Origin of the sequence: Faecalibacterium sp. i25-0019-C1 (assembly GCF_042854225.1) — a bacterium.
In the GTDB taxonomy this organism is placed as follows: Bacteria; Bacillota; Clostridia; order Oscillospirales; family Ruminococcaceae; genus Faecalibacterium; species Faecalibacterium taiwanense.
In genome coordinates this window covers 170,085-282,709 of sequence record NZ_AP031428.1, presented here as the reverse complement: position 1 = coordinate 282,709, position 112,625 = coordinate 170,085, and the positions used below count along the sequence as shown (strand labels likewise).

The following is a 112,625-nucleotide window of genomic DNA, read 5'->3' as shown; positions in this document are numbered from 1 at the left end:
CCAGGTTGGCTGGACAACTCTTGTTCTTAAATGGGAATCAGACGAAAGAAATGGTCTTCATGTCAAGACTCCTTCGGATGATTTCAAGTGGAATCAGCTTGGCGAATTATATCAATGGTTTACAGATACATATGCTTATCTGTCGTTGCAGGAGTTGAAAGATATGCTGAGAGAGAATATTAATTCGATTTATGAAATGATTGACTCATTAAGCGACGAAGAGTTATTCGAGCCACATATGAGAAAGTGGGCCGATGAAGCAACCAAAACAGCGGTCTGGGAAGTATACAAGTTTATACATGTTAACACGGTTGCTCCGTTCGGAACATTTAGAACTAAGATTAGAAAATGGAAAAAGATAGCACTATAACTTCCAGTTTGCTGTACTCGTTCCTAGCAGGGTTTGGGGCAGGCACGCCCCAACAAGAAGCTGTCCCAAAGGGGCAAGAATTTTCAAGAATTGAAAATTTGTGGCCACGGGACGATTCTTGCTCTCACCTTTTTCGCTGCGTTTCGCAATTTTCACATTTCAATCTGCTCGCAGATTGTTGACAAGCTGCGCTTGACCCGATACTATAAAGGCAAGTCGAATACACGCCAAGGAGGTGCAACCATGACCGCCGTGATCTACGCCCGCTATTCATCCGACAGCCAGCGTGAAGCGTCCATTGAGGGACAGCTGCGCGACTGCAAGGACTACGCCGAGAAGAACGGCATCACTGTGGTCGGCACCTACATTGACCGTGCCTACTCTGCCAAAACGGATGACCGCCCGGACTTTCAGCGGATGATCAAGGACAGCGCGAAGAAAATCTTCGATGTGGTTCTGGTCTGGAAGCTCGACCGCTTTGCCCGGAATCGGTTCGATGCCGTGAACTACAAGTACCAGCTGGAAAAGAACGGTGTCCATCTGGTGTCTGCCATGGAACCCATTTCGCAGGGACCTGAAGGCATTATGGTGGAGAGTATGCTGATCGGCATGGCAGAATATTATTCCGCCGAACTTGCCCTGAAAGTAGCGCGCGGTGAGCGCGAAAACGCCCTCCAGTGCAAGTACAACGGCGGTATCGTTCCGCTGGGCTTCACCATTGGCAAGGAGGACCGACTGTACCATATCGACCCGGAGACGGCTCCCATTGTGCAGGAGATCTTCACCCGGTACGCCAACGGCGAGCCTGCCGAGAAAATCGCAGCCTCCCTGAATGAGCGAGGGCTGCGCACCCGCACCGGGAAGCCGTTCGTGAAGAACAGCTTCTTCCAAATTTTCCGGAACCGCCGTTACATCGGTGAATACCGATATAAGGACATCGTGACACCGGGCGGCATTCCCGCCATCGTGGACGAGGACTTGTTCAACCGGGTGCAGCAGCGTTTCGAGCAGAACAAGGTCGCCCACGGTCGCCCTGCAAAAGAGGATGTGAGCTATCTGCTGACCACCAAGCTGTTCTGCGGCAAGTGCGGTACGCTCATGGGCGGCGAAAGCGGCACAAGCCACATGGGAAACACCTACTATTACTACAAGTGCGGCAAAGCCAAACGCCACGGCAAGGCGCACTGCGATCTGAAAGCCATCCGCAAAGAGCCGTTGGAACGGTTCGTGGTGGAGACTGCCATCAAGGTGATTTTCAGCGATGAAATCATCGAACAGCTGATAGATTTGGTCATGGAAGCCCAGCAGAAGGAGAACACCCGGCTGCCTGTCCTGAAAGACCAGCTCAGGGACACAGAGAAGCGGCTGGCAAACCTTCTGGAAGCCATTGAACAGGGCATCCTGACCCCGACCACCAAGCAGCGGTTGGACGAACTGGAAGCCCGGAAGGAAGCCCTGAACACCAGCATTCTGGAAGAAGAGCTGAAAAAGCCAGTCCTGACCCGCGAATGGATGCGGTTCTGGTTTGAAAAATTCCGCAAGGGTGACATGAGGGACATGGAACACCAGCGGCAGATCATTGATACCTTTGTCAACTCGGTCTACGTTTTTGACGACCGGGTCGTGCTCAATTTCAACTTCACGGACGATTCCAAAACCATCTCCCGTGAAGAGGTGTTGGGTTCGAGTGCTGTGGACAATGCTCCACCACAAAAATCCTCAGACTTTCGTCTGAGGATTTTTTGTTTGGTGGCGGTACAGGACTCGAACAGGGCGGCTCTGACGACGCCAGTCGGCAGAGTAAGCAATCAGCCCAGTGGGCTGTTGCTTAGCCCGCGGTTCCCAACACCTAGGAATGTCTACCAAGAAAGATGTCGCCCGACCATTCGGTCTGGGAATGTGGTGGGCGGTACAGAACTCGAACAGCAATAAACAAAGGCAGGGTATCACCGTGGCGGTGTGCCCTGCCTTTTGTTTTGCATCCCCCTATATTGTGCGTTTCGGGTCAATCGCTGCGTACGTCCGCACATGGTCGGTACGCACGTACGCAGGAAAAAGGGCAAGTTCTGATATATAACAGTAGTCTTTTATTGTGTAATATGATATACTCACGTCAACATAACAATTGTGAATGAGCGCAATTTCAAATGGACATCAATCGTATTTTAAGTGAACGAGCTATCTAAAAAAGGAGGTATTTGCTATGAAAAAAGCATCGAACATTTGGGTTCGCAGAGGTCTTTTGCTTCACCGTTTGCATGGACAGGAATTAGCATTAGCTCTCCTATTAAAGCAAAAACCGATGTCTGCTCCACAAATTTGCTCGTCCCTTTTGGAAAAAGAAATACGCTTTGACCGCAAGAAGATTGGAAAACTTTTGGCAGACCTTGAATGGTGGGGAGTTGTCTCTAACGATAGTGGTGTATATAGCTGCCAATGCGCTGTGCTGGATAACTGTCAAGAGCGCTATAACGAGAGCCAGTTGATCGATTTGATTGGGTTGACTCAAAACACTGTGAACGGCCAATCTTTTTATAGTTCTATGCCTCCGATGAGCGTCAGTTCTCGTGGACCCAGTGGTGCATAATCATGTAATTTCCAAATAGTAAGAAGCAGGGTTTGGGGCAGGCACGCCCCAACAAGTTCGCGTTTGCGAAGCAACAAACGCCCCAGTGGGGTGTTTGAGTGGCAGCCCGGTCTTGCGCTGGAAAATTATAAAAACCCGGAATCTTTTTGGGGCCAAAATGGCTCAAAAAGGGTTCCGGGTTTCTGATTTTGCGCTATTCCTTTGTGCAAGCTGCTATCGCATTTTTATTTTGCAACAGCCCCTCTTTTTTATTTTCGGGTATAGGCTTCCATGCCGTGCTCGGCGGGGTCGTAATATTCCATCAGGGTGATGTAGTTTTCCGGGTAGTGGCAGAATGCCGCACGCAGAACGCTGTCTGCCGGGCTGTTCACGCTCATCAGGCTGAGGATGTAGTACACCAGCATCCTCAGCACATCGCTCTCCACCTCGTAGCACAGACCCACCGCCAGCACCGGCACCACCACCTGCTGCGCCCGCAGCGGCACGATGGCCCCCACCTGCTCCAGAATGGGTCTGCTCATGGCCGAAGCCGTCATCACGCAGCGCAGCACCTTCGTCCACGACATTTTACGGATGTTCTCCATGCTGCGCAGCCGTTCCATCACAGCTTCATCGTCCAGGATCACGCCCTCGGCCGCCTCTTTCTCCGAGAGGGTAAAGGCACACTGCAGCATATCCATAAAGGCAGCTTCATATTTTTCGTGGTAATTTGCGGCGCTTTTGCAGAACGCCAGAGCCGCCGCGATCACCGAATCCACATCTTCCTTTGTGGCCAGCTGGTCGAACCGCAGCGGCACGCCTCCCATCCGGCTCTCGATGATGCTCAGATCATCCAGCTCGTTCTGGTACGCCGTGGAGGGCAGAAAGCGGTCGTTTCCGTTGCGGTGGTAGCCCCACTCTTCCGGCATCACGCGGGCCACGATATCGCCGCTGGAAATGATGTTGAAGATATTGCTTACATCCCAATCCGTTTTCAGTCCTCCGTCTGCCGTGTGGTCGTTGTCGTAGTCCGCCTGCAGATCCGGGCGGTCTGCTGCCGTCAGTGCCGCCGGTGCGGCAAAGGTGTAAACAAAGGTATTTTCCTGTGCGATCTGCGGCAGCTGCTGCCGGATGCGCGCCGCCGTCAGGTTTGCCACAGCCGCGCCGCGGCTGTAGCCGCCCAGCCAGAGCTTGATGGTGCCCAGCGTTCCCGCTGCAGCCTCGGCTTTTTTCAGGTAGTCCTGCAGATCTTCAAAAAAATGCTCTGCTGCTGTCACAAAGCCATAGTGCCCGCCGCCTTCGCCCACATGCAGGTTGCTGGCCCACTCGGCACCATAGCCGACACCGCGCAGCATGGCTGCAATAATGGTGGTGCGCTGGCCATCCTGTACCAGTGTTTTCTGCGCAAAAGCACAGCCCGCGGTATCCACCGGGGTGTTCAGGCTGCACTGGTAGCCCGCATAGACCGCATTGGCAAAGCCAAGCTTCTGGTAGGCATCCGCAATGCTGTCCTCACGGCCCGCTTCACCCTCCACCCAGTAAAGCGCATCGCTCTGGTAGGTGTTGCCACTTGCCGCCACAAGGCCCAGCGTTGCCAGTGCCAGCTTGTGGCTGTACTGCAGCGCCGTGTTCTCAAAAAAGGCATCTGTATAATAAAAATCGTGGGAGAGATCTGTTTCGCTGTGGTCGCTGCGGAAAGCAAAGGAGTAGTAATCCTCCGGCACCGCACTGCCCACCACAGCCTGTGCGGCCTGCGGCAGCAAAGCCTCTGCCGCCGCGTGCGGGGCCAGCACGCCTGCCACGGCAGCTGCTGCCGCCTTGCAAAAGGCACGTCGTTTTATGGTCTTCATCTTCCTGCTCCAATCAAGGCTTCTGCATAAAACCAGCCTGTTTTTCTAAGTATAGCGGATTTTGCACGCTGATACAATCGCTCTTTCTTAATAAAAAAACAGTCCATGCTCCACACACAGACTGTTTTATGGTATAGTATAAAGGTGTCCGGCTCATCTCAGCTCGATCTGCCTGCAGTAGTCCACGATGTGGTGGAACATCTGTTCCACTGCCGGGGCCATTGCGGCGGGGCGCTGCACAGCCAGGCCCACCACACGGTCTTCCTCTGGCTCGATGGGATAGATCTTGATCGCGGCCTTGCAGTCGCGCAGCAGCATCTGCGGCATGATGGAAATGCCCAGACCTGCTTCCACCATGGCGATGTTGGACTGGTCGTCGATGACATGGCAGCGGCGCTCGGTGCCGATCTTATATTTTTTCAGGAACTGGCGCATCTCAGCATCGGTGGCATCGCACTGCACAACGAAGCTTTGGCCGTTCATCAGGGCGGGAGTCATCACGCCGTTTTCCGGTTCGGGCCAGTCCTGCGGCACGATGCACAGCAGCGGCTCGCGGAACAGCTCGGTGAGGTTGAACTCTTCACGGCAGGTGGAGGAAAGGAACGCGATATCCACCTGACCGGTTCGCAGCCATTCCTTCACATCGTCGTAGGTGCCCTGATACACCTCGATCTCGATCTGCGGGTAGTGGGTCATAAAGCTTTTGAGCAGGCCCGGCAGCAGCGAAGCACACACCGAGTTGAATACGCCCAGCTTCACCTTGCCCTTTTCCAGGCCGTTCAGGCGGGCGATGCTCTGCTTGAGGGCCTCGTCGCTGTTGAGCACATCGCGAATAGAGGGATACAGGGATGCGCCGTAGCTGGTCATGGATACGCCGTTTTTGCCGCGGTTGAACAGAGCAAAGCCCAGCTCCTCCTCCATTACGGCAATGGCGTGACTGATGGCCGATGGGGTCAGGTGCAGCTGCTGTGCCGCCTTGTTGAAGCTGCCCTGCCGGGCCACGGCATCAAAAATCTCGTAGGAAAAAAGCGTCATGCCCAAAGCCTCCTTCCGTTTTTACTGGTTCGGAGACGCCCGATTCTCTGTGAATCTTTTTCATCTTTCATTTGAGATAGTTCAATTATCTTCTTGATTGTACTATCCCGCGCCTTTTCTGTCAAGCATTTTCGCCCGATTTATGCGCCTTTCCGGCGTATTTTGTCAAGGATGACGCAGGAGCCTGCCAGCCTGCGCCGTATCATTAAAAAAGCACAAAAAGTAGATTTTTTATCAAGTGAGGGATTCCTTATGACCGAGACTGCCAAAGCCCCTGTCCGCTGTGGACTCAGCGGCACAGCGCTCAAATACATCGCCTGCATCACCATGCTCATTGATCACATCGGCGCTTCCTGCATCGAAGCCGGTATCCTGCTGCCGGCCCTCGCCGCCGGTGCTGCCAGCTGCGGTGGCATCCCGGTCAGCACCCTGCTGGCGGCAGACCGTGTGCTGCGGTATATCGGGCGGCTGGCCTTTCCCATCTTCTGCTTTCTGGCCGTGGAGGGCTTTCTGCACACCCACGATGTAAAAAAATACGTCCGGCGGCTTCTGCTGTTCGGCCTTCTGAGCGAGGTGCCTTTTGACCTTGCCTTTTTCCGCACACCGTTCGCCCCGCAGCACCAGAACGTTTACTGGACGCTGGCGCTGGGCGTGCTGGCTATGGCAGGACTCAAGCGCTTTGAAAAGGAAAACGGCCTGCCCGGCTGGCAGGGGCTTGTGTGGGCGGGCGGCTGCGCCGCGCTGGCGCTGGCTGTCAACACCGACTACCACGCCATCGGCGTGCTCATCATCTGCACCCTGTACCTGACCCGCGCAGACCTCAAGCGGCAGTGCCTTGCAGGTGCGCTGCTGTTTTTGTTCGAGCTGACCGCGCCGCTGGCCTTTGTGCTGGTCTGGTTCTACAACGGGCAGCGCGGCGCGTGCAGTCCGCTGCAGAAAAAAGCCTTTTACTGGTTCTACCCGGTGCACCTGCTGGTGCTAGCAGGTATCACAAACCTTATGCTATAACAGCAGAAAGCCCGCCGTCCAAAGACAGCGGGCTTTTTTACAGCTTCTCACATCGGGAACATCGCACCGGTCAGCAGCAGCATGGCAGGCACTGTGACCAGCATACACACGGTGGAGTGGGCCACTGCCTGACTGGCAAGGGTCGCTTCGGTGCCGGTCTGCTTGGCCAGCACAGCGGCAAGGCTGCCGGCCGGGCAGCATGCGATGATGGACAGGCCGGTGCGCAGCACATTGTCCAGCGGCAGCAGCCACAGCAGCAGCATGAACAGCAGCGGGAACAGGATGCCGCGCAGCAGGGTGACCCGGTACAGGAAACCGGTGTGCAGCAGCGCACGGATGTCGCTGTCTGCCAGCAGCACACCTACGATCATGAGCGCCAGCGGGGTGGTGCAGCCGCCCACCGCACTGCAGAACTGCTGCACCGGTGCGGGCAGCCGCCAGCCGGTGGCCAGCAGCACCAGCATAGCCACTGTGGCAATGTTGGTGGGGGTGATGAAGGTCTTGAGCCGGATCTTCTCGCCGGGGCGGAACAGGCACACCACATAGGTAAAGAACCATACATTATAAGAGGCCATGGCCATGCCTGCAAACACGGTGCCGCGCGCGGTGCCCAGCAGGGCGCTGCACAGCGGCAGGCCGATGAAGCCGCAGTTGGGTATAGCCGCCGTGCCCACCAGCACCGCATACTTGCCCGGCGTGTCGTGGTGCAGCCAGCTGCTCAACCGGCACAGGCCGGTGGTCACCACAAACAGTGCCAGCAGCAGCACGAACAGCACCCCTGCCTGAGTGAGCAGCTCCGGCTCACCGTCCACGGCTGCACCAGCCAGCATGGTGCAGGGCAGCAGAAGCTTCATGATAAAATCCGACAAAAACTTGCTGTCACGATCCTTGATGATGCCGCTGCGTGCACCTACATAACCCAGCAGCACTTCCAGAAAGATCACCGTGATCTGACCTGCCAAAACGCCAAGCGCCATTGGTTTCTCCTTTTTGTTCCACAAGCCGCATTTTTCCTTTACAAAGGAAAAAGCCCATTGATTTCAACGAATCAACGAGCTTTTTCTTGGCGGAGTAGGAGGGATTTGAACCCTCGCGCCGTTGTTTAGACGACCTACGCCCTTAGCAGGGGCGCCTCTTCGACCTCTTGAGTACTACTCCAGAGCAAAGTGTGTTACACTTATTCAATAAAAAATGGCGGAGAGAGTGGGATTCGAACCCACGGTACGTTGCCGTACGGCAGTTTTCAAGACTGCTTCCTTAAACCACTCGGACATCTCTCCTTGTGGACATCCGCCTTACGCCGTGTCGAATGCCTATTTAATTTACCAGATTTGCACGCCGGTGTCAAGCCTTTGGGGCAATTTTTTTCTTTCAGCCCTTAAAAACAAAATTTACCACAACCTTTTTGGGTCTCGGCCTGTTTCAGGTCTTTACAAGTACACCTTTTTGTTGTATAATAAACACAAGAAAATTTCCTCGCGGTGTAAAGGAGAAATATACCATGTCGTTTTCAGAACTTTTGAAGCAGTGCCGCAAAAAGCAGGGCATCAGCCAGGCTGAGCTGGCTTCCAAACTGGGCGTGACCCAGCAGGCTGTCGGCAAATGGGAAAGCGGCAAGTCCTCTCCCGATCCGTCTACCGTGGCCCGCATTGCCGAGCTTTTGAACACCACAGCAGATTATCTGCTGGGCCTGTACCGCCCGGTAAGCAATGTTTCCGCCCCGGAAGAGCGGTTCTTTGGCAGCTATTCTGAAAGCCTGATCCCGGTGATCGGCACGGTAAAGGCCGGTTACGGTGCCCTCGCCTTTGAGGAGGACTACGGTCAGGAGTATGCCCGTGTGAAGGACCCCTCCAACTATTTTTATCTGGTGGTGCGCGGCGACAGCATGGAGCCCCGCATTCAGGACGGCGACCTTGCCCTTGTGCACAAGCAGGACACACTGGAAAACGGCGACCTTGGCGTGCTGATCTACGGCGATGAGGGCGAGGGCACCCTGAAGCGCTATATCCAGCGCGGCAACTGCGTGGTGCTGCAGCCCTTCAACCCGGCCTACAGCGAAATGGTCATCAAGGGTGAGGACCTGAACCATCTGCACATCGCCGGCCGCGTGGTGGAAACAAAAGCGAAGTGGTAATAACTCCTTCCGTCTGCTCACGCTGTTCGCAGCCACCTCCCTCATGGAGGGAGGCCTTGGCAAAACCGGAAACTTTCCCGTACTGCCAAAGGCTCCTCCTCCGGGGGAGCTGGCACGGCGGCAGCCGTGACTGAAGGAGTTCGGCACAAATTGATGTAAAGCCATCTGCATTTTGCGCATGGCTTTATTTTTTGACCCTTTTCCCACTTTGGAGGTGTATTCTGCATGGAACAGACCCTGATGGACAAGCTTACCATTCTGGCCGACAGCGCCAAATACGATGTTGCCTGCACCTCCAGCGGCGCATCCCGCACCGCGCGGGCAGGCATTCTTGGCAGCTGCTATGCACCGGGCTGCTGCCACGCCTTTACCGCCGACGGCCGCTGTGTAAGCCTTTTAAAGGTGCTCATGACCAACTGCTGTGCCTTCGACTGCAGCTATTGTGTCAACCGCAAGTCCAACGATATCCCCCGTGCCACCTTCACGCCCCGGGAATTGGCTGAGCTGACTGTGGAGTTTTACCGCCGCAACTACATTGAAGGGTTGTTCCTTTCCAGCGCGGTGCTGGGCACGCCGGACTACACCACCGAACGGATGCTGGCCGCCCTGCGGCTGCTGCGGGGCGAATACCGCTTTGGGGGCTACATCCACGCCAAGGCCATCCCCGGCACAAGCCCGGAACTGTTGCAGCAGCTGGGATATCTGGCCGACCGCCTGAGCGTGAATGTGGAGCTGCCCAGTGAGCAGAGCCTGAACCTTCTGGCCCCGGACAAAGGGCGGCACTCCATTTTCCGGCCCATGAAGCAGATCGCAGTTTCCGGCGCGCAGAGCAAACAGGAGCTGACCGTCTACCGCCATGCGCCAAAGTTCGCACCCGCCGGGCAGAGCACCCAGATGATCGTAGGCGCTTCGCCGGAGACAGACTACCACATTTTAAAGCTCACTGAGGGCATGTACCAGAAGTACAGTCTGAAACGGGTGTTCTACTCCGCCTACATCCCGGTAGCCGAGGACACCCGCCTGCCTGCGCTGGACACCAAACCCCCGCTTTTGCGGGAGCACCGGCTGTATCAGGCTGACTGGCTGCTGCGGTTTTACCAGTTCAAGGCAGACGAAATTCTGGATGAAGCCAACCAGAGCTTCAACCCCTACCTCGACCCAAAATGCAACTGGGCCGTGCAGCACTACGGGCTTTTTCCGGTAGATGTGAACCGCGCGCCCTTTGAAATGTTGCTGCGTGTGCCGGGCATCGGTCCCAAAAGCGCCCGGCGCATCTGGCACGCGCGCAAGCTTTCCAGCCTTGGGTTGGACGAGCTGAAGCGCATGGGCGTGGTGCTCAAGCGGGCACAGTATTTCATCACCTGCAAGGGTTTTGCGGGTGCGCACCCGGGCCGCGGCACCGCCGGGCGGGAGCGCATCACGCAGGCGCTCATCGACCCCAACGTGTTCGGCGGCAGCTGCGAACAGCTCAGTCTGTTCACGCCGCCTGCGGTGGACGATTTGATCACGCAGGGCGTGGCACCGCGCGCAGCCATGCGCATGGTGCGGGAGGAGGCGGTGCAATGTCTGGCGAAGGCGCTGTAAATGTTCAAGTTCAGAAAGCCCGCAGGCTCCACGATGCGGATGTGGTGTACCTCTACGACAGCAGCTTTGAAGGCTTTCTGTGCTGCGTGTTCGAGAGCTTTGCCCAGCACGAGATCCCCTTTGCGGTGTGGACACCCCAGCGGGAAACTTCCACCCTGTACCCGGTCAAGGACATCCCCACCGACCACGCCAAGGCTCAGCGGGTGTTTGCCAGCTTTGGCAGAAAGCTTGGCCCCGAGACAGAGTACCTCGTCAGCCGGGATTTCCTCTCTGGGCGGGAGGACAAAGAGCTGCTGCTCATCCGCTTTCTGCATCTGGCCTTCGCCCTCGGCCCCGGCACCGTAAAGCGCACCGGCCACCCGGACGTGGCCCCGCTGTATGAGATGAAGAAAAGCCTTGACTGGGAAGTGGACAAGTTTCAGGGCTTTGTGCGGTTTGAGGAGCACGACGGGATGCTGGGCGCCGTCATTCACCCCAAAAACTACATCCTGCCGCTGCTGCGGCCCCACTTTTGCGGACGGTTCCCGGAAGAAAACTTTATGATCTACGATGCGGTGCATCAGGCTGTGCTGCTGCAGGAGGACCACAAGGCCCGGCTGCTGGAGCTGGCTGCACCGCTGGAGCTGCCGCCGCCCAGCGAGCGGGAGCAGCAGTTTCAGGCATTGTGGAAGCAGTTCTACCAGACGCTGGAGATCAAGGCCCGCCACAACGAAAAATGCCGCATGACCCACTGCCCCAAGCGCTTTTGGGCCGATATGGTGGAGATGAAAGATGAATTTTAACAAAAACGTTGCATCTGCGGCGTTGCAACCCCCAAAACCTATGGTATACTATAAGAGATATCCGGCAGGCCTTCTGCCGAACACTCCCGCACTGCTGCGGGGCAACACAAAAGGAGTATTGTAGCGTTATGGTTCGCATTACTATGGAAGACGGCGGCATCATCGATATCGAGCTGAACGAAGAAGCCGCTCCTATCACCTGTGAGAATTTCAAGAAGCTGGTCAGCGAGGGCTTTTACAACGGCCTGACCTTCCACCGCGTGATCCCCGGCTTTATGATCCAGGGCGGCTGCCCGCTGGGCAACGGCACCGGCGGCCCCGGCTGGAACATCAAGGGCGAGTTTGCTGCAAACGGCGTGAACAATCCGCTCAAGCACACCCGCGGCGTGATCAGCATGGCACGCGCCATGAACCCCAACAGCGCCGGCAGCCAGTTCTTCATCATGCATCAGGATGCACCCCATCTGGACGGCCAGTACGCCGCCTTCGGCAAGGTGGTTGCAGGCATGGACGTTGTGGATAAGATCGCAGCGGTCCGCACCGACTGGAACGACAAGCCCACCACCCCGGTCAAGATGAAGACCGTGGAGCTCATTGGGGGCTGATTTTTAAACCTAAAAAATCCCGACACCTTGCGGTGCCGGGATTTTTTGTTTTTGTTGATGCTTGTTTTTAGCAGCCTTCCTTTTCGGCCAGCTTGCGGCCCATGAGCACGCCCATGACCGAAGCCATCATCAGGCCGCGGGTCCAGCCGGAGGAGTCGCCCAGACAGTGCAGGCCCTTGATGTTGGTGTCAAGGTTCTCGTCCATCTTCACCTTGTTGGAGTAGAACTTCAGCTCCGGGCTGTACAGCAGGGTCTCGTTGGCGGCAAAGCCGGGCACCACCATATCCAGCATCTTGATGAACTCAATGATGTTGGTCATGGCGCGGTAGGGCATGGCGGCGGTAATGTCGCCTGCCACGGCATCCTTCAGGGTGGGCTTCACGTTGGACTGGGCCAGCTCCTTCTGCCATGTGCGCTTGCCGTCCAGAATGTCGCCGTAGCGCTGCACCATGATGTGGCCTGCGCCCAGCATGTTGGTCAGCTCGCCCACCTTCTGTGCGTAGGCAATAGGCTGGTTGAACGGCTCGGTAAAGTTGTGGGAGACCAGAATCGCAAGGTTGGTGTTCTCGCTCTTTTTCTCCTTGAAGCTGTGGCCGTTGACCACGGCAAGGTCGTTGTCGTAGTTTTCCTGCGCCACAAAGCCGCCGGGGTTCTGGCAGAAGGTGCGCACCTTGTTCTTCCAGGGCTTGGGGTAGCCAATGAGCTTGGACTCATACAGCACCTTGTTCACCTTTTCCATGACCTCGTTGCGGCACTCCACGCGCACACCGATGTCTACGGTGCCGGGCTTGTGGGCAATGTGGTGCTCGGCGCAGATCTTTTCCAGCCAGTCCGCACCGCGGCGGCCGGTGCCAATGACCACGGTATCCGCATACACAGGCCGGACCTGATCGCCGTCCTTCAGCAGCACACCCTTGCACTCCTCGTTCTCAAGGATGATGTTCTCGCACTCAGTATTGAACAGCATCTCCACGCCGTTGTCGGCCAGATAGTTCTGGATGGCCAGATACAGCTGCTGCGCCTTCTCTGTGCCAAGATGGCGGATCGGGCAGTCCACCAGCTTCAGGCCGGCATGGATGGCGTTCTTGCGGATCTCCTTGATCTCCTCGCCGGTGTAGATGCCCTCCACATGGGGGTCTGCGCCGAACTCAAGGTAGATCTTGTCGGTGTAGTTGATAAGCTCCTGTGCAAACTCCTCTCCGATCAGGGTGGGCAGGTCGCCGCCCACCTCATAGGAGAGGCTCAGCTTGCCATCCGAGAAGGCACCTGCACCGGAAAAGCCGGTGGTGATGGCGCAGGTGGGGCGGCAGTTGACGCAGTGGCCCACTTCGGCTTTGGGGCAGTGGCGCTTTTCCACGGGCTTGCCCTTTTCCACCAGCAGCATCTTCTTTTTGCTGCCGTGGCGCAGCAGCTCCACAGCGGTAAAAATGCCAGCCGGGCCGGCACCGACAATAATCAGATCATACTTTTCCATTTTCTCTTTTTCCTTTGCTTAGTCGTTAGTATAAAACCCTCTCAGTCAACGCCTGACGGCGTTGCCAGCTCCCCCGAGGGGGGAGCTTTTTCCTGCGGAAGAAAGGGTACACCTTCTTCACAGTATGAGGAAAACGTCATCAAAACAGCGCATTAAGCTCGCCCTTCGGGAGAGCTGGCGCGGAGCGCCTGAGAGGGTTTATTTCTCGTTCTCCTGTTCCACAGTGGCGCTCTCGTCCACCTCATCCAGCTCCACAGCGCTGGCCTCGGCATCAGTGCGGGTCACATCCGGAGCGACTACGCCGTCGCCGTTCAGGTCTTCACCGGTCAGGGACTCCAGCATGGACTGAGTCTCCGGGTGCAGCTTGGCAAAACGGCGCACGGCCAGCACCGTGTACAGGGCGCTGAGCAGGTTGATGGAACCCTCCACGATCAGGATGATGCCAATGGCCATGACCAGCGTTTCCATGGTGCCGAAGGGGTTCAGGATCATGATAATGCCCAGCACCACGCTGAGCACCGGCAGCAGCAGAAAGCTCTTCCAGCTGGAATAGCCGCAGCGGCGCAGATCCAGTGCGTTCTGCACACGACTGATGCTGTCAAAGATCACGAACAGGCCGAACACGATGGGCAGGATACTCACCACGATGTCGCTGCGCAGGATCAGGAACGCACCCAATGCCAGACAGATGATGCCGGAGATCAGGGTGAGCTGGCTTTGGAACACACCGCGTTCCACCACAAAATAGCGGATGAGCTGCACCGCCGCGCAGGCCAGCACCACAGCGCCCAGCGCATAGCACACGATGTTCAGGGCCGTGGTGGGCTTCATGAGCAGAAAAACGCCCAGACCCAGATACAGCGCACTCATGAGCACCAGATTCCATTTGAGCTTTTTTACCATAGAGATCACGTTCCTTTCCTTTGCAGGGACAGTTTTTCACGCCCCTCATTCGGCAGGGGAATACATGGGGGCAATGATGTTTTTGTTGATGCGGGCGTAGAAGCCAAGGCTCAGCAGGACACTGACGATCTCAGCGATGAGGAAGGCCCACCAGACATTGTTGACATTGCCGGTCTGTGCCAGCAGCCATGCGGCCGGCAGCAGCACGAACAGCTGCCGGCAGACCGAAACGATCAGGCTGAACACACCGTTGCCCAGTGCCTGAAACACCGAGCTGAGCACGATGCTGGCACCCGCCAGCAGGAAATGCAGGCAGATGATGCGCATGGCTGGGATGCCAATGGCCAGCATGGCATCACTGGCCGCAAAGATGCCAAGCACCTTATCCGGTGCGAACTGGAAGATGCAGAAACCAATGAGCATGATGCACTCGGCATAGCAGACTGCCAGCTTGATGGTTTTTTTCACGCGGTCCGGTCTGCGGGCACCGTAGTTGTAGCTGATGATGGGCACCATGCCGTTGTTCAAGCCAAAGATGGGCATGAACACGAAGCTCTGCAGCTTGAAGTACACACCGAACACCGCCACCGCTGTGGCCGAGAAGCTCATGAGGATCAGGTTCATGCCAAAGGTCATCAGGCTGCCCACGCACTGCATGGCAATGCTGGGCAGGCCCACCGTGTAGATGCGGCCAATGGCCTTGGCACTGGGGCGGAAGCCCTTGAAGCTGATCTGGATATCTGGGTTCCTGTTCAGGTTGAAGAACAGGGTCATGCCTGCGCCGCAGAACTGGCCGATGACCGTTGCCACAGCTGCGCCGGTGGTACCACTGAGGGCCTCACCGCAGTAACCAAAGATGAAGATAGGGTCCAGAATGATGTTCACCACGGCACCCACCAGCTGGCTGATCATGCTCAGGTGGGTGCGGCCGGTAGCGGCCAGCAGCTTTTCGCCCATGGTCTGGGTGAAAAGGCCCAGACTGAAGATGCAGCACACCGAAAGATACTGGATGCCCTGCTGCGCAATAGCCGCATCACTGGTCTGTGCATAGAAATAGGGCTTCATGCAGGTAAGGCCAATGACGAGGAACACCACGAAGCTGCACAGCGAAAGAAAGATGCCGTTTTTCGCCGTGGCATTGGCGCGGCTCTGGTTCTTTTCGCCCAGACTTTTGGACAGCATGGCGTTCACGCCTACGCCGGTGCCCACGCCCACAGCGATCATCACATTCTGCAGCGAGAAGGCGAGGGACACAGCGGTGAGGGCGCTTTCACTCACATGGGACACGAACACCGAGTCCACCACGTTGTAAAGCGCCTGCACCAGCATGGAGATCATCATGGGCACGCTCAGCTTGACCAGCAGAGGGTTGATCTCCATGGTGCCCATAATGTTTTCCCGCGTTTGGGCGGGAGAGGTCTGGGGTTGCTTTGTTTCCACGTTTGCTCCTTTTTTACATTGGGATGGGTTTGCTAGAGACAGATTGCCGCACTTGTGCAGCTGGCAGGGCTTCTGAAAACCGGAAACGGCATCAGCGCCCGGGTTGCGGCTCCCAGCGTCCACTTCGTGACCGCCCATGCGGCACTCGTGTCCTGCTGGCCGCTGCCCCAACGGCTCCTCCCTGTTTCGGCCGCAGGCCGCGGTCGTCGCCGTTGCCCGAAACGTGGGCAGGGTGCAAAAGCACCCTACCCACGAATCATCGTTGTTTTATTTTGAAGTGCCCGGGCGGTCAGCCAAGGTTCTTCTCCTTGGCGGCGGCTGCGTCCAGGATCATCTTCACGCAGGTCTCGCGGCCCAGAGCAGCGTTGATGGCCAGATCATAGTTGTGGGCATCACCCCAGCGGTTCTGGGTGTAGTAGTTGTAGTAGGCAGAACGGTTGCGGTCGGTCTTTTCCACCTCGTCCTTGATGCCCTTTTCGTCCTTGGCCTTGACCAGAGGATTGGTCTTTGCGTATTCCAGCCGCCACTCCTTGGGGGCGTACACGAACACGCGCAGCACATCCTTGCGCTCACGCAGCACATAGTCGCCGCAGCGGCCCAGGATCACGCAGGGGCCTTCCTCGGCCAGCTGCTTGATGATGCGGCTCTGAAGAATGAACACCTGATCGCCCAGCGGCAGCTCATTGCCCATGGTGTACAGACTGTACAGCAGGCTGTGAGTATGCCGTTTTTCACTGGCGGCAACAGCTTCTTCCGAAAGACCGGAGTGCTTTGCTGCCATGGTAATCAGCTCTTTGTCGTAAAGCTTGATGCCCAGCGCATTTGCCACATCTTCAGCGATGTAGCGGCCGCCCGTGCAGTATTCACGTCCCAAAGTGATGATCGTCTTTGCCATAATGTGTTCCTCCTATGTCTTGATCTATAGCCCAAAGGCTTTGGGTCGGGCCGGTCATTCCGCCGGCTTTTCCTGTGCCTGGGAAACAGGTTGCTCCGGCGTGGGGCGCGGCTTTGGCAGCCGCACCTCCGCCACGCGCATGGCACCGGTCTGGTCCACTGCATACACGCTGCAGCGGCAGCCTGCGGCCATGATCTTTTCCGGGAAGCGGATGCCTCCCTCCGGCGTGCGCTCCATCCGGCAGAAGCTGCGGTGGGCGGTGGTGGCGTGGGCCACACCGTCGTGGCACGCACAGGCCACCCAGCCGGAAAAGCCTTCCGGCAGCGGGTCCTTCACGCCGCGCTGCTCAAAATAGTAAACGTCTGCCGTCTCGCCGGGCACCAGCTCGCAGCGCATCCGCAGCGGACGGTTGGCGGCAACATCGCGGGGTTTTGCCCGCAGGGCGATGGCGCGCCCGGTAAAGTAACGCATAAAGTCCACCAGTGCCATGGTGCAGTTCACTGCGCCGTTGGAATCTGCGGTGGGGTCGTTCAGCAGCACATAATCTGCCATTACGGCATCGTCGTGGCCAAAGCCGCGCAGGCCCATCCAGACCCGCACCGGGTCCCGCTGGCCGCGGATGCGCCGCTCCACCTGCACTGCCACACAGCAGTCATCGTGGATCTGGGCACGCAGGTCGGCAAGGTCCATCCATGCCTGCCAGCAGGGGTAGCCGCAGCAACCAGCGGCAGCAGCCGCAAAGGCCGCATTGGCGGTGGTGCTGTGGGCCATGTCCTCCATCACATAAGCCACTTCTTCGGGCAGGACATCCTCGCCCCAGCAGTTCATCAGTGCCGCCATGACCAGCGGCAGATCCATGGTGCGCCCAAAGCTGGGATCGTGGGCGGAAAGGCAGTATTCCGGCAGATAGAGCTGCCGGTTCAGCGGGTGGCCGTTGTGCTTTTCCCACGCCAGCGGCCGCACTGCCGCGGCCAGCAGGCGCACTGCGGGCGAGACCTTGTCATCGTTGGTGGAAAGGTTCACCTGCAGCTGCACACCGGTGCCGCCGCCGGGCGTTGCCACAGTCACAGTATCGCCCATGAGGAAGATCATGCCGTCGTCACTCTGGGAATTGCAGCTGCAGCGGGGGTAGCCCGGTGCCCACTTGCCAAAGCTCATCCAGCCGGTCCAGTTTCCTCCGGCATATACCCGGCAGCGCACCTCCACCATGGTGTTGTGGGGCGCAAAGGCGTTCCAGCTGACATTCAGGTTGCAGAAGGCCGGCATGGCAAATTCCGGCGTGGTGTAGCTGCCGTATTGCAGGCAGCGGCCCGCCACGCTGTCCAGCACCAGTGCACCGCCGTCCAGTGCCACATTGTCCAGCTGCCCGCGGGAGAAGGTCTCGGTGCCCTGCAAAACCAGATTATTCCGTTGTTCCATGGAGCACCCCTCCTTTGCGGAAGTTCAAATTTACTCTTCGGTGTCGTCGGTGCTTTCGCCGTAGTCCTCTTTGAGGGCGGCTTCCAGCTCGGCATCCTTCATTTTGCGGATGCTCTCCTCAATGTGGAACACCTTTTCAATATCGCCGTAGATGATCTGGCAGGATACTTCGGTCACGAACCAGAAGCCGAAGATCAGCATGAGCAGCAGGCCCAGCGGCATGCACAGGATCACCACGCCCCAGAACAGGATCTGCACGATGGCCGCCGCCAGTGCGTGGGGCAGGAACGCGATCATGCAGTTGATGCTGTTTTTCACGGTCAGGCTGAAGGGCTGATCCAGCAGCACCACCTGCGGCCACATGTAGGCGAACAGCATCTGGAAGATGAGCAGGTTCAGCACCGTGGCTACCCACAGCGGCACGCCCACATTGGTGCCCTTGCTCAGCATATTGAAGCAGAAATACACAAGGAAGATCTGCGCCGTGACCACCACACAGTAGAAGATGCCCGGCGCAATGCTGGCCTTGAAGTTGCGCTTGAAGGCACGGCGATAGGTCACCCACCAGTAACCGGCTTCGTCACGCAGGGCACGCAGCACGGTATCGTACATGCCGGCCAGCGCAGGCCCGGCCAGAATGCCGCCTACCACCGCGCTTGCCAGCATGACAGGCAGGCTGTTTGCCAGAAAGCCGATGTACACCAGACAGATCACCGGCAGAAAGCCGATGCAGGCCAGCAGGTTTGCAAGGAACATGCCGTTCATATCACGGCCCACAAGCTCAAAAAAACGGCCCACGCCGGTCTTGCGGGGAGCATCCTTTTCAACGCCCTTACCGGCCTTGAAGTCATTTGCGGAAGGAAATAAACCCATGTTCGTATGGTACCTCTCTCTTCATCCATTGGGCCGGCAGAAAGCATTTCGTGCAGAAAGTGCCATTGTGCTGGCTTTACAACTATAAATATACCCGCATTTTGTCAATTTTGCAAGACCGCAGATCCTCCGATTTGTAAAAAAAGTGTTATTTCTCCCCTTTTTACAAAAAGTGTGATACAATGACAATGGCATATTTTGCCGGAGGGAGGAAAACGCAATGAGCATTTTTCGCACGATTGCGATGTTTATTTACTTATTTGGTTATATGATCGTCCATTATGGCGTGCTGCGCCGGGCGGAACGCGCTCTGGCTGCAGGCGACATGCAGCTGGTGGAAGAGCTTGTCAACAAGCATATCCCGCACTGGAGCCGGGGCATTTTAAAGGTGACCGGCGTTTCCCTGAGCGTGGAGGGCCTTGAGAATATCCCCAAAGATACGGCCTGCGTGTTCGTGGGCAACCACCGCAGCTACTACGACATCCCGCTTTTGCTGGCCAGTCTGGATAAGCCCCACGGCATCCTTGCCAAGGAAGAACTGGAAAAGATCCCGCTGCTGAACCGCTGGATGAAGCTGCTGGGCTGCGTGTTCGTGCAGCGCGACGACCTGCGGGCATCCGTGCGCGCCCTGAACGACGCCACTGCCATTGTGGAGAGCGGCAAGAGCTTCGTCATTTTCCCGGAGGGCACCCGCTACAAAGGGGAAGAGGGCGGTGCCGGTGAGTTCAAGGCCGGTGCATTCCGCATTGCCGTCAAGACCGGCGCACCGGTGGTTCCGGTGGCCATTACCGGTGCACGTGCCCTGTTCGAGAACAATGGCAACCTGTGCCATCCGGGCAGCGTGCATATCAAGGTGCTGCCGCCCATCCGGACTGCAGGCATGAGCAAGGCCGAGCAGAAGCAGCTGCCGGATGCTGTGCGTCAGGCCATTCTGGCACAGCTGTAAATCAGAACTTGGAGGGAACTGCCCCATGGCAAGCTACCGTTACGAACGCGATATCGACCCCAAAGACCTCCAGCCCCGCAAACAGCGCCAGTACACCCGCAAGGAACGCTGGGCCAACTGGTGGGATTATAACCTCAAGTGGGTCATCATCATCGGCATCATCGTGGTGTTCTTCGGCTACAACTTCATCGGGCAGTATTTCTTTACCGTCCATGCAGACTATAACGTGGCCGTTGTGGCCCCCCACTACCTGCCGGAAGCCACCCAGACCGCCCTGCAGGACGCCCTTGCCGCCTACGGCGAAGACCGCAACGGCGACGGCAAGGTGGTGGTAAAGCTGAACCTCTACACCATGGATTTTGGCAACGAGGACTCGGATGCCTACCTTGACATGGCAGGCACCACCAAGCTTTCCACCGACATTCAGGGCGCGCTGAGTTCCATCTTCATCCTGTACGACCCAGCCGGGTTCCAGCAGACCACCGGCACCCTGCGCTACCTCGACGGCAGCCTGCCGCAGTCCGACGCAGACAGTGACTGGTGGAACATGGTCTACCGCTGGACCGACTGCCCGGTGCTGGCGGGCCTTGATCTGGGCGATTACGCTTCTGATGCTGTGCAGAGCGAAAGCGGCTCCAGTCAGGAGCTGATGAGCCGGTACTATATCGGCATCCGCGGCGCATGGAACAAGGACTCCGCCGACCTGCTTGAGGGCGGCGAAGAACTGTGGAACAAGCTGACCGCCGGGGCTGTTTCTACCGCCAGTGCAGAGGGCTAAGCCATGCGGTTCCGGGTAAAGCGCGGCGGGCCTGCCGCCGGGTTCACATTTGACCGCACAGCAAAGCCGGTGCAAAGGCCGGAGCCGGAAAAGCCGGTCTCCCTTGCACAGGCGCTGGATAATCCCTATGGGAGATATTACGGCAAAGCCCGCAGCAGGGAAGAACTGCTGAAAAACAGATAATATGCAAATAGAACTCCCCCAGTCGCCTTCGGCGACAGCCCCCTCGGGGATGGGGCCCTTGGCAGAGCCGGAAACTTTTCCGCTTTGTCAGCGGCTCCCTCTTTGAGGGAGCTGGCAAACCCGCAAGGGTTTGACTGAGGGAGTTCGTTTTCTATTTTGTTCTTTTTACACATCTGTCATTTGAATTATTCTCCCCTTTGAAACGCCGGAGGTTTTGTTGTTTCTCCGTCCCAGTTATGGTATACTTACTGGGTATCTATTATCTTGATGGTATTTATCATACATACAAAAGGATGTGAACCCATGGACGCACTGGAACAGGCACGCGCCGAGATCGACACGGTGGATGCCCAGCTGGCTGCGCTGTTTGAGCGGCGGATGGCCGCCGTGCTGCAGGTGGCCGAATACAAAAGAGCCCATGGCCTGCCCGTTTACGATGCCGCCCGCGAGACGGCAGTGCTGGAAAAGGCTGCGGCCCGCATTCAGGACCCGGCCCTGCGGCCCTACTATAAAGACCACGTGCAGAACCTGATGGACGTGGCAAAGCAGTACGAAGCCGTGGTGCTGGGCCAAAACCGCGCCGCCTATCAGGGCGTGGAAGGCGCTTTTGCTCACATTGCCCTCCGGGCGCTGTTCCCCCACGCCGAGGCTGTGAGCTACCCCACCTGGGACGAGGTGTTTGACGCGGTGGAACGCGGCGATGCTGCCCGGGGCGTCGTTCCCTTTGAGAACAGCCATGCGGGCGATGTTTCCGCCGTGCTGGATCTGTGCTATAACCATCCGGCGCTGTGGGTGGTGGATGTGTACGATCTGCCCATCTCCCAGAATCTTCTGGTGCTGTCGGGCACAAAGCTCGACCAGATCAAAAGCGTCTACAGCCACCAGCAGGCCATCGCCCAGAGCGAGACCTTTTTAAGGCAGTTCGGCCTGCCCGCCACCGCCATGGCCAACACCGCCATGGCCGCAAAGTTCGTGGCCGAAAGCGGCGACTCCTCCAAAGCGGCCATTGCAAGCGTGGAGACGGCGGCGCTGTACGGGCTGGAGGTGCTGGTGCCCAGCATCAACACCGACGGCGACAACACCACCCGCTTTATCGTGCTCAGCCGCGAAAAGCCTACCGGCGGCAACCGGTTCTCGCTGCTGTTCACGGTGGACAACAAACCCGGCAAGCTGGGCGAGGTGATCCAGATCATCGGTGCCAGCGGCTTCAATATGGAGTCCATCAAGAGTCGGCCCATGCCTCATGTGCCGTTTGAATATTATTTTTACGTGGAGCTGGTGGGCGACCCCACCGCCGACGAGACCGCCGCGCTGCTGCGTGAGCTTGACCGCACCTGCCGTACCGTGCGGCTGTTAGGAGTGTATACCAAATGAGTGAATTTATCGGAACCAAGCTGACCATGAATCTGGGCGAGCGCAGCTATGACATCATCGTCAAGAGCGGCTCGCTGGAAAACCTGTACCAGTTCGCCCGGCTGGACCGCCGTGTGGCCGTTGTGACCGACAGTGGTGTGCCCGCACAGTACGCCCAGATGGTGGCCGACCAGTGCAAGGATGCCCACATCATCACGGTGCCGCAGGGCGAAGCCAGCAAGAGCTTTAAAATTCTGGAATCCGTCCTCAAGCAGATGCTGGAATTCGGCATGGGCCGCGGCGATCTGGTGATCGCCGTGGGCGGCGGCGTGGTGGGCGATCTGGCCGGTTTTGCCGCTTCCATCTACATGCGGGGCATCGACTTCATCAACTGCCCCACCACCACCCTTTCCATGATCGATTCCTCCATCGGCGGCAAGACCGCCGTGGATCTGGGCGATACCAAAAACATCGTGGGCGCTTTCTGGCAGCCCAAGCTCGTCATCGTGGATCCGGACACCCTTGCCACCCTGCCCCGCCGCCACTTCATCAACGGTCTGGCAGAAGCCGTCAAGGCAAGCCTGCTGGCAGACCCCGAGCTGTTCGCGATCTTTGAAAATGGCGACGTGGATGCCCAGATCGGCGAGATCATCTGCCGCAGCCTGCGGTTCAAGAAGAACATCGTGGAGCAGGACGAGACTGAGCAGGGCATGCGCAAGGCCCTCAACTTCGGCCACACCATCGGCCACGGCATCGAGGCCGTCAAGGGCATCAAGGGCCGTCGCACCGTGGGCCTTTACCACGGCGAGTGCGTGGCGCTGGGCATGCTGCCCATGATCGAATCCAAGGCACTGCAGAAGCGGGTGCGCGCGGTGTACCGCCGCCTCGGCCTGCCCACCCGCACTACTTACGATAAGGAAAAGGTGCTGGCTGAAATGCTGCACGACAAAAAGGCACAGAGCGGCCAGATCACCATTATCAAGGTGCCGGGTCTGGGCTGCTGGCGCGCCGAAACCATCCCGGTGGAGGGCCTGCGTCCCCTGCTGGGCATTGAGGAGTAAGCCATGAAAAATACATTCGGCAGCGACCTTTCGCTGACCATTTTCGGCGAGAGCCACGGCCGCGCCATCGGCGCGGTGTTGGACGGCATGGCCGCAGGCCTGCCGGTGGACGAGGCATTTCTTGCCGCCTGCATGGACAAGCGCCGTGCCCGGGGCGACGGCCTGTCCACCCCCCGGGTGGAGGCAGATGCCGTGCAGCTGCTGTCCGGCGTGGTGAACGGCCGCACCACCGGCACCGCCATTGCCCTGATGATCGAAAATACCAACACCCGCAGCGGCGATTACGCCAAGACCGCAGACCTTTTGCGCCCCGGCCACGCAGACTATACCGCCTATGCCAAGTACCACGGCTTTCAGGATGCCCGCGGCGGCGGGCACTTCTCCGGCCGGGTGACGGCCGCCCTTGTGGCGGGCGGTGCCATTGTGCTGAGCGCACTGCGCCGTGCGGGCATCGACATCACCACCCATATCGCAGAGTGCGCCGGCATTGCGGACACCCGCTTTGCACAGGATGATGCCGCACAGCTCTCTGCTCAGGTGGAAGCCCTTGCCAGCAAGCCCGAGGGCTTTGCGGTGCTGGATGAAACCGTAGAAGAACCCATGAAAGCCGCCATCCGTGCCGCCGGTGCGGAGGGCGACAGCGTGGGCGGGATGCTGGAAACCGCCATCCTCGGCCTGCCGGCAGGCATCGGTGAGCCCTATTTTGACAGCGTGGAAAGCGAGATCGCACATCTGGTGTTCTCCGTCCCCGCCGTCAAGGGCATCGAGTTCGGCACCGGCTTCGGCTTTGCCGGGATGCGCGGCTCCGAAGCAAACGACGCTTTCCGCATGACGCCGGAGGGAGCAGTGGTGACCGCCACCAACCACAATGCGGGCATCAACGGCGGCATCGCCAACGGGATGCCGGTGGTGTTCCGCACCGTGGTCAAGCCCACACCCAGCATCTACAAGCAGCAGGACACAGTGGACTATCTTGCCAAAAAGGACGCGCAGCTGTCCATTCAGGGCCGTCACGACCCCTGCATCGTGCCCAGAGCCGCCATCGTGCAGACCTGCGTCGCCGCACTGGCTGTGGGCGACCTGCTCACGGCACGCTACGGCGAGGCTTGGATGACCCACCCCACCAGCTTCCGGAAGGAGGACGAGTAAAATGGAATACGGACTCATCGGCGCAAAACTCGGCCACTCCTACTCCAAGATCATTCACGAGATGCTCTGCGGCTACCACTACGACCTGTGCCCTCTGCCCACCGAGGAAGAGGCCCGGGCCTTTCTGGCAAAGCGGCAGTTCAAGGCCATCAATGTGACCATCCCCTATAAAAAGCTGGTTATGGAATACTGCTCCTACATCGACCCGCGGGCCAAGGCCATCGGGGCGGTGAACACGGTGGTGAACAAAAACGGCCTGCTCTACGGCTATAACACCGATTATATGGGCTTTGCCCACCTGTGCGACGCCCACAGCGTGAATTTTGCAGGCAGGACCGTGCTCATTCTGGGCACCGGCGGCACCCACAATACCACCAGCGCTGTGGCCCGGGACAAGGGCGCGGCAAAGGTGCTGACCGTCAGCCGCCATCCGGATCCGGAAAAGGGCGAACTGAGCTATGCAGAGGCCGTTTCCAGCGGGGCACAGATCGTGGTAAACACCACCCCGGCGGGCATGTACCCGAATGTAGGTGTGTGCAATCTGGACGTTGCCGCCATGCTGGACCTTGAAGCTGTGGTGGATGTGGTGTACAACCCCGACAAGACCGAGCTCATCCTCCGCGCCGAGGAAGCGGGCGTGCCGGTGGCTGTGGGCGGCCTTGAAATGCTGGTGGCGCAGGCGGTGTATGCCGCAGAATATTTTCTGGACCGCAAGTTCGAGGATGCGCCGGTTGAAATTCGGCGCATCACTGCCGCACTGCGCCGGGATATGCTGAACATTGCCCTGATTGGGATGCCCTCTTCCGGCAAGACCACCCTCGGCAGGATGCTGGCAAAGAGCCTTGGCCGTACCTTTGTGGATCTGGATGAGGAGATCGTAAAGACCGATGGCCGCAGCATCCCGGATATCTTTGCAGCCGAGGGCGAGGACGGCTTCCGCACAAAGGAAACTGCCGAAACACAGTGCTTTGGCAAAGAGGGCCGACAGCTCATTTCCTGCGGCGGCGGCATTGTAAAAAAGCCGGAGAATCTGCGTGCTCTGCACCAGAACGGCATCATTCTGTTCATCGACCGGCCGGTGGATGCGCTGGCCGTGGGCGGCGGCAGGCCGCTTTCTTCCAGCATGGACGCACTGCGCCAGATGGAAGCACAGCGCCGTCCGCTGTATCTGGCAGCGGCAGATGCCGTCATTCCCAACAACGGCACGCTAGACGATGCCCTGCATGCCGCCATGGAGGCACTGGATGAAATTTTTGATTCTTAACGGCCCGAACCTCAACATCATGCGCTGGTCGGAGCCGGGCGTACCCGGTGAGCTGGATTATAACGCCATCATGGACTATGTGCAGGCAGGCTGCGAACAGCTGGGCATTGAGACCGACTGCTGCCAAACGAACCACGAGGGCGACCTCGTGGACGAAATTCAGGCCGCAGCGGGCCGGGTGGACGGCATCGTGCTGAATCCCGGGGCCTACGCCCACTACAGCGTGGCCATTCTGGATGCCCTGCGCCTGTGCGGCGTACCCGCCGTGGAAGTGATGCTGCACGCCCCGGACGAGCGGGAGCCTTTCCGCAAGACGGATGTGGTGTCCTTTGGCTGTCAGGGCCACTTCATCGGGGAAGGCCCGCAGGGCTACCTGCACGCCTGCATTTATCTGGCCCAGCTGCTGCGCACCGACGGCTCCAGCAAGGCGCATATCGTGATGTAAAAACGAAAGGAAATTATCACCATGATCATCTCCACCAAAAAAGGGACTCCGAAGGACGAACTGGAAAAGATCGTTGACAAATTCGAGAAGCAGGGTCTGGACGTGACCCTGATCACCGGCAAGGACTACAACGTGTTCGGCCTTGTGGGCGACACCACCAAGATCGACGAACGGGATGTGCTGGCAAACCCGTGGATCGACAACGTCACCCGCGTGTCCGCGCCCTATAAGCGTGCAAACCGCCTGTTCCACCCGGCAGATTCCGTGATCGACTGCGGCGGCGTGAAGATCGGCGGCAAGGAAAAGATCGCTGTCATGGCAGGCCCCTGCAGCATCGAGGGCGCAGAGCAGGCTCTGCGCATTGCACAGGGCGTGAAGGCCGGCGGTGCCACCCTGTTCCGCGGCGGTGCCTACAAGCCCCGCACCTCTCCCTACTCCTTCCAGGGCCTTGAGACCGAGGGCATTCTGGATATGGTAAAGGCCCGCGAGGCCACCGGCATGCCCATCGTCTCCGAGCTGATGAGCGAGGACCGTATCCCGGAGTTTGAGGAGTACGTGGACGTGGTGCAGATCGGTGCCCGCAACATGCAGAACTTCCAGCTGCTCAAGGCCGTTGGCAAGATGCACAAGCCCGTGCTGCTCAAGCGCGGCCTGTGCAACACCATCGAGGAGTGGATCATGAGCGCCGAGTACATCATGGCCGGCGGCAACGAGCAGGTCATTCTGTGCGAGCGCGGCATCCGTACCTTCGAGAAGTACACCCGCAACACCCTCGATCTCTCTGCAGTGCCCATCATCCACGAAAAGACCCACCTGCCCATCATCGTGGACCCCAGCCACGCCACCGGCAAGGCCAATCTGGTCGAGCCTATGATGATCGCTGCCGTGGCCGCCGGTGCCGACGGTCTGGAAGTGGAGGTCCACTACGACCCACAGCACGCATGGAGCGACGGCGCACAGTGCCTGACCCCGGATTCCTTCGCACAGGCCATGGCAAAGTGCCGTCAGGTGGCATGGGCCATTGGCCGCGATATGTAACGGCCTATGCTGGTAACGATTCAGAACGCGCGTTCCGTGGGCGGCACCATCACTGCCCCACCCAGCAAGAGCATGGCTCACCGTGCTGTGCTCTGCGCGGCACTGGCCGAGGGCCGCAGCCATATCACGAATCTCGAATTCAGCAAGGACATCTCTGCCACGCTGGGCGCAGCGGCACAGCTGTGCGCCCGTGTGCGCACCGGCGCAGACGACGCTGTGGTGGAAGGGCTGGGGCATTTTGTGCCTCTTGCTACGCCGGTGGACTGCTGCGAGAGCGGCAGTACCCTGCGCTTTCTCATCCCCATCGCCAGCCTGACCGGGCAGGCCGTGACCTTCACCGGCCGTGGGCGGCTGATGGAGCGGCCCCAGTCGGTGTACGAAGCTCTGTACCGGGAGCAGGGCCTGCGGTTTGAGCAGAGCGCTTCCGGGCTGACCGTGGAAGGGGCACTGACCCCCGGCGAATACCGCCTTGCAGGCAATGTATCCAGCCAGTTCATCAGCGGGCTGCTGTTTGCTCTGCCGCTGCTTTCCGGCAACAGCACGCTGCACCTCATTCCGCCGGTGGAGAGCCGCAGCTACATCGATATGACCCGCTCTGTGCAGGCAGCCTTCGGTGTGCAGAGCCATTGGCTGGACGAAAACACTCTTGCCATCCCGGGCGGGCAGCACTATCGCCCCTGCGATTACACCGTGGAGGGCGATTACAGTCAGGCCGCGTTCCCGGCGGTGCTGGGGGCCGCGTGCGGCGGCGTGACCATCACCGGCCTTGCCCCGGAGACGCTGCAGGGCGATGCCGCCATTCTGGACATCTTGCGCCGGTGCGGCGCGGTGTTTACCCGCACGGCAGAGGGCATCTCTTTTGAAAAGGCCCCCCTGCACGGGGTGGACATCGACCTTGCGGACTGCCCGGACCTTGGCCCTGTGCTTATGGTGCTGGGCCTGCTGTGCGAAGGCACTACAGTCATCCGCAACGCAGAGCGTTTACGCCTGAAGGAGAGTGACCGCATCGCTGCCATGGAGGCCGAGCTGCGTGCCTGCGGCGGCGTGCTGGAAAGCGAGGGCGGCACCATTACGGTGCACGGCTGCGCGAACAGGCTGCACGCTCCGGCGGGTGCTCTGCATGGGCACAATGACCACCGTGTGGTCATGAGCCTTTCGGTGCTGGCCCTGAGTACGGGCATCCCCCTGACCGTGGACGATGCCGAAGCCATTACAAAAAGCTGGCCGAATTTCTTTGAAGCCATCAAGCCCTTGGGCGCGGAGGTGGAATATGCTTGATAAAACAAAACGTTATCTCGTGGTAGGCCTTGGCCTGCTGGGCGGCAAATACGCGCTGGAACTGACAAAAGCCGGTTTCCATGTGGACGGCATCAACCGCAGCGAAGGGCATTTGCAGTACGCGCTAGAGCACGGCTATATCGCCAGCGGTAAGACCCACGATTTTGAGGACCTTGTGAGCAGCGCCGACCACATCATCTTTGGTCTGTACCCCACGGCCCTCATCGAGTGGTTCCGCACCTACGGCCATCTGCTCAAGCCCGGCTGCATCTTTACCGATGTTTCCGGCGTAAAGACCGGCCTTGTGGAGCCGGTGCAGGCCATGTGCCCGGCGGGCGTGGAGTTCATTGCCAGCCACCCGATGGCAGGCCGTGAGACTTCCAGCGTGGAGCACGCCGCCGAGGTGAACTTTGCCCCGGCCAACTTCATCATCACTCCCACGGAAAAGAACACGCCAGAGGCCATTCAGTGGGCAAAGGACCTGGCCGAAGTGCTGGGCTTCCACCACATCTGCACCCTGACGGTGCAGGAGCACGACAAGATGATCGGCTATGTGAGCCAGCTGTGCCATGCCATCGCCGTGAGCCTGATGTGCGCCAACGATAACTCTTCGCTGTGCGAGTACACCGGCGACTCCTTCCGTGACCTGACCCGCATTGCACACATCAACGATAAAATGTGGGCAGAGCTGTTTTTGTGGAATAAGGAAAACCTCATCAGCGAGATCGACCAGTTCGATGCTGCGCTGCAGCAGATGCGCGCTGCCCTTGTGGCCGACGACCGGAACAGGCTGGAAGAGATGTTCCGTCTTTCCACCCAGCGCCGCGCGGCGTTCGACAAAAAACTGCCCGAATAAACCGGAGGTGCTCCCATGCCCAAGCAGGAAGGCCAGAAATCCAAGCTTTTGACCCTTTTGCGCATTCTGGAACAAAAGACCGACGAAGAACACCTGCTCAATGTACCGCAGCTGGTAGAGCTGCTGGAACAGCAGGACATTCTTGCCGAGCGCAAAAGCATCTACAGCGATATCGACACCCTGCGCAGTCTGGGGTATGACATCCAGCTGCGGCGCGGGCGCGGCGGCGGCTACTGGCTGGCCAGCCGCACCTTTGAGCTTTCTGAGCTGAAGCTGCTGGTGGATGCCGTACAGGCCAGCAAGGTTGTGTCGGCACGCACCAGCAGTAAACTCATCCATAAACTGGAAGCCCTCTGCTCCGACTACGAGGGCACCCAGCTGCAGCGTCAGGTGTACGTGGATGGCCGCCCCAAAAGCGACAGCCACACCCTGCTTTACAGCATCGATGCGCTGCACAGCGCCATCAATGCGGGCAGAATGGTGCGGTTCCGCTACAAGGACGGCGGCACCCGCACCGTCAGCCCGTGGCAGCTGGCATGGGAAAACGGCTGCTACTACCTTATCGCTTATCAGGACGAGAAAGAGCCTGCGGGCATCCGCAACTACCGCGTGGACCGCATGTCTTCCGTGACGGTGCTGGGCGATGCCCGCCGGGGCAAGGCCGAGTTCCGCCAGTTCGACCTGCCCGCCTATCTGCGCAAGCACTTCAACATGTTCGGCGGGCCGGAGCACCGGGTCACCCTGCGCTGCACCGCCGACCTGGAAAGCGCCATGCGCGACCGCTTTGGCAGAACGCCGCTGTTCGTGCCGGAGGAAGACGGTGCATATTTTCACTTTGATGTGCCGGTATGCGTCAGCCCCCAGTTCTACGGCTGGGTGTGCGGCTTTGGCGGCAAGGTGGAAGTAATGGCTCCCGCCGAGGTGCGGCAGGGCCTGCGGGAAATAGCCAAAAATTTAGCGGAGATGCATCAATAATTGAAAAAAACGGCTCCTGCCCATTGGGTAGGAGCCGTTTTTTGAACTCCTTCCGTCATCGCCTACGGCGATGCCACCTCCCTCAATGAGGGAGGCTTTTGGCAGTACGGCAAAGTTTTCCGCTTCGTCAGAGGCTCCCTCTTTGAGAAAGACTTTCCCCGGTCGGGGGGAAGATGTCGCGTAAGCGACAGAAAGGGGAACGGCTGTCGAGCGAATGCGAGACTGAAGGAGTTCTTTATTCTTCAAATTCCAGATCGCTGGGCAGGATCAGGTCCAGCTCGGCGGCAGGTTCTGCCACAAGGCGGCGGCTCTGGTGGAAGATGGCCTTTTCCAGCGTGTTGCGGGCAAGACGGCCGTTGCCGGCGGTGCGGCTGTCCAGCGCCTGACGGCGCTTGTAGTAGCCCAAAAGCGGGAAGGTACAGCCCTCGGCAAGGCGGTAGCCCTTGCCCTTTGCCAGCACGTTGGTGATGTCCAGCAGCTCGTCCGCCGTGTAGTCCGGGAACTCGATCTTGTTGGGGAAGCGGCTGGCAAGACCGCTGTTGGCGGTAAGGAACACCTCCATCTCCCGGGTGTAGCCCGCCAGAACGACCACCAGCTCGTCCCGGTGATCCTCCATGCCCTTCACAAGGGTGTCGATGGCTTCGAGCCCAAAGCTGTCCTGCTCGCCGCGGTAGAGGCTGTAGGCTTCATCGATAAACAGCACACCGCCGAGGGCACTCTCGATGACGCTGTTGGTCAGCGGGGCGGTGTGGCCGGTGTAGCGGCCCACAAGGTCGGCGCGGGTCACTTCTACCAGCTGGCCGCCCTTCAGCGCGCCGATGGCCTTGAGGTACTTTGCCACCAGCCGGGCAATGGTGGTCTTGCCGGTGCCCGGGTTGCCGGTGAAGATCATGTGCATGGAAAGGCTGGCGGTCTTGAAGCCTGCCGCCGCGCGGCGCTGCTGCACCTGCAGGTTATCCGCCAGACCGAACACATACTCCTTGACCGCCCCAAGGCCCACAAGGCCGTCAAGCTCTGCGCGGATTTCATCTACAGCGCCCGTGTACTCGGCAGGCAGCAGGGCAGACAGCTCCTGCTCGGGCTGGTCGTTCAGGCAAAACCATACGCCCTCCGGCTTTGCGGTCAGGGTGACGGTGCCGGTAAGCTTTGCATCGGTCTGCAGGCAGTATTCACTCAGGGCACGGAACATTTTATCGCAGCATTCCGCAAGGCCCGCCGCACCCTTTTCCTTAGAGCACTGGGCGGCTACATAGTCCCGCACATCGGCCCCGGCAGAGAGGGTCAGGCCAAGGCGTGCGCTCACCTTCTGGGCCAGCGCATTCAGCTGCTGCGCCGCCAGCGCTGCAAGGTCCCCGCGGGCAAAGGCGCTGGTGGCGCACACATCGCCCACCGCCGCCACAAAGGGCGCACCGAACTTATCTGCCAGCGCGTCCCGGCCCTTGCGGGAAAAGAAGATGAGGTACTTGCCGCAGGGCGTGATGCTGCTCACAGCGCCCGGTGCCAGCGCCGTGCCCGCATCCACAAGGATGCCCTCCTTGTTCACCAGATACCGGCTGGAAAGCAGCGCACTGCCCTTGACGGCCAGATCGGACAGCGTTTTCAGGAAGCTGGGATGGCAGCTCTCGTAATGCTCAAAGATCACGATCTCCCCGGGGGCGTGCAGGGCCGCATACAGATCCTGCAAAAACAGCCTTTCCGCACCGGAATTGGGGTAGAGGGCAAGGTCCACCACCGCGGTTTTGTCGCTCTGCAAAAGGCCCCGCGCCGCCATGATGCGGACGGTCTCTGCCAGCGCAAAGTGCCGCCCCGTACCGGCTCCGCCGCACAGCAGGATCACATTGCGTGCTGCCGGGCGCTCGGTGCCCAGCACAAAGGGCCGGCGCATGGCGCGCACCACGCTGTCCACAAAGGCATCCTGCCCGAGAACGGTCTTTTTCACCTCGGCGGCAAGGCCCTCAAAGCTGCCAAGGTGCTCTGCGGTCACATCGGCAGTGCCCTTGGCAAGCAGGCCGTCCGCTTCCATATCCCGCAGCATCTGGCGGCTGTCCTCCAGAGCGGACTGCACCGCAGTGTCCTGCGTTTTCAGCTGGGCGTTCTGTTTTTTGAGCAGGGCATCCAGCTGCTTCTGGTTTTCCAGCAAAGCAGCGTTCAGGTCCGGCACTGCGGGCGCTTTGGCCTTTGGCGTTTTGCTTTCCGGCTGGGCGGTGCCGCCAAAGCGCGGCTTTCCCCCTGCGCCGAACACACCGTTCATAAGGTTTTCCCAATCGTCGGTATATGCCATGGTTTGCCCTCCGTTTTTGTCGTTTTCTTCCAGTATAGTGTACCCGGACAGGTTTTGCAATTCCCTCTTGCAAAAAAGACCGCCGGTGTTTACACTTATATCTGATAGGAAATCTGCAAGAAGGAATGAAGAAACTATGACCGTCAAAACGCCCGCCGAACTGAAAACGCTATACGAGAGCATCTCCTTTGACCTTCAAACCACCTACACCGGCCCGCTGGGGCAGGAATATGCTGTTTCCGGCACCCATCTGCGCCTGTGGGCACCCACGGCGCAGAGGGTGGAGGTCAGCCTTTACCGCAAAGGCAGCGGCGGTGAGCCCATAGGCACTCTGCCGCTGGAGCGGGGGCAGCAGGGGGTGTGGAGCATCTATCTGCCCGGCGACCAGCACGGACGATACTACACCTATACGGTCACGGTGGATGGCATTTCGCGCCAGACCGGCGACCCCTACGCCCGCGCTGCCGGTGTGAACGGCACCCGCAGCATGATCGTAGATCTTGCCCGCACCGCCCCCTCCGGGTGGGAGCATGATGTGCGTCCGGTCATCCCGCCGGAGCAGCGCGCGGTGTGGGAGGTGAGCGTGCGCGACTTCTCGCAGGACGCTGCCAGCGGCGTGCGCCCGGCATGGCGGGGCAAGTTCATGGCCTTTACCCAGCAGGGCACCACCCTGCACGGGGACGGCATCCACCCCACCTGCCTGAATTATTTAAAGCGGCTTGGCGTGAAGTATGTGCAGCTGATGCCCATTTTCGACTTTGGCAGCGTGGACGAGGCAAAGCCGCTGCTGCGGCAGTACAACTGGGGCTATGACCCCACCAACTACAATGTGCCCGAAGGCAGCTATTCCACCGACCCCACCCGCGGCGAGGTGCGCATCCGGGAGTGCAGGGAAATGATCGCAGCCCTGCACGCGACGGGCATCGGTGTGGTGATGGATGTGGTGTATAACCACATGTACCGCAATGAGAACCCGCTGAACGACACCGTGCCCTGCTACTTTTTCCGCCAGAACGAGGACGGCAGCTTTTCCAACGGCAGCGGCTGCGGCAACGAATTTGCCAGCGAGCGGCCCATGGCCCGGCGGTATATGATCGATTCCATCCTCTACTGGGCGCAGGAATACCACATCGACGGCTTCCGGTTCGACCTGATGGGTCTGTACGACGTGGAGACCATCAACGCGGTGCGCGCCGCGCTGGATACGCTGCCCGGCGGGCGGGATATCCTGATGTACGGCGAGCCGTGGCAGGGCGGCGGCAGCCAGCTGCACCGGTACGAGGCCAACAAGGCGAATCTTGCCATGCTGAACGAGCGCATCGGCATCTTCTTCGACGACACCCGCGACACCATCAAGGGCGGCTGCTTCAACGCCCGGGAGCCGGGCTATGTGGAGGGCAGGCCCGGCAGCTTCTGGGACATCGGCGGCGCGGTGGCGGCATGGTGCCGCAGCGACCGTCTGCCGCCCCACGCGCCCAGCCAGATCGTGAGCTATGTTTCCGCCCACGACAACTTCACCCTGTGGGACAAGCTGCTGCTGGTGCGGTACGAAAAGCCGGAGTTCACGGCGGCAGACAGCACAGCCCTTGCCCAGAACCGGCTGGCGGCGGGCATTTACCTGACCAGCTTCGGCCTGCCTTTCCTGCAGGCGGGCGAGGAGTTTGCCCGCACCAAAAAAGGGAAGGGCAACAGCTACCGCTCTTCGCCTGCGCTGAACCGGCTGGACTGGGAGCGGGCCGAAAAATATCATGCACTGGTGGACTACTACCGCGGCCTGCTGGCTCTGCGGGCAAGGTTTCCGCGGCTTTCCAGCACCGACCCCCACGCGCCGGATGCCCTGTACTTTTTCTCACTGGAGCAGCCGCTGGTGGGCTGGCAGCTGCCCGCCCAGTGGGGTGACGGCGCAGCATGGCAGGCGCTGTGCGTGTTCTATAACCCCACCGAGATCAGCAAGGTCGTGCCGCTGCCGGTTGGGCGCTGGCAGATGCTGAGCGACGGCATCTCGTCCAGCCTGTGGCGTGGCCCGGCAAGAGTGTATGAGCACGAGGCCGTGCTGATGCCTTACAGTGCCACCATCTTTGGACAGATATAAAAACAGGAGCGGATGGAAAACTCTCATCCGCTCCTGTTTTCTATTTTGCTCAGCTGTTGGAAGCCGTCTTTTCGCCCAGTGTCACATTGACCGTCTGCATCTGGCCGTCGCGTGCAATGGTGATGGAAAGCGTATCGCCTGCTGCGTGCTTCTGCATCAGGGTGCCAAGGTCGTCCTTGGAGGCGATCTCGGTGCCGTCCACGCTCACGATGCGGTCACCGGCCTGCAGGCCTGCCTTTTCGGCAGGGCCGCCCTTGACCACCTCCACAACGTAAACGCCGTAGGCATTCACGCCCAGTTGAGAAGCAGTCTGTGCGTCGGTCACGGCCAGATAGGTGATGCCCAAATAAGGCCGTCCGGTCACATAGCCGTTCTCCAGCAGTTCCTGTGCCACCTTGATGGCATCGTTGATGGGGATGGCAAAGCCCAGACCCTCTGCATCGCTGGAAGAGGATTTTGCATTCACAATGCCGACCAGCTCACCGTTCATATTGAACAGGCCGCCGCCGGAGTTGCCGGGGCTGACCGAAGCATCCATCTGGATCAGGGACATGGTGTTCACAGAGCTGCTGCCCTGAATGGTGACGCTGCGGTTCAAAGCGCTGATCATGCCGCCGGTGACGGTGCCGCCCAGCTCACCCAGCGGGTTGCCCACAGCCATCACGCTCTGGCCCACCTTCAGGCTGTCGCTGTTGCCCACGGTGGCGGGGGTCAGGCCGTCAGCATCGATCTTGATGACCGCGATATCGCTGGTGGTATCTTCGCCCACGAGGGTGGCGGTGTAGTCCTTGTCACCAATGGTAACGGTGATGGTGGAAGCGCCGTCCACCACATGTGCACAGGTGAGGATGTAGCCGTCCGAGCTGATGATCACGCCGCTGCCGGCACCACTCTCCACCTGATTCTGGCCGTACCACGACCACTGAGAGTAGACCACCTGCTCCGTAGTGATGACCACCACGCTGGGGCTGACCAGATCAGCCACCTGTTCAGTGGTCAGGCTGCTGCCGCTGCTGGATGCTGCGGTGATGCTGCTGTCCGCGCTGTCGGAGCTGTTTGCCGTGGAGGAAGGTGCCACCTGCTGGATGACCACCTTGCCGCTGCCGCCAAACTTTGCCCCCACAAAGCCGCCCGCAAAGCCCATGGCTGCGGCCAGCACCAGCGCCACGGCGCTGCGTGCAACGCGCTTGCCGTTGAACTTTTTCTTCTTTTTAGGGGGCTGCGCGTCCTGCGGCTGTACCGGATGTACCGGCGGCGTTGCACCGCCTGCGCCGTTGTCTGTCTGCGGGGCGGTGTAAGCGGTCTCCGGTTCCGGCTGCGGGTCGTTGTACTGGTTGGCGGTGTTCATGCCGCTGCTGCCCACATTGGGATAACCGGTATCTCCGCTTTCGTTTTTATCCTGAGAGGAATAATCATATTCCCATTTGTTCTCATTGTCCATGCTGATACTTCCTTTCCGTAAGGGATACGTCCACAGGAGCCCTGTTCCTTTGAACTGCTCCTATTGTAACCGTCAATTGTGAAAATCAATCGCGCGCGCCGTGAAGAAACTGTGAAAAAAAGACGCACTTTCCGCCCTTGACAGCGGCCTTTGCGCTTGCTATTGTAAAAGCGTAAATTCAGGAGGAACACACCATGGAACTGCACCGCACAGACGAGGGCTTTGCCCTCTATAAGGAAAAAACACAGATCGGCTTCTGCGCGCTCACGCCCGCCGCAAAGGGGGCTGCCATCACCGCGTTTGGCATCGAACCGCAGTGGCGGCGCAAAGGCTACGGCTCCTATCTATTAAAAGAAGCCTTGCGCGCCTACGCCGGATACGACCGCGAAAAGGCTACCGTATTTACCGCCCCGCTGCCCGCCGATGCCGCAGAGCTTGCGTTCTGGGCAAAGTTCGGCTTTGCGGCAGAAGGCAGGCAGCTGGTGCGCCGCCGCACGCCGGATCTGACCGCCGTCAAGTTCGTGCAGGACTTTCTGGCCGCGCGGCTGGCACAGCCGCGCCTTTGCATCGATGCTACCTGCGGCAACGGCGGCGACACGGCCTTCCTGTGCGGCATCACCGCGCCGGAAGGAAAGGTAGTCGGCTTTGACGTGCAGGAAGCTGCCATTGCATCCACCCGGAAGCACCTGGAGCAGCTGGGCGTGCCTGCCGCCCGGTATGAGCTGCACTGCCAAAGCCACGCAGACCTTTTACAGGTTGTGCAGCCCGGCACGGCAGATGCGGTGATGTTCAACTTTGGCTGGCTGCCCGGGGCCGACCACGCAGTGTTCTCCACCGCGCAGAGCAGCATCCCCGCCCTGCAGGCGGCTTTGGAAGCCGTGCGCCCCGGCGGCGTGGTGAGCGCCATCCTCTACAGCGGGCAGGTCATCGGCACGGATGAAAAGCAGACGGTGCTGGAATATCTCCGGGCACTTCCGCTCAAAAGTTTTACCGTTCTGGTGTGTGATTTTGCCAACTGGGCCGAAGCCGCCCCTCTGCCCTGCATCATCCTGAAAAAATAACGAAAACACTTGCATTATGGAGCGTTTTCGGATAAAATAGGGTACGTATGTGTAAAAATATACTCCTTCCGTCATCGCTGCGCGATGCCACCTCCCTCTGAGAGGGAGGCTTTGGCAGGGCGAGAAGCTTTTCCTTTTCGCCAGAGGCTCCCTCATTGAGGGAGCTGTCACGGCATCAGCCGTGACTGAAGGAGTTCCATCCATTTCAGGAGAAATACTAGTTTATGACAAATCGTGAAGAAATCGAGCGCCGCCGGACGTTTGCGATCATCAGCCATCCCGACGCCGGTAAGACCACTCTGACCGAAAAGCTGCTGCTGTACGGCGGAGCCATCAATCAGGCAGGCTCCGTCAAGGGCAAGCAGAGCGCAAAGCACGCCGTGTCCGACTGGATGGACATTGAGAAGCAGCGCGGTATTTCCGTCACCTCTTCTGTCCTGCAGTTCAACTACGCGGGCAAGTGCGTGAACATTCTGGACACCCCGGGCCATCAGGACTTCTCGGAGGACACCTACCGCACCCTGATGGCGGCAGACTCTGCCGTCATGGTCATCGACGCCGCAAAGGGCGTTGAGGCACAGACCATCAAGCTGTTCAAGGTGTGCACCCTGCGCCACATCCCCATCTTCACCTTCATCAACAAGATGGACCGCGAAGCCCGCGACCCCTTTGAGCTGATGGAGAACATTGAGGAAATTTTGGGCATCAAGACCTACCCCATGAACTGGCCCATCGGCTGCGGCAAGGAGTTCAAGGGCGTGTTCGACCGCAACACCCGCAAGGTACTGGCATTTTCCAGCGACGGCCGCGCCAACGGCGTGAAAAAGGTGGATGAGACCGAGGCCGAGCTGGGCGATCCCGCACTGGACGAGCTGCTCACCCCGTATCTGCACCAGCAGCTGGTGGATGAGATCGAGCTGTTGGACGGCGCTGCCGAGGAATTTGACCTCGACAAAGTGCTGCGCGGCGAGCTGAGTCCCGTGTTCTTTGGTTCCGCTCTGACCAACTTCGGCGTGGAGCCCTTTCTGGAGAACTTCCTGCGGCTCACCCCCACCCCGCTGGCCCGCGTGGACAGCCTGACCGGCGAGACCGTGGACCCCTGCCGCGACGAGTTCTCTGCCTTCATCTTTAAAATTCAGGCCAACATGAACAAGGCCCACCGCGACCGCATCGCCTTTATGCGCATCTGCTCCGGCAAGTTCGAGCGCGGCATGGAGGCCTTCCATGTGCAGGAGGGCAAGAACATCAAGCTGGCCACCGGCACCCAGCTGATGGCGCAGGACCGCGCCATCGTGGACGAGGCCTACGCCGGCGACATCATTGGCCTGTTCGACCCGGGCATCTTCTCCATCGGCGACACCTTGTGCACCGGCAAAAAGAAGGTCCAGTTTGCGGGCATCCCCACCTTCTCGCCGGAGCACTTTGCCCGCATTGAGCAGAAGGACACCATGAAGCGCAAGCAGTTCGTGAAGGGCATGGAGCAGATCGCGCAGGAGGGTGCCATCCAGATCTTCCGCGAAGTGGGCGGCGGCATGGAAGAAGTGGTAGTCGGCGTGGTCGGCGTGCTGCAGCTGGAAGTGCTGGAGTACCGCCTGAACACCGAGTACAACGTGGAGATCCGGATGCAGCAGCTGCCCTTTGAACAGCTGCGCTGGGTGCAGAACGACCCCGACACCTACAACCTGCGGGATCTGGACCTGACCAGCGACACCAAGGCTGTGGAGGATATGAAGGGCAACCGCCTGCTACTGTTCACCTCCGACTGGGCGGTGCGCTGGGCTGAGACCCACAACGAAACGCTGAAACTGAGCGAGTTCGGCAATATCTGAGTTGAAAGAGAGCTGCGGTGCGGGAATATCCTGCAGCTGCGGCTCTTTTTTCATAAAGCACAAAAAATACAACAAAGAATGCCAGTTATGGAATGAGCTGCTCCCATTGCGGGGAACACTGCTGGCATGGAGGGTAAAGTATATGCAGAATATCAATATTGGCAAAAGCGGCATTCAGGTGCCATTTCTCGGCATGGGCACCTGGGCCATCGGCGGCGGTGCATGGTGGGGCGATAACGACGACAGCCTTTCAGTCAAGGCCATCCAGACTGCTGTGGAGCAGGGCATCCAGTGGATCGACACCGCGCCCATCTACGGCCTGTACCACAGCGAGACCGTGGTGGGCGAGGCCATGAAGCACATCGACCGCGACAAGGTGGTGCTTTCCACCAAGTGCGGTCTGGAGTGGCGGCATGAAACACCGGTGCTGCACAAGGTCGTGGACGGCACCACCGTTTACCGCGATCTGTCTGCCCAGAGCATCATCGAGGATGTGGAGGACAGCCTGCGCCGCCTGCACACCGATCATCTGGATGTGCTGTACACCCACTGGCAGACCCCCGATTTCGGCATCTACCCGCTGGAAGAGACGGTGGAAGCCATGATGAAGCTGAAGGAGCAGGGCAAGATCCGTGCCATCGGTGCATCCAACGTCACTGCGGACATCATCCGCGGCTACTGCAAGTACGGTCAGCTGGATGTCATTCAGGAAAAGTACAGCCTGCTCACCCGCCGTGTGGAAAAGCAGCTGCTGCCTACCTGCAAGGAGCTGGGCGTATCTGTGCAGGCATACTCTCCGCTGGAGCAGGGCCTGCTGACCGGCAAGGTGACTATGGAAACCACCTATCCCGAGGGCAGCACCCGCAACTCGAACCCCAGCTTCCAGCCGGAGCGCCGCTCTCAGGCGCTGGATATGCTGGCAAAATGGGGCGACCTTACCGAGAAATACGACTGCTCTCTGGCACAGCTGGTGATCGCCCTGACCGCCCGCATGATCCCCGGCCTGCATGTGCTGTGCGGTGCCCGCACCCCGCAGCAGGTGATGGACAACGCCGGTGCGCTGAACATCAAGCTGGACGGTGCCGATGCCGTCCGCATGAAGTGGGACGTGGATGCCATTTCCTGATGGTTTGACCATCGGAACAGCCTCCGCTTCGCTCTGGCCATAAACAGCGGAATTTTTATTTTTATAAGAGCAATGCCGGACAGCCTGCGGGCTGTCCGGCATTGCATTTTCACAGAAAGGGGCGTAAAGAAAAACAGCATCATCTGCCGGTTTCGACCTTTTGCGTGAAAAGGGGGGTTCTGAAAAGCCCGCAGGCTTTTCAGAACCCCAGATAAAAGAATAGTTCCTATAAACATTGCCAGAGCAAAGCGGAGGCCATTTAAAATCGTCAGCTGTTCTCCTTCCAGAACAATCCGCCGCTGGTCTGGAACAGCATCCACGGGTTCACGCTCTTGCTGCCAAGCTTGAAGTCCATGGTCAGCTCCTCGCCCAGCACGCCTACAGCCTGCCCCTTTTCCACGCTCTGCCCGGCAGAGACGGAAAGAGTCTGCAGCCCGTACAGGTAGCTGCGCATCCCGCAGCCATGGTCGATGACCACCGTGTTGCCGGTAAGGGCCAGCTCTGCGGCCAGCACCACCACGCCGTTTGCCGGGGCGCGGCAGGGCTCGCCGGGAATGGTGTAGAGCTTTGTGGAGTTGGAACGGCTGCTCTGCCTGCCGTTCACCACCCTGACCTGACCGTAATCCACAAGGGTGGTGTAGCTTTCCACCGGGTTCACAAAGCCGCCCTGCCACATTTTTTCCCGCGCGGGCGCTTCGTACAGGCCCCAGACTGCATTGCGGAACTGGGTGTTTGCCGCATCCGATGCATCCGGTTCCGGCTCCACGTCCACCGTGCCAAAATCCTTGGGCAGCACGATGATGCTGCGGGTGATGGTCTCGCCGTTCACGGTAATGTTCACCTCATGCCCGCCGGAGGAAGCGTTGTATGCCGCCGGGATGTAGGCCCGCCAGCCATCGGCTGCACGCACGCACTGCACATTGCCGAGGTCTGTTTCCACCGTGGGTGCTGCATCGCCGGTCATGCCGGAGATGCGCAAGCCCACAATGCCGCCCTGCTCCGCCCGCTCGGCGGAAAGCTCCACCTCCGCGCTGGCCTGCAGGGTGAACCGGAAGGCATAACGATACCAGCCGGTGGGCTTTGCGGGCTTTTCCAGCCCCAGATTTTTGCGCACTGAGCCGGTGCTGCCGCCCTCAAATTGGGTGGCCATGCCGCCCTCCGGCACCCGCCAGACCGATAGCTCTGCCTTATATTCGCCGTTGGTCGGGAACAAAAAGCTTTGATAATCGCTTACACTGCCCACAAATACAATGCTGCCATAGGCGTTCTGGATGGTGAGGGTGGTGTAGCTGGCCCAGTCCGGCAGGGTGATGGCCGGGTGGGCCGTGTACAGCGTGCCCAGCTTCTGCACCGTGAGGGTGGCGGGGCTGGCAAACACCTTATCGAGCTTTCCGCCGATGAGCGGCACCTGCCAGCACCAGCCGTTGGGTTCCAGCGCTTCGGTGCCAAACTGCGCGGTGCTGTCCGGGCAGCCGCCCTCGGTGGTAAAGGCATAGCTCACGCCCATCACCGCGCCCAGAAAGATGCCTACGCCCAGCACCACACCCACGAGCCAGAGCAGAAAACGCTTCATGATACACTCCTTCTATGTAGCAAAAAGGGCGCACCGGCACAGCCTTTTGCAGACTGCCGGTGCGCCCGAAGGTTTACGGTTCGTGTTTTTTATTCTGCAGCATCCTCTGCAGGGGCAGCCTCTTCGGCAGCAGCCTCCGGCTCTACCGTTGCAGCATCGTCCTCGCCGAACAGCAGACGCTCGTACTCGTCCAGCTCCTTCTCACGGCGGTGCAGGTAAACAGCAACAGCAGCAAGGGCACCGGCAACAGCGGCCAGAACAGTGATCACAGCGACCAGACAAGATTTCTTCATAGGTTCAATACACTCCTTTTTTCGTTGAAACGATGTTTCAGCTTTCATTCCAGTGCTTGTTGGCTTTTATTATACCCGTTCCTGTCAAAAATTACAACCATTCAGGTCAAAAAGGCCAAAATTTCATACTATAAGCTTCCTGTATGCCTTGAATGCGCCGGGCAGCGTATACTCGGCCTGCAGGGCTTCCCGGCTTGCCCACACGCAGCCTGCCGGGGCATCTTGGGCGGGCACATGCTGCAGGATGCCGTTCATATGCCACTCGATGTGGCTGAAGATGTGCTTTGCAGCGGGCAGCGCTTCCGGCGCGGCGGTGCCGGTATTCACCCCCATGGCCTGCAGGCGGGCAAGGACCTCTCCGGCTGCAAGGGCTTCACCCTCCCACAGTACCGGCTGCCACAGCCCGGCAAGCAGGCCCTTTTGGGGCCGCTGCTGCAAAAGGAAGCCTGCCGGGCTTTCCAGCAGGGCCAGCGTCACAGGCTGCAGTCTGCGGGGCTTGGGCGCTGCTTTGCGGGGCAGCTCCAATGCAGTGCCCGCAGCACGGGCGGCGCACAGGTGGGCAAGCGGGCATTTTTCGCACAGGGGCGCACCGTTCGGCACGCAGACCAGCGCTCCCAGCTCCATAAGGGCCTGATTGTAGTCGCCGGGCGCATCCGGCGGCTGGTGCTCCATCACGCGGGCGGTGAACGCTTTTTTCACTGCCGGTTCCGTGACGGCAGCGGGGTCGTTGTACAAACGGGAGAACACCCGCAGCACATTGCCGTCCACGGCGGGCACCGGGATGCCGAAGCTGATGGACGCAATGGCCCCCGCCGTGTAGTCCCCGATGCCGGGCAGGGCCCGCAGGGCATCATAGTCGGCGGGCAGCTGTCCGCCGTACTGCTCGCAGACGATGCGTGCAGCCTTTTGCAGGTTGCGCACCCGGCTGTAGTAGCCAAGACCCTCCCAGAGTTTGTGCAGCTTTTCCTCTTCGCAGGCGGCAAGGGCCGGAATGTCCGGCAGGGCGGCGAGAAAGCGTTCGTAGTAGGGCAGTGCCGCCGAGACCCGGGTCTGCTGCAGCATGATCTCGCTGAGCCACACATGGTAGGGGCTGGGGTCGGTGCGGAAGGGCAGGCTGCGCTGGTTTTTGTAGAACCAGTCCAGCAGGGCAGAGGAAATGTTTTCCACTTGTTTTGTGCTCCTTATCAAAAAACGGGCCGCCGCAAGGTGCAGCAGCCCGGTAAAAGTATGCGCGCTTATCAGAAGCCGTATGCAGTGCGGGGGAAGGGCAGCACGTCACGGATGTTCTGGATGCCCGTGAGGTACATGATCATGCGCTCGAAGCCCAAGCCGTAGCCGGCGTGCTCCACGCCGCCGAACTTGCGCAGGTTCAGGTACCAGTCGTAGTTGGTCTTGTCCATGCCAAGCTCGTCCATGCGGGCCACCAGCTTGTCGTAGTTCTCTTCACGCTGGCTGCCGCCGATCAGCTCGCCGATGCCGGGCACCAGCATATCTGCGGCTGCCACGGTCTTGCCGTCCGGGTTCTGCTTCATGTAGAAGCTCTTGATCTCCTTCGGGTAGTCGGTGACGAACACAGGCTTCTTGAACACCACCTCGGTCAGGTAGCGCTCGTGCTCGGTCTGGATGTCCACGCCCCACTCCACAGGGAACTGGAACTTCTTGTTGTTCTTCTTCAGGATCTCGATGGCCTCGGTGTAGCTGATGCGGCCAAACTCGCAGTTTGCCACCAGCTCCAGACGCTCGATGAGGCCCTTGTCGATGAACTGGTTGAAGAAGGCCATTTCATCCGGGCAGTTGTCCAGCACGTAGCGGATGACGTACTTGGTCATGGCCTCGGCGGTGTCCATGTAGCCGGACAGATCGCAGAATGCCATCTCCGGCTCGATCATCCAGAACTCGGCGGCGTGACGGGTGGTAAAGCTCTTCTCGGCACGGAAGGTGGGGCCGAAGGTGTACACCTTGCCGAATGCCATAGCCATGGCCTCGGCTTCCAGCTGGCCGGAAACGGTCAGATTGACCGGCTTCTCGAAGAAGTCCTGGGTGTAATCCACAGTGCCGTCCTCGTTCTTGGGCACATTCTCAAGGTCGAGGGTGGTCACGCGGAACATCTCGCCTGCGCCCTCACAGTCGGAAGAGGTGAGCAGCGGAGAGTGAGAGTAAACGAAGCCGTTCTCCTGGAAGAACTTGTGGATGGCGTAGGCAGCGGCGCTGCGCACGCGGAAAGCGGCGTTGAAGGTGTTGGTGCGGGGGCGCAGGGTGGGCATGGTGCGCAGATATTCCATGCTCATCTTCTTTTTCTGCAGCGGATACTCGTCCGCCGGGCAGTCGCCCAGGATCTCCACACTGTCGGCATTCAGCTCAAAGGGCTGCTTTGCCTGCGGGGTGAGCACCAGCTTGCCCTTGACGCGCAGGCTGCTGTACAGACCGGTGTGGATCACCTCATCGTAGTTTGCCAGCTTGCCTGCTTCCAGCACGACCTGCAGGGTTTTGAAGCAGCCGCCGTCCGACAGGGCGATGAAGCCGATGTTCTTGGAGTCGCGGATGTTCTTTGCCCAGCCACAGACGGTGATCTCGGTGCCGTCGGCGGGGGTATTTTTGAACAGCGAAACGATCTCAGTGCGTTCCATAGTGTTTGTTCTCCCTTTCGATATAAAATGAAAAAGACAGCTTTGTTCTCCCTGAAAGTTCAGGGCGAACAAGCTGTCTTGTAATGTCCGCGGTGCCACCTGAATTACCGGAAGTGTCCGGTCGCTCACGCGCTCAATAAAAGCGCTGCCCCTGTAACGCAGGGCCTGCGGCGCACCTACTAATGGCAGCTGCCATGTTCAGTTTGCTGCTCCCGGGTGTTCGTTCACGCGGCGTGCGGGCGCGGCTCTCAGCTGTGCCGCACTCTCTGGGCCGGACGGCCCGCGCTACTTTTCCCGATCTTTGCATTTGACCTTTAAAAAATAGCACTTTGGCGGCGTTTTGTCAAGCACCGCCCAGCAAGGCGGCAGCAAGGCCCTTTGCCGCCAGCTGCCCGGCATAAAGAGCCTCGTTCAGGTTATTGCCGTGCCCGCCGATCTCAATGAGCAGGCTGCCGGTGGTCAGATCCTGATTGTAGAACCGGTAGCTGAACAGCACCGGCCGGGTAAAACCGGGGTACATTCCTTCCATGCTGCGCTCCCACGCAGCGGCAAAGCGCAGATTCTGCCGCCAGCCCGGCAGCTGAACGGTGGTGCCGTTGTCGCACCCGCAGATGATCATGACCTGTGCGGCCTGCCGCCCGTCCACCGTGCACACCGGGGCATAGCGGCTGCCGCTTTCCGTCTCGATGGCATCCCGGTGGACATCCAGCACCACCTTGATGCTGGGATACCGGGCCAGATACTGCTGCACCACGGCCCGGCTGTTGGCATAGCTGCCGGTGTAGCTGGGGTAGTCGTTCAGGGTCTCGTCGTGCAGGGTGTTGATGCCTGCCGCATTGAGGGTATCGGCCACCACACGGCCCACCGCGCACATGTTCACGCTGCAGTCGGTGCTGCGGGCACCATCGCCGGGGGCAAACCACAGCCCGGCCGAAAGGCGGTAGTCCTCGGTGGCGTGAGTGTGCATCACCAGCACCTGCGGGTCGGGGCTGTTCGGCTCAATGGCAAATGGCAGCGGATTCTCGATCTCTGCCGCAATGTCTGCCGCCGTCTGCCGAGTATTGTTTTTGATGCTGCCCACCCCGCAGGGAATGTACTTTTCGCCGCTGCCCTGCGGATAATTTTTTTCAATGACAGTACCCGCATCCGCCGGGCGGGCTTCCTCGCCCAGCAGCGGCACAAGGTAGTCCTCAATGTTCCCGGTCAGCGCCTGCACGGCCTGCGGCAGAGAGGATGCCGCCGCTTCCGGTGTGCTGTCCGGTGCGGCTTCCACCTGCACAGATGATGCGGGCTGCTCCTGTGCGGACTGCCGCCCCAGCCAGAAAAGAGTTTCGGCCATTGGCAGCGGTGCAGTAATGGCCGCAGCCAGCATCAGTGCCGCCGTGCGGGCAAAGATGCACAGTGCGGCAAACAGAGCAGCCGCTTCCAGAAACGGCACGATATGCCCCTGCGCCCGGGCGGGCGGCAGTGCTTTGCTGCGCATAAAATAACCTCCCTTCCGGCCCACCGGTGTTACCCCGCCAGCCAGAACAGCTGCGCCACGCTGAGCCTTGGCTGCAAGGCCCGGTTGATGGCACCGGCCAGAAGAGCCGAGCCGTGGGCGATCACGCTGTCCAGCGCCCGGGGCGTGACCACAAGATCTGCTCCTTCGTCCGAATCCATCAAGGTGGGGATGCCCGCCGCGATCACCGGCACGCCCAGCGCTGCCGCGTCCAGATGCTTTGCATGATCCGCCTGCGCCGGGTACAGCCCGGTGTCGGAGAACTGCACGCTGCGGCCCAGCCGCGCGCCCTCGGCACTGCAAAGGCTGTCCACGCAGATCAGGGCCGCCGGCCGCACCGCTTCCACCATGGCCCCGGCCAGCTGGCGCAGAGTCAGCCCGGTGGAGGCCGACACCCCCGGCGCAATGGCGGCCACCGGCCGGATGCCTTTTACCGGCAGCGTGTGCTGCGGCCCCATGGTGACTAAAATCTTCTGCGCCGTGCGCGGGCCGAGGGCATCCGCCGTGACCCGCCGGTTCCCGATGCCCAGCACCAGCACCGGCCCTTCCGGCGGCAGCAGGGCGCGCAGTTCTGCCGCACAGGTCTCGATCACCGCAGCGTCCCGCTCGTCCAGCACGCTGACGCTGGGCATTTCCAGCGTGACATACCGTCCGCGGGGCTTCGCCAGCCCTTCGCGCGCGATCTCCACCCGCGTTATTGTGACCCCGCCGCGCTTTGCTGTGGCAAGCCTTACCCCGGCAGGCAGCGCCCCCTGTGCTGCACCAAACATCTCGTCTGCCATATCGGTAAAACGCATTTTTCTGCTCCTCCTGCCTGTTTTGGGGCCAAATGCCCCCTCTGCATGCAGAAAGTATGGAAAAAATAAAACTTTTCTAAACAAAAATCAAAAAAACGCTTGCGCTGGTACGCGAAATATGGTATCATAGGGTGCGCTGTTATAGGTAGCCAAGGAGGTGGAACGAATGCCTAACATCAAATCTCAGAAGGACCGCGTCGTGCAGGCTGCTGCAGAGCAGGCTCACAACAAGGCCATTAAGACCAACCTGAAAACAGTCGTCAAGAAGGCAGACGCTGCCATCGATGCGAATGCCGCTGACAAGGACGCAACCGTCCTGGCTGCTGTTTCCGCGATCGACAAGGCTCGCGCTAAGGGTGTCATCAAAAAGAACACCGCCAGCCGCAAGATCAGCCGTATGGCAAAGCGTGCTAACAAGAACGCTTGATCGCTTTCTGATTGACGAACAAAACCTCTGTACCGGGTTCCCGGCACAGGGGTTTTTGTTTTGCCCGCTTTTCAGGGCACGGCAGCAGGCCGCTCAAAATCGCACAGGGTGGCAAAATCGAACCCCGGTGCCTGCTCCAGAAGCTGCTCCGGCGGCAGGCCGTCGGGCGGCTCGGCCAGCAGCGCCCACGCAGCCCATGCCGTGGGCACCGCCGCCGCAAGGGCCAGCCCCGGCAGCGCCAGTGCCGGGCATGTATGGAACGCACTGCCCGGCGGCAGGGCTGCCACCGCGCACAAGGCCTGTGCAGTCCAAAGCTCCCACAAAAGGGTCGTCCAGCGGTGCTTCATCCGCATCACCTCCTGTTTTGCACAGTTTACCGCAGTGCGGTGGAAAAACAGGGCGAAGGGTGGCAGACAAAGCAGCAATGTTCTTGTGTATTTCTTCTTCAGTTCTGGTCGTGACTTTTGCCCACCCAGCTGCACACCACGCCGCACACAAGGCTGGTGGTAACACCGGCCGCAGCGGCGGTCAGCCCGCCGGTGAGGATGCCCACAGCACCTTCTTCCTGCAGCGCGGTGCGCACGCCCTTTGCCAGCAGATGGCCGAAGCCCAGCAGGGGAACCGTGGCCCCGCACCCGGCAAACTCGGCCAGCGGGGCATACCACCCAATGGCCGAAAGCACCACGCCCGCCACCACATATCCGGTCAGGATGCGGGCCGGGGTCAGGCCGGTCAGGTCGATGAGCAGCTGTCCCGCCACGCAGATGGCCCCGCCCACACAGAAAGCCCAGAAATAGTTCATCTTACTTCTCCTTTTCCGGCGCACGCAGCTCCACCAGATGCGCCACCGCCGGGATGGTCTCCTTCTGCAAAAAGGTGGTCTGGCTCATCAGGGCCCCGGTGGCTGTGAACAGCACCCGCTTCTGGCTGCCCCGGCGCAGGCGCGGCAGGATGTGCCCGCACAGCACCGCCGCGCAGCAGCCCGGGCCGGAGCCGCCGCTCTTTACGCTCTGCTCGTTTGCGTCGAACAGGATGCACCCGCAGTCCACATGGTTTTTGATCAGCAAGCCTTCTGCGGCCAGCAGCTCCCGCAGCAGCTGACTGCCCACCTGCCCAAGGTCGCCGGTATAGATGCAGTCGAACTCCTGCGGTTCGGTGCCGGTATCCTTAAAATAGTGCAGCAGGGTGGAAGCTGCTGCCGGGGCCATGGCAGCCCCCATATTGTTGATGTCCTTTACCTGATAATCCTGCACACGGCCAAAGGTGGCAGCGGCAATGCCAACGCCTTCGCCCTGCGGCTGCAAAAGGCAGCATCCGGCAGCGGTGGCAGTCCACTGGGCCGTGGGCGTGCGCACCGCGCCGTAGCTCAGCGGCGTGCGGAACTGCCGCTCTGCTGCGCAGAAGTGGCTGGAAGCCATGGCCAGCAGATTGCGCGCAGCACCGCCCTCGCACAGAGCAGCGCCCAGCGCAAGGCCCTCGGCCATGGTGCTGCAGGCCCCGAACAGCCCGGCAAAGGGCACGCCCAGCTCCCGCATGGCATAGCTGGATGCTGTGCACTGGGCCTGCAGATCCCCGGCAAGGGCCAGCTGCACCTTTTCCTGCGGAAGCGCCGCCTTTTGCAGGCACAGCCGCGCGGCGCGCAGCTGCAGGTATTTTTCCGCAGCTTCCCAGCTGGACTGGCCAAAGCGGTTGTCTGCGCTCAGCTCGTCGAACTCTGCCGCCAGCGGGCCTTCGCTCTCTTTTTTGCCGCCCACCGCTGCACCCGCAGCGATCACCGGCAGTGTCTGGAACAGCAGGGTATCCCCGCACCGGACCGTCATAGGCAAAATTTCTCCTTCGTGGAAAATAGATGAAAAACGTTCCATAAAATGTTGTATAATAACATCATGCTGCAATCTTATGGCACACTTGCCCGTGTTTATGACAGCACAGGCACACTCGCCATGCCCAGCACCCACAGCACCGCGCCGTACACCACCGCCGCCAGCGTGCCGTACACGATCACCGGCCCGGCAATGGTGAACATCTTGGCCCCGGTACCCAGCACCCGGCCCTCGGCCTTGAACTCGATGGCCGCGCTGACCACCGCATTGGCAAAGCCTGTGATGGGCACCAGCGACCCGGCCCCGGCCTTTGCGGCCAGCTTCTGGTACCAGCCCAGCGTGGTAAGCACCGCTGAGAGCACGATCAGGCTGCAGCTGGTCAGGGTGCCGGCAAGGTCGGCTTCCACGCCCATGGCAAGATAGCTCTGGCGCAGCACTTCGCCCAGCAGGCAGATGCCGCCGCCCACGCCAAAAGCCCACAGGCAGTCCAGACCCAAGGGCGAGTGCGGCCCGATGCGCCGCACCCGGCGCGCATATTCCTGTGCTGTCATTTTCATATTGTTTCCCCTCCGGGCATATCTTTCCCATAGGAAGCAAACTCTATGCACATCCACCGGAAAGAAGGTATTCCAGATGAATCCGTCTGTCCATCCTCATCACCGCCGCCATCTGCGGCCCGCCGTGCGGCGCGTGCTCACCGTTACCGTCGTGGCCTGCATTGCCGTGGGCGGGGCCTCGTTCGTGCTGCACAGCCGTTCCGCTGTGCCTGCCGCCTCGGCAACTTCCACGTCCAGCGCCTCGGCAGCATCAGAGGCAGAAAGCAGTCTGCTGACCGCCCGGCAGGCGCAGGCCATTCTGGATGATCCCCGCATGGTGCTGGTGAACCACACGAACAAAATGCCGGACGATCATACCTTTACCACCAAGGTGTGCGGCTCGGCCACCGCTGTGAACAAGACCCTGCAGACCGAAGCCGCCGATGCATTCCTCGCCATGCAGGCCGCCGCCGCAAAGGACGGCGTGACCATCTGGATGCAGAGCGGCTACCGCAGCGTGGACTACCAGAAGAACCTCTACGACCAAAAGACCCAGTATTTCCGCAATAAGGGCCTGAGCGAAGCCGAAGCGAAAAAGCAGGCGGCAAATATCGTGAACCCGCCGGGCTACTCGGAGCACAACTGCGGCCTTGCTGCCGACCTGAACAGCCCGGAGCACACCGACCTGACCGAGGGCTTTGAAAACACCGAGGCCTTCCGCTGGCTGAGCGCCCATGCCGTGGAATACGGCTTCATCCTGCGGTACCCCAAAAACGCAGAAGCCGTTACCGAGATCACCTACGAGCCGTGGCACTGGCGCTATGTGGGGCCGGAAAATGCGGCCCTGATCCAGCAGAGCGGCCTGTGCTTTGAGGATGCCGTTGCCGTGCTGCAGAAGCTTGCTGCAGGGGAGAAGATCACCGGTTAAAAATCCGTAAAACCGAGGGGCTTTTCGTTGCATTTTGCACACAGTTATGGTAAGATAACAATAGTCTGCCCTGATGCAGGACCGCTTTGGGCAGCTGCAAAAATGTTTTGAACAAAAGAAGGAATATTTTATGATAAATCGCACAAAAATCTTTACAATTGCTCTCACCGGCGCGCTGGCTGCTGTCGCTCTTACCGGCTGCGGCGGTTCCGCCAGCTCTTCGGCCGCTCCCTCCTCCGTTTCCACCGCTGCTGCGGAATCTCCCGCTTCCAGCGCCGCCGCATCCGCTGTTGTGGACAATGCTGCCGAGAACGGCTCTGATGCACTGGACGGTGTTTTCAATGCTCTGCTGGAAGCCGACCCCATCTCCAACCAGTTCGAGATCGCAGCCATGAACATTGAGTACGATTTCGGCCTGAAGGCTGAGGACGTGGTGAGCTACAAGGGCGTGAAGAGCAACGACAACGGCGATGCCGGTCTGGTGCTGGTGCTCGAAGCTGCCGACGGCAAGGCCGAGGACGTAGCCAACCAGCTGGCTTCCTACCAGCAGGATCAGGTGGCCTTCTACGGCAACTACGCCGAGTTTGCTCAGGCGCAGGATAACGTGGAGAACGCTGTCATCGCCTTCAAGGGCAACACCATTGTCATGGTGATCGCATCCAACGAGTGCACTGCCGATCTGGACAGCGCCGTGGACAGCGCACTGGCAGACTGAATCTGGATCCACCCAAGGCCGGTGCCATTTGCGGCATCGGCTTTTTTCGGCTAAAAGGAGGCTGACGCTTTGGTTTTCAGCACCATCATCTTTCTGTTCCGGTTTCTGCCCATCACGCTGGCGCTGTATTACCTTGCGCCCGCAAAGCTCAAGAACACCGTGCTGTTCCTCTGCAGTCTGGTGTTCTACTGCTGGGGCGAGGTACGGTTTTTCCCGGTCATGGTGGCCCTCATCCTCATCAACTACATCAGCGGCCTGTGCATCGAGCACTTCGACCAAAAGCCGGCCCTGCGCAGGACATTTCTGCTGGTGGCCCTCATTGGCAGCCTTGGGATGCTGTTCTACTTCAAATACGCAAACTTTGTGCTGCGCAGCGCAAACGCCCTGCTGGGCACCGCCTTTGCCGAGATCCAGGGCATTGGCACTCTGCCGCTGGGCATCAGCTTTTACACCTTCCAGACCCTTTCCTACTCCATCGATGTTTACCGCCGGGATGTAAAGGCAGAGCGTAATATCATCGACTTTGGTGCCTATGTGGTCATGTTCCCTCAGCTGATCGCCGGCCCCATCGTGAAATACCGCGATGTCTCGAACCAGCTGCACGTATACCGGCACCGCTACAGCCTGCAGCAGATCGAAGAGGGCATGACCCTGTTCACCTTTGGCCTTGCCAAAAAGGTGCTGCTGGCGGATGCCATCGGTGCTTTGTGGACGGACATCATCGGCGTTGCGGACAGCCCTTCCACCACCTTTGTGGGCCTTGCCAATGCATCCACCCCGCTGGTGTGGCTGGGCATCATCGCCTACAGCCTGCAGCTCTACTTTGACTTTTCCGGCTACTCCATGATGGGCATTGGCATGGGCAAGATGCTGGGCTTCGACTTCCCCGCAAACTTCAACTACCCTTATATCTCCGCATCCATCACCGAGTTCTGGCGGCGCTGGCACATGACCCTTTCCGGCTGGTTCCGGGAGTATGTGTATATCCCTCTCGGCGGCAACCGCAAGGGCCTGAAGCGCCAGATCTTCAACCTGTTCGTGGTGGAGCTGCTCACCGGCATCTGGCACGGCGCGAACTGGAACTTTATCTGCTGGGGCCTGTACTACTTTGTGCTGCTGGCTGTAGAAAAGCTGTTCCTGCTGCCCCACCTGCAAAAGGGCAGAGTGTGGCCCCACATCTACACCCTGTTCCTCGTTGTGGTGGGCTGGGCCATGTTCGTGGGCAACGACACGGGCGTAAGCTTCGGTCTGCTGTTCCACAAGCTGTTCGTTCCTTCCGGCGGTGTTTCGCCGCTGTACTTCCTGCGCAACTACGGTGTGCTGCTGGTGGTCAGCATCCTCTGCTGCACCCCGCTCATTGAAAAGATTTGGAACCTGCTCAAAAAGAATGCCGTCACCCGCTGTGCCGCCATTCTGGCGCTGCTGGTGGTCTCCACCGCCTATGTGGTGGGCAGCACCAACAGCCCGTTCCTCTATTTCAACTTTTAAGGAGGCGTGAAGATGGACAAGCATTCCAAAAAATCTTCCTCGCTCCTGCACTACCCGGTGCTGGTGGTGTTCAGCCTGTTCTTTATTGGTCTGTTCGCACTGGACCTTATTACACCGGACCGCGCCTACAGCGAGATGGAAAACACCACCCTTTCCCAGCGCCCGGCGCTGACCCAGCTTTCCGCCAAGGGGCTGAACAGCTACTTTACCGCCTACACAAAGTACGTGAAGGATCAGGTGTTCGGCCGCGATGAGTGGATCAGCCTGCAGAGCGTGGTGGAGACCACCCTGCTGCAGAAGGAGCAGAACGGCGGCATCCTGCTGGGCAAAGAGCACATGATGTTCCCCCGCACCTTCAGCCTGCTGGACAGCGAGAACCGCACCCTGCCCAAGAACACCGCCGCTGTGGAAGCACTGTGCCAGCGCCACCCGGGTAAGGTGGATGTACTGCTGGCCCCGGCAGCATCGGTGATTTACCCGGAAAACGTGCCTGCAAACGCGCCGTTGCTGGACGAGGATGCCTATCTCGACCAGCTTTCCGCTGCCGTACAGGCCGCCGGAGGACGCTTTGTGGATGTGCGGCAGACCCTTGCCGAACACAAGGACGAATATATCTACTACCGCACCGACCATCACTGGACGAGCCTTGGCGCATACTACGCCTACCAGCAGCTGTGCGGTGCGCTGGGCCTGACCCCCTTCGACCCCGCCGCGCACACGGCTCTGACCGCCGAAAATTTCTACGGCACCCACTACTCCAAGGCCCGCACATGGAATGCCGTGCCGGATACTATCACCTACTACGACCTGCCGAACAGCCTGACCATCTATAATGTCACCGCTGCAGGCCAGCCCGCAGACGGCCAGACCACCGGCCTGTACGACACGGACAAGCTGAACGTGTACGATAAGTACGCCATGTTCCTGCATGGCAACAACGGCCTGAGCCGCATTGAGGGCGACGGTACCGGGCGCATTCTGGTGATCAAGGACAGCTACGCCAACTGCTTTGCACCGTATCTGACGGCAAACTACGCCCAGATCGATGTGGTGGACTTCCGCAACTACAACTACGGTCTGGATCAGCTGATCGCGGATAACGATTATGACCAGATCCTTGTGCTCTACAGTTTTGACAGCTTCAAGAGCGACCCGTACCTCTACCGTGCCGGTGTGGCCGGGTAAACATGGCAGCGCCTTTTCCGCAAAGGAAAGGGCGCTGTTGTTTTATGTCAAATTATTGCAGTCTTTTTTCACAAATTTTTCTAGTTCTTTTCGGAAGTCTCTCCAGTTTTTGCGCACTCTGCCCATTCACCCCTTGCAAAAAATCAACGGGTGTTGTACAATGGCGATATAGAGCAGTTGCTCTTCATCGATGGTTCGATCTGGTGTGAACAGTGCATAGAATGTGCTGATACGATCTTTGATTCAAAGGAGTGTTATTATGGAAAACAAGATCATGATGCCTGCTTCCTACAACGTTCTTTCCTGCGAAGAGATGACCTACACCGAGGGCGGTGCTACCTTTACGGAAGCTCTGCTGAACTGGATTCCGCCCATTGGCTGGTACATGGGTGTTACCGCCATGCGCAACTACCGCAAGAGCCACCCCAACGACTGGCTGGATACCGGTCTGGATGCTCTGAGCCGCGATATGGATTCCAGTGCGCAGAACATGCTGCGTGATCTGGGACGCATCGTCTGGGTCACCGCGACCAGCGCTACCGGCGTTGGTTTTCTGGTCAATGCTGCCATCGTCCTGCTCTGACCCTGCTCATAAGATCCGTCCGGAGAGACCAAAGACCCCTTTACCCGCGGCCTTTTCCGCCAGAGAGGGCCGCGGGCTTTTCATCAAGCAGAAATAAGAATCGGCTGCCTGAGCACTGTATACCGTCTGAACGGTCTTTTGCCTGCAGAGAACAGCACTGCTTTCCTTTTCCTGCAAGCAACTACTCGCGTCATGCGGCGGCGCGCCCTGCTTTATGAGAACGATCTCCAAGCGCATATCCCGGTTTATTTTGGGTTTTAAACAGTGCGATCTTGCACTGTCTGGATAGCTTTGATTCAAAGGAGTGTTATTATGGAAAACAAAATCATGATGCCTGCTTCCTACAACGTTCTGTCCTGCGAAGAAATGACCTACACCGAAGGCGGTGCTACCGTCGGTCAGGCTGTCGCTGCATGGCTGTGGCCCGGCTACGCTACGGTTATCGGCATCAACACCTGCCGTGAAGCACGCAAGAAGGATCACGACAACTGGGCATCCAACGTCTGGAGCGATATCAAAGCCGACTGCAAGGGCAATGTGACCAACACCTTCTACCATGCCGGCATGATCTTCTGGAATGCTGCATCGACCATCAGCAGCTTTGGCCTTTCTGCCGTTATGTCTCTGGGCATCATCTACTTCTAATTTTCAGGAGTACACCAAAGGGCTTTTTGCGGCGGCTCTTCAACGGAAGAGCCGCCGCTTTTTTTATCAAACCTAAAAAAGGAGTTTTGCTTTATGACGAACGCCATTACTTATCCTGCTGCATACAATGTTTTGTCCTGCGAAGAAATGACCTACACCGAGGGCGGCGTAGGTGTTGTGGAAGCCGCCATGGCATGGTTCCCGCTGTACGGCTGGTACAAGGCTGTTTCTGCCATCCACGATTACCGCAAGGCAAATATCAACTCCAACTGGGTGGAAAACGGCATGAACGCTCTGGTTGCCCATGCTGAAAAAAGCCCCACGAACACCATCCATGACATCGGCTGCAGCTTCTGGTTCATTGGTTCCTGCGCAACCATCATTGGCCTTGTGCCCAACGCCCTGTTGATCTTCGGCAACTAAGTCCCGGTCTCTGTTCTGAAAAAGCAAAAGCGGCGGCACCTCCCGTTTGGGAAGTGCCGCCGCTTTTTATGTTATGCGGTTTTCAGTCTCAGTTGTTGAACATGTCCTTCAGCTTTTTGAAGAAGCCCTTGCGCTTTTCGTAGTTTTCTTCTTTCAGGGTGCCCTCGAACTTCTTCAGGGCCTCCCGCTGGGTCTTGTTCAGCTTCTTGGGGATCTCCACCTCGCACTTGACGTACATATCACCGCGGCCGCGGCCATTCAGGTACTGGATGCCCTTGCCGCGCAGGCGGAAGGTGGTGCCGCTCTGGGTGCCCTCGGGCACGGTGTACTCCACCTTGCCGTCAATGGAGGGCACCTGCACGGTGTCGCCCAGCACAGCCTGACTGAAGGTGATGGGCACGGTGACCCACACATCGTAGCCGTCGCGCTGGAACACCTCGCTGGGGCGCACCGTGACCATGACGATCACATCACCGGCAGGACCGCCGTTTGCACCGGCATCGCCCATGCCGCGCAGTGCAAAGCTCTGGTCGTCGTCGATGCCCATGGGGATGGACACCTCCAGCGTCTTTTTAGCAGCCACCTTGCCGCTGCCATGGCAGACCTTGCAGGGATTCTTGACCAGCTTGCCCTTGCCGCCACAGCGGGAGCAGGGCTGCTGGGTCTGCATCACGCCAAAGGGGGTGCGCTGCTGACGGATCACGAAGCCGCGGCCGCCGCAGTCCGGGCAGGTCTCGGGGCTGGAACCGGCGGCACAGCCGCTGCCGTGGCACTCGGTGCACTCCTGCTGGCGGGTGATGGTGATGTTCTTCTTGCAGCCGTGCACGGCCTCGTCAAAGCTCAGGGTGATGCGCACGCGGATATCCTGACCCTTGCGCGGTGCGTTGGGGTTCGCCTGACGGGACGAACCGCCAAAGCCGCCGAAGCCGCCGCCAAAGATATCGCCGAAAATGTCACCCAGATCCACGCCGTCGCCGCCAAAACCGCCAAAGCCGCCCGCACCGGGGCCGCCGCCGTTCTGTGCTGCATAGGCAGGGTCAACACCTGCAAAGCCGTACTGGTCGTACAGCTGGCGCTTCTTCGGGTCCGAAAGCACCTCGTTTGCTTCGTTTACTTCCTTGAACTTTTCCTCGGCGTTCTTATCGCCGGGGTTATAGTCCGGGTGGTATTTCATTGCAAGCTTGCGGTATGCCTTTTTGATCTCGGCATCGGTCGCAGTCTTGGATACCCCCAGCACTTCGTAGTAATCACGCTTTTCCTGTGCCATATCCACTCACCTCTCCGGGAACGTTTGATCCGGGAAACGCCCCGGTTGGTTCCTCGCTCTATAACCAGCAAGAGCCGCTCCGGCAAAACCGGAGCGGCTTTTGCTATTCCACGCGTGCGTCCGCCGGTTTGGCCGGGCACACACTGCTGTGTTTTTTATCAGACTTCCTTGAAGTCGGCATCCACAACGCCGTCATCACCCGGCTTCTGCTGGTTGTTTGCACCTGCGTCGGGGCCGGGCTGTGCACCGGCAGCCTGCTGTGCGGCAGCGGCTGCCTGATACATCTTCTCGAACACCTGGCTCAGAGCTTCCTGCTTTGCCTTGATGTCGTCCACGTTGCCGGACTGAACAGCGGTCTTCAGGTCGGCCAGCTTGCTCTCGGCCTCGCTCTTCACGTCGGCGGGCAGCTTGTCGCCGTTCTCCTTCAGCATCTTCTCGGTCTGGAACACCATCTGGTCGGCACCGTTGCGGATATCGACCTCTTCACGCTTCTTCTTATCGTCGGCAGCAAACTGCTCAGCTTCCTTCACAGCCTTGTCGATGTCCTCCTTGGACATGTTGGTGGAAGCGGTAATGGTGATGTTCTGCTCCTTGCCGGTGCCCAGATCCTTTGCGCTGACCTTCACGATGCCGTTTGCATCGATATCGAAGGTAACTTCGATCTGAGGCACACCACGGGGAGCCGGAGCGATGCCGTCCAGATGGAAGACACCCAGGCTCTTGTTGTCGCGTGCGAACTCACGCTCGCCCTGCAGAACGTTGACCTCAACAGAGGGCTGGTTGTCTGCAGCGGTGGAGAACACCTGACTCTTGTGGGTGGGGATGGTGGTATTGCGGTCGATGATCTTGGTGCACACGCCGCCCAGAGTCTCAATGCCCAGGCTCAGCGGGGTGACATCCAGCAGCAGCAGGCCCTTGACATCGCCCTGCAGCACGCCGCCCTGAATGGCAGCACCCACGGCCACGCACTCATCGGGGTTGATGCCCTTGAAGGGCTCGCAGTTCAGTTCCTTCTTGACTGCATCGTAGACAGCGGGGATACGGGTGGAACCACCGACCATCAGGACCTTCTTCAGGTCAGAGGGACGCAGGCCTGCATCCTGCAGAGCCTTGCGGACGGGGCCCATGGTGCGATCCACCAGATCAGCGGTCAGCTCGTTGAACTTTGCGCGGGTCAGGGTCATATCCAAGTGCTTGGGGCCGGTAGCATCAGCAGTGATGAAGGGCAGGTTGATCTGGCTGCTCATTGCGCTGGACAGCTCGATCTTTGCCTTCTCGGCAGCTTCCTTCAAACGCTGCGCAGCCATCTTGTCCTTGCGCAGGTCGATGCCGTTCTCGGTCTGGAAGGCATCTGCCATCCAGTTGATGATGCGCTCATCGAAGTCATCGCCGCCCAGATGGGTATCACCGTTGGTGGCCAGAACCTCGGTAACGCCGTCGCCCATCTCGATGATGGACACATCGAAGGTGCCGCCGCCCAGATCGTAGACCATGATCTTCTGGTCTTCTTCCTTATCGATGCCATATGCCAGAGAAGCGGCAGTAGGCTCGTTGATGATACGCTTGACGTTCAGGCCTGCAATGGTGCCTGCGTCCTTGGTAGCCTGACGCTGGCTGTCGTTGAAGTAGGCAGGAACGGTAATGACAGCCTCGGTAACAGGCTCGCCCAGATAAGCCTCGGCATCAGCCTTCAGCTTCTGCAGGATCATAGCGCTGACCTGCTGGGGAGTGTACTCCTTGCCGTTCAGGGTCACCTTGTGGTCGGTGCCCATGAAGCGCTTGATGGAAGCAACGGTGTTCTCGGGGTTAGTGATGGCCTGACGCTTTGCCACCTGACCCACCAGACGGTCGCCGGTCTTGGTAAAGCCGACCACAGACGGGGTGGTGCGTGCACCCTCAGAGTTTGCGATAACAACGGGCTCGCCGCCCTCCATGACAGCCACGCAGCTGTTGGTAGTACCAAGGTCGATACCAATGATCTTACTCATAATGAAAACTCCTCTCGAAAGAACAAATCGTATTGTTTATGTGATGCTCAAATGTTTGTAAGCGGATGTTATATTCAAAACCCTTTCGGGTTTCTGCTTTGTTATTCGGCCACTACAACGGTCGCATGGCGGACGATCTTATCGCCCAGCTTGTAGCCCTTCTGGTAGACCGTGATGACGGTGCCGCTCTCCTGTCCGTCCGGGGCGGGGATCTGCTGCACTGCATTCATGAAGTTGGGGTCAAAGGGCTTGCCCAGCGCCTCGATCTCCTCCACATGGAGGGCATCCAGCGCCTTGGCGGCCTTGTCCAGCGTCATGGTCACGCCCTTTTTGTAGTTCTCGTCGGTGGTGGGGGCGTTGGCCGCCATCTCCAGCGTATCCAGAATGGGAATAATCTGGTTCACCGCAAAGGAAATGCCATCGTTGAACTTCTGGTCGGCTTCGCGGGTGGAGCGCTTGCGGTAGTTCTCGTACTCCGCTGCCATGCGCAGCAGCTGGTCTTTGGCCTGTGCAGCGTTGGCTTCGGCAGCATCCAGCTTTGCCTTGACGGCTTCCAGCTCACGGGCCTTCTTGTTGAACCAGCCGCCGTCCTTCTTCTTGTCATCCTTCGGGTCGGCAGCTTCAGCAGCAGGTTCCTGTTCGGGTGCTGCCTGCTGGGCCTTTTCCTCGGGAGCCGTTTCGGGCTGCTCCGCTTCCTGAGCCGGAGCCGTCTTTTTTGCTTCTTCGCTCATTCCAGATCCTCCTTATAGATCACAGTCCGCCGCGGTACGGCAGCCTGCGGGGTGTCTTTTCGTTTGCCGCTCATTCCTTCGCCAAGCTGATCTGCAAAGTAATGCAGCAGCGGCATCAGCTTCTGGAAGGGCATCCGGGTGGGGCCGATCAATGCAATGGAGCCCCACAGGCCTCCGCCCACCAGATACCGGTCGCTCACGATGCACAGGCCCGGGATCTGCGGTTCCAGATCCTCGCCCAGCAGCACGCTCTCACTGCGTTCTACCGGAGGTGCGATCAGGCCAGCGGCCTGCTCCTCGTCATTCAGCAGTGTGAGGATGTCGCCCACCTTGCCGTCCAGCTGGGGCCAGTCCAGCAGATACTGCTCGCCGCCCAGAAATACGTGGGGCTTGACGGAATCCTGCAGGATGGCCGCTGCCGCGCTGATGACAGGCACCAGCTCCGGGTCGATCTGGCTGCACAGCTCTGCCAGCAGCCGGGTGGAAAGATCCACCGGCGCTACAAAGGTAAGGTTGCGGTTGAGCAGTGCAGCAAGTGCTGCCGCATTCTCGCGGGAGAGGCCGGTGCGCACCCGTGCCACACGGGTACGAACGTAACCGGCCGTGGTAACGGCCAGCACAGCCGCTGCGCTGCGGCCCACCTGAACCACTTCATAGTGGGCGATGCACAGGTCTTCGGCGCACGGGGTGCTGATGGCGGCGGTGCAGCCGCTGATGGCGGCCAGCGCCTTGGCGGCACCTGCGGCCAGCTTTTCCGGCTCATGGTCGAGGCTTGCGAACACCGCATCCACACGGGCGCGGCTCACACGATCCAGCGGCTGATCGTCGGTCAGCAGATTATCAAGGTAGTAACGGTAGCCCTTGGCGCTGGGCACACGGCCCGCGCTGGTGTGGGGCTGCTCCAGCAGACCCAGCTTTGTCAGCGCCGCCATCTCATTGCGAAGCGTTGCGCTGGAAACTGCCATGTCAAAGTAGTTTGCCAGCACGCTGCTGCCAACGGGCTCGCCTTCGAGACCATACAGCGCCACGATCGCCTGCAAGACTCGCTGCTTGCGTGCATCCATCGTCATAGCGCCTGCCTCCTTTTTGCGTTCGCTTTGTTTGTTTAGCACTCCTTGTTCCTGAGTGCTAAGACCATTATAGCCAATTTTCCGGTGCTGTCAAGCCCCTTGGAAAAATGTTTTAAAAGATTCATAATTCTGTCATAAACGAAGAAAGCGCCCTCCTTATTATAAGGAAAGCGCTCCGGCATGTTCTTTACTCTTCCATCTGCCTTGCCAGAAATGCCGCCGCCACATTCACGGCCTTGAGCTGGGCGGCATCCGGCGTGGCCGTGCGGTCTTCGGTCAGCAGGGCCACCACGCCGGTCACATCGCCCGCCGCAATGATGGGTGCGGCGCACAGCACTGCTCGGGGCGAGCCTTCGCAGGGCAGGATGCACTTTTCGGCAATGCCCTCGCTCTGGTACAGCCTGCGGCCATCCATCAGCTTTTCCAGCGGCTGGCTGATGCTGCGGTCGGCCAGCTCCCGCCGGCCGGAGCCGCTCACCGTAAGGATGCGGTCACGGTCGGCCACCAGTGCAGTCAGCGCAAAGCTTTTGCTGAGCACCTCGGTATACTGGGCCGCTACTGCGTTCATCTCGCCAATGGGCGAATACTTTTTAAAGATCACCTCGCCGTCGCCCGTGGTGAAGATCTCCAGCGGGTCGCCGCGGCGGATGCGCTGGGTGCGGCGGATCTCCTTGGGGATCACCACCCGGCCCAGCTCGTCGATGCGGCGCACGATTCCTGTTGCTTTCATGTTTTTGCTCCTCCGTTTCCTTAAAAATGCCTGCAGCACTAGTATCTGTCAGGCCGGGCCATTTATACCTGCTGCCCCCGCGCAAAAAGACCTGCACGGAAAGCTGCCTCTTCGTTGCGTTTCCGGCAGGGTTCTGCTACAATGATACAAAAAGCCGTTTTCATAAGCACAGCACCCCGCTTATGAAGACAGATCCTAAAATTCTGCTGAGAAAGGCAGGTGTCCGGATGCCGAACATCCTCATTCTGGGCGGCGGTGCCGCCGGTCTTGCAGCCGCGCTTGCGGCGGCACAAAGTGCCCCCGCTGCACAGGTCATTGTGCTGGAGCGCAACCCGAAGCCGGGCAAAAAGCTGCTTGCCACCGGCAATGGCCGTTGCAATCTGGATAACACCGGCATTGCGCCGGAGCTGTATTTCACTGCCGACCCGGCAGCACTTCGTCCGCTGCTGGATGCCGTAAATACCGCCGACCCGCTGCGCTGGTTCCGTGCGCTGGGGCTTTACACCCGCACCGACGAGGCGGGCCGGGTGTATCCGTACTCCAATCAGGCGGCGGACGTGCTGGCCCTGCTGGAGCACCACCTTGCGCAGCACCATGTGCAGCTGCGCACAGGCTGCACCGTGCGCACCCTGAGCCAGAGCCGCAGCGGCTACGCCGTACAGTTCGAGACGGCAGAGGGCTCTGCCGAAACGCTGCGCGCCGATGCCGTCATCTGCGCCATGGGCGGCGAGGCAGGGCCGCAGTTCGGCACCGACGGCTTTGGCACCCGGTTCGCCGCCCAGTGCGGCGGCAGGGTGGAGCCGCTGTACCCCTGCCTGACCGCCCTGCAGTGCGCAAAGCCCCGCAAAGCGCTGGCTGGCATCCGTGCCAAGGCAGCAGCATCCCTGCTGGACGGTACCCATGTGCTTGCCTGCGAGAACGGCGAGGTACAGTTCACCGATTACGGCCTTTCCGGCATCTGCATCATGCAGCTGTCCGGCCTGCTGGCCCCGGGCCGCGGCCCCAAGGCTCCTGCTGTGGAGCTGGACCTCTTCCCGGCAGTGGACGAAACCGCACTTGCCAGCCTGTTTGCGGCCCACGCCGCCCAGACGGCAGGGGGCAGCGCCGCTGACTTCTGGCTGGGCCTGCTGAACCAGAAGCTGGGCCGTACTGTGTGGTCTGCCGCCGGGCTGCAGGACAGCGACGCGCCTGCCGTGCTCACCGCCGCACAGTGGCAGAAGCTGGCCCACACCGCCAAGCACTGGCGCTTTGAGGGGCTGACCCCCTGCAGCTGGAAGCAGGCCCAGACCACCGGCGGCGGGCTGGCCCTGCGGGAGGTGGATCAGCACTTCCAGTTCAAGGGCTGTCCGGGCCTTTACTTTGTGGGCGAAACGCTGGACTGCGCGGGCAGCTGCGGCGGTTTCAACCTGCACTGGGCGTTCGGCTCCGGCCTTGTGGCCGGGCGCAGCGCTGCAGGCCATGCTGCAGCAGGCCGTGCTCTGCCAAAAGCCTCCGCGCCCGCAAAGAGCAGGAAAAAGCCGCACAGGTAAAAATGAGCTTTAAATTTTCAACAAAAGCTTGACATCTTGTGCAGATCGCATTATCATAAAGACAATAAAGGTTTGTTCAGAGGATTGAGCAGAACAAGCAAGGGGAGAGTCGAAAGGCCCTTTTGTTTGTCCTGCTCTTTTTCTTTTATTCGGCAAACGGAGCGATCAGGAGGTTTTTATGCTGGATGTAGCAATTATCGGCTGCGGTGTCATTGGTGCGGCAGCCGCCTATGAGCTGTCCCATTACCCGCTGCAGACCGCCATTTTCGAGGCTGAAAATGACGTGGCAGACTGCACCACCAAGGCCAACAGTGCCATTCTGCACGCTGGCTACGACCCCGAACCGGGCACCCGGATGGCGCGGCTCAACGTGGAGGGGTCCGCACTGGCCAAGGAGATCTGCGCCCGGCTGGATGTGCCGTACCTGCAGTGCGGCAGTCTGGTGCTGGCCCTCAGCCCGGAAGAGCTGCCCCACCTGCAGAAACTGTATGAGAACGGCATCGCCAACGGCGTGCCGGGCATCCGGCTGCTTTCCGCAGAGGAAACGTTTGCCATGGAACCGAATCTGGCCCCCACTGTCGTTGGCGCGCTGTATGCGCCCAGCGCCGCCATCGTCAGCCCGTGGGAGTTTGCGCTGGCAATGGCAGAAGTGGCTGTGCGCAACGGCGTGGAGCTGCACCGCAGCTGCCCTGTGACCCGCATCGAAAAGACCGCCGGCGGCTGGGCGCTGACCACCCCCTCCGGAATTGTGGAAACGCGCTATATCATCAATGCGGCAGGCATCTCGGCGCAGGCCGTGCACGATATGGCCGCACCCCACAAATTTACCATCCAGCCCACCCGGGGCGAATACTACCTGCTGGATAAATCCGAGGGCAGCCGTGTGCACCACGTCATCTTCCAGTGCCCCAACGAAAACGGCAAGGGCGTTCTGGTGGCCCCCACCGTCCACGGCAACCTGATCGTCGGCCCGAACGCCGACCCCGTGGAAGGGGACGATACCGCCTGCACCGCCGCCGGGCTGGCCTTCGTCAGCGCCGCAGTGCGCCGCAGCGTGCCGAACATCCGCTTCAGCGAGTCCATCCGCAATTTTGCGGGTGTCCGTGCCAATGTGGACACGGGCGACTTCGTTATCGGCGAAGCAGAGGGCGCGCCCGGTTTCATTGATCTGGCGGGTATGAAATCGCCCGGCCTTTCCAGTGCACCGGCCGTTGCCAGAGAAGCCGTCAAAATTCTGGAAGCTCACGGCGATCTGCCCGCCCCCAAGGCGGATTACAGGGATGGCCGCACCCGGGTGCGCTTCAAGGAGCTTCCGCCCGAAGAAAAAGCCCGGCTCATTGCAAAGGAACCCGCCTATGGCCGCGTGATCTGCCGCTGCGAGACGATCACCGAGGGCGAAATTCTGGACGCTCTGCACGAAGAGATCCCCGCCACCACCATTGACGGTGTCAAGCGCCGCTGCGGTGCCGGTATGGGCCGCTGTCAGGGCGGCTTTTGCGGGCCGCGGGTGCTGGAACTGATCAGCAAAACGCTGGGCATCAGTCCGCTGGACGTGCTGCAGGATAAGGCCGGCACCAACGTCTTACTGTGCGAAACCAAGCAGGAGGGAGAGCACCATGATTGATCTGGTCATCGTCGGCGGCGGCCCTGCAGGCCTTGCCGCAGCTTACAGCGCATGGCAGCATGGTCTGCGCGATATCCTTATCTTAGAGCGCGACAACGAGCTGGGCGGCATCCTGAACCAGTGCATCCACAACGGCTTCGGCCTGCACCGCTTTGGCGAGCAGCTCACCGGCCCGGAATACGCAGGCCGCTGCATTGAACTGCTGCGCTCCACCGGTGTCCGGGTGGAGCTGGGCACGATGGTGCTGGACGTCACCCCGGACAAAAAGATCCACTGCGTCAGCCGGGAAAAGGGCTATCAGATTTTGGAAGCCAGAAGCATCATCCTCTGCATGGGCTGCCGGGAACGCACCCGCGGTGCCATCGGCATTCCGGGCAGCCGCCCCGCCGGCATCTACACCGCCGGTGCGGCCCAGCGCTATGTCAACATGGAGGGCTATCTGGTAGGCAAGCGGGTGCTCATCCTCGGCAGCGGCGACATCGGCCTGATCATGGCCCGCCGCATGACGCTGGAAGGTGCCAAAGTACTGGCCTGCGTGGAGGTCATGCCGTATTCCGGCGGCCTGACCCGCAACATCGTGCAGTGCCTGCAGGACTTCGACATCCCCCTGTATCTGTCCCATACCATCGTGGATATTCAGGGCAAGGCCCGCGTGGAAAAGGCCACCGTTGCCAAGGTGGACGAAAACCGCCGCCCCATCCCGGGCACCGAGATGGAATTTGATGTGGATACCATCCTGCTCAGCGTCGGCCTGATCCCGGAAAATGAGCTGACCCGGCAGGCGGGCATCCCCATGGACCCTCACACCAAGGGCGCTGTGGTCTACGAGAATATGGAGACCGGCATCCCCGGCGTGTTCGCCTGCGGCAACGTGGTGCACGTGCATGATCTGGTGGACTTCGTTTCGGGCGAAAGCGACCTTGCCGGTGCTTCTGCGGCGGCCTATGTTTTGAAGGGCGAAGCCTCCGATACGGTTGTGCTTGACCTTATTCCGGGCAATGGCTTGGGCTACACCGTGCCGCAGCGGGTGCGCCCCGCTGATGTGGACAGGAGCGTGAACATCTCCTTCCGTGTGCGGCAGAACTACGGTCCCAGCCAGATCACCGTGACCTGCGGCGGCAGGCAGCTGGCCCGGTTCAAGCGCCAGCGCATGGCTCCCGGCGAGATGGAGCACATCGCACTTCCAAAAGTCCTGCTGGAAAAAGCAGACGGCCCGCTGACCGTTGCGGTAGAGGAGGTTATTGCAGAATGAGCAGCATCAAAGAAGTCATTTGCATCTGCTGTCCCTGCGGCTGCCACTTGCAGGTGGACCCGGAAAATGATTATAATGTAACTGGAAACGCCTGCCCCAACGGTGCCGCCTACGGCAGGGAAGAGCTGACCCATCCCACTCGCATCATCACCAGCACGGTGCGGGCGGAGGGCGGGCTGTACCCGCGCTGCCCGGTAAAGACTGCGCAGGCTGTACCCAAAGAGAAGATGACCGAGGTCATGGCTGCGCTGGACCGCGTCACCCTGCACGCCCCCGTCCGCACCGGACAGGTGGTGCTGGCAGATGTGTGCGGCACCGGCGTGGACGTTGTGGCGACGCGAAATCTGTGATACACACTCCTGAAACGATACGGAGGAAGCAAAAGCATGAGTACAAAATATGTTCTGGCGCTGGATCAGGGAACCACCAGCAGCCGTGCCATCCTGTTCGACAATGAGCAGAATATCATTGCGGTGCAGCAGCGCGAGTTTGAGCAGATCTATCCGCAGCAGGGCTGGGTGGAGCACAACCCTATGGAGATCTGGTTCACCCAGTATGGAGTCATGAACGAGGTGGTGGCCCAGAGCGGTGTCGATGCCCACGATATCGCCGCCATTGGCATCACCAACCAGCGGGAGACCACCATCCTGTGGGAAAAGGCCACCGGCCGCCCCATCTACAATGCCATCGTCTGGCAGTGCCGCCGCACGGCTCCGCTGGTGGATGAACTGCTGCAGCAGCCCGGCATGGCAGACTACATCCGGGAGAACACCGGCCTGATGCCTGATGCCTATTTCTCCGCAACGAAGATCAAGTGGATCCTGGACAATGTGCCCGGTGCGCGGGAGCGGGCCGAGGCAGGGGAGATCCTGTTCGGCACTGTGGACACATGGCTGGTCTGGAAGCTGACCGGCGGCAGAGTGCATGTCACCGACCGCACCAACGCCAGCCGCACCATGCTGTATAACATCCGCACGCTGGACTGGGACGACACCCTGCTCAAAGCGCTGGATATCCCGCGCTGCATCCTGCCCCGCGTGACGGATTCCAGCGAGGTCTACGGCACCACCGATCTGTGCGGTGTGCAGATCCCGGTGGCCGGCATTGCCGGTGACCAGCAGGCTGCGCTGTTCGGACAGAGCTGCTTTCGCAAGGGCGAGGCCAAGAACACCTACGGCACCGGCTGCTTTTTGCTGATGAACACCGGCGACACCATCTGCCGCAGCCGGAACGGCCTGATCTCTACCATCGCCATCAGCCTGAACGGTAAGGTGGAGTACGCGCTGGAGGGCAGCGTCTTTGTGGGCGGTGCCGTCATCCAGTGGGTGCGCGACGGCCTGCGCATGATCCAGGAGAGCCGCGATGCGGAATACTATGCCCAGAAGGTGCCGGATAACGGCGGCATTTACATCGTGCCGGCCTTTACTGGTCTGGGTGCACCGTACTGGGATATGTACGCCCGCGGTGCCATTGTGGGCATCACTCGCGGCACCACCCAGAACCACATCATCCGCGCGGCAGAGGAGTCCATTGCCTACCAGAGCGCAGACCTCGTGGCTGCTATGGAAAAGGACACCGGCGTGCCCATCACCTCGTTGAAGGTGGACGGCGGTGCATCCCGTGACCAGTTCCTGATGCAGTTCCAGGCCGACATCCTGAACAAGACCGTGCTGCGCCCGGCCATCCGGGAGACGACCGCTCTGGGCGCTGCCTATCTGGCGGGCCTTGCCACCGGCGTATGGAAGGATCGGGACGAGATCCGCAGCCTGTGGCACTGCAATATGACCTTTGCCCCGCAGATGGACGAGGCTGAGCGCACCCGTCTGCTCTCCGGCTGGCACAAGGCTGTGGGCCGCAGCTGCGACTGGGCAGAGCATTGATAGTTTTCGCCCGACTTTATGGTTCGCGCACAAAATATTTTTTAATTGTTTATTTTTTATTGACATTTTGTTACAAAACGCTATACTAGAAGCATCCCAAGAGAAGTGAGATGGGGATGCACTGTATCGTCCAGATGCAGTGTGTCCCCATTTTTATTACGGAAAAATCAGATTCAAAAAGGAGGTCCCAAGCATGTCGCATCAAAAAGGTAGGTTGAAAAACAGCAAATTCTGGTTGTGCCTGTCACTGATTCTTTGCCTTGTAAGTGCCATCGTAGCGTCCGCTGTACAAACTTCTGGTGGGATCAGGATCAAGGAAATGAGCTGGGAAAGTCCCTCTGGACACCAGCTGGCCGCATACCTTTACATTCCACAGAATGCAACCAAAGACACACCGGCGCCGGGTGTTGTTACAATCGAAGGATGGTATAACAACAAAGAAATGCAGGACTTGTATAGTATTGAGCTGGCTCGCCGGGGATATGTGGTGCTGGCACTTGATCTGCACAGTCATGGCGACTCGGAAAGCCTGTCGATTGCAGAACTTTACGATGGTGCTGTGGGCGTCGATGGTGCAGTTCAGCTTATTGCAAGCCTTCCGTACGTTGACACAGCTCGTATTGGCGTTACAGGCCATTCCAGCGGCGGTACAGCTGCTAATATGGCGGTAGAGATCGATAATTCCCGGGAAACTCCTTTGATTGCTGCTGTTCTGCAGCAGGCTGGTGACTGGCAGGATGACACCGGCGGTGATCATAGCGGAGATTACGGCTCACGCAGTGTAGGCATTATTGCCAGTACCCATGATGACTTTTACTTTGGAACCTATGATGACGCTGGAAATATGCTGACCAATCCGGTAGCCTTCATGGAAACAGATGGTGCTAAAAAATTCCTGAATTTTAATGAGGACGGCTTTGCCGGTATCGCAGAAGGCGGCAAATATTATACGCGCGATTTTGATGGAAAGACCGCTTATCGCGTGATTTATCGGCCGAACATGATCCATCCTCTCGTTGCTTTTTCTACTACTTGTGTCGGCTATGCCGTTGATTTTTTTGATACAACGCTCGGCGCTCCAAAGCCCCTGCCTGCCAGCGATCAGATCTGGCCCATTAAAGCGGTGTTCAACAGCCTCGGCGTGATCGGTCTTTTGATCTTCATGGTCAGTTTCACGCTGGTTCTGCTTGATACTCCCGTATTTTCCGCTCTCCGCAGTGGTGAAATTGTACAGCCAGCCCCTGTGCAGGACAGCGGAGCCAAGGCATGGTACTGGGTTCTGCTGATTATCGGTGCAGTTTTTTCCGGTTCAAGCTTTTTGTTCTGCATGAATACCGTTTACTCAAAGACAACAAACTTCTTTGTGCAGACCGGCCCCCTGACGATCGGTACATGGGCTGCTCTTTGCGGCATCTTTGCAATATTCTGCTCTGCTGTTTTTTACGGTGCTTATGGAAAAAAACACGGTTGGAGTGCTCGAAGAGCGGGTCTGTATTTGAATCTGGAGCAGCTGTGGAAGACCATTGCCCTCGCTGTTATCGTGATCGTTGTTTCGTTCGGCCTTGTTTTTGCAGCACACTATTTCTTCCAAGTTGATTATCGGATGTATGTCGTTGCGTTCAAAACCTTCGGCGCTGATAAAGTGCTGATCGCACTTCGCTATCTGCCATTCTTCCTGCTGTTCTACGTTATGAACTCGATCTCGGCAAATTGCTTCAACTACAACACCATTGGCGGAAAAAATGGCAACATCTTGATTTTTGCATTCTTTAATGCGCTTGGTGCTATTTTTGTGGTTGCAAGTCAATATATCTACTTCTATGCAACGGGTTATCAGCTTTATGGTTTGACCGAAGGCCAGCGCATTGGTCCCATTTGGCTGTTCCCCTGTATGGTTCTTCTGTTTGTCACGCCCATCATGTCCCGCATCATCTACAAACGCACCCGCAATCCGTACATTGCAGGTCTGATAAATGCAATGTTTATTGTAATGATCAGCTGTTCCAATACTACTACCATTCTGGGCGGCGGTGAGCTGATTGCAACCACATTCTGATAAAACCTAGATTTTACATTACAGCCGCCGTGTAACTTATTTACATGGCGGCTTTTTTGTAGAATAATATAAATCAAGTAATTGATAAAAAAGGAGTCTTACCCAATGCATCCTCTTGCCGAAACTTTGTTGAACGAACCGGTGATCGCCGCCGTGAAAACGGACGAAGCCCTGACTGCTGCGCTGGCTTCGCCCTGCAGCGCCGTTTTTCTGCTGGCGAGCACCCTGCTCACCGTAGACGGGCTTGTGCACCGCATACATGATGCCGGAAAACTGGCCGTGGTTCACATCGACCTTGTGGACGGTCTTTCGTCGCGGGAGATCGCGATGGACTCCCTCAACGCCCTGTGCCACCCGGACGGCATCATCTCCACCCGCCCGACCCTGATCCGCCGGGCGCGCCACCGCGGCCTGCTGACCGTCCAGCGGGCATTCATCCTGGATTCCCTCTCGCTGACCAGCCTGTCCGGTCAGCTGGAGCAGGGCAAGCCGGATTTTGTCGAGATCCTTCCCGGCATCATGCCTCGGGTCATCGCCGAGATCAGCGCCCGCACACAGGTGCCTGTCATTGCAGGCGGCCTGCTGCGGGACAAAGCCGACGTCATGGCCGCCATGCGCGCAGGTGCCGCCGCAGTTTCCACCTCTGCGCCCTCCCTGTGGGATATCTGAGCCAGAACAAGATCCCAGCTGAACTACGAAAAGCATAATAGTATCCTGGTGTTTTATTGGATATGCCCGCCCACCGATGGAGCCGGATCTCCACGGTGAGCGGGCATTTTTTCGTTTTCATTCGATTTGAGTGAATCTATTCAGCCTGCGGATTAACTCGATAATTTAAAGCAATCCTACAAGTCGCACTCCCCTTAAAGTCTTTCTGCTTCCTGCATCTTAGCATCATACCGGATGGCAGAGATCGGCACGAAGCCCTCGATCATATCCAGTTTGCTGTTGACAAGGTCATCATACACATCTTTGATGGGCGACGTAATGGAAGGCTCCAGCTGTTCATTTGCAATTACGCTTTCCACCAGTGCTTGTTTGTTTTTCAGTTTCTGCGCCATATCGGGCAGGAAGTGATAATTTTCAATCATGCGCAGAATGATGTTTGCCATAAAATTTCCGCGGATGCTGCTCAACTCGATATAAATCGCTCCGGCATCCTCCACGGAAATTTGTGCGATGCTCATCAGGTAATCAGCCAGAGTCCCTTGCGTATCGTTCAAAATTCCCTGACTTGCCATACTGCGTTGCAGGATATTCATTTTTCGATAGTCCTGAATTATACCGGTTTTTATCAGTACATTCCACTACTTTATGCAGTCACATGGGTGGCATTCTCTTTCACCGAATTGATCGTATCCATCAGTTCACTCCCTGTTTTGCCATCAAACAGGCGGGTAAACAGGATGGGTTGGTCAAAGGGTGGTTTCATCAGAACCGCTTTGCTTTCCACATAACCGTTCTGCTCGATGTAATGAATGACCTTCTGCACGAACGCGATCTGCTTCGCATTCAGCGATTCGTCGTTGATGAACTTGGAAAATGCCTGCATGGCAGCATCGTGGTCCAGCTTTGCCACTTTACGCACCAGCAGACCAAAGGGTGTATCCCGAAACTCCCGTGCATAGTCCTCTTTGCTGCCCAGCTCACAGGTAAAGATATGTTCCAGCTCGGTATAGTCGCCCCGGGAAAGCGGAATGTTCTGGGTCAGCTTGTGGATGGCCAGCGTATCGCTGCGGTGCTCCATGATGTAGCGGTTCACACGTTCCCGGTACTCGCCGAAATCATAGCAGGGATCCAGCGTTTTGCCCTCGGTCTGTTCCAGTACCGGGTCGGCAAGGGCCGTGTAGACAGGCTTTTGCCCTTCTACACCGTCCACCAGAAACTTGATGAGCTCCCGCAGCTCCTGCCGCATTTCCTCAAAGCGGAGAAGGTCATGCGAGGTCAAAAATTCGTCTGTCTGCACCTCGCGGATGAGCGGCAGCTTTGCCTGCACCTGCGGGATGGTAGCCTTCCCTTCCAGCATTGCCGCTGTACTGCGCAGCTGTTTCTGGGCGCGGCCCAGCCCCGGCAGACCTTCCAGTTCACAGAGCAGCAAGCCATACACAAAGTTATCGAACCGCTTGGCGGCTTCATCTTTGTCGTCCAGCGAGATGAGCGGTGCCACCTCTTTCATCAGAGTACCCTTGTCCGTTTCGGTCAGGCTGACAAAGGCTTCCGGCTTTTGATAGTGTTCCACGGCCTGTCGGTGCAGCCGCACGGATACCAGCTCCGGGTTCAGCGCTCCCACTTCGGCACGGCAGGTCTCCGTTAAGATCTTGCGCCAGTTCTGGTAGTTTTCGTCCCCATAGGCTCCATCCTGCAGCGCGGCGGCGATCCGCACCTGCTTGCAGAAAATGCTCTCGGACAGGTTTTTGGTGTCCGTGCCCTCGTAGCCGTTGGGTTTCTGACGGAAAAATTCAAAGTTGCCGCAGTAGTCGAAGATCAGAAAACGCCGTTTGCCCGTATATTCGCCGTCGATGGCATCCATGCAGGCAAGGGATGGGCAGAGCCGCGTACCACGGCCGATCATCTGCCAGAACTTCGTTTTGCTGCGTACTTTTTTGAAGAACACCAGATTCGCGCACTCCGGCACATCAATGCCCGTGTCCATCATATCCACCGAGACCGCAATAAACGGCGGCTTGTCCGGCTGTTTGAAGTCGTCAATGATAGACTGTGCATAGGCGTCATCGCAGACCACCCGCTGGATGAATCCCGGGTACTGGGTCTCCAGCTGCGGGTAGAGCTTGCCAAAACGTTCCCGGATAAACTCCGCGTGGCGCTTGTTCTGGGCAAAGATGATGGTCTTGCCGATGCGGTCGCCGCCTGCCGTCTGGATGCCCCGTTCCATCAGGTCTTGCAGCACCGTGTCCACGGTGTTGGCGTTGAAGATAAATTTGTTTAGCTTTTCGGACGGGATGAAGGTGGGCAGGGTGTCGTCCTCGGCAAAATCGTCCTCATAGCGGGCCTTATCCTCCGGTGAAAGCTGGTCGTAGTGGATGCCCTCTTCTGTGAATTTCGTCTTGACCTCGTAGTTGTAGTAAGGCACCAGCACATGGTCGGTGTAGACCGCCGTGTCGTAATCGTAGGCGTAGGTGGGGATGCCGTGTTCCATCTCGAAAAAGTCGTAGGTGTTGCGGTCCACGTCGGTTTTCGGGGTGGCGGTCAGACCCACCAGAATCGCATCGAAATAATCAAAAATGGCGCGGTATTTCTTGAAAATGCTGCGGTGGCTCTCGTCCACGATGATGAGGTCAAAGTGGGCGGGCGAAAACAGCGGCACGCCGTCCTTGGTCTTGGCGTTGTCGATGGCGTTGAGCATGGTGGGATAGGTGGAAAACACGATGCGCGCGGCCTTATCGTCCTTGGAGGAGCAGAGGTTGCACAGCGACTGGTCGGGCAGATACTTCTTGAAGTCGTCCTTCGCCTGCTTGACCAGCGCGGTGCGGTCGGCCAGAAAAAGCACGTTGGTCACGTGACCGCCCCGGCTCAGCACATCGGTCAGGCTGGATGCGGTGCGGGTCTTGCCTGTGCCCGTTGCCATGACCAGCAGATTGCGCCGGAAGCCCTGCGTAATATGGGCGCAGACTGCCCGGATGGCGTTTTTCTGGTAGTAGCGGTCGGTGATTTTATCGTCAATTTCGATGGTGTCCAGGGGTTTTTTCTCGGTGCGGCGGTTCATCAGCTTCTGCAAGTCGTCCTTGCAGAACACCCCGCTCACGGCACGCTGCGGGCCGCTCTGCTCATCCCAGAAATAGGTGGTGTAGCCGTTGGTGGTAAACAGCATCGGACGGCGGCCAAACTTCTGTTCCAGACAGTCTGCATAAAGCTGAGCCTGCTTGCGCCCGATGTTGGGGTCTTTGGTGCTGCGCTTGGCTTCAATGACCGCCAGCGGCAAGCCGTCCTTGCCCATCAGCACATAGTCCGCATAGCCCTTCTGCCCCAGCACGCCGTTCATGTTGTCCACTTCGTACTCGGTGCGCACATCGGCATCCGGCCCGGTGAATTTCCAGCCCATGGCCTTGAGATCGATGTCGATGATCTTCTGCCGCGTCTCGGCCTCGGTCAGGTCGGCGGCGGTGAAACTGCGGCTCTGCCGGTTCTGTTGTTTGCTGGCTGTGTACGCCGCCGAAAGGCTCTCCACCTGCTTGCGCAACGCTTCCAGCTCGGCATCCTTCTGGGACAGTAAACTTTCCTGCTCCCGGATCTTCTTTTCGTCCAGTGTTACCTTTTCGCCGGGGATGGCTGTTTCATCAAAGGAGCGCTCCACATAGTCCGTGCCGTAGCAGTAATCCACCCACTGGATGAAATCGAACAGCCCCCGCAGGCTGAACACTGCATCCGCCGCCGACACGCTGTGCCCCGTATGTACCGCCAGATTGCCCGCCTTCACGATGCTGGGCAGCACGCTCCACACATTGCGGTCCACCGCGAACCGGAAACTCGGCTCGTGCAACAAGGATTGCAGGTTGTCCTTGTAGGGCATCGTGATGGTTTTGTCTGCCGCATACACCCACTTCACCGCCAGCTCCAACGCCTTCCGGCACCCCACCGCGCACATCGCCGGGGAGGTGGAGAACACTTTCTCGGCCTCGATGGCAGAATTGGCGAAGAGGGAGTATTCGGGGCGGGTGGAGAGATAGGAGAAGTTGGACATGGGAGGGCTCCTTTCTGAAAATTGTTTTTAGTGAGTAAATACATCATCCAGCATGGCGTTAACATCTTCGTCCTTTGCTGTTTTCTCATTTATCATATCATCAAGTATTCTTTTCACATCCGAAGCTCCTAATCCGACAGATATTCCCGTATTATTAGGTTCACGAGCAACGTCAGTCCTTAGGTTCATAGAAAATATGTCGTGGTTGACATCAATATGTATTCTATTTTCCAAAGACTTTCTTTTTTCTTCTGGAACATCTCCATACAAAAACAGTTTAGAACGTATTTCCTTAACTATTCTGTTCCACCGAAACGGGAATTTTGCGCCAGCTCTATGCTGTAGAATGATTAAATGGTTCCCAGTACTTCTTTGTAGCCAATCCATCACCAGTTTCCACCATATTTTATCCGTCGAGCCAATGGACATTCCATAAACGCAGATAATATCACTTCCGTTTATAATGCGTACCGCATTATTGTCAAAGTTCATTCGGATAATTTGATTTTGCAAAGGTTTAACAATTTCCTCTGTTATATCTATATCTTCAGAGAATGATTTGTTCTTTATTTGTTCTATATCGTTCACTCCCATTATCATGTCATGATCTGTAAATCCATGCACATGAATAATATCCCTGATGTATCCTTTTATTTCCGCATCATAATTGGGTTTATGCTTGAGAATTTCCAAGCAGTCATTTAGGCACAGCGTATAATTAAACGATATAAAATTAAATTCAGCTCTATTTCCATCTATTCTATTTATGAGCGCTTCTTTATCTGCCGGTCGAATATTATAATAAGAGGTCAGTGCTTCCTTCATCCTTTTTATAATTAAATCGGATTTTGAAGGATCAAAATTATTTTCCTCTTGGCTTAAATATTCTGAGAACGATTCTACAAAATCCTCAAAAAAGGCCAAGTAGTCTTCAGCATCATCTATTCTGCCTGCATATTCACCAAACGCTTCTTCAAAATCCGACCAATTTTCATAATTTTCTTCTAGTTCCGATTTAAATTTCCTTACTTCCGGAGAATCTTTCGAGTTTGGTTTACAGTACACTTTATAGAAATCCGAATAGGCCGTCCTTAATCCAATCCCTAAATCAAAACCATTTCCAATCATAAAAGTAACATTCATCTTTATTGTTTTTCCCTTCCATTTCACATATTCATATGACGGTAGTAACTCCTTCCGTCACGGCTGCGCCGTGCCACCTTCCTCAAAGAGGAAGGCTTTTGCCTTGCGGCCACGTTAAGGCTCCCTCTCTGAGGGGGCTGTCGCCGTAGGCGACTGGGGGAGTTACCCAAAATATTCCTGCATCAGCGCCTTTTTCATCAATTCCAACTTTTCAAGGCTCTGCTGTACAGTCTGCTTCTGCTGGTCTACACGCTCCACAAAAGCGGCGAACTGATTTTGAAACGGAATTGAAGGAACAATAAACTCTTCTTTGCCCAGCGCACTTGCCGTTACGGCCATTTTCACGCCACTTCCATTAGCTTGTGCTTCATGTTGCTTTAGCTTTTCTTGTAGTAAGAAGTCAAAGAAAACTCGGTTGTAAATAGAATCCTTCACACGAATTTTCATAATGGATGGGTGCATAATGCCTAACGGCGCATTTAAGGGGACAATATAGGTTTCGCCTATTGTTCCTCGACAACTAACAATAATATCGCCACCATGAATTGAAAATCGTTTAAGTTCTTCATATTTCGGTTTGTCTATATACCGAGTTTCGACATCCATAGTTTTGCGAATAGCATGCTTTTGTTCATATACCATGCAGTAACCATTTTCTTTGGAAACAAAGTTTTCATTTTTCAAACTACTGCCAAAAGGCCCAATGAACATTTCTTCAACATTTTGGCTCAGCGGTTCTTTATTAAATGCCTGTTCATCCCCAAACATCTCCACAAACCGTGCCTTTACCAGTTCGTCCAGTTTGGCAAGCTGCTGCTTACGGAGCGAAATCAACTGCTCTAGCTTCTTGAATTTTTCTGCAATTTCTTTTTGCTGGTTTACTTCAGGTAACGGAATCTCAATATTTTCAACGATGGATTTAGAAATTTCTTTAAAAGTTGCGCCACGTCCCAATGAATTGAGATAGTCTGTTTTTGATTTCAAGAAAAAATAGAGGTATTCATTATAAATCGCATCTGAGCAAATAAGGTTCTTAAATCCTTGATTGCAACACATTTTACAACCGGCAATTGCGGTTTTGCCAATCGGCGCACGAGACGATAAAATGACTGTTCCTGTCGGCAGATAAGACAATCCTGTTTTTTCTTTTCCCTCTTCAGTAATGTGCCGAACTGAATCCATAATGTAAAAAGTATCTTCGTTCAATTCAGCAGGTGTTATCCATTTGATGTTGCCATCCCAGTAGGACGTAACAGATGTTTTTGGTGTCGAACCAGATACAATAGTACAAACCTCTCCCAACTTCGCCATCACACCATCTCCTCCAACTCTGCTAGACCCTTGGTGATCTCCATTTCCAGCTCATGCAGGTCGGCCAGAATTTCCGTGGTCGAGGGATACTCCACCGGCACATACTCGGTCTCTTTGTACTTATTGATGGATAAATCGTACCCGTTGGCGGCAATTTCTTCTTTGGGCACAAAGAAGCTCTGCTCGGTGCGCTTGCGGTCGGCTTCGGCATCAAGGTTCTGGAACCGGGCGATGATGTCCGGGATGTCGTTTTCCTTCACCTCGGTGCGCTTGTCGTCCAGCGAGAGGCCGTCGGCTTTCATATCGTAGAACCACACCTTATCGGTGCCGCCCGCGCCGGTTTTGGTAAATACCAGCACCGCCGTGGACACGCCTGCGTAGGGCTTGAACACGCCGGAGGGCATGGAAATGACCGCCCGCAGCTGATGGTTTTCAATCAGTTCCTTTCGGATGCTCTGGTGCGCCTTGCTGGAACCGAACAGCACGCCGTCCGGCACGATGCAGGCGCAGCGTCCGCCGGTTTTGAGCATCCGCAGGAAGAGCGCAAGGAAAAGCAATTCTGTTTTTTTGGTGTTGGTGACAGCCTTCAGGTCGTCGTTGATGCTCTCGGCATCCACAGTGCCCTTGAACGGCGGGTTCGCAAGGCAAACGGTATACTTGCTGCAAATGGAGTTTTGCTTCGACACGCTGTCCTTGTAGTCGATTTCCGGGTTCGTGATGGAGTGGAGCATCAGGTTCATGGCCGAAATGCGCAGCATGGTGCGGTCCATGTCAAAGCCTGCAAACATCGGCCCGGCAAAATGCTGCCACTGCTCCGAGGTCATGCTGTCCTCGTAGTGGGCGCGGAGGTACTGCGCGCTGGACACCAGAAAGCCCGCCGTGCCGCAGGCGGGGTCGCAGATAAAGTCGTCCGGCGTGGGCTGCACCAGCTCCACCATCATATCAATGATATGCAGAGGCGTGCGGAACTGGCCGTTCCGACCCGCCGTTGCCAGTTTTCCCAGCATATACTCGTACAAATCGCCCTGCATATCAAGGTCGGCAATGTCGTGGGTGTAGAGATCCTCCAGCCCGGTGATGATCTTTTGCAGCACCTGCGGCGTGGGGATCAGGAACATGGCATCGTCCATATACCGCGCAAAGGCGGTGTTACCCTCGTCCGGGCGGGTGGGGTCGTCTGCGATCTCCACCAGCTCGCCGTTTGCATCAAAGTCCGGCAGACGGCCATATTTCATCTTTTTGATGGCAGGGAACACCCGCTGCTGCATGGTCAGGAAAATTTCGCGGGAATCTTTATCCTTGAAGCGGCTCCACCGCATAGACTGTCCTGCCGCGCTGGCCGGGAAGATGTGCTCCATCTTTTCGCCCGCCATGTTCTCAAAATCTTCGGTGGCAAGCTCTTTCTCGTCCAGTGACCGGATGAACATGAGATAGGTCAGCTGTTCAATGACGGTCAGCGGATTGGTGATGCCGCCTGCCCAAATGTCCGTCCAGATTTTGTCTACCTTATTTTTAATGGCTCCTGTTACCATGCGTTCCTCCTGAATGTTTGCCAATCGCAAACGCTTTGCATCTCGAATTTTTGGTGATAATATCACAATTTTATTATAGCAGTGTACGATTATATTTTCAATGTAGAGCGTTTATCGTAAGTGCTTTCTTGATCGCAAGGCAAAAAATTAGTGGAACGTTAAAACAGCAATTTGCGATATGCAATTCAACGCTGTTGCTGTTACATGAAGAAGTTGAATTGCTATAAAACGGTAAAGTGAATTTTACCTGCTTTGCCGTTTTTTCTTTACATCTGGACTCCAACATGCTTTTGTGCTATTCAGCGATTCCATCGCGCAGCCTGCGCTCTGCTTACCAACTGATGATCTCCGGCGGTGATGTGAAAGCCGTACAGGGAACAACACCTGTGCAGGCTGCCCCGGTTGAAGCAGAACCGGCCATCTCCGTGTCGGCACTTTTGGAGCTTCTGAAGGACGCAGACCCCTCTGTAAAAGCGCAGCTTCGCCTGGCTCTGCTGACCTGAATTGCAAAAAATAGCACGGATTGCAGAGTAATTCACAGACTTACTCCATCTGACACGAAAAATGCGGACCGTGCAGAGGCCGTGCAGAGACCGTGCAAATGGCGTATAAAAGAAAATCCCACGAGGAATCTTACGACTCTTCGTGGGATTTTGGTGCGCTCGAGGGAACTCGAATCCCTGGCCCTCTGATTAAAAGAATCCAAGGTGCATCATTCGTCAAATTTCAAAAGTTCGAAGAAGCGTTATTTTTATCGTATCATCGCAAAACACGCCTTTGCACACACCGCATTATTTGCATACAGTGTAATGCTTTGCAACCGTTATCCAGCTATTCAGGTGTGCAAAAAGTGTGCAAAAATGTGCAGACGGGCAAAACAAAGCCCAATGGACAAATCAACCACCGGTTTTATGGCAGGGTTTAGGACATCCGAACAGACACCGTTTGATATAGAAATGAGGTTCACCATGAACAAACTGCTTTCCTGCTGCTTCAATATGGACACCAACCGGGTGGAAGCCCGGTTCGAGGATGGCACCACTCTTGCCATCGACTGCATCGCCGTGGAGGACGAGTACGGCAGCACCCCGGCACAGCGGGCAGAGCTGGACTGGCTACCGTTCTTGGCAGGCGGAGCACCCGGACTTTGAAAAGATTGTGGTTCACGGTCACCGCCACCTATAAACAGTAAATCGCTGCAAAAGCAGAATCCCAAACTATCAATGCCTGCTGATAGTCTGGGATTTTCGCTTTAATATCTCATTCTACAACCTTGCCGGTAATGTATGATGTTCTATCACCATTGCCTTTTTCAAAGAGGACTTCGGTTGTCGCACCACATTCTTCGCAATGTAGATATAGTTTTTCAACCATACCATCGGCATCTGTATCATCGCCATCTATACTGAGCTTCTTGCTCTTACATACGGAACAGTAATATTGTGCGAGAGGGTCAAATACTTTTTGAAGAATGTTTTCGTAAGCACCAACAAGAGAGATGCACAGAGTAACACAAGTTGACGCTTCATAGTATGTAGCACTTCGTGAATGCGTGATTTTGTTTGCATAATCCCATGTCGCCTCTGTCAGCTTCTTAATGATGCTACGGTAATCAGAGTTTTCTGATCCTTTCAAATAAAACTGAACAAACAATTCTGCCTTGCGCTTAAAGTTTGATGCTTGGGGCTGCTCCTCGTCCCCAGCCATTACAGGTTTGTAAATGTGGTTTCCAAGTTCAATTAGCGTTTCCCTGCATTGGACGCCTATTGCTTGAAAATCTTCTATTTCCTTAGCAGCATCAATCAAGGCAGCAACACTTTTTAGTTTTCGGAATAATTGGGGAGCAATTTCTGCTCCGAGGGTTACTCCATTCACAAAATCTTCTGGATGGTATTCATCTTGAGCGGCGCTCATTCTTTGCATTAACCCCATGTGAAAAGAGTACACCTCGTCGGTTCCGAAATAATAGGCGCTTTGAGGATACAAGTTCATGGGAACACTATCACCCTCTACTACCCACCAATCACCATCGGCATCAGTTTTGACATTCCAGACACAAACATCAACACCTAAGTCGTTAAAATGCTGTTCTGGTTTGGCACTTAACACATTGCATTTACCTCGGCTTTGCCACTCAACATATTTTTTAACATCCTCAAATGTACGTTTCCCCATAAAAGCCTCCGTTTCGCATTTGCAGTACACTGACTTTACCGATATTATAGCATAAAATGCTAATTTTCATAGAGCGAGTTGCGTGCGCTTGATGAATTTTCAATCGCACGCTTATCCTGATGCTCGGCGAAAAATTCGCAGAGCTTGTCAACTTCATCAGAGAGGACAAAGCCTTGTCCGACCACTCTGTAATGCCAGACGGACAACCTCCCGTTTCTGCCCTGACAGAAGAGTGACAAACGATGCCCACTCACTTATGGTAGAACCATAGGCGGGTGGGCATCGTTTTGTTAATCGAGATTTTTCGGCAAGCGGTCATACAGAACCACCGTGTCTTGCGTTTCGATATGTACACGCTCTTTCTTCAGGAGCGTTCGAGAACGTTGGTTTGCACGGTAGTCACGGCCGCTTTCTTCAAAAGCAGAACAACACAGAAAGTCACATACCGCATTGCCGGAGGGAGATTCCCGGATAATGAACACAAAGGCAGTTGGTTCGATTCGGCTGGAAATCAGGTAATCCGCTTTGATTTTGGTCACGAACGGATAAAACTGGGGCATATAGGAGAACAAATCGAACTCCTGTTCCAGTATTTCTTTCAACCGCACCAGTGCCAGCAGACGCGGTTTCACATACTCCTGATAGAGTGTGCCCTTCTTTACCTTGTCGTAGGTGATCTTATCAGACAGAATCATATCAACAGTCTTGCGTGGACTATACCGGGGCAAGGCGATGTCTTTCAGGTAGTGGAACCCAGCAAGGTGAGGGAAGTCCTCTGGTGAAAATGTCAGCTTGATCTCGTGCAGTTCACCCTTATAGCCGTAGGTGAAAACATAGTGGTACTCAGTCAGTTCTTTCCAGACTTCTGCTGCCCGATACAAAATATCTTGCTGTTCGTCCTGCACATTTTCACCTTCCCTCAAAAAAATAGAAGCCCTGCCGAAAGGCAAGGCTCCTATTAAGCGTTTTCTTTCGATTCATCGAATCTATTCGGCTTGTGGTTATCGCTCAACCCACGGTCTGGCTCCACAATCGGCTGATACCGAACCAGTCCACTGTTTCATCGCCACCGATAGCTGGTCAATGCCGCTATCCTCTAGCTTTATTATACCACAAAAGGACGTAAGTGCAAGTAGTTGAACTTTAGAAGCTCAAAATTTTTATTTCAATAACAGTGTATGCAACAGTTCAATAAAGCGATTCCTTTATTTCTCTTCTTTCTATGAACCAGCTTTTATCTATCGCATACACTTCTCTCAATTGTCCGAATTGATGTTATGTCAATAAACATATCTTTCCCCTCAGAGTATCTTAAAAACAAACATCAAAATCACAAACGACGCAAGCAACACTGGATAAAACAGCAATTCGCTTGTTGAAAAAAAGCATTTCCAATAACACACTGGTTTTGTCTCATTAAGTGTCGCTTTTGCATTTCCGGTGTTCATGCTAAAGTTGATATTTCCCTCATCTGTCTTTGTGACATTTTCGTAAAGTATCCTATATTCACGCTCTTTCTGCAAGTAAAATGAATCTAGTAACCAAAAACCAATCGTTGGAATAAAAACAAAGACCAAAGCTTGTTTATTGGCATCTTTAGATGATAACGCAAAAATAGCCGCAACTAATGTCATCGTCCAAGTCTTTAGCTGAAAACTATTCTTGGCCATTCTCTCTATAATGTGTTCTATCATCTCTAAATGTTTGATTTTATTTTCCATAATGCGCATCCTTATATAACAATTCCTTTGTTCTTATACAAAGTGTCCAGCGTATGAAGCGGATCGACAGCCTTTTTCCCAAGTTTGTCGGGTTGCAAATCACTAAAACTCAAATCGTTCAATTCTTCAATAGGAGCCTCATACTTTACTTTCAGTTCTTGTGCAAACTCTAGCATCTTATCGTCTTTCCGGAGACCATGTTGAAGAGTCTCTCGATAACTCGCCCAAGTTCTGTGAGGAAATTCCGTAGCCATCAGCAGTTCACTATATATCCACGGAGAGCCAGTTTTTGCTTTATCTTTTGAATCTTCTGCTGCAATTGAATTTGGAGTATTGATAAAAATCAAGCACTCTGTATCAGCAATCATTTTTGCTAACGCTCCATTTAAAAGCATATGCACATGGCTAGTTGACTGGTTTCTTTTACTGTAATCGTACCAATATGAACCATCATTTTTCTGAAACTTGCAATACTTCTCATCAATCTCTTTCAACAAATTTTCTGCATAACCCCATACACAAGAATCAATAAAACACGTTATACCATAATACTCCTGTAAAAATGCTGCTAGTGCCTTAACCGTTTTTTCATCCGCATGAGAATGCGACAAAAACACATTCGCACTTATATGTTCAAACCAATCCGATTCGATTTCTGTTGCGCTCAGACTGCCATCAGCGTTAACATATCCATCCAATGTCTTGCGAATTTGATTTTGTTGATCTTGGAACAACTGATTTCCCTTTGCCTCATAGGTGCTCAAACACTTTTTCTCGGATTCATTCAACTGCAAGTTAAAACCGGTAAACATTATTTCACCCTCTTTTGACTTTTCTTTGATGAAGTATAGCACACTTCATCAACCAGATAAAGTTTTTGCCAATATCAAGTGAAACTTTGTTTGTTTTAACAAAACAAGAGCACCAAATTTCTCTCTTTTCACGAGATTTTCGGTGCCCTTGTTCTATGCCATATTCAATTAACGTTCTTTTGTTAACTCAATGGTGATTGTACCAACCTGTTCATCCAATTTTCTTACTTCGCCCATAAGCTCGCTGATTTTTTGCTGAAGCGGGGCCTTTTCCGATTCAATGGAAGCAGTTAATTGCTCCATTTCATGCTTCAGTTCGTCAATTCTTGCTTGAATGCTCTTCTTTTCTTTGCCTTTGAAGAAGCCTAGAGATTTTAGTTGTTCCTTGAGATCACCCATCACCTTTTGCTTTTCATCGCGCACTGCTATGGATGGAACATTATCCATTTCCTTACGCAAGGCTTCAACTTGAGAGTTCAGATGTTTTCGATTTTCCAGCAGTGATTCCATCTGTGCTTCTAATTGTTTTCTCTCTTCCTCGTGGCAAGCCCAATATTCTTCTGTTCTCCTTTTTGTCGCTGCCGCAATCGCTTCTTTTTCTTCAAGTTCTTTCTTGGCTTTTTCTTCACGGATAGGGATAAGACGGTTCTTGGCCAAATCCATAACTTGGCGACCTGTTTCAGTGATTTCCATACCTGTAAAATTAGCCACTACTGCATATGCTTTCTCGGCAATTTCGTAATCTCCAAAATATTTAACCAATGAATCGCCCACATGAATGTTCATTAAACAAATAGGAACCAGCCATTCATCGACTGCCTTATCAATACTTTCAGTCGTTGTTCCCAAATTATTAGTCGCATTCGGAATTAAGTAACTCGAAAAATTAGCAACTGCATAGGCGACCTCTCTACCTGCTGCCTTTTGCTCGTCAGGAGTATGTAAGTTTTCTTTAATCAAACTATACACAGTATCGATAATATTACTAACGCGATTGGCCGCGCTGCCAATCTGCGTAATCTTTATATTATGCGCAGCATAGTAGATTGTATAAAAGTTTGCCTCCCAGTTATTTGGGTCTTCCTTGAGCAGTTCTTCAAAATACTTAGCAGCCGTTTCTGTATCTCCTTCTGCTTTAGCTCGATCGGCCAGTGTTCTCAAGTTCTCAATTTTTCGTTCGTTATCGACCTTGACGGTACTGCCAGATACGTCAACGGTGCCTTCCACCATCATCTTTTTGGCTTCTTCAATGGAGTATTTGCAACCGCAGGTCTGGCAGACAAAAACACCATCCTGTTTAATCAAATCCGTGCTTCCGCACATTTCACAAGTCAACCGCTTCATTGACATATCCTCCAATTATTTCAGAATTTTGCATTTCCTGTTTCGTTCATCAAGCAGCAAATTAAGATCTTCTATGATTTTCATTTTATCATCCGAAGATTTCAGATTTTCAACTGCAAGCGATATTTTATCTTTCAAAACAGCCAACTGTTCATTGCTCATGGGGTCAGAAAAGCGTATTTTTTCAGCAAGTTGTTCGAGTGCTTTCTTTGTTTTCGCATCTTTTTCCGCGCCTGCAAGAATTTCCATGTCAACTTGAAGATTTTTGATGTAGAAAACCTTTCCTTTAATTTTCTGTTCTACTCTTTCAATCTCTGTTCGACCTGCATCAGCGGCAATCATAAAAATTGCAGCTATGGCAGCGATAGCAGTGCAAATCACAAGAGCAGACCATGTTGGAAGTTTCTCCGCAAACACAAATATGAAAAGAACTGCGATTTGAACAACAAGGTACACAATGCCAATATCCGCTTCAAAGATATTGATTGCATTTGCTGCCATTGTTTGGGCAATGTATGTTTTTACCCTCGTCATAAGGAATGCCCGGAAGAACTGAATCAGCTTTGCCTGTCCTAAAAAGGCTTCCGTGCCAACCAGTTTAATGAGCAATTTTCTGGAATCGGACACACTAAGCGACATTTCACCGCTGGCACCAATCGAGATAGGAAATTTGTATGTAGGTTCGAGGTACTGGACTTTGCTATCTGTACCCCATCGAATTGCCATTTGCTCCGTCTTATTTATAAAATAGACTTCACAATGGAAAGGTGTCTGTCCTCCTGTTGGAAGATTGGCGACTTTACGGATAAGAGGGATGTTTTCGGTTTCAAGGGTATACCGACCAGCACCAAACAAGTCCAGTGCCTGACCGTTCATAAAGAAAATGGCTTCCTGCGATTCATGAACGATCAACTGTGTAGACGTGTTGAAATCTTCACTGGGGTGCTTCCATACGAAGGTGCTGTTATCACCTTCGTATTTGACGATCTGCGCGATTGACAATTCCATTCACCTCCGCTGGCATCTTAGCTTTCCAGAACTGTTCTGTCGTTTCAACCAGTTCTTTTTCATTTTACCACATTGTATCTGTATTATCAATCTAAGTTCCGGGCAAAATAAGGTTTTGTATATGGAACCTTCTTCTTTGTTTCCATGTATGATTTTTCATGAGGTGAACAAAGTGGATTATGCCCTGTACATTCGTCAACACATTACGGAACTCCGCATGAAACGAAATGTTTCAGAATACCAGATGAGCCTTGACTTAGGCCAAAACAAAAATTATATCCAAGGTATCAGTTCTGGAAAAGCATTGCCTTCCATGTCACAATTCTTCAATATCTGTGACTATTTCAATATTACACCGATGCAATTCTTTGATACCGAGAGCCTGCATCCCGAACTCGTTAGTTCGATCTTATCTGAAATGCGTACTTTAGATGAAGAAGACCTGACTCTTTTACTTAGATTTGCACATCGGATGAGCCATAGCAAAGACTGATTCTGCATGACCGCCATGCAACAAGAAGTCACACTTCTACCGCTTCACTGCAATAAAATTTGCAAAACCATCTTGACGCACTCCGTAATCCATGATACTCTTTATCGCAATCCCACCAAATTTGTAGAAAAGTACAGAACGGCGAGGATTTATTCCCCATGAAGATTTTTACCGCCCCGCAACACACCCGATTTATTTTGCCGCTGTTTCACCCGACAAAATTTTTCGCTTGACTTGCAGGGCGGTTCTTTTCTTTTATGGGACAGGAACTGCAAACCTTTCACCAAACCATGACAAGGAGGCGACCCGAAGCGTGATCTATCGAGACAATTTGTTTCTCAACGCCAGATTCCAAGAGGCTATTCAAGCTGCCCATGACCAAGATTGGCAAACCTTTGAAAAATATTCCTTCTACGATGCCAAGATGATGGAAGACCTGCTGTACAAATGCGAACATCTGATGCCTCTTGAAATCAAATGTCGGTACGCCTTACAACATTATTACAGTCACGGCGATCATTCTCCCATCATTCGGAAGTATGTCCGCCGAGCCAAAATCATTCGTCCTGACAACTGGCGCGATGCTCTGCCGGAGAGCGTAAGAGACATTGAGATGTTCACCGTATATCGCGGCGGCATCGGCAGCATTGAGCGCGCACCGCTTTCTATTTCATGGTCGCTCTCTTACGATGTTGCTGAATGGTTTGCACACCGCAGTGAACTTTTTTACCGCTGCCCCTGCCATGTATACCAAGGAACAATTCACGCCGACAAGGTAATTGCGTATCTTCCTGAGCGCAGCGAATTTGAAATCATCCAACATCGGAATGTCAAAGACGTGCAGGAAATCACGCCGCTGAGAGGATACAGTCCTCCGTTCAATGCCTTCAAATCATCGAAAAAATGGGTTCACAATGAAGAGGAAAGCAACCGCTATTTCAATGAATGGTATCAATCGCAGAACTGCTGAATTTTATGTTGCTTCAAATAATAAGTCCTACTATCACCGCTTTACCACAATAAATTTTGCAAAACCATCTTGACGCGCCCTGCAATCCATGATACCCTCTATCGCAAATCCCACCAAATTTGTAGAAAAGTACAGAACGGTGAGGATTTATTCCCCATGAAGATTTTTACCGCCCCGCAACACACCCGATTTGTTTTGCCGCCGTTTCACCCGACAAAATTTTTCGCCTGTCTTGCAGGGCGGTATTTTTCTTTTGGGAAGCTGCACCTTGAATTCTTCATAAGCCGTCTGAACGAGATACTGCGCCATGACCTCACACTTTCTGTGGGTGAGCCGGACAACGCCGCTGCAAAACAGGGGCAGGAACTGCGTTCGGTGTGAACGGTGATCATGAGCAGGGGCTTTGCCTTTTCACACGTTTTGCTCTGCAAAATTTTCAACGTGCATTGCGGTTCGAATTCTGAAATTTTCAGTGTTGCACGGAAAGGGCGAAAGCAAGTATCGACCTGTGGCCACAAATTTTCAATGCTTGAAAAATTGCTGTCCACATGGTCTAGCACTTGTCGGAGTGAGACTCCTCCATTTGCTACGCAAACCGTGCTGCCACTCGAAAGCCCCACTGGGGCTTTCGTTGCTACGCAACCGCGGTCTTGTTGGGGAGTGCCTTCCCCAAACCCTGCTCTAGCTTCGCACCGTTGGTGCGAATGCGGCGTGTCGCATTACATAGCCTTCTCCATCCCGGAGCGGGCATTTATCATTTTCACAGGAGGTCGAATATGGCTGAAATGAAAAGTCCGAACGTACACGCAAAGAAGAACCGCAATGACACGCCACGAAAACGAAAGACACACATCATCAAAGTCAGGGTGACCGCAGAAGAAAAACTGCGGATCGCATACGCCTGCAAAGAACTCCACCTCACCCAATCCGAACTCGTCCGCCGCGTCCTGTACGGCGTGAATGTCAAGCACACCGTTGTGGTGGCGCAGGGCTGCGAGGATGCACTGGCGGCGCTTGCCACCTTGTCTGCCCAGTGCAGCAAGGTGGGAAGCAACCTCAACCAGCTTGCACGGCACTTTAACTCCGGCGGCAAAGACACCGAGCAGCTCCGGGCGCAGATTCTGGAGGAACTGTCCGCACTCACGAACTTTCGGCTGAAAGCCGAAGAAACGGTTGGTGAACTGTATGGCAACCATCAAGCATTTAAGCTCGAAGAACTCTAACTATGCCGCCGCCGAAAGCTATCTCACCTTTCAGCACAACGAATACACCGGTCTGCCCATTCTGGACGAGAAGGGCAGACCCAAGCTACGGGATTCGTACCTGCTCGACACCCTTGAGTGCGGCGAATCCTCGTTCGCTATGGCCTGCCTGATCGCCAATCGCAAGTACAGCAAGAACGGCAGGCGGGAGGACGTGAAGACCCACCATTATATCATCAGCTTCGACCCGAAGGACGCAGTAGAGAACGACCTGACCATGGAGCGGGCGCAAGCCCTTGGCTTGCAGTTCTGCAAGGACAACTTCCCCGGTCATCCCGCCATCGTCTGCACCCACCCGGACGGTCACAACAGTGCCGGGAACATCCACGTCCACATCGTCATCGGCAGCTTGCGTGTCCGCACCGTGGAACGGCAGCCCTTCATGGACAAGCCGTGCGACTGGGAAGCGGGCAAGAAGCACCGCTGCACCTCTGCCATGCTCCGGCACCTCCGTGTCGCTGTCATGGAGATGTGCGAGCAAGCCGACCTGAACCAGATCAACCTGCTGGAAGCCCAAGGCGACCATGTTTCGGAGCGCGAGTATTGGGCGCAGCGGCGCGGACAACGCCGCCTCGACCATGCCAACGCCAAACTTGCCGCCGAAGGGCAGCAGCCCACCCAGACCGTCTACCAGACCGAGCTGGACAAGCTGCGAAAGCAGATCTACGCTGTGCTGAACAAAACCACCACCTTCGAGGAATTTTCTGCATTGCTCATGCAGGAACACGGCATCGCCGTGAAGGAGAGCCGAGGGCGGTTGAGCTACTGCCCGCCCGGTCGGACAAAGTTCATCACCGCCAAGAAACTGAGCAAGAAGCTGGAAAAGGAGCAGGTGCTGACCGCCCTCTCCCAGAACATCCAGCTTGCCGCCATCATCCAGCCCAGCAGCGAGAAGAAGCCGGATAAGATCAGGAAACTAGTTGACATTCAGGCGAATGTTGCCGCAGGTAAGGGCATCGGCTATGAGCGTTGGGCGAAAAAGTTCAACCTCAAACGCTGGTCGCAAACCTTGTGTCTCCTACAGGAGAAAAAGCTGCTCAGCGAAGATGCCCTGCACCAGCGCATTGCCGAACTGAAAACCCAACACGACGATGCACTGGCGGTGGTCAAAGACATGGATGCCCGCATGGTCTCCCTCAAGGAGCTGCGCGGGCATCTTGTGGTCTATCGGCAGTACAAGCCTCTTGCACAGAAGCTCCAGACTGTGCGGAACCCCGCCAAGTTCAAGGAGCAGCACCGTGCAGAGTTTGCCGTGTACGAGGCCGCTTGCGCCTATTTCAAGGCCAATGGGCTCAGGACGCTGCCGGACCTCAAAAAACTGGATGCCGAATACCAGACCCTTTCCTCGGAGAAAAACGGGTTCTACACCCGCTACAAGAAAGCGCAGGTCGAACTGCGTGAACTCCGCACCGCACAACAGAACGTGGAAACCTTCTTCCGCAAGGAGGAGCGCAACTACGCCGTACCGCAGCAGGAGGTCAAATGAACAACACTCTGACGGATCGATGTGTGAATAAACCCAACCTCACCCACGCCCCTCACCGGGCTTCGTCCTTTCGCCTGTACCCCACCCATTGGGACGGAGGGTAGCACCTCTGTCTTTTCGGACGTAAAGAACGCCATCTCGACCCGGCAGGCGGCGGAGCTGTACGGCTTCGCCGTAAACCGGAACGGTATGATGTGCTGCCCCTTCCACGGGGATAAACACCCCAGCATGAAGGTGGACAGCCGTTTCCACTGTTTCGCCTGTCAGGCAGATGGCGATGTGATCGATTTTGTCGGCAGACTTTTTCAACTATCTCCCTACAAGGCTGTGGAAAAGTTGAAGGAGGACTTTGGCATGGCACTTGCCGACGGCAAGGTGCGGCTTGCTCCCCGCAGTCCGCCCACCGTCCGGCAGCAGCTACTGGACTATTACCGCTGTCTGCAGCGTTGGCGGGTCCGATACGCACCGCAGTCACCCACAGAAGAACTTCACCCCTGCTTCCTTGAAGCGATAAAGAACCTTGACATCGTTGAATATTATCTGGACTGTTCGGTGCTCCCGGACCCGCAGACCGAAAACGAGCTACGGAAGTATTGGGAGGGATTGCATGAGCGACTGGAAAAAGAGGAACGAAGATTGGCGTGATGAGGACGAACTGGAAGAAGAGGAAGAATGCGAATGCCCTTGGGTAGACAGCAAGGGCAAAGTGCGTGAAACCGCTTACTGCCAGTACCTTTTAGAGAAACACCCTATGATGTGCCTGAAACAGAAGCTGTTCGACCAGAACGGCGAGGTAGACGAGGACGCACTGCTCTACGAAGTCCACAGCGACCTCCGTGACTTTGTGCTCGACAACCTTGCCAAGAAGGAGAAGCAGGTTCTGGACGCACTCCGTATCGAAACCTATACCCCTGAATGGAAACCCCAGCTTGACCGCATCCATCTCCAGAACGGAACCTACTTTCTGGACGAGCGGGGCTTTGTGCCGGAAAAGGAACTCTGCCTGAACCGGCTCCCCGTGGAATACCAGCCCGATGCCCCCGCACCGACCAAGTGGCTGGAATTTCTGGACGGTCTGCTCATCCCGGAGGACATTCTGACCTTGCAGGAATATCTCGGCTATCTCCTGATCCCGTCTACCAAGGCGCAGAAGATGCTGGTCATGACCGGCAAGGGCGGCGAGGGAAAATCCCGCATCGGCTTGCTGCTGAAGAAGCTGTTCGGGGAAGCCTCTCACTCCGAATCCATCCTCCGCATCGAAACGAACCGCTTTGCCAGTGCAAATCTGGAGTACAAGCTGGTCATGGTCGATGACGACCTGAACATGGTGGCTTTGCCCGAAACACGGAACATCAAGTCCATCGTCACCGCCGAGGATCGCCTGTGCATCGAGCGGAAGAACAAGCAGGCTGTCCAAGGTCTGCTGTACGTTCGTTTCATCTGCTTCGGCAATGGCAACCTTGTGGCTGCTCACGATGACAGCGACGGCTTCTGGCGCAGACAGATCCTCATCACGGTGAAAGACCGTGACCCTGCCCGGGTGGATAATCCCTTCCTCATCGAAGAGTTGTCCGAGGAGCGACCCGGTATCCTGCTGTGGATGCTGGAGGGGTTACACCGTCTGCTGGCGAACCGCTATCAGTTCACCATCAGCGAGCGCTCCATCCAGAACCTCGAAGCAGCCATGGCGGACAGCGATAACCTGACCCAGTTCATGCAGGCAACGGCGTATGTCCGCTTCAAGCCCGACACCGAGGAACGCTCCACCTATCTCTACCGCGCCTACACCAAGTGGTGCGAGGATAATCTGGAATCGCCTGTTCCGCAAAAGAAGTTCAGCCAGTTCCTGCTGAAAAATGCAGGGAAGTATGGCCTGACCTTCTCCAAGCACATCGAGGGAAAGTACCGCGGCTTCCGGGGCGTATGCGTCCACCCCGCCTTTGCTGCGGCATAAAACACACGAAAAGTGAAAATCTCCCGCCCTACGCGCCCCAAATCAGTAGTTTTGACTTGTTATCGCTGTTTTCCCCGGGCGCGCATCTACCCTTTCCGGGCGGATGCGGGGCGGCAACACGCCCTTCGGGGCGGGAGAGAAGGCAAGATGCGCCCCAAAAGGGCGCATACAATTCAGCCATGCGCCCTGTAAAATCAGCACAGGAAGGTACTTTTGTGTGGTTTGGGGCGCGTGGGGCGCGTAAATTCAAGTTCTCGCACTTTTTTGGGCTGCTGCTTCGGGTCAGGAGCGGCAGGCCCTTACATATTAGCCAGCCCACAAGGGTGCAGCTCAACCGGAGCTGCACCGGGTCTGGAGAAGTGCAAAGGAGACATGCCTATGACGAATGTCCGCAAAAATTCCACCAAACTGACCCGTGAGGACTTGAAAATCGCGCCCGAATCCCCTACAATGAAATTGTCCGAAACCCCTGCCGTAGAACCTTCTGACCAGACCAGCAAAACCGTCCGACACGCCCCGCTTGTCTACCGGGTGGAGGAGATTGCCCAACTGTTGGCGATCTCCAACCGTGCTGCGTACAATCTGTGCAACACCACGAAAGATTTCAAGGTGATCCGCCTCGGTACCAGCATCCGGGTAAGCAAGCAGAGCTTCGATGATTGGTTTGCAGCGGTCTGAGGGAGGGAACATCTATGGCATCTATTCTCAGGCGCGGAGATTCCTACTCCGTTCGTTTCAAATACAAAGACCATGCTGGCCGGATCTGTGAAGGCTGGGAGAGCTTCAAAACCAAGAAGGAAGCGCAAGACCGCAAGATCTCGGTAGAGAAAGAACTCTTGGACGGTACGTTCCTCATACCCGATGCAATGACGGTAGCGGAAATGCTGTACAAGTGGCTTCCCATCCAGTCCAGCAAGCACAAGTGGGCACCCAAAACCTACACCCACACGGTAGCCATGATCCAGAATCTTGTCGTGCCCTATCTTGGCAAGAAACAGATTCAGAAGGTTCAGACGTATGACCTTGAACAGTTCTACGCCACGCTGAGCCGGACACCGCGCGGACTGTATAAGCAGGGTGTCAAGCAAACGCTCACCGACAAGCAGAAGCGGCAGTTTCTGACGGGTGCTTCCATCCGGGAAGTCCACGCTATGCTCAAGACTGCTTTTTCCTATGCCGTTGAGTGGGGTCTGCTCCTCAAGTCACCGATTCCGAGAGAAGCCCCGAAATCGACCTCGGAAGAACGTGCCATCTGGGACGAAAAGACCATGCTTGCTGCGTTGCAGACCATGACCGACCCTACGCTTCACCTTGCTGTTCATCTGAGCATGATTCTCTCGCTGCGTGTCGGAGAGATCCTTGGCTTGCAGCCGGGAGACATCGACTTCGATGCAGCGGATGGACGTGGGACCATCACGGTCGGCAGGAGCTTACAGCGCACCGAAAAGGCTGCATTGGAAAAGACCGACCCGAATCAGATCTACCACATCTTCCCCGACCAGCGTGAGGGCAGTAGCTCCGCACTGGTGCTGAAGAAGCCGAAAACTAAGAAATCCAGCCGCACCCTTTATCTGACGAGACCCTTGAAAGAGGAACTGCTGGCTTGGCTGGAAAAGCTCCGTCAGGACGAGCTTGCCATGGATGGCAGATATCACAACTGTGGTCAGCTCTTCCGCCTGCCCAACGGTATGCCTGTTGCCCCGGAAGCCCTTTCTAAATGGTACCGCGCATGGCGTGCGGAGCACCCGGAGTTTGAGAAGATCGTGTTCCACGGTCTGCGCCACTCCAGTGCCACTTACCAGTTGATTGAATCCGGCGGCAACATCAAGGCCGTGCAGGGCAACACCGGTCACGCCACCACCGGCATCCTGATGGACACCTACGCCCACACGCAGGACAAGCCCCGGTTGGAGCTGGCTGAGAAGCTGGAAGCAGACTTCTATTCACAGGACATCGGCTCCCCCAAATCCGGCTCTGTGCCGGTAAAAGAAAATCTGCCGGACAGCATCCAGATCACCCCGGAAGGGATGCTGAAAGTTGTCCGACAGATGAACCCCGAGCAGCGGCGTGAGTTCACCCGCCTGCTGTTCGCCTGAAAAAAGTATGGAAAAAACGCTCACGATGCACAGAATGCAGACAATGCAAGGAAAAACACGGCTTTCCCGCCGGTGTGCAAAAAGTGTGCAAAAGTGTGCAGAGCCCCAGAAAATGGAAAATCCCACGAGGAACCTTACGATTCTTCGTGGGATTTTGGTGCGCTCGAGGGAACTCGAATCCCTGGCCCTCTGATTAAAAGTCAGATGCTCTACCGGCTGAGCTACGAGCGCATATTTCCGCAGTGAACATACTGCCGAATAATATTACCACAACTTGCGCAAAAATGCAAGGGTTCCCGGGCAAAAAGGCGCAAAAAGCTCCTGCATCGGTGTGGGCTTCCGCTTTTCATCCGCGCAGCAGATCGAAGATGCTCCGGGGTCGGCAGCGGAAGGGGCTTCATCCTGATAACTTCCTCTTTACAAACCCGGCAAGAATCGTTACAATCAAATCAAATCCGTCTGCAGTGCGCTGCGTTTTACTGCCCGGCAGTGTGCGCCCCGCCGCGCTGCACCCGCAAACTTTTTCCCGGCTTTGGCATTCTGCCGGGCCGCGCCGATACGTTTTTTGCAGGAGGTTTTTCCTATGAAGATCACTCGCCGTACTGTTCTTCGCCTGACCGGTGCCGCTGCCGCTTCGCTGGCGCTTTCCAGCTGCAGTGCTTCCGGCAGTGCCATTCTGGGCAGCAATTTTTCCAGCTGGCTCCAGCAGACACTGGGCATCAGTTCTTCCGGCGCAGCTTCTTCTGCTGCATCCTCGGAGGACATGGCTGCTTCCTCGCTGGCAGCAGGCGAGCAGCCCGCTGCCAGTCTTGCCGCACTGCCCGCTTACGATGCCGACCCGCTGACCGGTGAGGCCAAGCGCAGCAATGGCCGTATCGTGGGCGTGATGGTCAACAACATCTCCAACACCTCCCGTCAGAACGCCCGTCCGCAGCGCGGTCTTTCCTCTGCCGATCTGCTGATCGAGTGCAAGGTGGAGGGCGGCATCACCCGCTTCTGCGCGGTGTTCCACGATGCCGACTCCATCCCGGAGATCGGCCCGCTGCGCTCTGGCCGCGACCAGTTCCTGCAGCTGCTGATGCCCTATCAGGCGCTGTACTACCACGACGGTGAGAGCGCCGCCTGCACCAAATTCATCAGCGTATACAACTATTCCGGCCTGAACATCGGCGGCAAGAGCTACTTTAATACTCCCACCCATCCGCATGTGGCTCACCGCGACAGCCGGGGCCGGGATGTGGCCTATGAACACACCGAGTTCACCTCCGGCAAGGAGATCCGGCAGGCCGCTTCCAACGCGGGCATCGGGCTGAAGTACGATTACGATGCCACCTTCTTCCGCTTTGCGGACTACCGCACCGGCGAGGAGAATGCCATGCAGGGTGCAGCATCCGGCAGGACGGTCAGCATCACCCACTCGGACCACTACAAGACCAGCTTCCGCTATGATCCGCAGTCCCGCACCTATAAAATGCAGATGTACAGCCGCATCTCCGGCAAGTTTGAAAACACCGTGGACGAGCTGAATGCAAAGCAGCTGAGCTTTGACAACCTGCTGGTCTGCTTTGCTCCCATCGAGCGCTATTCCGGCGACTCCGGCGATGTGCAGCAGGTAAGCTACATCTCCGGCGGCGATGCCTATTATTTCAGCCGTGGCGCTGTACAGCATGTCCGCTGGGAAAAGGCTTCGCCTGAGCATCCGCTGCTGGTCTACGACAAGACCGGTGCGCAGATGCTTTTCAACCGCGGCAAGACCTATCTTGCCATCGTGGACGACGACGAGTGGTCCAACTTCAGCTATCAGTAACGAGGGAACCGCATGAAACGCATCTGGAATCTGGCCCTTGGCACGGCGGTGCTGTGCACAGCCCTGCTGTGCGGGTGTGCGCTGTCCGGCACCACTGCCCCGGACAGTGCAGCGCCCACCGACCCGCTGACCGGGCAGGAGCTGCAGTATCCCGGCGAACGCACCGCCGCCGTGGTGATCGACAACGCCGCTTCCAGCACCACACAGTGGGGTATTGGCAGCGCATCGGTGGTGCTGGAAGCCCTGACCGAGAGCGGCCAGCCCACCAGCCTGTGCTTGGCTTATCCTTCGGTATCGGCCATGCCAACCGTCGGCCCAGTGACCCTTGGGCAGGACCTTTACTGGCGGCTGCTCAGCGGGCAGGAAGTACTGCCCATCCAGCGGGGTGCAGGGCAGTTTGCCCGCAACTATCTGGATTATTATAACCTGCGGGCCGTGGACGCGCTGGAAGTGGGCCGCAACGCCTTTTCCTGCGATGATGTCTGGAGCGGCGCGCCGCTGTGGCATACCAGCGGCGGGGAGGTCGCTTCCGTGCTGGGCAGCCTGAACCTTTCCGGCGCATTGGGCGACCACGGCAGCAGCGCTTCCTCCTCGGCCAGCACTGCCGAGGACAGTTCTGCCATTTCCGCTCTGCCCGCCCTGCTGCCGCAGGCCAAAGAGCCCCGTCTGCCGGAGCCAGGTTCCCGGGATGCCGAACAGGTGCAGATCAACTTTGCGCCCCAAAGCACCACCGGCTTTGCCTACGATGCGGCCAGCGGCACCTACGGGATGCTCCGCGCCGACGGCACCGCCCAGCTGGATGCCAACACCGGCGCGCAGGCGCAATTCGACAATTTGCTGGTCCTTTATTCCGCTTCCAGCCTGCGGGACGACGGCACCACGCTGGACTACGACCTGTCCCTTGGCGGCGGTGTCTGGCTGAACGGCAGCCAGCTGTGGCACATCACATGGACGCAGGGCACAGACTCCACCTTTGCCTTTTACGATGCCGACGGCAGGCCGCTGACCATCCGCACCGGACGCAGCTACATTGCGCTGGTCTCCAGCGTGACCGGGCAGGAGCTGACGGTATTGGATTCCGCCGGGCAGAATGTGCTGAATTGACAAAGCAAAAAAAGACCATCTGAGGCATTTTTAACTGCATCTCAGATGGTCTTTTATTCCGTTCAGGAACTCCTTCCGTCATCGCTGACACGATGCCACTGCTCCCCTTTTTGTCACTTGCGTGACATCTGCTCCTCTCTTTGTCACCTGCGGTGACATTTCTCCCCGGCGCGGGGAGAATCTGTCCCGGCCGGGGGAAGTCTTTCTCATGGAGGGAGGCTTTGGCAATACGGCCAAGTTTTCCTTTTCGCCAGAGGCTCCCTCTCCGAGGGAGCTGTCGAGCGTATGCGAGACTGAAGGAGTTACAGATCCACCACGCTGCCGACCTCGGCAGGAGAGGTGGGCACCACGCCCAGCACGGCGTGGTCAGTGCTGCGGTTGACCGTAAAGGTCACGCTGCGGCCCGCCGCGAAATCCGGGTGATAGGTCAGCTCCAGCGTCTGCCAGTTGTCCGGCACTGCGCAGAAGCAGTGCAGCAGCGCGCCGCGGCCTGCCGTCAGGTTCAGGGTGAACACCGAAGCATCCGCCGCGTTCTCGCCGTAGAGCGGCGCAGCAAAGCTGCCGCAGCGCACCGGCTTGCCATCGCACACAGCGGTAACGCCGGTGCCCATACTGTACAGGTCGCCAAGCGTGCACACCTCACGGCTCTGCAGATAGCTTGCGCCCACCGGCAGGGTGGATGCGGAGAGGTTTTCCACCGAGAGGTACACCAGCACATTGCCCATTTCCTGCGCAGGGGCATAGCCCAGCAGCTCCACGGCAGCTTTGCCGTCCAGCAGGGCAGGTTCGCCTGCAAGACGCGGCTGCTGTGCCGCTGCAGGTACGCCGGTGAGCAGCGCTGCCGCAAGGCTGACCGCACCGGAGCCGGCACATTTCAGGAATGACCGGCGGGAAATGGACTGGGACATGGAACTTCCTCCTAAAATGATCGTTCCCTTATACAATAAAGGATTGCGCCGCTTCTGTCAAGGGATGGGCCGAAACTGTAACCGAATCCTTACTCAAAGGCCTCGTTTTCCTCGGCTTCGGCCTGACCGCGCAGGGTATCGGCATAGCCAAAGGGCACGATGTCGATGGCTTCCACCAGACGGTCCCGCATCCACAGCTGCACATCGGTCTGCACCGTGTAGCCGCAGCCGGGGTCTGCCATCCACTGCTCCGGGCGGCGGGTGGGCACCGCGCGCTGGCTGAGCATGCTCATGATCACGCCGCCATGGGTCACACAGGCTGCTTCGGTCACATCCATGCGGATCATATACTCAAACAGCTTCATCAGGCTTTCGGCGCAGCGGGCGTGGAACTGGTCGGTAGGCTCTGCGCCTTCGGGCACATAGCCGGAGCCGGGGGTGATCCACTTTTTAAAGTCCTCGTCGTGCACCAGCTCCTTGACCGGCTTGTTCTCAAACTTGCCAAAGCCGGCCTCCCGCAGGTCGTGCACGGTAAAGGTGTGCTTTGCATCCGGGAACAGGATGTTGGCTGTTTCCACCGCGCGCAGCAGCGGGGAGGAGAACACGGTATCCACCTGCGGATACTCGAACCGCTCTTTCAGCTCATTGAGCTGCGCGCGGCCCTCGTCGCACAGAGGGATGTCGGTGCCGCTGCCGATGTACAGGCCCTGCAGGTTGCCTGCAGTCATGCCGTGGCGGATGAGATGAAGCTTGAACGTTTTCATGGATAGTGCCTCTCTTTATCGCTGTGCGGCGGCACGGGAACGGGCGGCAAAACCCGCTGCGGAGAAAAAATCTGGCAGAAAAACGTGTCGTCTGCCAGATTTTTTGCTCTTTGGCGGCAGCCGCGGCCCCGCGCACGCCACAAAATGTATGCGTTAATACCTATAGTTTAGCATAGATATGGTGTCCAGAGCAAGTCTTTTGACAGAAATGACGAAAATCAACGAAAAATATCGTCACTTTTCTTGCTTTACAAAAGGTTTTCCGTTGTGTATAATCAACCTGCTGTAAACCAAAAACAAGGATGTCCCCCTACATCGAACTTTGAGGAGCCAAAAATCATGGAATTCAACCGTATCATCAAGCTGCTGCGCAAGGAACGCGGCATCACCCAGAAGCAGGCCGCCGAGGATCTTGGCGTCTCGCAGGCGCTGCTGTCCCACTACGAAAAAGGCATCCGCGAATGCGGCCTGGACTTTGTGGTGCGCGTGGCAGACTACTATAATGTTTCCTGCGATTATCTTCTGGGCCGCAGTGCAGAGCGCAACGGCATGATGCTCTCGGCAGAAGACCTTCCGAACCCGGACAAGATGAAGGACAACATCTACCACGGCAGCGTGCTGCCCACCATGAACAAAAAGCTGATCTCCAACGGCCTGAACGTGCTGTACGCCAAGATCGGCCAGTGCCACAGCAAGGCCCTTACCACCGAGGTAAGCGCCTACCTGATGATGGCCGTAGCCAAAATGTTCCGCCTGCTGTACTCGGCCGAGCCCCACAACGCCGCCAGTATGTTCAGCATCGATCCCATCCGCTGGCGCGGCTGCTCCGATGCCGTGATGCGCATGTCCGAAGCCAACGTGGAAGCCCTGCTGGACGGACAGGATGTGAACGGCGGCGAGGGCGTAAAGGACCCGGCCTGCCTGACCATGACCACGGAAAGCCTGACCCGCGAGTTCCCGCTTTATACGCCCAGCCTGTTAAATCTGGTCAAAACCAGCGAAACACATGTGAAGGGCCTTACCCACGAAGGGTGATATTCCTGTGAAAAAGCTGTAAATTCAGCCCCAAAACCCTTGCATCTTTCGGGCAGAAAGGGTATAAACAGAATAGAACATTCTGGAATACGGTTTTTCCTATCAAAAGGAGGATTTATTTTATGTCCAACTCCATTTCCCGCCGTACCTTCCTCAAGTGCACCGGCGCATCCGTTGCTGCTCTGGGCGCAGCAAGCCTGCTGGGCGGCTGCCAGCAGAATGGCAGCGCCACCATCGTGGATGTCAAGGTCGGTGATAAGGTCAGCAACTGGAACGGCCTTGGCGTTCAGCTGACCAGCCTGTTCAACATTGATACCGCACCTGCACAGGCCGGTTACGAATACATTGCTGTTCTGGTCACCGTGGTCAACCGCACCAAGAACCAGACCTTCAACATCGGCGCACAGAATCTGGCCGAGATCAATGCTGCTTATCCCGTGCCCCCGCAGGAGAACGTGGATGCAAACTTCCACGCACTGGCAGCAGCTTCTACCGATTTCTCTGCTTCCTGCGACGGCCAGAGCGTGGAGTGCGGTGCCAACATCTCGCTGTACAACTCCAACTCTCAGACCTTCTCGGATTCCACCAATCTGCCCCCGCAGGGTACCGGCTATCTGCAGCTGATGCTGATGGTCCCCAAGGGCTGGCAGCAGCTGAGCGTTACTTACATGCCCACCTTTGCAGCGGATAAGACCATGACCTTCGTCATGACCGCTGCAGACGTGACCCGCGCCTGATACGCGGCCCGCACAGGACGAAATTTCGTCGCAAAACAACGTCACAGCTCAAAATTTCATCATTTTATTTTGCCAAAAGGCATTGACATCCGGCCCGGTTTCGCCTATCTTATAGGTAATGCCGCAATGCCGTACTGATCTGCTTTTTAAAGGAGGAACGAACATGTCCTATACATTCTCCCGCCGTGACTTTATGAAATATACCGCTCTTACCGCTGTTGCCATTGCAGGTTCCGGCATGCTGACCGGCTGCTCCAACCCGAACCGTCCTGTCGGCACGATCGGCAGCACCCTGAAGCCGGGCGACGGCATCTGTGAAGCCACGCTGAAGAGCGCCACCTATAATCGTACTACGCTCACTTGCGAGTTTGAGATCTATACCAAGGTGAGCCTGCAGGTCAACCAGCAGCATTTCCAGGTAAATGTTACCGATGCTGACAATAAGCTGCATACTTATTATCAGGGTGTCTCCGGTGTCACGATTGATTTGGTAGGTGGTTCCAACGCCAGTGTCGATGCGAAGACTACTGTGACTCCTACGCTGAAGGTTTCCGGTATTGAGAACCTTACCAGCGCATCCAAGGTTCAGGTGCTGTACATTCCGAAGATGTACGCAAACGGTAGCATCACTGATTCCTACAGTGATATCTATGCCACTTGGGACATCACCGATGCCATCAAGGTTACGATTGTGGACTGATTTTACTTTTGCATTAAAGGCCCGCACCCTGTGGTGCGGGTCTTTTTGCGTATGCGGGCCATTTGTATCCAAGTTTTGGGCGATATCATGTAAAATGCACAAAGTTTTTTAGTGGATTTATGCCTTGTGCACAGGTTTCTTTTCCGGTACAATAGGGTTATAAAAATGTGCAGGAGCATCGCAGCGATGCGGTGCTTTTTGCATTTGAGGGGCAACCCGGAAAACCTGAAAAGGAGTGTTGTTTCGATGATCAATATGGTAAAGCTTCCCACCAAAAAAAGTAACCTGTTCCTGCGCGTAGCAAAGGGCCACTTTGCTACCAGCCACAGCCATATCAACTATTACATCGATGTCACCACCCAGAAGTCCCGCCTTTCCGAGGCCAAGGCCGTGGCAAAGGAGCTGGTGGCCGCTTACCAGCACAGCACCATTGTGGACACCGTGCTCTGTCTGGACGGCACGCAGGTGATCGGCACCTGCCTTGCCAACGAGCTGACCAAGGACGGCTTTGCCAACATGAACGCCCACCAGACCATTTATGTGATCACCCCGGAGTACACCACCGGCAGCCAGATCATCCTGCGCGACAATCTGGCCCCCATGGTCAAGGGCAAGCATGTGCTCATTCTGTCCGCTTCCATCACCACCGGCTACACCGTGCAGGCCGCTGTGGAGGCCGTGAACTACTACGGCGGCACCGTGGCAGGCCTTTCCGCTATTTTTGCCACCACCCATGAGTGCATGGGCTATGAGGTCACCTCGATCTTCGACCCCGCCAGCCTGCCGGACTACGCCAGCTTTGACAGCCGCGACTGCCCCCTGTGCAAGGCCGGCCAGCACATCGATGCGCTGGTGAACAGCTTTGGCTATTCGGCGCTGTAACGTAAAAAGGCTGTCAAGTGCTCACGGATGCGCCCTTGACAGTCCCTTGTGAAATGATTATACTATAAATAGAAAGGCGCTGGCCCGCAAACGGCTTGCTCCTTACTGAATCAGATCAAGAAAAATGACCGTTCAAGTTGGTAGCTGGAGGCGGTCATTTTTTCTTGCGTCTATCGCTGTGAGAAACAGTCCATGTAATTTCAAACGTAACGTAGATCGCTCCGCCGAGAAGCGTGAGCAGCAATACGACCTGTTCAAACGTCATGGTGCATCCCCCCTTTCCGCCCTCAAGCGTCCGGGGGAGCGAGATTTCAAGAAAAATCTCTTTACCCGGCGCGCTCAGGTGCCGGTAAGAAGAAAAAGCCGCCTGTGTTTGTGGCACAGCGCCTTGCCGCCAAAGCGGCAGTTTTATGATAGCATACTTTTCATCAAAACACAACAGGGCTTTGCAGTCGCTTTTATCGCTGCAAAGCCCTGTTTTTACTTCTTCTTTTTCGGGAACACAAAGGGCTCGTGCAGGTACACCGCCACCAGATATGCCGTCATGAAGAACCAGATGATGGGCTCGCACAGGATGACCGCATTGTACTGGAATTTCGGGATGAACACCAGCACAAAGATCACCTTGCCCACCAGCTCGATCACGCTGGAGAACAGCGGCAGCACCTTCTGGCCAAGGCTCTGCAGCGCGTAGCGGGTGCACAGCAGCACTCCCAGCACCGCATAGAACGGTGCGTTCCACAGCAGGTACCGCGCACCGTTTTCCAGCACGATGGGTTCCGAAGAGCCGGAGATCAGCTGCACCATCCACTGAGCACCAAAGTTCATCAGCACCACGGCGGCGACCATCACCACCACCGAGTACAGATACATCTGCCGCATACCCCTGCGCACACGGTCGGGCTGGTTTGCGCCGCGGTTCTGGGAAACGAAGGTGGAACCGGCGTTCGCCATGGAGATGAGCGGCATCTCCGTAAAGGCAAACAGCTTGCGGGCAGCGGTGTGCCCCGCAATGGTCAGGGTGCCAAGCCCGTTGATGCCGTACTGCAGCACCACCGAACCCGCAGACACGATGCTGCTCATCAGGCCCATGGAGATGCTCTGGCTGAACAGCTCCCAGTAGAGATGACTGCCCACAGCGAAATGCTTTTTCTCCGGGATGAGGATGCACACCCTTGCCAGCACGTACAGAACGCACAGCACCACCGAGATGCCCTGTGCAATGACCGTTGCCACCGCTGCGCCCCGCACGCCCATGCCAACCCCGGCAATGAACCACAGGTCCAGCCCCACGTTCAGCACCGAGCTGATGAGCAGGAACACCAGCGGCATTACGCTGTTGCCAATGGCGCGCAGCAGGCCTGCGCACAGGTTATACATAAACATGACCACAACGCCAAGGTCGATCACGATGATGTAGCTGTAGGCATCTTCCAGAATTTCTGCCGGGGTATCCAGCAGCTGCAGCAGGGCATGCAGGCCGAAAAAGCCTGCCGTTGTAATGACCAGCGAGGCGATCAGGCCAATGACGACCGACCCCACCACCGTGCGCTTGAGCAGGTCTTCGTCCTGCGCGCCGTAGGAGCGCGCTGCAACGATGGCAAGGCCATTGCCGATACCGATGCCAAAGCCGACTAAAAGCTCGTAGATCGAACCGCAGGAGCCAATGGCGGCAAGGGCTGTATCGCCCAGCACATTGCCCACGATCATGGTATCCACCGTGTTGTAGAGCTGCTGGAACAGGTTGGAAACCAGAATGGGCAGCATGAACAGCAGCAGGCTTTTTAAAATAGGCCCGTGCATCAGGTCTACGTTCATGTTGAAGAAGCTTTTCTTTTGGGGCTGCGCGTGGGTCATAGGGTTCCTCCAAAGTTCTATTTTTACCGCAAAACAACCCTCTCAGTCTCGCTGACGCTCGCCAGCTCCCCCGAAGGGGGAGCTTTTATGCTGCGTAAAAGAAACAGCAAAACCTCCCCCTTTCGGGGGAGGTGGCAATGCGAAGCATTGACGGAGAGGGTTATCTCCAATTTTTTACAGTTCCTGCGTTTCGAAGCCGTTGCCGGTAAGCACCTGCACGCTAGTAAAGCCTGCAGCCTTGATGGCGGCGGCAGCTTCGTCAAAGCCGTAGGTCAGGCTGTTGATATCATGAGAATCAGAAGTGATGATGACCTTGCCGCCCATCTTCTGCCACTCGCCCAGCAGCCACGGGCCGGGGTAGAAGTCCTTGCGGTAGCCGCGGTACACGCCGCCGGTGTTCACTTCCAGCAGGCAATCGTTTGCCTTTGCGGCCTGCAGTGCCTTGAGGGCAGCGGCCTTGTAGCGGGGCGATTCTTCGTCGAAGAACTCGCCGTTGGCATTCAGCTTCTTGATCAGGTCGATGTGGGCCAGAATATCCGGCTTGAGGGCAGCCACCTTTTCCACCTCGGCAAAGTAGGCTTCCACAGCGGCAAGGGGGTCTGCGTCAAAATCATCGTTGATGCAGTCCCACAGGTCCTGCGGGCGGAAATCGATCTCGTAATACTTGCCGGTGTTCTTGCCGTACAGGTGGTGTGCGCTGCCGATCCAGTAATCGTAGCCGGTGCGCTTATCCTCGCTCAGGATATCCCACTCGATGCCGCACAGGATATCCACCTTGCCCCTGTATTCGGCCTTGAGCTTGGCGATGGTGGCCTTGTACTGGGCGGTGCGGCTGGGGCTCATGCAGTATTCGCGGTCGCGCTGGGTGTAGCTATGGCCGGTGAAGCCCAGCGTGGTCAAGCCCTGCGCACACGCAGCACTTGCCATATCCTGCAAGGTATTTTTGCCATCGCACATGGTGGAGTGGCAATGGACACTGGACTTCTTATAATCTGCCATAGACAATTCACTGCATCCTTTCCTGTTTGACCTTGTGGTCAATGACGTGACGTTTTTCCAGTTCACGGGTCACATCCTCCACCGTGATGCCGGCGCTGACCATCAGCACCAGAACATGGTAGGCAAGATCGCTGATCTCGTAAACGGTCTCTTCCTTATCCTCTTTTTCGCCCGCAATGATGACCTCGGTGCACTCTTCGCCCACCTTTTTCAGGATCTTCTCCTTGCCCTTCTCGAACAGGTAGGTGGTGTAGCTGCCCTCCTTGGGGCTATCCTTGCGGCCCTTGATGAGCTGGTACAGGCCCTGCCAGCTGAACTGCTTCAGCTCCGGCGAGACGTATACTTCGTTGAAGAAGCAGCTCTCGGCGCCGGTGTGGCAGGCGGGGCCGGATTTGACCACTTCCACCACCAGAGCATCGGCATCGCAGTCGGCGGTGATGGACACCACCCGCTGCACATTGCCGCTGGTCTCGCCCTTGCGCCAGATCTCCTGACGGCTGCGGCTCCAGAACACAGTGCGGCCCTCGGCGATGGTGAGCGCCAGCGTCTCGGCGTTCATGTAAGCGAGGGTGAGCACCTCTTTGGTGTAGTGGTCCTGCACGATGGCAGGGATCAGGCCCTTTTCATCAAATTTCAGATTCATAACGGTTCTCCCTCCCCGGATGGGGATATTACTAGTTTAGCGTATTCGGTGCGCAAACGCAAGAGTTTGCGGGTTGTTTTTGCGGAAATCCAGTTTCGCGTTACGGCTTTTCCCCGCGCCGGGGAGAAATGCCCCGGCGTTACAGCCGCATCTCCACGCCGTTTGCGTTGAGGTATTCCTTCAGATCCCGGATGGTCAGCAGCTTCTGGTGGAAGATGCCCGCCGCAAGGCCTGCGTCGATGCCCTTGTGGTGGAACAGCTCCAGAAAGTCTTCCTTTTTGCCTGCGCCGCCGCTGGCAATGATGGGCACGTTCACCCGCGCCGCAACTGCATCCAGCATCTCAAGGTCGAAGCCATTGCGCACACCGTCGGTATCGATGCTGTTCAGGCAGATCTCGCCCGCGCCGTGGTCCACGCACCAGCTGATCCAGTCCAGTGCATCCCGGCCGGTGTCCTCGCGCCCGCCCTTGGCGAACACCCGGAACTGGCCGTTCACCCGCTTCACATCGGCAGAGAGCACCACGCACTGGTTGCCGTAGCGCTGTGCTGCCGCCGGGATGAGGTCGGGATTTTTGAGTGCGCCCGAGTTGACGCTGACCTTGTCCGCGCCGCACTTGAGCACCCGGTCGAAGTCTTCCAGCGTGTTGATGCCGCCGCCCACCGTGAGCGGGATAAAAATTTCGCTGGCGACGCGGGTCAGGATATCCGTGAACAGTGCCCGGCCCTCGAAACTGGCGGTGATATCGTAGAACACCAGCTCGTCGGCACCGGCAGCGTTGTACATGCGGGCCATTTCCACCGGGTCGGCCACATCCCGGATGCCTTCAAAGTTCGTGCCCTTGACCACGCGGCCATTGCGCACATCAAGGCAGGGAATAATGCGTTTGGTGATCATGTCGTTTCCCCTCCGTTCACTCCTGCACCAGCTGCACGCAGCGCGCAAGGTCCAGTGCGCCGGTGTACAGGCTCTTGCCTAAAATGGCAGCGGCAGTGCCCATTTTTTTCAGTTCCAGAAGCTCTGCTTCGGACGAGATGCCGCCGCTGGCCGTAAAGGCCACGCCGGGCATCTCTTTGGCAAGCGTACGGTACAGGCCGAGGTTCGTGCCCTGCATGGCACCGTCGCAGGCAATGTCCGTGTAGATGATGGCAGTGCATCCGGCATCTGCCAGCCGCTTGCAGAAGTCCACGCCCGGCTCGGCGCTCACTTCCTTCCAGCCATGGATGGCCACATAGCCGTCCTTTGCGTCCACGCCCACGGCAATTTTATCGCCGTATTTTTTCAGCATCCGGGCGGTAAAGGCAAAATCCGTCACCGCCACGCTGCCCAGGATGCAGCGGCCCACGCCGAGGGAAAGATATGTTTCAATGCGCTCCTCGGTACGGATGCCGCCGCCCACCTCAATGTATAAGCCGCCCTGTTTTGCCAGCGCGGCAATGGTATCGTAGTTGGAAAGGGTGCCGTCCTTTGCGCCGTCCAGATCGACGACGTGCAGGTTTTTGGCCCCCGCTGCAAGGAACTCCCGCGCCTGTGCGCAGGGGTCCTCGCCGTAGACGGTCATGCGGCTGTAGTCGCCCTGCGTCAGGCGCACCACCTTGCCGCCCCGCAGGTCAATGGCTGGAAATAATTGCATTTAAATCTCCTTCAGAAACGAACCCTCTCAGGCTCGCATTCGCTCGCCAGCTCTCCCGAAGGGAGAGCTTTTTACATTTTACGGTTCACTCTTTAGAAGCTCCCCCTTCGGGGGAGCTGGCAACGCCGCAGGCGTTGACTGAGAGGGTTATAGCTCCGCAAACGCCTTCAAGATCCGTAGTCCGGTATCCCCGCTCTTTTCCGGGTGGAACTGGGTGCCATACACCCTGCCCGCCCGCACCGCGCCGGTGACGGGAATGGAATAGTCGCTCACAGCCAGTGTACTCTCCGTACAGTTCTTGCCGTAGTAGCTGTGGACGTAATAGACGTATTCGCCCTCACGGATGTACTTGAACAGCGGGTCGTCCTTTACAATGTGCAAGGCGTTCCAGCCGATCTGCGGCACCTTCAGGCTCTTGTCCGCAAGGTCGGGCTCCAGCGGGCAGACCTCGCCCTTCACAAAGCCGAGGCCTTCGTGCTCACCGTACTCGTAGCTCTTTTTAAACAGCAGCTGCATGCCAAGGCAGATGCCCAGCAGCGGCTTCCTTTCGGCTTCTTCTTTCATGACCGGCACAAGGCCCGTCGCCTCCAGCTTGGCCATGGCATCGGCAAAAGCGCCCACGCCCGGCAAGATGAGCCGGTCGGCTTTGCGGATGGTGTCCGCGTCCGCAGTCACAACGGCTTCCAGTCCCAGCTGCTTCAGGCTGGACTTCAGGCTGAACAGGTTGCCCACGCCATAATCGATAATTGCGATCATACCAGCAGTCCTTTCGTGGAAGGAATTTCGTCCTTGTGGGCTTCGTCGATCTTCACGGCCGCGCCCAGTGCATGGCCTGCGCCCTTGAAGCAGGCCTCGAGGATGTGGTGGGTATTTTCTCCCGCAAATTGTACAAAGTGGATCGTGGCGGGCACGCTGCGGGCAAAGCCCAGCCAGAATTCCTTGGCGCATTCCACGTCAAAATCGCCCACCTTTTCGGTGCTGCAACGGACATCCCAGTTCAGGGTGCAGCGGCCCGAAAGATCGACGGCGCACAAAATCAGCGCTTCGTCCATGGGCAGGTAGAAACTGCCGTAGCGCTGGATGCCGCGCATATCGCCCAGTGCCCGTGCAAAGGCCTGACCCAGCGCAATGCCCACATCCTCGGTGGTGTGGTGGTAGTCCACCTGCACATCGCCGTGGCAGGTGAGCACCAGATCAAACCGGCCATGGCGGGCGAACAGCTCCAGCATGTGGTTCAGAAAGCCGCACCCGGTGTCCACCTCGTAGCGGCCGGTGCCGTCCAGATCAAGGGTAAGGTCGATCTGGGTCTCATTGGTGTTGCGTTCCAGCGAGATCATTCGGTTCGGCATGGTTCATTCCTCCATAATCTTATCCAGCGTTTCCATAAACGTCTGCATCTGTTCTGGCGTGCCAATGGTGATGCGCAGCCAGTTCTGGATGCGGGGCGCGTCAAAATGGCGCACCAGAATGCCGTTTTTCTTCAACTCTTTGTAGAGTGTTCCGCCGTCTTTCCGGTCGGTACTTGCAAACAGGAAGTTGGAGCGGCTGTCCAGCACGGCAAAGCCGCGCTGTTCCAGCTGCTGTTTTGTCCATGCGCGGGTGTCCACGATGGCGGCGCGGGTCCTGTCAAAATAAGCGGTATCTTCCAGCGCGGCCTGCCCGGCCTTCAGGGTTAGGCGGTTGATGTTGTAGGGGTTCAGGCTGAACTTGACTCGGTTCAGGTCGGCAATGAGCTTTGCATTGCCCATGGCAAGACCCAGACGCGCACCGGCCAGCTGCCGGGACTTGGAAAAGGTCTGCACCACCAGCAGGTTCTCGTACTGGTCGATGAGGGGCACGCAGCTCTCGCCGCCAAAGTCCACATAGGCCTCGTCCACAATGACCACATTGTTCGGGTTTGCCTTTAAGATGCCCTCAATTTCCGCTCGGGGCAGTGCAATGCCGGTGGGGGCGTTGGGGTTTGCAAGGACGATGGTCTGGTTCAGGCCGTAGTAGTCCTTCGGGTCAAGGGTGAAATCCTCTTTCAGCGGGATGATGTGGCTGGGAATGTGCATCAGTCCGCACCACACGCCGTAGCAGCCGTAGGTGATGTCGGCATAGGCCAGCGGGTGGTCTGCGTCGCAGAAGGCACGCAGCGCAAAGAAGAGGTTCTCGTCGCTGCCATTGCCGGGCATGATCTGCTCCGGCTGCAAACCGAAGTGGACTGCGGCCGCCTTGAGCAGGTCGGCACAGGCGGGGTCGGAGTAAAGGCGCAGCTTTTCCACCTCGTGCTCGCTCACGGCGGCGATCACCGCCGGGGAGGGCAGATAGGGGCTTTCGTTGGTGTTCAGTTTGATGTACTGCTGATCCTGCGGCTGCTCACCCGGGGTGTAGGGGGTGACAGCGGCCAGAGTGGGAGAAAGAAAACGACTCATATAAAAACCCTCTCAGTCAAAGCCTTACGGCTTTGCCAGCTCCCCCGAAGGGGGAGCTTTTTTGCATCTTACGGTTTCCACTCTCAAAGCTCCCCTTCGAGGAAAGACTTCCCCCGGCCGGGGGAAGATGTCACCGCGGGTGACAAAAAGGGGAATCTGGCGCGCAAGCGCCTGAGAGGGTCACTTTTCATACCGGATGGTCACGCTGCGGGCGTGGGCGTGCAGGCCCTCGCGCTCGGCAAAATCGGCGATGCGGGGGGCTACTTCGCCCAGCGCTTCACGGGTGTAGTAGAGGAAGCTGGACTTCTTTACAAAGTCGTCTACGCCCAAGGGGCTTGAGAAGCGGGCGGTGCCGCTGGTGGGCAGGGTGTGGTTGGGGCCTGCAAAGTAATCGCCCAGCGCTTCCGGCACGTTGCGGCCAAGGAAGATGCTGCCTGCATTTTTGATCTCGTTCAGCACGCCGAAGGGGTCCTCCACGCACACTTCCAGATGTTCCGGTGCAATGATGTTGCAGGCTTCAATGGCCTTGTGCAGGTCGGTGCAGAGGATGATCTTGCCGTTGTCGTCCACGCTGGCGCGGGCGATGGCGGCACGGGGCAGCTGAGGGATCTGCACCTCCAGCTCCGCCTGCACGGCCTTGGCCAGCTCCGGGCTGTCGGTGACGAGGACCGGGCTTGCCAGTTTGTCGTGCTCGGCCTGACTCAGCAGGTCCGCCGCCACCCATGCAGGGTTGCAGCCGCCGTCGGCCAGCACCAGAATTTCGCTGGGGCCTGCGATCATATCGATGCCCACCTTGCCGAACACCTTGCGCTTGGCGGTGGCAACGTAGATGTTGCCGGGGCCAACGATCTTATCCACCGCAGGGATGCTCTGGGTGCCGTAGGCGAGAGCCGCCACAGCCTGTGCGCCGCCGGTCTTGAAGATCTTGGTCACGCCTGCGGTGGCAGCGGCGGCAAGGATGACCGGGTTCACCCTGCCGTCCTTTCCGGCGGGGGTGGTCATGACGATTTCGGACACGCCTGCCACCTTTGCCGGGATCACGTCCATGAGCACGGTGGAGGGATAGGCCGCCGTGCCGCCGGGCACATAGACACCGGCCTTTTCAATGGGGGTATATTTCTGGCCCAGCACGATGCCGGGCTTGTCGTTCACCACAAAATTCTTGTGCACCTGCTGGCGGTGGAAGCTCTCGATGTTGGCGGCGGCTTCGCGCAGGGTCTCGAGGAAGTAGGGGTCCATGTTCGCAAAGGCCTCGTCGATCTCCTCCTGCGTCACCTGCAGGGCATCGATCTTCGCGCCGTCAAATTTCAGCGCATAATCCTTCAGGGCATCGTCGCCCCGGGCGCGCACATCGGCAATGATGCCGTCCACCACATCCTCTACGTTCTTTTCCGCGCGGATGTCGCGGTTCAGGATCTCTTCGGGCTTCAGCTCGTCAAAGTTATACAGCTTGATCATTTTGCTTCCTCCTTGTTCTGCAGTTCCGCCCGCAGCTTTTCCAGCATGGTGTCCATTTCGGCGTGCTTGAACTGGTAGCTGGCCTTGTTGGCAATGAACCGGGCCGAGATGGGCATGAACTCGGTGACCACCTTCAGGCCGTTCTCCCGCAGGGTGGTGCCGGTCTCCACGATATCCACGATGACGTCCGAAAGGCCCAGAATGGGGGCCAGCTCAATGGAGCCGTTCAGCTTGATGATATCGATGTCCCGCCCCATGGATGCGTAGTAGCTCTTTGCAATGTTGACGAATTTGGTGGCCACCCGCACCGGGCGGCTGGGGTCGTCCTTGTAATCGGCCGGGGCTGCAACGCACATGCGGCATTTGCCAAGGCCGGTGTCCAGCAGCTCGTACACATCGGCAGAAGCCTCTGTGAGGATGTCCTTTCCCACGATGCCCACATCGGCGGCACCGTGCTCCACATAGATGGCAACATCGCTGGGTTTGACGAGGAAGTAGCGGATGCCGGCCTCCGGGTTTTCCACCACCAGCTTGCGGGTAGCGTTGTAGTCCTCCGGGCAGCCGTAGCCGATGCCCGCCAGCAGGTTATACACCTTATCGCCCAGACGGCCCTTGGGCAGAGCCACGTTCAGCATCACCCTGTCGGTGCTGTTCTTCTGCACCGGCGGCAACGGGGCGCTCAGGCGGTCCAGCTCGTCCAGATAGACCGCAAAGCCGATGGCACCGGCACCGGGGGTGAACTTCTGCATCAGCAGGTCGTAGCGGCCGCCCTTGAGCAGGGGGCGGGGCAGGGCTTTCAGGTAGCCCTGAAACACAAGGCCGTTGTAGTATTCCATCTCACCGGCCAGCGTCATGTCCAGCCGGATCACGCCGCCCGCCTTTTCCAGCGGCACAGCCAGCGCTTCCAGCTCGGCCACCGCTGCGCGCATGGCATCGTTTTTGCACAGGGCTGCAGCCTTTTCCATCGTTTCGGCATAGGCACCGGAAAGATCCAGCACGCTGCACAGGGTATCGGCGGCATCGGCAAGACCGGCGGCTCCGGCTGCAGCCCGCAGCTCGTGGGCGTTTTTCTCCCGCAGCTTTTCCAGCAGCTTTGCGCGGGCGGCATCCGGCACGCCCAGCGCGTCGAACAGGCCGAACAGGTAGCCCATGTGGCTCACTTCCAGCACCCACTCGGCCCCCAGCGCATCCAGCGACCGCGCCGCCAGACACACCGCCTGCTGCACCTGTGCTTCGCCCACCGCACCCAGCATCTCAAGGCCCATCTGGCTGATTTCTTTAAAGGTGTGGCTCTCGGCGGAAGGGCGGTAGACGTTCTCGTGATAGTAGTAGCACAGGGTCTCGCCGGGGGCGGGCTGCGCCGTCTTGGCAATGGAGAGGGTCACGTCCGGCTTGAGGGCCAGCAGACGGCCATCCAGATCGGTAAAGGTGATGACCTGCTCGGACGACAAAAAGCTGCGGTTCTCCTGATACAGGCCGTACTCCTCAAACCGGCCCATATGATACTTGCGGCAGCCCGCCGCTTCGTACAAGGCGCGCAGTGCAAAGGAGGCGCGCTCCTTGGGCTGCAGGTTTGCAATGCTGAATTCCATTGTCGGTTCCCCCATTTCTTACTTGAGTTTATTTTACTTTATCTAGGTAAAGTTGTAAAGCAGGAAAGTGACGGTGTTTTCAACTCAATGATACGATTTTTCTGTGCGTTTGTACAGGGAAAAGAAGAAAAGGAGCCGTTGCATGGCGCAACAGCTCCTTTTCAGCACGCATATTTACCCAAGCAGGTCCAGCACACTGGCCTTCGGGCGGGCACCCACGGCCTGACGCACCAGCTTGCCCTGCTCAAACACCAGCAGGGTGGGGATGCTCATCACGCCGAACTGGCCGGCCAGCTCCGGCTGCTCGTCTACGTTCACCTTGC

Annotated in this window: 106 protein-coding genes, 3 tRNA genes and 1 pseudogene (2 of these 110 cut by a window edge); 56 read left to right on the top strand and 54 right to left on the bottom strand. The window is 57.1% G+C overall.

The annotated features are described in order from the left end of the window. From ACGHUK_RS01375 to ACGHUK_RS01365, 3 genes are all read left to right on the top strand, one after another. Positions 1-370: the 3' portion of a ClbS/DfsB family four-helix bundle protein gene (locus ACGHUK_RS01375; protein ID WP_110104029.1), read on the top strand. Its footprint begins 149 nt before the window's first position; 370 of the gene's 519 nt are visible here — the last part of the coding sequence; the start codon falls outside the window, past its left edge; the stop codon is at positions 368-370. A gap of 243 nt (positions 371-613) precedes the next feature. After that, the gene (locus tag ACGHUK_RS01370; RefSeq protein ID WP_390574673.1) at positions 614-2,302 is read left to right on the top strand and encodes a recombinase family protein; all 1,689 of its coding nucleotides are present in this window, start codon (positions 614-616) and stop codon (positions 2,300-2,302) included. Between the two features lie 271 nt (positions 2,303-2,573). Further along, entirely contained in the window at positions 2,574-2,957 is a 384-nt protein-coding gene (locus tag ACGHUK_RS01365) for a hypothetical protein (protein ID WP_097776957.1), read from the top strand. A gap of 248 nt (positions 2,958-3,205) precedes the next feature. Here the strand turns inward: ACGHUK_RS01365 and ACGHUK_RS01360 are convergent, their stop codons facing one another. Together ACGHUK_RS01360 and ACGHUK_RS01355 are read right to left on the bottom strand one after the other, a co-directional pair. After that, complete coding sequence (locus ACGHUK_RS01360; protein ID WP_154260586.1) at positions 3,206-4,786, bottom strand: lipase; 1,581 nt, start codon at positions 4,784-4,786, stop codon at positions 3,206-3,208. A gap of 153 nt (positions 4,787-4,939) precedes the next feature. Then, positions 4,940-5,821, bottom strand: coding sequence for a LysR family transcriptional regulator (locus tag ACGHUK_RS01355; RefSeq protein WP_005943485.1), 882 nt, complete (start codon positions 5,819-5,821; stop codon positions 4,940-4,942). Positions 5,822-6,073: 252 nt separating this feature from the next. Here ACGHUK_RS01355 and ACGHUK_RS01350 point away from each other — a divergent pair, with 252 nt between their 5' ends. Continuing rightward, positions 6,074-6,829 (top strand): TraX family protein, encoded by a 756-nt coding sequence (locus tag ACGHUK_RS01350; protein WP_390574671.1) that lies wholly within the window; start codon positions 6,074-6,076, stop codon positions 6,827-6,829. A 47-nt stretch (positions 6,830-6,876) separates the two neighbouring features. Here ACGHUK_RS01350 and ACGHUK_RS01345 read toward each other — a convergent pair whose 3' ends face one another. The 3 genes from ACGHUK_RS01345 to ACGHUK_RS01335 form a co-directional block, all read right to left on the bottom strand. Beyond that, positions 6,877-7,806: an AEC family transporter gene (locus tag ACGHUK_RS01345; RefSeq protein WP_390574670.1), complete on the bottom strand. Its 930-nt coding sequence runs from the start codon at positions 7,804-7,806 to the stop codon at positions 6,877-6,879. A gap of 87 nt (positions 7,807-7,893) precedes the next feature. Beyond that, positions 7,894-7,987: transfer RNA gene (locus ACGHUK_RS01340), tRNA-Ser, on the bottom strand. Between the two features lie 34 nt (positions 7,988-8,021). Next, positions 8,022-8,109: transfer RNA gene (locus ACGHUK_RS01335), tRNA-Ser, on the bottom strand. A 221-nt stretch (positions 8,110-8,330) separates the two neighbouring features. Here ACGHUK_RS01335 and ACGHUK_RS01330 point away from each other — a divergent pair. The 4 genes from ACGHUK_RS01330 to ACGHUK_RS01315 all read left to right on the top strand — a co-directional run bounded on the left by ACGHUK_RS01330 (position 8,331) and on the right by ACGHUK_RS01315 (position 11,934). Beyond that, positions 8,331-8,963, top strand: coding sequence for a LexA family transcriptional regulator (locus ACGHUK_RS01330; RefSeq protein WP_005943491.1), 633 nt, complete (start codon positions 8,331-8,333; stop codon positions 8,961-8,963). A gap of 225 nt (positions 8,964-9,188) precedes the next feature. Continuing rightward, a complete protein-coding gene (locus ACGHUK_RS01325; RefSeq protein WP_044953876.1) occupies positions 9,189-10,547 on the top strand; it encodes a putative DNA modification/repair radical SAM protein in 1,359 nt (452 codons plus the stop codon). Further along, positions 10,526-11,329, top strand: coding sequence for a TIGR03915 family putative DNA repair protein (locus ACGHUK_RS01320; RefSeq protein WP_005943494.1), 804 nt, complete (start codon positions 10,526-10,528; stop codon positions 11,327-11,329). Before ACGHUK_RS01325 ends, ACGHUK_RS01320 begins: the two co-directional genes overlap by 22 nt. A 128-nt stretch (positions 11,330-11,457) precedes the next feature. Beyond that, complete coding sequence (locus ACGHUK_RS01315; protein WP_349137645.1) at positions 11,458-11,934, top strand: peptidylprolyl isomerase; 477 nt, start codon at positions 11,458-11,460, stop codon at positions 11,932-11,934. Positions 11,935-12,001: 67 nt separating this feature from the next. Here the strand turns inward: ACGHUK_RS01315 and ACGHUK_RS01310 are convergent, their stop codons facing one another. From ACGHUK_RS01310 to ACGHUK_RS01285, 6 genes are all read right to left on the bottom strand, one after another. Continuing rightward, positions 12,002-13,408: an NAD(P)/FAD-dependent oxidoreductase gene (locus ACGHUK_RS01310; protein WP_097774647.1), complete on the bottom strand. Its 1,407-nt coding sequence runs from the start codon at positions 13,406-13,408 to the stop codon at positions 12,002-12,004. Positions 13,409-13,606: 198 nt separating this feature from the next. Next, positions 13,607-14,311, bottom strand: a complete 705-nt coding sequence (locus tag ACGHUK_RS01305) for an HdeD family acid-resistance protein (protein ID WP_390574669.1) — start codon at positions 14,309-14,311, stop codon at positions 13,607-13,609. Positions 14,312-14,356: 45 nt separating this feature from the next. Beyond that, the gene (locus ACGHUK_RS01300; protein ID WP_154256097.1) at positions 14,357-15,700 is read right to left on the bottom strand and encodes an MATE family efflux transporter; all 1,344 of its coding nucleotides are present in this window, start codon (positions 15,698-15,700) and stop codon (positions 14,357-14,359) included. A 340-nt stretch (positions 15,701-16,040) separates the two neighbouring features. After that, a complete protein-coding gene (locus ACGHUK_RS01295) occupies positions 16,041-16,646 on the bottom strand; it encodes an AAA family ATPase (protein WP_097774644.1) in 606 nt (201 codons plus the stop codon). Between the two features lie 54 nt (positions 16,647-16,700). Then, positions 16,701-18,065: a hypothetical protein gene (locus tag ACGHUK_RS01290; RefSeq protein ID WP_005943502.1), complete on the bottom strand. Its 1,365-nt coding sequence runs from the start codon at positions 18,063-18,065 to the stop codon at positions 16,701-16,703. 30 nt (positions 18,066-18,095) lie between these two features. After that, positions 18,096-18,938, bottom strand: coding sequence for a DUF624 domain-containing protein (locus tag ACGHUK_RS01285; protein ID WP_097774642.1), 843 nt, complete (start codon positions 18,936-18,938; stop codon positions 18,096-18,098). Between the two features lie 220 nt (positions 18,939-19,158). On the opposite strand from ACGHUK_RS01285, the gene ACGHUK_RS01280 reads away from it, so the two are divergent. The 12 genes from ACGHUK_RS01280 to ACGHUK_RS01225 all read left to right on the top strand — a co-directional run bounded on the left by ACGHUK_RS01280 (position 19,159) and on the right by ACGHUK_RS01225 (position 30,264). Continuing rightward, positions 19,159-19,884, top strand: a complete 726-nt coding sequence (locus ACGHUK_RS01280) for a 1-acyl-sn-glycerol-3-phosphate acyltransferase (protein ID WP_005943505.1) — start codon at positions 19,159-19,161, stop codon at positions 19,882-19,884. 25 nt (positions 19,885-19,909) lie between these two features. Further along, positions 19,910-20,662 carry a hypothetical protein gene (locus ACGHUK_RS01275; RefSeq protein ID WP_097774641.1) on the top strand — a complete coding sequence of 251 codons (753 nt, stop codon included), beginning with the start codon at positions 19,910-19,912 and terminating at the stop codon, positions 20,660-20,662. A gap of 3 nt (positions 20,663-20,665) precedes the next feature. Next, positions 20,666-20,845: a hypothetical protein gene (locus tag ACGHUK_RS01270; protein WP_005943509.1), complete on the top strand. Its 180-nt coding sequence runs from the start codon at positions 20,666-20,668 to the stop codon at positions 20,843-20,845. Positions 20,846-21,148: 303 nt separating this feature from the next. Then, positions 21,149-22,219, top strand: coding sequence for a bifunctional chorismate mutase/prephenate dehydratase (locus ACGHUK_RS01265; protein WP_390574667.1), 1,071 nt, complete (start codon positions 21,149-21,151; stop codon positions 22,217-22,219). Further along, positions 22,216-23,259 carry a 3-dehydroquinate synthase gene (aroB, locus tag ACGHUK_RS01260; protein ID WP_097774639.1) on the top strand — a complete coding sequence of 348 codons (1,044 nt, stop codon included), beginning with the start codon at positions 22,216-22,218 and terminating at the stop codon, positions 23,257-23,259. The genes ACGHUK_RS01265 and aroB overlap by 4 nt, the downstream gene beginning before the upstream one ends. Before the next feature lie 3 nt (positions 23,260-23,262). Beyond that, positions 23,263-24,408, top strand: coding sequence for a chorismate synthase (gene aroC / locus ACGHUK_RS01255; RefSeq protein WP_390574665.1), 1,146 nt, complete (start codon positions 23,263-23,265; stop codon positions 24,406-24,408). Between the two features lies 1 nt (position 24,409). Then, positions 24,410-25,672, top strand: a complete 1,263-nt coding sequence (locus tag ACGHUK_RS01250; protein ID WP_390574664.1) for a shikimate kinase — start codon at positions 24,410-24,412, stop codon at positions 25,670-25,672. Then, entirely contained in the window at positions 25,653-26,117 is a 465-nt protein-coding gene (locus tag ACGHUK_RS01245) for a type II 3-dehydroquinate dehydratase (RefSeq protein WP_005943518.1), read from the top strand. Before ACGHUK_RS01250 ends, ACGHUK_RS01245 begins: the two co-directional genes overlap by 20 nt. 21 nt (positions 26,118-26,138) lie before the next feature. Continuing rightward, positions 26,139-27,155: a 3-deoxy-7-phosphoheptulonate synthase gene (gene aroF / locus ACGHUK_RS01240; RefSeq protein ID WP_097781196.1), complete on the top strand. Its 1,017-nt coding sequence runs from the start codon at positions 26,139-26,141 to the stop codon at positions 27,153-27,155. A gap of 6 nt (positions 27,156-27,161) precedes the next feature. After that, a complete protein-coding gene (gene aroA / locus ACGHUK_RS01235) occupies positions 27,162-28,433 on the top strand; it encodes a 3-phosphoshikimate 1-carboxyvinyltransferase (RefSeq protein WP_390574662.1) in 1,272 nt (423 codons plus the stop codon). Further along, on the top strand, positions 28,426-29,289 hold the full coding sequence (locus ACGHUK_RS01230) for a prephenate dehydrogenase (protein ID WP_337678649.1): 864 nt from the start codon (positions 28,426-28,428) through the stop codon (positions 29,287-29,289). The genes aroA and ACGHUK_RS01230 overlap by 8 nt, the downstream gene beginning before the upstream one ends. A 15-nt stretch (positions 29,290-29,304) precedes the next feature. After that, positions 29,305-30,264: a helix-turn-helix transcriptional regulator gene (locus ACGHUK_RS01225; RefSeq protein WP_390574661.1), complete on the top strand. Its 960-nt coding sequence runs from the start codon at positions 29,305-29,307 to the stop codon at positions 30,262-30,264. A gap of 235 nt (positions 30,265-30,499) precedes the next feature. Here ACGHUK_RS01225 and ACGHUK_RS01220 read toward each other — a convergent pair whose 3' ends face one another. Further along, the gene (locus ACGHUK_RS01220) at positions 30,500-32,545 is read right to left on the bottom strand and encodes an AAA family ATPase (RefSeq protein ID WP_390574660.1); all 2,046 of its coding nucleotides are present in this window, start codon (positions 32,543-32,545) and stop codon (positions 30,500-30,502) included. A gap of 136 nt (positions 32,546-32,681) precedes the next feature. Here ACGHUK_RS01220 and pulA point away from each other — a divergent pair, with 136 nt between their 5' ends. After that, entirely contained in the window at positions 32,682-34,637 is a 1,956-nt protein-coding gene (pulA, locus tag ACGHUK_RS01215; RefSeq protein ID WP_390574658.1) for a type I pullulanase, read from the top strand. Positions 34,638-34,686: 49 nt separating this feature from the next. Here pulA and ACGHUK_RS01210 read toward each other — a convergent pair whose 3' ends face one another. Further along, positions 34,687-36,078, bottom strand: coding sequence for a S1C family serine protease (locus ACGHUK_RS01210; RefSeq protein ID WP_371290119.1), 1,392 nt, complete (start codon positions 36,076-36,078; stop codon positions 34,687-34,689). A gap of 194 nt (positions 36,079-36,272) precedes the next feature. Here ACGHUK_RS01210 and ACGHUK_RS01205 point away from each other — a divergent pair, with 194 nt between their 5' ends. The 3 genes from ACGHUK_RS01205 (at position 36,273) to ACGHUK_RS01195 (ending at position 40,094) form a co-directional block, all read left to right on the top strand. Further along, a complete protein-coding gene (locus tag ACGHUK_RS01205; protein WP_390574657.1) occupies positions 36,273-37,139 on the top strand; it encodes a GNAT family N-acetyltransferase in 867 nt (288 codons plus the stop codon). A gap of 224 nt (positions 37,140-37,363) precedes the next feature. Next, positions 37,364-38,968: a peptide chain release factor 3 gene (locus ACGHUK_RS01200; RefSeq protein ID WP_005943533.1), complete on the top strand. Its 1,605-nt coding sequence runs from the start codon at positions 37,364-37,366 to the stop codon at positions 38,966-38,968. A 142-nt stretch (positions 38,969-39,110) separates the two neighbouring features. Then, positions 39,111-40,094, top strand: coding sequence for an aldo/keto reductase (locus tag ACGHUK_RS01195; protein WP_390574655.1), 984 nt, complete (start codon positions 39,111-39,113; stop codon positions 40,092-40,094). Between the two features lie 268 nt (positions 40,095-40,362). Here ACGHUK_RS01195 and ACGHUK_RS01190 read toward each other — a convergent pair whose 3' ends face one another. From ACGHUK_RS01190 to gpr, 6 genes are all read right to left on the bottom strand, one after another. Beyond that, positions 40,363-41,667, bottom strand: a complete 1,305-nt coding sequence (locus ACGHUK_RS01190; RefSeq protein WP_390574654.1) for a murein hydrolase activator EnvC family protein — start codon at positions 41,665-41,667, stop codon at positions 40,363-40,365. 89 nt (positions 41,668-41,756) lie between these two features. After that, positions 41,757-41,960, bottom strand: coding sequence for a hypothetical protein (locus ACGHUK_RS01185; RefSeq protein ID WP_044953882.1), 204 nt, complete (start codon positions 41,958-41,960; stop codon positions 41,757-41,759). Positions 41,961-42,083: 123 nt separating this feature from the next. After that, entirely contained in the window at positions 42,084-43,127 is a 1,044-nt protein-coding gene (gene mutY, locus ACGHUK_RS01180; protein WP_390574652.1) for an A/G-specific adenine glycosylase, read from the bottom strand. A gap of 71 nt (positions 43,128-43,198) precedes the next feature. Then, entirely contained in the window at positions 43,199-44,587 is a 1,389-nt protein-coding gene (gene asnS, locus ACGHUK_RS01175; RefSeq protein WP_005943546.1) for an asparagine--tRNA ligase, read from the bottom strand. Positions 44,588-44,930: 343 nt separating this feature from the next. Beyond that, on the bottom strand, positions 44,931-46,070 hold the full coding sequence (gene spoIIP / locus ACGHUK_RS01170) for a stage II sporulation protein P (RefSeq protein ID WP_390574651.1): 1,140 nt from the start codon (positions 46,068-46,070) through the stop codon (positions 44,931-44,933). Between the two features lie 29 nt (positions 46,071-46,099). Next, the gene (gene gpr, locus ACGHUK_RS01165) at positions 46,100-46,885 is read right to left on the bottom strand and encodes a GPR endopeptidase (RefSeq protein WP_005943552.1); all 786 of its coding nucleotides are present in this window, start codon (positions 46,883-46,885) and stop codon (positions 46,100-46,102) included. Between the two features lie 166 nt (positions 46,886-47,051). On the opposite strand from gpr, the gene rpsT reads away from it, so the two are divergent. Beyond that, positions 47,052-47,312: a 30S ribosomal protein S20 gene (rpsT, locus tag ACGHUK_RS01160; protein ID WP_005943554.1), complete on the top strand. Its 261-nt coding sequence runs from the start codon at positions 47,052-47,054 to the stop codon at positions 47,310-47,312. 71 nt (positions 47,313-47,383) lie between these two features. Here rpsT and ACGHUK_RS01155 read toward each other — a convergent pair whose 3' ends face one another. The 4 genes from ACGHUK_RS01155 to ACGHUK_RS01140 all read right to left on the bottom strand — a co-directional run bounded on the left by ACGHUK_RS01155 (position 47,384) and on the right by ACGHUK_RS01140 (position 49,692). After that, positions 47,384-47,659 (bottom strand): peptidoglycan synthetase, encoded by a 276-nt coding sequence (locus ACGHUK_RS01155; RefSeq protein ID WP_390574650.1) that lies wholly within the window; start codon positions 47,657-47,659, stop codon positions 47,384-47,386. 98 nt (positions 47,660-47,757) lie between these two features. Beyond that, entirely contained in the window at positions 47,758-48,114 is a 357-nt protein-coding gene (locus ACGHUK_RS01150; protein ID WP_005943559.1) for a SpoVA/SpoVAEb family sporulation membrane protein, read from the bottom strand. 1 nt (position 48,115) lies between these two features. Beyond that, positions 48,116-49,132 carry a stage V sporulation protein AD gene (locus ACGHUK_RS01145; RefSeq protein WP_044953883.1) on the bottom strand — a complete coding sequence of 339 codons (1,017 nt, stop codon included), beginning with the start codon at positions 49,130-49,132 and terminating at the stop codon, positions 48,116-48,118. 98 nt (positions 49,133-49,230) lie between these two features. Next, entirely contained in the window at positions 49,231-49,692 is a 462-nt protein-coding gene (locus ACGHUK_RS01140) for a SpoVA/SpoVAEb family sporulation membrane protein (RefSeq protein WP_390574648.1), read from the bottom strand. A gap of 76 nt (positions 49,693-49,768) precedes the next feature. Here ACGHUK_RS01140 and ACGHUK_RS01135 point away from each other — a divergent pair, with 76 nt between their 5' ends. The 7 genes from ACGHUK_RS01135 to ACGHUK_RS01105 all read left to right on the top strand — a co-directional run bounded on the left by ACGHUK_RS01135 (position 49,769) and on the right by ACGHUK_RS01105 (position 55,638). Next, positions 49,769-50,599 (top strand): M15 family metallopeptidase, encoded by an 831-nt coding sequence (locus ACGHUK_RS01135; RefSeq protein ID WP_390574646.1) that lies wholly within the window; start codon positions 49,769-49,771, stop codon positions 50,597-50,599. Positions 50,600-50,729: 130 nt separating this feature from the next. Then, positions 50,730-51,314: a DUF4358 domain-containing protein gene (locus tag ACGHUK_RS01130; RefSeq protein ID WP_044953887.1), complete on the top strand. Its 585-nt coding sequence runs from the start codon at positions 50,730-50,732 to the stop codon at positions 51,312-51,314. A 69-nt stretch (positions 51,315-51,383) separates the two neighbouring features. Continuing rightward, the gene (locus tag ACGHUK_RS01125; RefSeq protein WP_120120421.1) at positions 51,384-52,802 is read left to right on the top strand and encodes an MBOAT family protein; all 1,419 of its coding nucleotides are present in this window, start codon (positions 51,384-51,386) and stop codon (positions 52,800-52,802) included. Between the two features lie 12 nt (positions 52,803-52,814). After that, on the top strand, positions 52,815-53,987 hold the full coding sequence (locus ACGHUK_RS01120) for a DHHW family protein (protein WP_097776933.1): 1,173 nt from the start codon (positions 52,815-52,817) through the stop codon (positions 53,985-53,987). A gap of 259 nt (positions 53,988-54,246) precedes the next feature. After that, positions 54,247-54,570: a hypothetical protein gene (locus ACGHUK_RS01115; RefSeq protein ID WP_005943572.1), complete on the top strand. Its 324-nt coding sequence runs from the start codon at positions 54,247-54,249 to the stop codon at positions 54,568-54,570. A gap of 312 nt (positions 54,571-54,882) precedes the next feature. Further along, the gene (locus ACGHUK_RS01110; protein ID WP_097781182.1) at positions 54,883-55,215 is read left to right on the top strand and encodes a hypothetical protein; all 333 of its coding nucleotides are present in this window, start codon (positions 54,883-54,885) and stop codon (positions 55,213-55,215) included. A gap of 93 nt (positions 55,216-55,308) precedes the next feature. Further along, on the top strand, positions 55,309-55,638 hold the full coding sequence (locus tag ACGHUK_RS01105) for a hypothetical protein (RefSeq protein ID WP_005943576.1): 330 nt from the start codon (positions 55,309-55,311) through the stop codon (positions 55,636-55,638). 88 nt (positions 55,639-55,726) lie between these two features. On the opposite strand, the gene dnaJ is transcribed toward ACGHUK_RS01105, so the two are convergent. The 5 genes from dnaJ to ACGHUK_RS01080 all read right to left on the bottom strand — a co-directional run bounded on the left by dnaJ (position 55,727) and on the right by ACGHUK_RS01080 (position 61,424). Then, a complete protein-coding gene (gene dnaJ, locus ACGHUK_RS01100) occupies positions 55,727-56,905 on the bottom strand; it encodes a molecular chaperone DnaJ (RefSeq protein WP_390574645.1) in 1,179 nt (392 codons plus the stop codon). 158 nt (positions 56,906-57,063) lie between these two features. Next, positions 57,064-58,893, bottom strand: a complete 1,830-nt coding sequence (gene dnaK, locus ACGHUK_RS01095) for a molecular chaperone DnaK (protein WP_005943578.1) — start codon at positions 58,891-58,893, stop codon at positions 57,064-57,066. 101 nt (positions 58,894-58,994) lie between these two features. Next, positions 58,995-59,624: a nucleotide exchange factor GrpE gene (locus tag ACGHUK_RS01090; RefSeq protein WP_005943579.1), complete on the bottom strand. Its 630-nt coding sequence runs from the start codon at positions 59,622-59,624 to the stop codon at positions 58,995-58,997. Beyond that, positions 59,621-60,694, bottom strand: a complete 1,074-nt coding sequence (gene hrcA / locus ACGHUK_RS01085) for a heat-inducible transcriptional repressor HrcA (protein WP_371290126.1) — start codon at positions 60,692-60,694, stop codon at positions 59,621-59,623. Before hrcA ends, ACGHUK_RS01090 begins: the two co-directional genes overlap by 4 nt. Before the next feature lie 187 nt (positions 60,695-60,881). Beyond that, positions 60,882-61,424: a stage V sporulation T C-terminal domain-containing protein gene (locus tag ACGHUK_RS01080; RefSeq protein ID WP_097776925.1), complete on the bottom strand. Its 543-nt coding sequence runs from the start codon at positions 61,422-61,424 to the stop codon at positions 60,882-60,884. Between the two features lie 227 nt (positions 61,425-61,651). Between ACGHUK_RS01080 and ACGHUK_RS01075 the strand changes: the two genes are divergently transcribed. The 7 genes from ACGHUK_RS01075 (at position 61,652) to ACGHUK_RS01045 (ending at position 70,434) form a co-directional block, all read left to right on the top strand. Beyond that, complete coding sequence (locus tag ACGHUK_RS01075) at positions 61,652-62,953, top strand: aminoacetone oxidase family FAD-binding enzyme (protein WP_390574642.1); 1,302 nt, start codon at positions 61,652-61,654, stop codon at positions 62,951-62,953. 178 nt (positions 62,954-63,131) lie between these two features. Further along, complete coding sequence (locus tag ACGHUK_RS01070) at positions 63,132-64,577, top strand: NAD(P)/FAD-dependent oxidoreductase (RefSeq protein WP_390574640.1); 1,446 nt, start codon at positions 63,132-63,134, stop codon at positions 64,575-64,577. Continuing rightward, a complete protein-coding gene (locus tag ACGHUK_RS01065) occupies positions 64,570-65,829 on the top strand; it encodes an NAD(P)/FAD-dependent oxidoreductase (RefSeq protein ID WP_390574638.1) in 1,260 nt (419 codons plus the stop codon). The genes ACGHUK_RS01070 and ACGHUK_RS01065 overlap by 8 nt, the downstream gene beginning before the upstream one ends. Then, a complete protein-coding gene (locus tag ACGHUK_RS01060; protein ID WP_207698789.1) occupies positions 65,826-66,179 on the top strand; it encodes a DUF1667 domain-containing protein in 354 nt (117 codons plus the stop codon). Before ACGHUK_RS01065 ends, ACGHUK_RS01060 begins: the two co-directional genes overlap by 4 nt. 36 nt (positions 66,180-66,215) lie before the next feature. Beyond that, on the top strand, positions 66,216-67,709 hold the full coding sequence (gene glpK / locus ACGHUK_RS01055) for a glycerol kinase GlpK (protein WP_390574637.1): 1,494 nt from the start codon (positions 66,216-66,218) through the stop codon (positions 67,707-67,709). 193 nt (positions 67,710-67,902) lie between these two features. Then, on the top strand, positions 67,903-69,765 hold the full coding sequence (locus tag ACGHUK_RS01050; RefSeq protein ID WP_390574636.1) for an alpha/beta fold hydrolase: 1,863 nt from the start codon (positions 67,903-67,905) through the stop codon (positions 69,763-69,765). Between the two features lie 105 nt (positions 69,766-69,870). Continuing rightward, positions 69,871-70,434 (top strand): glycerol-3-phosphate responsive antiterminator, encoded by a 564-nt coding sequence (locus ACGHUK_RS01045; RefSeq protein ID WP_390574635.1) that lies wholly within the window; start codon positions 69,871-69,873, stop codon positions 70,432-70,434. Between the two features lie 194 nt (positions 70,435-70,628). Here the strand turns inward: ACGHUK_RS01045 and ACGHUK_RS01040 are convergent, their stop codons facing one another. The 5 genes from ACGHUK_RS01040 to ACGHUK_RS01020 all read right to left on the bottom strand — a co-directional run bounded on the left by ACGHUK_RS01040 (position 70,629) and on the right by ACGHUK_RS01020 (position 78,450). After that, the gene (locus ACGHUK_RS01040) at positions 70,629-71,027 is read right to left on the bottom strand and encodes a hypothetical protein (RefSeq protein WP_390574633.1); all 399 of its coding nucleotides are present in this window, start codon (positions 71,025-71,027) and stop codon (positions 70,629-70,631) included. A 50-nt stretch (positions 71,028-71,077) separates the two neighbouring features. Continuing rightward, positions 71,078-74,464 (bottom strand): DEAD/DEAH box helicase family protein, encoded by a 3,387-nt coding sequence (locus tag ACGHUK_RS01035; RefSeq protein WP_390574631.1) that lies wholly within the window; start codon positions 74,462-74,464, stop codon positions 71,078-71,080. 27 nt (positions 74,465-74,491) lie between these two features. After that, entirely contained in the window at positions 74,492-75,607 is a 1,116-nt protein-coding gene (locus tag ACGHUK_RS01030; RefSeq protein WP_390574630.1) for an AbiH family protein, read from the bottom strand. A 162-nt stretch (positions 75,608-75,769) separates the two neighbouring features. Further along, positions 75,770-76,918 (bottom strand): restriction endonuclease subunit S, encoded by a 1,149-nt coding sequence (locus ACGHUK_RS01025; RefSeq protein WP_097774605.1) that lies wholly within the window; start codon positions 76,916-76,918, stop codon positions 75,770-75,772. After that, positions 76,918-78,450 carry an N-6 DNA methylase gene (locus tag ACGHUK_RS01020; RefSeq protein ID WP_390574628.1) on the bottom strand — a complete coding sequence of 511 codons (1,533 nt, stop codon included), beginning with the start codon at positions 78,448-78,450 and terminating at the stop codon, positions 76,918-76,920. The genes ACGHUK_RS01025 and ACGHUK_RS01020 overlap by 1 nt, the downstream gene beginning before the upstream one ends. Positions 78,451-78,734: 284 nt before the next feature. On the opposite strand from ACGHUK_RS01020, the gene ACGHUK_RS01015 reads away from it, so the two are divergent. Both ACGHUK_RS01015 and ACGHUK_RS01010 read left to right on the top strand, forming a co-directional pair. Then, entirely contained in the window at positions 78,735-78,953 is a 219-nt protein-coding gene (locus ACGHUK_RS01015; RefSeq protein ID WP_390574627.1) for a hypothetical protein, read from the top strand. Positions 78,954-79,406: 453 nt separating this feature from the next. Next, positions 79,407-79,568: pseudogene (locus ACGHUK_RS01010) on the top strand (DUF6061 family protein); the annotation flags it as partial. 142 nt (positions 79,569-79,710) lie between these two features. On the opposite strand, the gene ACGHUK_RS01005 reads toward ACGHUK_RS01010, so the two are convergent. The 6 genes from ACGHUK_RS01005 to ACGHUK_RS00980 form a co-directional block, all read right to left on the bottom strand. Then, a complete protein-coding gene (locus ACGHUK_RS01005; protein ID WP_390574626.1) occupies positions 79,711-80,625 on the bottom strand; it encodes a hypothetical protein in 915 nt (304 codons plus the stop codon). Between the two features lie 290 nt (positions 80,626-80,915). Beyond that, on the bottom strand, positions 80,916-81,530 hold the full coding sequence (locus ACGHUK_RS01000) for a PBECR4 domain-containing protein (protein WP_390574625.1): 615 nt from the start codon (positions 81,528-81,530) through the stop codon (positions 80,916-80,918). Between the two features lie 396 nt (positions 81,531-81,926). Continuing rightward, positions 81,927-82,346 carry a hypothetical protein gene (locus ACGHUK_RS00995; RefSeq protein ID WP_287511006.1) on the bottom strand — a complete coding sequence of 140 codons (420 nt, stop codon included), beginning with the start codon at positions 82,344-82,346 and terminating at the stop codon, positions 81,927-81,929. 11 nt (positions 82,347-82,357) lie between these two features. Beyond that, complete coding sequence (locus ACGHUK_RS00990; protein WP_287511008.1) at positions 82,358-83,158, bottom strand: hypothetical protein; 801 nt, start codon at positions 83,156-83,158, stop codon at positions 82,358-82,360. A 168-nt stretch (positions 83,159-83,326) separates the two neighbouring features. Next, positions 83,327-84,502 carry a hypothetical protein gene (locus tag ACGHUK_RS00985; RefSeq protein WP_390574624.1) on the bottom strand — a complete coding sequence of 392 codons (1,176 nt, stop codon included), beginning with the start codon at positions 84,500-84,502 and terminating at the stop codon, positions 83,327-83,329. Positions 84,503-84,517: 15 nt separating this feature from the next. Continuing rightward, positions 84,518-85,504, bottom strand: coding sequence for an SPFH domain-containing protein (locus ACGHUK_RS00980; RefSeq protein ID WP_390574623.1), 987 nt, complete (start codon positions 85,502-85,504; stop codon positions 84,518-84,520). Between the two features lie 154 nt (positions 85,505-85,658). On the opposite strand from ACGHUK_RS00980, the gene ACGHUK_RS00975 reads away from it, so the two are divergent. From ACGHUK_RS00975 to xerC, 9 genes are all read left to right on the top strand, one after another. After that, positions 85,659-86,003 carry a helix-turn-helix domain-containing protein gene (locus ACGHUK_RS00975; RefSeq protein WP_390575827.1) on the top strand — a complete coding sequence of 115 codons (345 nt, stop codon included), beginning with the start codon at positions 85,659-85,661 and terminating at the stop codon, positions 86,001-86,003. A 313-nt stretch (positions 86,004-86,316) separates the two neighbouring features. Next, positions 86,317-86,973 carry a hypothetical protein gene (locus tag ACGHUK_RS00970; protein WP_223384829.1) on the top strand — a complete coding sequence of 219 codons (657 nt, stop codon included), beginning with the start codon at positions 86,317-86,319 and terminating at the stop codon, positions 86,971-86,973. 156 nt (positions 86,974-87,129) lie between these two features. Further along, positions 87,130-87,354: a hypothetical protein gene (locus tag ACGHUK_RS00965; protein ID WP_238078076.1), complete on the top strand. Its 225-nt coding sequence runs from the start codon at positions 87,130-87,132 to the stop codon at positions 87,352-87,354. Between the two features lie 395 nt (positions 87,355-87,749). Continuing rightward, the gene (locus ACGHUK_RS00960) at positions 87,750-88,196 is read left to right on the top strand and encodes a plasmid mobilization protein (RefSeq protein WP_390574622.1); all 447 of its coding nucleotides are present in this window, start codon (positions 87,750-87,752) and stop codon (positions 88,194-88,196) included. Beyond that, positions 88,159-89,721 carry a relaxase/mobilization nuclease domain-containing protein gene (locus ACGHUK_RS00955; protein ID WP_390574621.1) on the top strand — a complete coding sequence of 521 codons (1,563 nt, stop codon included), beginning with the start codon at positions 88,159-88,161 and terminating at the stop codon, positions 89,719-89,721. Before ACGHUK_RS00960 ends, ACGHUK_RS00955 begins: the two co-directional genes overlap by 38 nt. Positions 89,722-89,910: 189 nt before the next feature. Then, positions 89,911-90,366: a CHC2 zinc finger domain-containing protein gene (locus tag ACGHUK_RS00950; protein WP_256468828.1), complete on the top strand. Its 456-nt coding sequence runs from the start codon at positions 89,911-89,913 to the stop codon at positions 90,364-90,366. Further along, the gene (locus ACGHUK_RS00945; protein ID WP_006735274.1) at positions 90,329-91,675 is read left to right on the top strand and encodes a phage/plasmid primase, P4 family; all 1,347 of its coding nucleotides are present in this window, start codon (positions 90,329-90,331) and stop codon (positions 91,673-91,675) included. Before ACGHUK_RS00950 ends, ACGHUK_RS00945 begins: the two co-directional genes overlap by 38 nt. 372 nt (positions 91,676-92,047) lie before the next feature. After that, positions 92,048-92,353 (top strand): helix-turn-helix domain-containing protein, encoded by a 306-nt coding sequence (locus tag ACGHUK_RS00940; protein ID WP_112143827.1) that lies wholly within the window; start codon positions 92,048-92,050, stop codon positions 92,351-92,353. A gap of 14 nt (positions 92,354-92,367) precedes the next feature. Then, a complete protein-coding gene (xerC, locus tag ACGHUK_RS00935) occupies positions 92,368-93,771 on the top strand; it encodes a tyrosine recombinase XerC (RefSeq protein WP_390574620.1) in 1,404 nt (467 codons plus the stop codon). 155 nt (positions 93,772-93,926) lie between these two features. Here xerC and ACGHUK_RS00930 read toward each other — a convergent pair. Next, a tRNA-Lys gene (locus tag ACGHUK_RS00930) sits at positions 93,927-94,002 on the bottom strand. Positions 94,003-94,354: 352 nt separating this feature from the next. On the opposite strand from ACGHUK_RS00930, the gene ACGHUK_RS00925 reads away from it, so the two are divergent. Both ACGHUK_RS00925 and ACGHUK_RS00920 read left to right on the top strand, forming a co-directional pair. After that, positions 94,355-95,578 carry a DUF3048 domain-containing protein gene (locus ACGHUK_RS00925; protein ID WP_390574619.1) on the top strand — a complete coding sequence of 408 codons (1,224 nt, stop codon included), beginning with the start codon at positions 94,355-94,357 and terminating at the stop codon, positions 95,576-95,578. A gap of 12 nt (positions 95,579-95,590) precedes the next feature. Then, positions 95,591-96,682: a DUF3048 C-terminal domain-containing protein gene (locus ACGHUK_RS00920; protein ID WP_223388340.1), complete on the top strand. Its 1,092-nt coding sequence runs from the start codon at positions 95,591-95,593 to the stop codon at positions 96,680-96,682. A 302-nt stretch (positions 96,683-96,984) separates the two neighbouring features. Here the strand turns inward: ACGHUK_RS00920 and ACGHUK_RS00915 are convergent, their stop codons facing one another. Then, positions 96,985-97,590, bottom strand: a complete 606-nt coding sequence (locus ACGHUK_RS00915) for a Tat pathway signal sequence (protein WP_097774587.1) — start codon at positions 97,588-97,590, stop codon at positions 96,985-96,987. Between the two features lie 89 nt (positions 97,591-97,679). After that, on the bottom strand, positions 97,680-98,354 hold the full coding sequence (locus ACGHUK_RS00910; protein ID WP_118527631.1) for a histidine phosphatase family protein: 675 nt from the start codon (positions 98,352-98,354) through the stop codon (positions 97,680-97,682). 339 nt (positions 98,355-98,693) lie between these two features. On the opposite strand from ACGHUK_RS00910, the gene ACGHUK_RS00905 reads away from it, so the two are divergent. The 4 genes from ACGHUK_RS00905 (at position 98,694) to ACGHUK_RS00890 (ending at position 101,708) form a co-directional block, all read left to right on the top strand. Continuing rightward, on the top strand, positions 98,694-99,389 hold the full coding sequence (locus tag ACGHUK_RS00905; protein ID WP_005943631.1) for a helix-turn-helix domain-containing protein: 696 nt from the start codon (positions 98,694-98,696) through the stop codon (positions 99,387-99,389). A gap of 122 nt (positions 99,390-99,511) precedes the next feature. Further along, on the top strand, positions 99,512-100,126 hold the full coding sequence (locus ACGHUK_RS00900) for a twin-arginine translocation signal domain-containing protein (protein ID WP_005943633.1): 615 nt from the start codon (positions 99,512-99,514) through the stop codon (positions 100,124-100,126). 163 nt (positions 100,127-100,289) lie between these two features. Further along, positions 100,290-100,826: a twin-arginine translocation signal domain-containing protein gene (locus ACGHUK_RS00895; RefSeq protein ID WP_332375811.1), complete on the top strand. Its 537-nt coding sequence runs from the start codon at positions 100,290-100,292 to the stop codon at positions 100,824-100,826. 246 nt (positions 100,827-101,072) lie between these two features. Continuing rightward, the gene (locus ACGHUK_RS00890) at positions 101,073-101,708 is read left to right on the top strand and encodes a phosphoribosyltransferase (RefSeq protein WP_044953901.1); all 636 of its coding nucleotides are present in this window, start codon (positions 101,073-101,075) and stop codon (positions 101,706-101,708) included. 154 nt (positions 101,709-101,862) lie between these two features. Here ACGHUK_RS00890 and ACGHUK_RS00885 read toward each other — a convergent pair whose 3' ends face one another. From ACGHUK_RS00885 to trxA, 12 genes are all read right to left on the bottom strand, one after another. After that, the gene (locus tag ACGHUK_RS00885; protein WP_390574618.1) at positions 101,863-102,147 is read right to left on the bottom strand and encodes a hypothetical protein; all 285 of its coding nucleotides are present in this window, start codon (positions 102,145-102,147) and stop codon (positions 101,863-101,865) included. A gap of 41 nt (positions 102,148-102,188) precedes the next feature. Then, entirely contained in the window at positions 102,189-103,565 is a 1,377-nt protein-coding gene (locus ACGHUK_RS00880) for an MATE family efflux transporter (RefSeq protein WP_390574616.1), read from the bottom strand. A 174-nt stretch (positions 103,566-103,739) separates the two neighbouring features. Next, complete coding sequence (locus ACGHUK_RS00875; protein WP_097774583.1) at positions 103,740-104,564, bottom strand: histidinol-phosphatase HisJ family protein; 825 nt, start codon at positions 104,562-104,564, stop codon at positions 103,740-103,742. 7 nt (positions 104,565-104,571) lie between these two features. Next, positions 104,572-105,207, bottom strand: a complete 636-nt coding sequence (gene hisIE, locus ACGHUK_RS00870; protein WP_005943640.1) for a bifunctional phosphoribosyl-AMP cyclohydrolase/phosphoribosyl-ATP diphosphatase HisIE — start codon at positions 105,205-105,207, stop codon at positions 104,572-104,574. A gap of 139 nt (positions 105,208-105,346) precedes the next feature. Continuing rightward, complete coding sequence (gene hisF / locus ACGHUK_RS00865) at positions 105,347-106,102, bottom strand: imidazole glycerol phosphate synthase subunit HisF (RefSeq protein ID WP_390574615.1); 756 nt, start codon at positions 106,100-106,102, stop codon at positions 105,347-105,349. 16 nt (positions 106,103-106,118) lie between these two features. After that, on the bottom strand, positions 106,119-106,838 hold the full coding sequence (gene hisA / locus ACGHUK_RS00860) for a 1-(5-phosphoribosyl)-5-[(5-phosphoribosylamino)methylideneamino]imidazole-4-carboxamide isomerase (protein WP_390574613.1): 720 nt from the start codon (positions 106,836-106,838) through the stop codon (positions 106,119-106,121). 147 nt (positions 106,839-106,985) lie between these two features. After that, positions 106,986-107,594, bottom strand: a complete 609-nt coding sequence (hisH, locus tag ACGHUK_RS00855) for an imidazole glycerol phosphate synthase subunit HisH (RefSeq protein WP_390574612.1) — start codon at positions 107,592-107,594, stop codon at positions 106,986-106,988. Continuing rightward, the gene (hisB, locus tag ACGHUK_RS00850; protein WP_097774580.1) at positions 107,591-108,187 is read right to left on the bottom strand and encodes an imidazoleglycerol-phosphate dehydratase HisB; all 597 of its coding nucleotides are present in this window, start codon (positions 108,185-108,187) and stop codon (positions 107,591-107,593) included. Before hisB ends, hisH begins: the two co-directional genes overlap by 4 nt. A gap of 3 nt (positions 108,188-108,190) precedes the next feature. Then, positions 108,191-109,252: a histidinol-phosphate transaminase gene (hisC, locus tag ACGHUK_RS00845; protein ID WP_390574610.1), complete on the bottom strand. Its 1,062-nt coding sequence runs from the start codon at positions 109,250-109,252 to the stop codon at positions 108,191-108,193. Positions 109,253-109,432: 180 nt separating this feature from the next. Next, positions 109,433-110,710, bottom strand: coding sequence for a histidinol dehydrogenase (gene hisD, locus ACGHUK_RS00840; RefSeq protein ID WP_390574609.1), 1,278 nt, complete (start codon positions 110,708-110,710; stop codon positions 109,433-109,435). Then, a complete protein-coding gene (hisG, locus tag ACGHUK_RS00835) occupies positions 110,707-112,302 on the bottom strand; it encodes an ATP phosphoribosyltransferase (RefSeq protein ID WP_390574608.1) in 1,596 nt (531 codons plus the stop codon). Before hisG ends, hisD begins: the two co-directional genes overlap by 4 nt. Before the next feature lie 174 nt (positions 112,303-112,476). Continuing rightward, positions 112,477-112,625 carry the 3' end of a thioredoxin gene (gene trxA, locus ACGHUK_RS00830; protein ID WP_005943661.1) on the bottom strand. Its footprint extends 160 nt past the window's final position, so 149 of the gene's 309 nt are visible here — the last part of the coding sequence; its start codon lies beyond the right edge, outside the window — the gene reads right to left on this strand; it ends in the stop codon at positions 112,477-112,479.

Bases quoted from the DNA above. Each gene is read 5' to 3' on its own strand.
- ACGHUK_RS01370 (WP_390574673.1), top strand. From the start codon at position 614: ATGACCGCCGTGATCTACGCCCGCTATTCATCCGACAGCCAGCGTGAA.
- ACGHUK_RS01365 (WP_097776957.1), top strand. From the start codon at position 2,574: ATGAAAAAAGCATCGAACATTTGGGTTCGCAGAGGTCTTTTGCTTCAC.
- ACGHUK_RS01360 (WP_154260586.1), bottom strand. From the start codon at position 4,786: ATGAAGACCATAAAACGACGTGCCTTTTGCAAGGCGGCAGCAGCTGCC.
- ACGHUK_RS01355 (WP_005943485.1), bottom strand. From the start codon at position 5,821: ATGACGCTTTTTTCCTACGAGATTTTTGATGCCGTGGCCCGGCAGGGC.
- ACGHUK_RS01350 (WP_390574671.1), top strand. From the start codon at position 6,074: ATGACCGAGACTGCCAAAGCCCCTGTCCGCTGTGGACTCAGCGGCACA.
- ACGHUK_RS01345 (WP_390574670.1), bottom strand. From the start codon at position 7,806: ATGGCGCTTGGCGTTTTGGCAGGTCAGATCACGGTGATCTTTCTGGAA.
- ACGHUK_RS01330 (WP_005943491.1), top strand. From the start codon at position 8,331: ATGTCGTTTTCAGAACTTTTGAAGCAGTGCCGCAAAAAGCAGGGCATC.
- ACGHUK_RS01325 (WP_044953876.1), top strand. From the start codon at position 9,189: ATGGAACAGACCCTGATGGACAAGCTTACCATTCTGGCCGACAGCGCC.
- ACGHUK_RS01320 (WP_005943494.1), top strand. From the start codon at position 10,526: ATGTCTGGCGAAGGCGCTGTAAATGTTCAAGTTCAGAAAGCCCGCAGG.
- ACGHUK_RS01315 (WP_349137645.1), top strand. From the start codon at position 11,458: ATGGTTCGCATTACTATGGAAGACGGCGGCATCATCGATATCGAGCTG.
- ACGHUK_RS01310 (WP_097774647.1), bottom strand. From the start codon at position 13,408: ATGGAAAAGTATGATCTGATTATTGTCGGTGCCGGCCCGGCTGGCATT.
- ACGHUK_RS01305 (WP_390574669.1), bottom strand. From the start codon at position 14,311: ATGGTAAAAAAGCTCAAATGGAATCTGGTGCTCATGAGTGCGCTGTAT.
- ACGHUK_RS01300 (WP_154256097.1), bottom strand. From the start codon at position 15,700: ATGGGCACCATGGAGATCAACCCTCTGCTGGTCAAGCTGAGCGTGCCC.
- ACGHUK_RS01295 (WP_097774644.1), bottom strand. From the start codon at position 16,646: ATGGCAAAGACGATCATCACTTTGGGACGTGAATACTGCACGGGCGGC.
- ACGHUK_RS01290 (WP_005943502.1), bottom strand. From the start codon at position 18,065: ATGGAACAACGGAATAATCTGGTTTTGCAGGGCACCGAGACCTTCTCC.
- ACGHUK_RS01285 (WP_097774642.1), bottom strand. From the start codon at position 18,938: ATGGGTTTATTTCCTTCCGCAAATGACTTCAAGGCCGGTAAGGGCGTT.
- ACGHUK_RS01280 (WP_005943505.1), top strand. From the start codon at position 19,159: ATGAGCATTTTTCGCACGATTGCGATGTTTATTTACTTATTTGGTTAT.
- ACGHUK_RS01275 (WP_097774641.1), top strand. From the start codon at position 19,910: ATGGCAAGCTACCGTTACGAACGCGATATCGACCCCAAAGACCTCCAG.
- ACGHUK_RS01270 (WP_005943509.1), top strand. From the start codon at position 20,666: ATGCGGTTCCGGGTAAAGCGCGGCGGGCCTGCCGCCGGGTTCACATTT.
- ACGHUK_RS01265 (WP_390574667.1), top strand. From the start codon at position 21,149: ATGGACGCACTGGAACAGGCACGCGCCGAGATCGACACGGTGGATGCC.
- aroB (WP_097774639.1), top strand. From the start codon at position 22,216: ATGAGTGAATTTATCGGAACCAAGCTGACCATGAATCTGGGCGAGCGC.
- aroC (WP_390574665.1), top strand. From the start codon at position 23,263: ATGAAAAATACATTCGGCAGCGACCTTTCGCTGACCATTTTCGGCGAG.
- ACGHUK_RS01250 (WP_390574664.1), top strand. From the start codon at position 24,410: ATGGAATACGGACTCATCGGCGCAAAACTCGGCCACTCCTACTCCAAG.
- ACGHUK_RS01245 (WP_005943518.1), top strand. From the start codon at position 25,653: ATGAAATTTTTGATTCTTAACGGCCCGAACCTCAACATCATGCGCTGG.
- aroF (WP_097781196.1), top strand. From the start codon at position 26,139: ATGATCATCTCCACCAAAAAAGGGACTCCGAAGGACGAACTGGAAAAG.
- aroA (WP_390574662.1), top strand. From the start codon at position 27,162: ATGCTGGTAACGATTCAGAACGCGCGTTCCGTGGGCGGCACCATCACT.
- ACGHUK_RS01230 (WP_337678649.1), top strand. From the start codon at position 28,426: ATGCTTGATAAAACAAAACGTTATCTCGTGGTAGGCCTTGGCCTGCTG.
- ACGHUK_RS01225 (WP_390574661.1), top strand. From the start codon at position 29,305: ATGCCCAAGCAGGAAGGCCAGAAATCCAAGCTTTTGACCCTTTTGCGC.
- ACGHUK_RS01220 (WP_390574660.1), bottom strand. From the start codon at position 32,545: ATGGCATATACCGACGATTGGGAAAACCTTATGAACGGTGTGTTCGGC.
- pulA (WP_390574658.1), top strand. From the start codon at position 32,682: ATGACCGTCAAAACGCCCGCCGAACTGAAAACGCTATACGAGAGCATC.
- ACGHUK_RS01210 (WP_371290119.1), bottom strand. From the start codon at position 36,078: ATGGACAATGAGAACAAATGGGAATATGATTATTCCTCTCAGGATAAA.
- ACGHUK_RS01205 (WP_390574657.1), top strand. From the start codon at position 36,273: ATGGAACTGCACCGCACAGACGAGGGCTTTGCCCTCTATAAGGAAAAA.
- ACGHUK_RS01200 (WP_005943533.1), top strand. From the start codon at position 37,364: ATGACAAATCGTGAAGAAATCGAGCGCCGCCGGACGTTTGCGATCATC.
- ACGHUK_RS01195 (WP_390574655.1), top strand. From the start codon at position 39,111: ATGCAGAATATCAATATTGGCAAAAGCGGCATTCAGGTGCCATTTCTC.
- ACGHUK_RS01190 (WP_390574654.1), bottom strand. From the start codon at position 41,667: ATGAAGCGTTTTCTGCTCTGGCTCGTGGGTGTGGTGCTGGGCGTAGGC.
- ACGHUK_RS01185 (WP_044953882.1), bottom strand. From the start codon at position 41,960: ATGAAGAAATCTTGTCTGGTCGCTGTGATCACTGTTCTGGCCGCTGTT.
- asnS (WP_005943546.1), bottom strand. From the start codon at position 44,587: ATGGAACGCACTGAGATCGTTTCGCTGTTCAAAAATACCCCCGCCGAC.
- spoIIP (WP_390574651.1), bottom strand. From the start codon at position 46,070: ATGCGCAGCAAAGCACTGCCGCCCGCCCGGGCGCAGGGGCATATCGTG.
- gpr (WP_005943552.1), bottom strand. From the start codon at position 46,885: ATGCGTTTTACCGATATGGCAGACGAGATGTTTGGTGCAGCACAGGGG.
- rpsT (WP_005943554.1), top strand. From the start codon at position 47,052: ATGCCTAACATCAAATCTCAGAAGGACCGCGTCGTGCAGGCTGCTGCA.
- ACGHUK_RS01155 (WP_390574650.1), bottom strand. From the start codon at position 47,659: ATGAAGCACCGCTGGACGACCCTTTTGTGGGAGCTTTGGACTGCACAG.
- ACGHUK_RS01150 (WP_005943559.1), bottom strand. From the start codon at position 48,114: ATGAACTATTTCTGGGCTTTCTGTGTGGGCGGGGCCATCTGCGTGGCG.
- ACGHUK_RS01145 (WP_044953883.1), bottom strand. From the start codon at position 49,132: ATGACGGTCCGGTGCGGGGATACCCTGCTGTTCCAGACACTGCCGGTG.
- ACGHUK_RS01140 (WP_390574648.1), bottom strand. From the start codon at position 49,692: ATGAAAATGACAGCACAGGAATATGCGCGCCGGGTGCGGCGCATCGGG.
- ACGHUK_RS01135 (WP_390574646.1), top strand. From the start codon at position 49,769: ATGAATCCGTCTGTCCATCCTCATCACCGCCGCCATCTGCGGCCCGCC.
- ACGHUK_RS01130 (WP_044953887.1), top strand. From the start codon at position 50,730: ATGATAAATCGCACAAAAATCTTTACAATTGCTCTCACCGGCGCGCTG.
- ACGHUK_RS01120 (WP_097776933.1), top strand. From the start codon at position 52,815: ATGGACAAGCATTCCAAAAAATCTTCCTCGCTCCTGCACTACCCGGTG.
- ACGHUK_RS01115 (WP_005943572.1), top strand. From the start codon at position 54,247: ATGGAAAACAAGATCATGATGCCTGCTTCCTACAACGTTCTTTCCTGC.
- ACGHUK_RS01110 (WP_097781182.1), top strand. From the start codon at position 54,883: ATGGAAAACAAAATCATGATGCCTGCTTCCTACAACGTTCTGTCCTGC.
- ACGHUK_RS01105 (WP_005943576.1), top strand. From the start codon at position 55,309: ATGACGAACGCCATTACTTATCCTGCTGCATACAATGTTTTGTCCTGC.
- dnaJ (WP_390574645.1), bottom strand. From the start codon at position 56,905: ATGGCACAGGAAAAGCGTGATTACTACGAAGTGCTGGGGGTATCCAAG.
- dnaK (WP_005943578.1), bottom strand. From the start codon at position 58,893: ATGAGTAAGATCATTGGTATCGACCTTGGTACTACCAACAGCTGCGTG.
- ACGHUK_RS01090 (WP_005943579.1), bottom strand. From the start codon at position 59,624: ATGAGCGAAGAAGCAAAAAAGACGGCTCCGGCTCAGGAAGCGGAGCAG.
- hrcA (WP_371290126.1), bottom strand. From the start codon at position 60,694: ATGACGATGGATGCACGCAAGCAGCGAGTCTTGCAGGCGATCGTGGCG.
- ACGHUK_RS01080 (WP_097776925.1), bottom strand. From the start codon at position 61,424: ATGAAAGCAACAGGAATCGTGCGCCGCATCGACGAGCTGGGCCGGGTG.
- ACGHUK_RS01075 (WP_390574642.1), top strand. From the start codon at position 61,652: ATGCCGAACATCCTCATTCTGGGCGGCGGTGCCGCCGGTCTTGCAGCC.
- ACGHUK_RS01070 (WP_390574640.1), top strand. From the start codon at position 63,132: ATGCTGGATGTAGCAATTATCGGCTGCGGTGTCATTGGTGCGGCAGCC.
- ACGHUK_RS01065 (WP_390574638.1), top strand. From the start codon at position 64,570: ATGATTGATCTGGTCATCGTCGGCGGCGGCCCTGCAGGCCTTGCCGCA.
- ACGHUK_RS01060 (WP_207698789.1), top strand. From the start codon at position 65,826: ATGAGCAGCATCAAAGAAGTCATTTGCATCTGCTGTCCCTGCGGCTGC.
- glpK (WP_390574637.1), top strand. From the start codon at position 66,216: ATGAGTACAAAATATGTTCTGGCGCTGGATCAGGGAACCACCAGCAGC.
- ACGHUK_RS01050 (WP_390574636.1), top strand. From the start codon at position 67,903: ATGTCGCATCAAAAAGGTAGGTTGAAAAACAGCAAATTCTGGTTGTGC.
- ACGHUK_RS01045 (WP_390574635.1), top strand. From the start codon at position 69,871: ATGCATCCTCTTGCCGAAACTTTGTTGAACGAACCGGTGATCGCCGCC.
- ACGHUK_RS01040 (WP_390574633.1), bottom strand. From the start codon at position 71,027: ATGAATATCCTGCAACGCAGTATGGCAAGTCAGGGAATTTTGAACGAT.
- ACGHUK_RS01035 (WP_390574631.1), bottom strand. From the start codon at position 74,464: ATGTCCAACTTCTCCTATCTCTCCACCCGCCCCGAATACTCCCTCTTC.
- ACGHUK_RS01030 (WP_390574630.1), bottom strand. From the start codon at position 75,607: ATGAATGTTACTTTTATGATTGGAAATGGTTTTGATTTAGGGATTGGA.
- ACGHUK_RS01025 (WP_097774605.1), bottom strand. From the start codon at position 76,918: ATGGCGAAGTTGGGAGAGGTTTGTACTATTGTATCTGGTTCGACACCA.
- ACGHUK_RS01020 (WP_390574628.1), bottom strand. From the start codon at position 78,450: ATGGTAACAGGAGCCATTAAAAATAAGGTAGACAAAATCTGGACGGAC.
- ACGHUK_RS01015 (WP_390574627.1), top strand. From the start codon at position 78,735: ATGCTTTTGTGCTATTCAGCGATTCCATCGCGCAGCCTGCGCTCTGCT.
- ACGHUK_RS01005 (WP_390574626.1), bottom strand. From the start codon at position 80,625: ATGGGGAAACGTACATTTGAGGATGTTAAAAAATATGTTGAGTGGCAA.
- ACGHUK_RS00995 (WP_287511006.1), bottom strand. From the start codon at position 82,346: ATGGAAAATAAAATCAAACATTTAGAGATGATAGAACACATTATAGAG.
- ACGHUK_RS00990 (WP_287511008.1), bottom strand. From the start codon at position 83,158: ATGTTTACCGGTTTTAACTTGCAGTTGAATGAATCCGAGAAAAAGTGT.
- ACGHUK_RS00985 (WP_390574624.1), bottom strand. From the start codon at position 84,502: ATGAAGCGGTTGACTTGTGAAATGTGCGGAAGCACGGATTTGATTAAA.
- ACGHUK_RS00975 (WP_390575827.1), top strand. From the start codon at position 85,659: ATGATTTTTCATGAGGTGAACAAAGTGGATTATGCCCTGTACATTCGT.
- ACGHUK_RS00965 (WP_238078076.1), top strand. From the start codon at position 87,130: ATGAAGATTTTTACCGCCCCGCAACACACCCGATTTGTTTTGCCGCCG.
- ACGHUK_RS00960 (WP_390574622.1), top strand. From the start codon at position 87,750: ATGGCTGAAATGAAAAGTCCGAACGTACACGCAAAGAAGAACCGCAAT.
- ACGHUK_RS00955 (WP_390574621.1), top strand. From the start codon at position 88,159: ATGGCAACCATCAAGCATTTAAGCTCGAAGAACTCTAACTATGCCGCC.
- ACGHUK_RS00950 (WP_256468828.1), top strand. From the start codon at position 89,911: ATGATGTGCTGCCCCTTCCACGGGGATAAACACCCCAGCATGAAGGTG.
- ACGHUK_RS00945 (WP_006735274.1), top strand. From the start codon at position 90,329: ATGAGCGACTGGAAAAAGAGGAACGAAGATTGGCGTGATGAGGACGAA.
- ACGHUK_RS00940 (WP_112143827.1), top strand. From the start codon at position 92,048: ATGCCTATGACGAATGTCCGCAAAAATTCCACCAAACTGACCCGTGAG.
- xerC (WP_390574620.1), top strand. From the start codon at position 92,368: ATGGCATCTATTCTCAGGCGCGGAGATTCCTACTCCGTTCGTTTCAAA.
- ACGHUK_RS00925 (WP_390574619.1), top strand. From the start codon at position 94,355: ATGAAGATCACTCGCCGTACTGTTCTTCGCCTGACCGGTGCCGCTGCC.
- ACGHUK_RS00920 (WP_223388340.1), top strand. From the start codon at position 95,591: ATGAAACGCATCTGGAATCTGGCCCTTGGCACGGCGGTGCTGTGCACA.
- ACGHUK_RS00915 (WP_097774587.1), bottom strand. From the start codon at position 97,590: ATGTCCCAGTCCATTTCCCGCCGGTCATTCCTGAAATGTGCCGGCTCC.
- ACGHUK_RS00910 (WP_118527631.1), bottom strand. From the start codon at position 98,354: ATGAAAACGTTCAAGCTTCATCTCATCCGCCACGGCATGACTGCAGGC.
- ACGHUK_RS00905 (WP_005943631.1), top strand. From the start codon at position 98,694: ATGGAATTCAACCGTATCATCAAGCTGCTGCGCAAGGAACGCGGCATC.
- ACGHUK_RS00900 (WP_005943633.1), top strand. From the start codon at position 99,512: ATGTCCAACTCCATTTCCCGCCGTACCTTCCTCAAGTGCACCGGCGCA.
- ACGHUK_RS00895 (WP_332375811.1), top strand. From the start codon at position 100,290: ATGTCCTATACATTCTCCCGCCGTGACTTTATGAAATATACCGCTCTT.
- ACGHUK_RS00890 (WP_044953901.1), top strand. From the start codon at position 101,073: ATGATCAATATGGTAAAGCTTCCCACCAAAAAAAGTAACCTGTTCCTG.
- ACGHUK_RS00880 (WP_390574616.1), bottom strand. From the start codon at position 103,565: ATGACCCACGCGCAGCCCCAAAAGAAAAGCTTCTTCAACATGAACGTA.
- ACGHUK_RS00875 (WP_097774583.1), bottom strand. From the start codon at position 104,564: ATGGCAGATTATAAGAAGTCCAGTGTCCATTGCCACTCCACCATGTGC.
- hisIE (WP_005943640.1), bottom strand. From the start codon at position 105,207: ATGAATCTGAAATTTGATGAAAAGGGCCTGATCCCTGCCATCGTGCAG.
- hisF (WP_390574615.1), bottom strand. From the start codon at position 106,102: ATGATCACCAAACGCATTATTCCCTGCCTTGATGTGCGCAATGGCCGC.
- hisA (WP_390574613.1), bottom strand. From the start codon at position 106,838: ATGCAATTATTTCCAGCCATTGACCTGCGGGGCGGCAAGGTGGTGCGC.
- hisH (WP_390574612.1), bottom strand. From the start codon at position 107,594: ATGATCGCAATTATCGATTATGGCGTGGGCAACCTGTTCAGCCTGAAG.
- hisB (WP_097774580.1), bottom strand. From the start codon at position 108,187: ATGCCGAACCGAATGATCTCGCTGGAACGCAACACCAATGAGACCCAG.
- hisC (WP_390574610.1), bottom strand. From the start codon at position 109,252: ATGAGTCGTTTTCTTTCTCCCACTCTGGCCGCTGTCACCCCCTACACC.
- hisD (WP_390574609.1), bottom strand. From the start codon at position 110,710: ATGATCAAGCTGTATAACTTTGACGAGCTGAAGCCCGAAGAGATCCTG.
- hisG (WP_390574608.1), bottom strand. From the start codon at position 112,302: ATGGAATTCAGCATTGCAAACCTGCAGCCCAAGGAGCGCGCCTCCTTT.